Source organism: Flavobacterium sp. RSP49, assembly GCF_003968735.1.
Classification (GTDB): Bacteria; Bacteroidota; Bacteroidia; order Flavobacteriales; family Flavobacteriaceae; genus Flavobacterium.
In genome coordinates this window covers 1-115,343 of sequence record NZ_RYDN01000002.1, presented here as the reverse complement: position 1 = coordinate 115,343, position 115,343 = coordinate 1, and the positions used below count along the sequence as shown (strand labels likewise).

Here is a 115,343-nt window from a genome sequence, read left to right as displayed (position 1 = left end):
AGAACGATTTGAAAAAATAAAGAATGCCAATAATAATTTATATATCGGAGAAAAAAATCATTTTGCACATGAAATAAACACTCCGCTTTCAGGGATTTTAGGTTCCATCGAATTGCTCATGGATGCTAAAGAAGACTATAAAAAAAATGAAATCGCTACATTTTATGATTCAATAAAAGTATCTGGAGAACGATTAAACAGGACAATGCAAAACTTAATACTCTATCAAAATCTTAAAAACAATACGATCGAGTTTGATCACCAGTCAAAAACTGAAATAGCGACGACATTTGTAAATACTACTAGCAAAATTTTTGAGATTTATGATAAAAAAAACAATACAATTAATTTCAAAATAGATGAAGCTACTATAAAAATTAGTCAAAGGTACTTAAATTTCATCCTTTTTGAATTAATTGATAACGCATTGAAATTTTCTAAAAAAAATCCTACTATTATTGTTTCCGGCCAAAAATATAATGAGGAATACTATGAACTGGTTATTAAAGATTATGGCATAGGGTTTAGTCCATCTGAATTAAATAAAATTGGCGCTGCGCAACAATTCAAAAGAGAAGAGAGAGAACAACAAGGATTAGGCATGGGTCTCTTTCTAAGCAAAACAATTATAAAAAAAATAAATGGTGTTTTTAGTATTGTTTCAACAGAGAATGAAGGCACTACCATTAAAATATTCCTTCCATTAGATTCAAACTGCTAATACACATAGCATGCATTTATAGTTTCTTACCTAATAAAAGACCATTAGTATCCGCTAAATCACTTTAAACTACCTTTATCTTTCCCATATTTTTGTTTGATTAAATACTGTACCTTTTAGTACAGAAAACAAAAAAAAAGACATTTGGCACTTAAAATTTTAATATTATTATAAAAAAAGTGCAATACGTATCGTTCTCTGCAATCTCCGAGACAGTATAAAAAATAAAGCCCTAATTTTTAATTCATTAGGGGTCCCATAAAAATTCGGCTTTTATTGGTCGTGATATAACTATACCAAATACAGTTCTTTTTCGAAGCAAAAAAACTAATAATATTTAACTCCTACATCCATTCCCATATATAAAATATACCGATTAAGCATCTGCAAAAAATTATCATAATATTGACATCAAGTTTGAAACGCAGCAAGAGTTCTAAAAAAGAAAAACACAACCAAAATTTTCGACCTGAAAAAATTTAAATCAATAAAATGGATAGTTAACGAGAAAAGATTATTTTAAAAAAAATTATTTTTTTCTTTCAATGACATAATTGACCATCAAAATCAGCGCCTCTTTAAACTCGGAATTGGGATAGTTATCCAAATTCAAAAGGGCTTCTTGCTGAAATTCGACCATTTTTTGTTCCGCATAAAGCAATCCGTTATTATTTTTCACAAAAGCAATCACTTCTTTGACGCGTTTTTTATCTTTATTATGGTTTTTTATGGAGTTGATTAACCACGTTTTTTCTTTTGAAGTACACGTATTCAGAACATGAATAAGTGGCAATGTCATCTTTTGTTCTTTGATGTCAATTCCGGTTGGTTTACCAATGGCTTCCTCCGTATAATCGAATAAATCATCTTTTATTTGAAAAGCCATACCTATGAGTTCTCCAAACTTCCGCATGTTTTCAACCTGGACTTCATCTTCGATAACAGATCTTGCGCCCAGAGCACAACAGGCAGCAATAAGTGTAGCTGTCTTTTTCCGAATGATTTCATAATAGATATCTTGTGTAATGTCAAGTCTTCGGGCTTTTTCAATTTGGAGTAATTCTCCTTCACTCATTTCGCGCACAGCAACAGAAATAATTCGGAGTAAATCGAAATCACCATTGTCTATAGAAAGCAACAATCCCTTGGACAACAAATAATCACCAACAAGTACGGCAATTTTATTTTTCCAAAGCGCATTTAATGAGAAAAAACCTCTTCTGCGGTTGCTGTCATCCACTACATCATCATGAACTAATGTAGCGGTATGTATCAGTTCAATAACGCAAGCACCACGATATGTCCGCTCGTTTACAACTCCTGCCGAAACCATTTTGGCCGTCAAAAAAACAAACATGGGACGCATTTGTTTTCCTTTTCTATTGACAATATAATACGTGATCCTATTTAACAAAGCCACTTGAGACGTCATCGATTCGTAGAACTTTTTTTCAAAAAGTTCCATTTCATCAAAAATGGGCTGTTTAATTTTAGAGGTCACATTCATTAGAATTCAAAGGTACATTATTAACCTGCCATTATTTTGATATTTCCATAAAAACCGAATCCTTTTACGCTTCCTTGTTTGCTAATTGTCCGCAGGCAGCATCTATATCTTTACCGCGACTTCTTCGCACTTTTACAACAATTCCGGCAGTCTCAAGCGCTCTTATGTACGCCTCTATTGATTCATCAGAGGCTTGTTGAAACTCCCCATCATCAATGGGATTATATTCAATAAGATTCACTTTGCAAGGAACATATTTACAAAACTTTACTAAGGCCTCTATCGAAGCTTTATTGTCATTTATATCTTTCCAAACAACATATTCGTAGGAAATTTTGCTTTTTGTTTTTCGGTACCAATACTCTAATGATTCCCGCAACTCTGCCAATGGAAAGTTTGCGCTAAACGGCATGATTCTGGAACGAATTTCATCGATTGCTGAATGTAGCGAAACGGCCAACTTAAACTTTACCTCATCATCCGCTAATTTCTTAATCATTTTAGGCACTCCTGAAGTAGAAACCATAATGCGTTTAGGCGACATTCCTAACCCTTCTGGAGAAACAATCATTTCAATAGCTTTCAAGACATTGTTATAGTTCATAAGTGGCTCTCCCATTCCCATGAAAACGATATTTGATAACGGATGATTGTAATACAAACGGCTTTCTTTATCAATGGCTATTACCTGATCATAAATTTCCGCTGGCTCCAGATTTCGCATTCTTTTTAATCGCGCTGTAGCGCAAAAATTACAATCCAAACTACACCCCACCTGACTGGAAACACAAGCTGTAGTCCTGGTATTAGTAGGAATCAAGACTGATTCCACCACCAACCCATCATGCAAACGTACGGCATTTTTTACCGTTCCGTCTTCACTGCGTTGCATTGTATCTACTTTGATATGGTTGATCACGAAGTGTGTTTCAAGCATAGTACGCGTTTCTTTAGACACATTAGTCATATCCTCAAAACTATGCGCTCCCTTGCTCCACAACCATTCGTAGACCTGATTTCCGCGAAAGGCTTTGTCTCCGTTAGTGATAAAAAATTCGCGTAATTGTTCTTTGGATACTGCTCGTATGTCTTTTTTCTCGATTTGCATGGTGCAAAGTTAATGACAATTTGTTGATTTGTTGATTTGATAATTTGATAACTTTGTCACAAATTGAAAAAACTCAACTAATGCATTTCATTTCCCAAGAATTAGAAGATTATATCGAGCAACATTCCGAAAAAGAGCCTGCTTTATTAGCGGCACTAAATAAAGAAACCTACCAGAAAATTTTATTGCCACGCATGTTAAGTGGTCATTTTCAAGGTCGGGTTTTGAGTATGCTATCAAAATTGATTCGGCCTAAGAACATTCTGGAAATTGGGACTTATACCGGGTATTCCGCTTTATGTTTGTGCGAAGGCATGCGGGAAAATGGTCAATTGCATACGATTGACATCAAAGAAGAATTAGTTGATTTCCAGCGCAAACATTTTGACAAGTCATCTTGGGGAAAGCAAATTGTACAACATTTAGGTGAAGCAACAGCCATAATCCCAACTTTAGAACTGCAATTTGATTTGGTCTTCATCGATGCTGATAAAGAAAATTATCTGAATTATTTTGAAATGATTGTTCCTAAAATGAATAAAGGCGGCGTTATCCTATCCGATAATGTTTTGTGGAGCGGAAAAGTTCTGGAACCCTTACAAACCAATGATGTGAGTACAAAAGTATTACAAGCCTACAATCAATTATTAAAAAATGATCCCCGTATAGAAACTGTTTTATTGCCTATTCGTGATGGATTGACAGTGAGCAGAGTGCTTTAGTTTGATCATTTTTGAAACCAAATGCCTTAGCCCCGGCAGGAACGACATCTCCCGATGTAGAAAAACAAGATCTTTAATCGTAGTTTTATATCTGGAATACAGTCTAGAGCAGGAAACGACTCCTGCTACTTGATAGGATTAACTGGGAAATATTTTTTCTGTGCTATTGTATATCCTTTAAACATAAGTGTTCCAAAAATAACGCCACATAAATAGCCGGATAAAATATCCAATGGATAATGCAATCCTAAATAGATTCTACTGTAGGCAAAAACTAAAGGCCATAAGAACAGAAAGACCATATATTTAGTCGTTTTTTTGAGAACAAAGTATAAAAAAACGCAAACAGCCATTGTGTTTGAGGCATGACCCGAGAAAAAACTAAAGGAATTGCGGACTTGCACAATACGAATAAAGGAATTGATTTCCGGATTATTACAGGGACGCAATCGTTGAAATCCGTTCTTGAATAAGTTCGTTGTCTGATCTGTAATTGTCACTAAAAGAGCTACAAACAACAATAGATATAAGGTTTGCTGTAGGCCTAATTTTTTATAAATGAAATACAACAAAAGCAAAAAAAGCGGAATCCAATTGAATTGACTGGTGATAAACAGCCAAAACCCATCATAAGTAATCGAACCTAAACCATTCAAATAAACAAATAACTGGGTATCAAGGGATACTATTTTTTCTATCATTATACCTGACGTTTTATGGGACCTGCAGCATCTTCAATAATTTCTTTTGTTGTGTTGATCTGCGAAGTTGTTTCTTCCCGTAAACTCTCAGTAGTTTTATTAATTTCGGTCGATACGCCTTCTGTAATGTTTTTAAATTGCGAGGTATCCCCCATCAAATTGTCCTTTGCCTTATTGATTTCAGTCGTAATATTACCTCGAAAATCGCTTAAAGATTTGGTGTCAAACCCATTCGCCTCTGCTCCTTTTTGAATTTCGCTTTTTATATCGTTAGTTGCATTTTTCAATTGCGCCATTGCTTTACCCATCGTACGTGCCATTTCAGGCACTTTATCTGACCCAAAAAGCATGAGCACTATAAACATAATAAATATTAATTCTCCTCCTCCTATGCCAAACATATTTTTTGTTTTAGTTGCTACAAAGATACCTAATTTTGAAACTTTGCGTTTTAATTTTTTCATAAAAAAAGACTCTTTTTAGAGTCTTTTTTTAGCAGTACCGTTTATTTAATCAAATTTAGATTTCACTTCTTCTTTTGGCCACGTGTTATTGGTTACATCAATATCAGCTGTTTCTAATTTTGGATCTATCTGGATTTTTTTGATTGCTTTTTCAGTTGCATACACTTTCTTAGCAGTATCATTGTTTTTTCTCCAGATTTGCGCAGGATATTTGAAGGTTTCTTTTGTATCATCTTCATAGGTTAGCTCAACAATGATTGGCATTAACATACCGCCTGGCTTGTTGAAATCTACTTCATAAAAATACTTTGGCGATTTAAGTTTAGCTTTTTCATCTGCAGTAAAATTTTGATTTACATACTCCGAAAGTAAATTTATATCTGCAATTGCTAATGCTTTTTTATCTTTAGCGGACAATTCTTCACTTGTTTCTGGGACTAAATAAAGGAAGGGTCCTTTTTCTTGTCCAAAACGACCTCTTCGTACTGTGGCGTCTTTTAAATCTTTCGTGGGAGTCAGTGAAACATAATATTGTTTAACTTCCTTGATGCCTATATCTACAAAATCCGTGGAGTAGAACCAACCTCTAAAAAACCAATCTAAATCTACTGCAGAGGCGTCTTCCATAGTTCTAAAAAAATCTTCTGGTGTTGGGTGCTTGAATTTCCATCGGTTTGCATATACTTTAAAAGCATGATCAAACAACTCTCTTCCCATGATAGTTTCTCTAAGGATATTTAAGCCTGTTGCTGGCTTTCCGTAGGCGTTTGCCCCAAATTGAACTATTGTCTCCGAATTAGACATAATAGGCTCCAAGAATTTTTGATCCCCACTCATATAAGGAACGATCTTACTTGCTGGACCACGACTGGAAGGAAAATTAGTTTCCATTTCTTGCTCTGCCATATACTGCATAAAGGTATTCAATCCTTCATCCATCCAAGACCATTGACGTTCATCAGAATTTACAATCATAGGAAAGAAATTGTGTCCTACTTCATGAATTGTTACACCTATCATTCCATTTTTTATGCGATCACTAGTAACACCTTTTTCATCTGGACGCCCGTAATTCCAACAAATCATTGGATACTCCATTCCTTGATCTTCAGCAGATACTGAGACTGCTTTAGGATAAGGATAGTCAAAAGTATGCGCTGAATAACTTTTCAGCGTGTGTGCTACGGTTCTTGTTGCCGTTTCTCCCCAAAGTGGATTGGATTCTTTTGGATAAACTGAAATTGCCATTACCGTTTTATCATTCAATTTAACGGCCATTGCATCGTATATAAACTTTCTAGAAGTAGCAATACCAAAATCCCTCACGTTTTTAGCGCTAAATTTCCATGTTTTTTTCTTATCTGAAAATCCTTTTTCGCTAGCTTCCGCCTCTGCTTGCGTAACAACAACTACAGGTTTGTCGTACGTTTTTTGTGCTAACTCATATCTTTTTAGTTGCGCCGCCGTAAACACTTCACTCCTATTCATAAGATCTCCCGTAGCTTCCATAATGTGATCTGCAGGTACCGTGATGTTCACATCAAAATCACCAAAAGGCAACGTAAACTCTCCCGTTCCCCAAAATTGCATATTCTGCCATCCTTCAACATCATTGTATACTGCCATTCTAGGATAAAACTGCGCAATTACATATAATTTATTCCCTGATTTTTCAAATAATTCATACCCGGATCGGCCGCCTTCAGCTCTGTAATTATTGATATTATACCACCAATTGATTGCAAAAGAGAATTTCTCTCCTGGTTTCATCGGTGTCTCTAAATTAATACGCATCATAGTTTGGTTGATCGTAAAAGATAACGGATTTCCTTTCGCGTCTTTTACAAAGTCAATATTAAAACCACGCTCTAATTCTTGTTTTAAAAACTTATTTGTGAAGTTTCCCGCCGGAAAAACCTGTTCCATTCTTTGGCTTTCTGCTAAAGGGGTTTGCGAATTTTTAGCGGATTGATTTTGGTCTAGTTGTACCCACAAATATTCTAAGGTATCAGGTGAATTATTATAATACGTAATAGTTTCAGAGCCTGTTAGCTTAGAATTTTTGTCGTCTAAATCAATATTGATTTTATAATCAGCTTGTTGCTGGTAATAAGCAGGACCCGGAGCTCCTGAAGCCGTACGAAATAGGTTAGGCGTAGCTAACAAATCATACATTTGACTAAACTTATTGGTATCGTACCTTCCGGTTTGTTTTGGCGTTACCGAAGTCGATTTTTCTTGCGCAACTAACAACGCAGGAAGAAATAAAAATAAAAATATTTTTTTCATAGTAAATTTATGGTTCTTTAATTGTGTGAAATTAGCATTTTAAATAGCCGTTTCAAAATTTATTCATACTTTAAAACTCCAGTTGATACAGAATCTGTAAACAGCATCGTGTTTTTAATCCCAAAAGCCTTAAAATGCATGATGTTTTGCTGCTCGTTATTTCCTTCAATAAGGACTGTATTATACACTTCAATAGTCGTTATTTTTGGAATATCTTTTATACTCAAATAACAAATAAGCACATCGCCTTCCATTTCTTTACTCAAAAGATACATCGTGGTGGGATGTCCATTAATTTTTATGGAAAACTTTTCGGTGAAATACTTTTTCAATAAAACCAAATCCGCAGCGGTTTCTTTCTCAGAACCCAAGTTAATTTTTTTACTGTACTTTTTTCCGATAGCACTATTCAAATCATCTACAAAAATACGCGAGGTGATTTGGAGCATTTTCTTTTCGGGAGCGTAATTCACTTGATACAATGCCACGTAAAACCTGTGCATACTGAACGAAGTTAACGTCAAAAATAGCAGTCCAAAAAAGGAAATTAAAATTATTTTTTTCATTCGAAGATTCTATTTGTTTTTTATCGGAAAATGGTATCGCCATTCTTCAATCTTATTTGTATTCTGGAATCATGGCGATTTCATTTTTCAAAAGTAGTAATTCTTTTAAACTCTTCGTTCTTGGTAATTAAGAAATCAATCAGCAAAAACTCATCTTCTTGTTTCAAAAGGGTTTTTGCTTTTGGATCACCCTCACAGTAATCCAGAAAAAGACCTATCTCATCCTTTTTCAACCTCAATGTATTGGTAAAAAAATAAGCATCCATTCCTTTCGAGACTACATCCGAAAAATCTACATTTGGATTTAAACCTGCTTTATCTTCGGAATCTTTCTTTAATAATTTCGAAACCATTTTGAACACTCTGACAAAATCCATTCCGTTTTCTATAGTCCCGTCTGACGGCATCGTTCTATTAATAGGAGATGATTTTTCGTCATCTACAAATTGCATATCTACAATGCGCTGCGAACCTCCTACTATGGGTTTAATTTCGGCTTTTCGTTTCACAATAACTTCATTGAGCAGCGTAGTTTGCGTCTCTAAATTAATTACAAACAATGATTTTTCAAAATCTTTGTCCACAACAACTATCTTTTTAGACTTGAATAAACTACTTGAAACAAGCAACGTATCTTTCGCTTTCGCCAAAACATCAAAAAATCCCTGATTACTTATAAAAGTTCTGGTTTTTGAATTTAAATTAAAAACATACCCGTGATCCACTAAAGCAGATTCGTTAATAAACTGACCATGTAAAGACTTCCTGCTTTCATTTTGACCAAAAGAAAATTGGCAAAAGAAAATTAAACAAATGATTTTTATTCTTGTTTTCATTGTAATTTTTTTTAGTATTATTTTTTTAAAGACTGTTGTCTATTTTCTTTGGCAAGTATAGCTTTATATTCTTCGGCCAAAGCTACCATAAAAAAAGTAGTCTTTTGTTTATTTTTGGAGGCTAAAACTTCCAAAAAAAATTCATTATCTACTATAAAATATTTAAAATCATTTACGTAATCACTTGCAAGCACCAATTGAACCGTAAAATATTCTGGAATGTACAATTCAGAAATTAATTTGATATCGTTTTCTTTTTTCTCCAGAACAACTAATTTCTTAAGCCGTTTCGTTCTTCCAATAATCTTGTTTAGCAGCTTTTCATGGTGCGTTTGTCCAAAAGAAATTTGGTTTAGCAAAATAACATCCCCGATAAAACACTATTGATTTTCAAGGGCTATTATTTCGTTATAATTTCCAGCAAGGCTTGCAATTAAATACATAACCAATGTTTTATTTTTAGCACGCAAAGCATTTGCAAAAGCTACATTATCTACACAATAATATTGAAATCCTTTGATATAATCCGAGGGTATTTTTAATGTTTGCGTATAGTACTTATCCTCAAAAAGCACCTCAATTCTCGCTAACAACTGTTCTGTCTTCTCAATTATAATTTCTTTTTTCAACATGGCTTTTCGTCCAGAAATAGTATTGAGCAATCCATCAATTCCTCCACCGGAAGTTGCGGTGTATAATTTCCTCTCAGCAGGCGTATATTTCTTTTGACCGTAGGGAATAATCCCTAAACTCTCTGCTGAAATCGAAGATTCACCGACTACAACCTCTTTCAAAACAATGCTTTTTGGGATCATTATCACCGAAAAAACCGTTTCTAATACATCTTGTTTATTAATTTTTCGGCGTAATGTTTCCAGATTAACGGCAGTAAAGACTAAAACGTCGCCTTCTTTTGCAGGTATAACAAAAAAGCCATTACCCTGTGACACTGTTGCTTTTCCTGTTGATATATTTACAATATTAATGCGATCCACAGCAACAGAATCCGAAGTGATTTTTCCTCGAATTTCCTTGACCGTTTCTACCTGTCCAAAAGTGGCTTGAACTACGAGAAAGAATAACAACTGTAAGGTATTTTTAATTTTCACTGGCAATTATTTCTTTATATTTTATAGCTAATTCCCCCATCAAAAAAGTGGTCATCATCACATTTTTAGATTTCAAAACAGCCACAAATCGTTCGTTTTCAAGGCTGTAATGTTTAAATCCTTTGACATACTCAACCGGTATTTTAAACTTACTCACAAAATAATCAACGGCAAACAGGTTCTCTAATTGCCTCAAATAGGATTCTTTCTGCTCCACTTCAAGTTCTTTTTTTAGCATTTTTGTTCTTCCTGAAATCCAGTTCAATAACGGATCTGCTGACACGGACCCTCCCATCATGCTACCCACATTAGCACTGGCATTAAGATTGCTGGCAGTATATAATTTGCGTTCTGCAGGGGTGTAAATTTTTTGCTCTCTAGGAATTATCCCCATTGATACTGCATTGATCCTATTTCGAACAATAACTTCCCGTAATTGATTCGCGATGGGCGTTACTTTTGCAAAAAGAATCCCTTGATCAAAATGGACTTGGGTCAAAAGTATTTTGGTATCTTTGAACTGCACTGCTGAAAACAACAACGTATCACCAACGGCAGCCATAATAGAAAAGTTACCATCCTGACCCGTAATAGAAGTCTTCTCTGTTTTTTTATTTATGACATAAACCCCTTCCGGAACAGAAACATCAGCTGTCACTTTTCCGTTCAGTTGTATTCGGCTTCCTTCTTGTGACATCGCCGCTGTTGTTGCAAAAGCCAAAAACAAATACATAATTCTAATCATCGTTCTTAAAGTCCTTACTGACTTATCGTAAAAGTATCTTAATGCACTCCAAATTAATTACTAATGCCTTGGTAAAAAAATGTTAATTAAAAATTTGAAATAAAAAAGCCTGATTTAATACCTTTAGCGCAAATTATGCATCAAAAAAATGAAAAATATCCTAATTGCAAGCACATCGACTCTTGCTAACGAGAACTATCTGGACTATTTATTACCAGAATTACAAGTGCATTTTCAAAACTGTAATACGATTCTCTTTATTCCTTACGCCAGACCTGGTGGGATCTCTCATAAAGAGTATACTGCAATGGTACGCTTGGCTTTCGCCAAAATAAATAAAGAAATAATTGGAATTCATGAGTTTGAAAACACCACATTAGCTGTTAAAAAAGCAGAAGGAATTTTCACAGGAGGTGGAAATACATTTGTTTTAGTATCACAATTATACAAAAACAACCTTATGAAAACCCTCTCTGATGTGGTAAAAAACGGAACTCCGTATTTAGGAACAAGCGCAGGAAGCAACATTTGCGGATTAACGATGCAAACAACAAATGACATGCCAATAGCTTATCCCCCAAGTTTTCAAACCCTGGGATTGGTTCCTTTCAATTTGAATCCACATTATTTAGATCCGGATACTACTTCAAAACATATGGGCGAAACTCGCGAAACCCGAATTAAAGAATACCATGCATTTAATACTGTTCCGGTTTTAGGATTGAGAGAAGGAAGCTGGCTGGATATAAAAGGAGATTCAATCATTCTGAAAGGCAATCTGACCGCACGATTGTTTCGACAAAATCAAAGTCCTGAAGAACTGGAAAGCGGAACTGATTTGAGTTTTGTAATGTAATCCTAAAATAAATGACATAAAAAAAGCCAAAACAATTATGTTTTGGCTTGAAAGAGCGAAAGACGAGGCTCGAACTCGCGACAACCAGCTTGGAAGGCTGGAGCTCTACCAACTGAGCTACTTTCGCATGATAACAGTAAAATAAAATCTCAAATCAAAATTTGAAATCCAGAGCGAAAGACGAGGCTCGAACTCGCGACAACCAGCTTGGAAGGCTGGAGCTCTACCAACTGAGCTACTTTCGCATTAACAACGGTGCAAATATAATTAATAAGTTTGCTGCAATGCAAGTTTTTTTCTTAAAAAGTCTCAAACTTACTCCGACAGTCTTTTTTTAAAAGAGGATTCAAATCATAACGAATTTAATATGAAAATATTATGTCTTTATACTACTCAAAAAATACTTAAAAAAAATAAAGCAAAACATCAAAAAACGGGCTGTTTAAAGACTTTTTAAGTACAATATCTTGGATTTAGGGAGGCGAACTCGCTAGAAAACGGTCGTTTTGACGGAGATACTTGAGCAACAACTTGCCGTTTTGAATAGTATGTTGCTATAATCTCTTAAAAATAGCCCTCGTATTCAAGGTTAAAAATGATTTATTTACCAATAAAAGCAATTTCAAATATGGGTAATGACCATTCTAAAATAGTATCAAATAACCTGGTTTAGGCAAAAAACGAATTGTTACCGGAGAAAAACAGCGTCTGACATATAAACCAAGTGTAATTTAGTTCAACGCCCCAAAAGAAGCCCTTAGCTTTTACAAAAAAACAGAGTATTTTATAAAGGAGTTAATAGTAACGGAATATTTACTGTACGACAGAGTCAATTGGAATCTGGAATAAATCAAAGAAATGTTACAGAACAAAAGAACAAAATTTGTCGAAATCAAAAAAGAAGTCGCCTTTCATCTCTTATATTGGACTGCTTGGAGCGAGAACAATAAATTGATTTTTAAAGATGATAGCGATACTTTTGATGCTGATTTATACGGCAAATTACAAAGCTGATTTGGATCCAAATTTTGACACTCTTGAAGGATGATAAATAAAGAAACAGGATTTATCTTTGATAACACTGATAATTGCTTTAGACAAGGTTACAGGAACAGCAGGACAGCCCAAACTTCTTCCTAATCTTTGATTGTTTTTTATAAATGAATTAGAAACATACGTTGCTGCATGCATCACCACGCCTCTTGCTCTGGCATTATCATTTACTCCTTTTTCCAGACCATCTAATCGAAGTGACATCCCATGTTTACCAGCGTAATTTTCGCCTGTCGAATAAAAGCCTAAACTACTCTTAAAGGATTCCGCAGTATTTGAAAAATCAGAAGCAAATTCATCGCCAGTATTTCTACCGTGGGCTACCAGAGAATGAAATAAAATTTCCCCAGTACCCAGATTGATAACCCAAAGTCTTTTAATAGTAGAAGACAAACTAAAATCGATTAAGGTCAAAATTTCCTTCTTGACTAATCCTTTTTCTTTTAACAAATAGTATCCTTTTAGCGCTTCGGAGAAACTTTCTAATTTAGGCAGTGCAAATTTATTGGAATGCAAATTATTATATGCCACTGTAATATTATCGTCCAAACTCGGTTTCACAGCTTCAGCGTAAATCACTGGCGTGTGTGTCTTTGGTTCAGGAAAGTTGTTTTTGATTGGCACAAACGAGATTAACTGCAAAAAAATAGTAAGAAATATGTTATAGATCATTGATTGTCTTTAAGTTATGGACTAATTGAGAATTGCAAACGTAGGTTAAAAATCAGGCTAGAAACCACTTTTTAACAAAGTTTTATTTTTAACTTAACGCAAAAAGCGATTTAATAGTGAGTAATAAATTTAAAAAAATCCTATTTATATGTTAATTTCACTATTTTTGATCAATCATCTCGCAGATTTATGTTCAAATTAGTACCTACAGCTTTATTTTATTTTATATTCATTAGTTTGAATGCTCAAAGTCAAAAAAAAACGCTTCAGGCAAAACCCACCACAGAAAACATTGTAATTGACGGAAGATTTAATGAGGAAATATGGAAGTCCGCCGCAGTAGCCTCGGATTTTATCATGTTTGAGCCTGATAATGGTAAACCAATCAGTGTGGATAAAAAAACAGAGGTAAAAATATTATATGACAATAATGCCATTTACATCGCAGCACTGCTGTATGATGACGAACCTGCTAAAATTCAGAAAGAAATTACGAATAGAGATATTTTTGGCGTTTCCGATCATTTTTCCGTTTATATCAATGGATTCAATGATGGCCAGCAAGATTTTCGTTTTTTTGTAAGTGCGGCAGGCGTACAAATGGACTGTATAGCAACGGAAGATTTTGAAGATTTTAGTTGGGATGCAATTTGGGACAGCCAAGTAACACTCACTGAATTTGGCTGGACGGTAGAAATGAAGATTCCCTACGCCGCTTTACGATTTTCCAAAGCGGACAAACAAATCTGGGGGTTAAACTTTATGCGGGAAATCAAGCGTGACGTACAAAAATATACCTGGAATAGGATTGATACTAAAATTGGAGCCGTAATTCCGCAAGCGGGAATCCTGCAGGGAATTGAAAATATAAAGACACCGACACGACTTTTTTTGATTCCGTATTCATCGGCGTATTACCAACAAAGTGCGATAGGCTCCGGTATTACTTTAAAAGCGGGCTTGGATATCAAATACGGCATCAATGATTCCTTTACATTAGATGCTATTTTGGTACCTGACTTTGGTCAGACAAAATTTGATAATGCTATATTATATTTAGAGCCATTTGAGCAACAATTAGAAGAAAACCGGCCTTTTTTCACAGAGGGAACCGATCTTTTTAACAAAGGTGGTTTGTTTTATTCCAGACGAATTGGCGGAGGATCCACTACAGAATTACTCCTTGATAATCAAGAAGAAATAACAAATTATCCCAGCACCGTAAACTTACTGAATGCCGTAAAAATATCCGGCCGAACCGAGAAAGGATTGGGAATTGGATTCCTGAATGCCGTTACGGAAAAGACTAAAGCTACTATTTTAAACAACGACACCGGCCAAATTAGAAAAGAAGTAATTGAACCTTTGACTAATTATAATCTATTTGTAGTGGATCAACGTTTTAACCAAAACTCATCTATTACTTTTATAAATGCAAATACCACCAGAAATGGCGATTTCAGAGATGCAAATACCTCTGCCTTGTTATTTGATTTGAATACAAAAGCCAATACCTATAGTTTGTATGGCGATTTCAAATACAGTTCCATCAAAACGACTGAGGATTACGACGGATTTAAAACAGAGATAGGCTTTGCCAAAACTAGTGGAAAATATCGGTATGGATTTTCTGGAAAATACGTCTCAGAAAACTATGACATCAATGATCTAGGAATCAATTTTTATTCTAATTACCACAATGCCTATGCAAATGGAAGTTACAGAATTGTAAATCCGACAAAATTATTTAATACCTTCAGAATCAATCAATATATAAATTTTGAAATGGACAACACCTCCGGTAAGTTACAGACTGGTGCTTTTGGAACAGAAACTAAGGCCACAACATTAAATAACGACGCTTTAGAATTTGTAGTAGAGTTTTCTCCATTGAAAACCTATGATTTTTATGAACCACGAGAATATGGCAAATATGTATTTCTCCCGGAAAAAGTTTTTGCAGCAGTAAATTTCACATCTAACGACAACAATCCTTTTACATTAGTGCTCCAGCCTTCCTTCACAAAATACAATGAAAAGAATCGAAACGTTTATGGGTTGTATATAAGTCCAAAATACCGATTTAACGACAGGCTTTCCATTACCTACATATTGGATTATTTTAATAAAACCAATGATCGTGGCTGGGTAGACTCAGGACCTACGGAGATAATTTTTGCAGAACGCAGCAGAGAAACTGCCCAAAATGATTTTACCGGAAAATATGCGATCAACAATAGAATGACTGTAAATCTAACCGCACGCTATTATTGGTCTTATTCAAAAAATCATAAATTCCTTATCTTACAAAATTCCGGTTATTTGACTCCAAACAATACCTACGCACAAAATAAAGATAGGAATTTTAATTCTTGGAACTTTGATTTATCCTATTCCTGGTGGTTTGCTCCAGGAAGTGAAATCTCTGTTTTGTACCGAAATTTTGGTTTAGAAAGAACAGATATGGTGGAAAAAGATTTGTCTGCAAATCTTAAAAACATTTTCAACAGTGACCTGACCAATGTGCTTTCTATTAGCATCCGCTATTTTATCGACTACAATGTGATCAAAAATAAATTTTAATTTTTTTGAATCAAACTGTAACATTCCATTGAAAAGAAAGTCTAGTAGAATAAACTATTGTGTGAATTGGTGCATTTTCACTTTGAAACTATTTTAGTTTTTCTAATTTTGTTCCAACCATTGAACTATTTCATGAAGAATTCTTTCTTATTTTGTTTTTTAGCACTCTCTTTTATTGGCTACAGCCAAAAAAAAGTATTACACACTAAATTTATTTCCGATAAAATTACTATCGATGGAAACCTAAATGAAACGAGATGGCAATCCGCAGCAATAGCTACTGATTTTATCATGTTTGAACCTGATAACGGCAAAAAAATTCCTGACAATAAAAGGACAGAGGTTCGCATAGTGTACGATAATGATGCCCTGTATATTGGTGCTACTATGTATGATGAAAATCCTGATAAAATCCTGAGAGAAATTACCCAAAGAGATAATTTTGGCACTGCTGATCTTTTTGGCGTTTTTATAAATGGCTTTAATGATGGGCAACAAGATTTTCAATTTTTTGTCAATGCAGCAGACGGTCAGGCTGATTGCATCATGACAGACACCAATGGCGAAGATTATTCCTGGGATGCCGTATGGAATAGCAAAGCAGTAATTACGAAAAACGGCTGGATTGTAGAAATGCGAATTCCCTATGCAGCCTTGCGTTTTTCGGGAGAAAAGAAACAAACTTGGGGACTTAATTTCTTTAGGGAAATACGACGAGACCGTCATAAATACACTTGGAATTTCATCGATTCTAAATTAGGTACCTTTACCCAGCAAACCGGAATTCTGGAAGGAATTGAAAATATAAAACCACCTACCCGACTCTTTCTTTTACCGTATTCTTCCTTTTATGTAAATGCAAACAGCCAAGAAAAAACTATCGGGACACTCAAAGGCGGATTGGATTTAAAGTACGGAATAAATGATGCTTTTACTCTGGACATGATCCTTGTGCCTGATTTTGGACAAACAAAATTTGACGATCAAATTCTAAATCTCGGTCCTTTTGAACAGCAATTCAACGAAAATAGACCTTTTTTTACAGAGGGAACGGATTTGTTCAGCAAAGGTAATCTCCTCTATTCTAGACGGATTGGAGGAACGCCCTTCTACAAACTAAATGAAAACGAATCGTTTGCGGAAGCTCCAAATGTTAGTCTTATTAATGCCTTTAAAATTTCGGGACGAACTAAAGACGGATTAGGAATAGGAATTTTAAACGCTGTTACTAAAAATACTCCAACGACTATTTTTAACAATGAAACCGGGGCATTAAGAACTGAACTTGAACCTCTGGCTAACTATAGTGTATTGGTTTTAGACCAGCGCTTTCGCAAAAACTCCTCAGTTGCATTTGTAAACACCAATGTAACTCGGAACGGACATTTTCGTGATGGGAATGTTACGGCATTAGTTTGGGATTTGAATACGAAAAAGAACACCTACAACATTTCAGGAGATTTTAAGTACAGTTACATAAATGATACCGAAGAGAAAACAGGGATTAACTCCCAATTGAATTTCTCTGAAACCAGCGGAAAATTTCGTTACGGGCTGGGCACTGATATCACAACTAAAAATTTCGATAACAATGATTTAGGAATCAATTTCGAGACTAATTATTTTAGTATTTATGGCAATTCCAGTTATCGAATTTTGAATCCAACGAAGTATTTCAACACTTTTAATGCTCGAATAAATATGTACTCCCAATTTCAAAAAGAAACTGGCAAAGTGCAGTCCAGCAACATCAGCTTTCAGATTAACTCCAATAACAAAAAAAATCATTATTTTGGAATGGGAATTGACGCCAATCCGTTAGAAACATTTGATTATTATGAACCCAGATCGGCAGATCGATTTGTAATAAAACCAACCAAAATTGGTGGCTTTGTTTATCTTTCTTCAAATTATAATAATCCATTTGCAATTAATTTCAACCCTTCATTTGCAATTTTTGATGAAACCGGAAGAAACTCTTATGGGTTTTCTTTAGGTCCGAGATACCGATTTAGCGATAAAATATCTTTGAATTACAATTTCAATTTTTTGAGACAAAACAATAACAAAGGATATGTAGACAGTGTGAATGACGACATGAATGCAACCACACCAAACACAATTGTTTTTGCTAATAGAAATGTAATTACGTATTCTAATACTCTTTCAGGGAAATATTCATTAAACAGTCAGATGAATTTTAATCTCTCCATACGTCAATACTGGTCGTATGCTGAAAACAAAAACGCATTGTCATTGCAACAAAACGGCAGATTGGCTAATTTTATGGCCTACACTACCAATAAAAATTCCAGTTTTTACTCCTGGAATACGGATTTATCCTATTCCTGGTGGTTTGCCCCCGGTAGCCAAGTGTCCATTCTTTATAGAAATAATGCTGCTGCATTTGAAAGAAATATTAATAAAGAATTTGGTGAGAATGTTACTAATTTATTAAACAACGAAGCACTAAGCCATGTTTTTTCAATAAGCATTCGCTATTTTATCGATTACAATGAAGTTAAGAACAAATTCTAAAATGCGTTTATTTCAAAAAAGTCCCTTTTCTATAGCAAAATAATCATTATTTGCAGGTGATCCCCTTAGAATGAATAATAGTGTTTTTGATTCATTTGAACCTTTTTAGAAATGTTTTATCTTTGTTTAAAATAAATTTCCATGAACAAAAAAGTAATTCTTATGATTCTGGATGGTTGGGGAAAATCTCCTGATCCAAAAGTTTCTGCAATCGACAATGCCAATATCCCTTTTATTAAAGGCCTGTATAAAAAGTACCCCAGTGCTCAACTACGAACTGACGGTTTAAATGTTGGACTTCCTGAAGGTCAAATGGGAAACAGTGAAGTAGGACATATGAATCTTGGCGCAGGTAGAATTGTATATCAGGATTTAGCTAAGATTAACCTCGCTGTTGCAAATGAAACTTTAGCAAAGGAGCCCGTTTTAGTTGATGCTTTTACGTATGCCAGAACACACAATAAAAAAGTACATTTTTTAGGCCTGGTTTCTGATGGTGGTGTACATTCACACACCTCTCATTTGCGCGGTTTGATTGACGCTACACAACAACACGGATTACAAAAAGTTTTCGTTCATGCTTTCACGGACGGTCGCGATGTGGATCCAAAATCCGGTACACATTACATTCAGGATTTACAGGATTATATGGCGAATACTACTGTAAAACTGGCTTCGGTTGTGGGACGCTATTATGCAATGGATCGAGACAAACGCTGGGAAAGAGTAAAACTAGCTTACGATTTATTGGTAAACGGAATTGGAACACCTACCACAAATGCAGTAGCTTCTATCCAAGAAAGCTATGACGTCAATATAACGGATGAATTTATTCACCCTACAATTATGGTGGATCAACGAGGCAAACCTGTCGCAATCATAGAAGATGATGATGTGGTTATTTTCTTTAATTTCAGAACGGATAGAGGAAGAGAACTAACCGAAGTATTGACACAAAAAGATTGTCATGAGCAAAACATGCACAAACTCAATTTGTATTATGTAACGCTAACCAATTATGATGAAACCTACAAAAACATAAAAGTCGTATACAACAAAGATAATATCACGGAAACTCTTGGGGAAATTTTAGAAAAAGCACAAAAAAAGCAAATTCGTATTGCCGAAACGGAAAAATATCCTCACGTGACTTTCTTCTTTTCTGGCGGGAGAGAACAGCCTTTTCTTGGCGAAAGCCGCATCCTGAAAAACTCTCCAAAGGTAGCCACATATGATTTGCAACCGGAAATGAGTGCCTTTGAATTAACAGAATCTTTAGTTTGTGAACTAGAGAAAGAAGAGGTAGATTTTGTTTGCCTAAATTTTGCCAATGGGGATATGGTAGGACACACCGGAATTATGAGTGCTGCCATACAAGCCTGTGAAGCCGTTGATAAATGCGTTGCAAAAGTAATCACAACTGCATTAGCGCATAATTACACTACCATTGTCATAGCAGATCACGGGAACTGTGAAACGATGATCAATCCTGATGGAAGTCCGAACACCGCACATACAACTAATCCCGTTCCCATTATTTTAGTAGACAACGACTTGAAAACCATTCATGATGGAGTTCTTGGCGACATTGCTCCAACAATCTTGGAATTAATGGGTGTGGAGAAACCTGCTGTTATGACCTGCCATTCCTTACTTTAAAGATACTAAGTAAGTCGAAAGTTTAAAAGTCGTAAAGTCAAAAGAATTAACTTTAAGTAAAACAGATTTAAATCAGATTTTTACATAATTTTATCCTGATTTTAAAATACGACATTATAGCATGGTTATTACTTACATACAAATGTCCCAATAAAAAACTACTTGATTCAAGTAGTTTTTTTTTACAAAAAAAAGTTAAATGCTTTTATGTTTGATAGCGTTACTATTATATTTGCAAACAAGAAACAATCACTTACAAGAAAGCATGAATACTGCTGTACTTGTGGTACTTAGTGAATAAAATCGGAATAATAACCCTACTTATCAAACTAAATTCAAACACAATGAAAATATTTTACACAATCACCCTTTTTTTAATTACCCAAATAAGTATTGGGCAAATCGCTGATTCGATTCAAATCAAAAAAGAATTCACCAATATAGAACAGGCTTTAAAGGAGCCCGAAAAAGTGTTCCGCCTAGATTTGAGTAATCAAACCATAAAGTTAGACAGTCTTAACTGGTCAAAATTTATAAATCTTGAGTATTTAAGTTTGAAAAACGATCATTTAACTGTAATTCCAAAAGAAATAACAGTACTAAAAAAACTTAAAGTACTAGAATTAAGCGGAAATGATTTTTCAGTATTACCAGAAGATTTTTGGAAGTTAAAAAGCTTAGAAGAACTTTTTTTAAACGATGAAACAAATTTAAATTTAGAGGCAAATATAGAAATAATGAGCAAAATGAAATCTTTACGAATATTACATTTAGAAAACGACAATTTAAACAATATGCCATCAACCATCAGTAGTTTAAAAAATTTAGAGTTTTTATATTTGAATAACAATCAATTTAAAGAAATTCCAAAAGAAATCAAACAATTAAAACACTTACAATTGCTAGAAATAAAAGATAATAAAATCATGGTCCCAGAGCGGTCAACAGAAAATTTAAATTTTGGTTTTAGAGTAAATCTATAAGACAGGCACAAAAAGATAGAGTAGAAACCATTCACTGACTGGACGTTTTAGCATGGTGGCCGCATTTAATACGAGTAGTTGCTACATTGTTATTTGTTTTAATCAAAAGTAAAAAACTTGGGCGGTACAAACGGCTAGCTCTTTTGCAGCTTATCCACCGTTCGTCTGAATGACACTGCTAATTATTGTGCGCTAAGCATGCGCCTTGACCAAATATAGAATCTGAAATTAAAGAAATTACACCCAGAAATTAGAAGATAAATGTATCTAAATTCAATGCTTACAATTTATTTAGTAAAACACTTTTTTATAGCTGGCAATGCTACTATATTTATATAAAATTTCGATAAAATGAATACGGTTCTCTCCAATTTAAAAATACAAGTCAACGAAAAAATCTATGTAAAGGATCCTGAGACATCCGCTTTAGGAAAAAAAATCATAGAGCAAAGTATCCTTTTAATCCATGAGATTGGATTTGATAATTTTACTTTCAAGAAATTAGGTGAGAAAATCAATTCTAATGAAAGTTCCATCTATCGTTATTTTGAGAACAAACATAAACTATTGGTTTATTTATCGTCCTGGTATTGGAGTTGGATGGAAAACAAGCTAGTTATTGCAACAACAAATGTTTTGGATCCCAAAGAAAAACTCAAAATAGCCATTGCAATTGTTACTGAAAAAATAACCAACGACAATAGTGCCTTACACATTAACGAGGCCGTTCTAAATAAAATCATCATTTCAGAATTCACTAAAACGTTACATACTAAAGAAATCGATCAGGAAAATAAAGAAGGTTTTTTCTTGATTTACAAAAGAGTAATCAATAGAATTGTGGCTATTGTAAAAGAAGTAAATCCCGAATACCCTTTTTCTAAATCCCTAATTTCAACAATTGTTGAAGGAAGTTTGCACCAATATTTTTTAATGAACCATTTAAAAACCATCACAGATTGTACTGATTCTGATAGCACCACTAATTTTTATCAAAATCTTGTAGAAAAAGTTTTAAGTTAAAAAAAAAAAAAACACTCCCATTATGACTCCCTTAAAACGATTTTACAATCTACTTGAATTAGATAAAAAAGACGTCTATCAAATATTTTTTTACGCCATTTTTGCCGGACTGCTCAGTTTGTCCCTTCCACTGGGAATACAGGCGATTACAAATTTTATCCAATCCGGAAGAGTTAGCGCATCTTGGATTGTGCTTATTATTTTAGTAATTTTTGGTGTGGCATTAGTGGGTATTTTATCCATCATGCAATTGCGGATTACAGAAAACTTACAACAAAAAATATTTGTACGTTCCTCTTTTGAGTTTGCTGCACGGCTGCCTAAAATAAAATCAAAAGAATTATACAACAGCTATCCGCCGGAGCTAGCCAATCGTTTCTTTGACACAATGACCATTCAAAAAGGGACTTCAAAGTTACTAACTGATTTCTCTGCAGCCTTGTTACAAATTGTTTTCGGGATAATATTATTGTCCTTATACCATCCTTACTTTATCATATTTGGTGTTTTACTACTTGCTTTGTTGTATTTTATTTTCAAATTTTCTTTTAAATCTGGCCTGGAAACGAGTTTAAAAGAATCTAAATTCAAATACAAAGTAGCGAGCTGGCTGCAAGAAATGGCACGTAATAATTTTAGTTTTAGAAATGAACTCAATTATGATTTTGCTTTAAAAAAAACCAACATGATTGTAACCGATTACCTGGTGTATCGCGATAAACATTTTAATGTGATCAAAAAACAATTTACGCATTTGATTATTTTTAAAGTCATCATTACCGGAAGTTTGCTATCCATCGGTGGGTTCCTAGTTTTATCTCAACAAATGAATATTGGCCAATTTGTAGCTGCTGAAATTATTATTTTATTAGTTATAAATTCCGTTGAAAAAATCATTATCGGATTGGAAACTTTTTATGACGTACTCACATCGATTGAAAAAATCGGGGAAGTAACGGACTTAGAATTAGAAGATTCTTCCATTGTTAACAGTAACATCTGTTACAATAAAATCTCAATAGAAATAGAAAACCTGACATTCAAATTTCCAGATTCAGAAAAAGAAATTTTAAACGCTATTTCATTAAAAATAGAACAAGGAGACCGAATAGTTATAAATGGAGAAAATGGTTCTGGAAAAACAACTTTAATTAGGGTATTATCTGGCTTATTGCAGCCTACCAGCGGTTCCTTTTATGTAAATGATGACACTTTTCGTAAAATAAACATAAAACAATACCGCTCACAAATCGGAAGTGTCATATATGGAGAGAAACCATTTGAGGGAACCTTGCAAGAAAACATTACTTTTAATGATCCTTCCGTTAGTCCCGAGGATATAAAATGGGCAGTAGACGGAGTACAACTGACCTCTTTTATAAAATTATTTCCTAAAGGATTAGACACCCGGATTTACCCTGAAGGGAGACAATTATCCTCTTCTAATGCACAAAAAGTATTGCTGGCAAGAAGCATCATTCACAAACCCAAAATACTTTTTTACGAAGATCCAACTGATACCATGGATGAAAAAGCAGCTAATGAAATTATAGATTTTATTACATCCGATAAAAATAAATGGACGATTATCGTGTCCTCAAAAAACCCGTATTGGGAAACCAAATGCAATCGAAAAATCACGATGAAAAATGGGCATATTCAACTTGATTTAAAAAAATAATAGTCATGCTAAACATTTCAGATAACCAAACAAAACTGCAACAGTTAGACCAATACGAAGCGGTCAAAAATCTAACAAACAGGCCGCATTACAAAATTTTAAATAAAATTATAGCGGCTGTTTCCATACTTGGTATAATTGCACTTTTCTTGCCATGGACTCAAAACATTTCTGGTACTGGAGCAGTTACCACCTTAAAACCAAGTCAAAGACCACAATCTATCCAAAGTATAATCTCCGGTCGAATTGAAAAATGGTACGTTCAGGAAGGTGATTTTGTCAAGAAAGGCGACACTATACTCTTTATCTCAGAGATCAAAGAAGATTACATGGATCCTAATTTAGTGCAAAATACGAAAAGCCAGATCGATGCCAAAAAACAATCTTTACAATCTTATGGGTTTAAGGTAAGCACGGTTTCAGAACAAATCCAGGCCATTGAAAGGGAGAAAGTCTTAAAACTAGAACAAGCACAAAACAAAATCAAACAATCCGTTTTAAAAATAGAAAGTGACAGCATGGATCTTGTTGCTGTAAAAACCCAACTAAAAATTGCAGATACACAATACAATCGGTCCGTACAATTGAATAAAGAAGGCTTGAAACCGCTGACCGATATTGAAGAAAAAAGATTAAAACTGCAAGAAGTTGAAGCTAAAATCATCACTCAAGAAAACAAGTACTTAATCAGTAAAAACGAGTTGATCAATGCCAAAGTAGAAATAAACCGAATAAGTGCGGAGTATACGGAGAAAGTTTCTAAAGCAAATAGTGAAAAATTCACAGCGCTCAGCAGCCAGTTTGAAACAGATGTTCAAGTTTCTAAACTGGAGAATCTATACGCAAACTACAGCATCCGTAATGGAATGTATTACATCAAAGCATCCCAAAACGGCTATATCAACAGGGCCTTGCAATCCGGCCTTGGGGAAACAGTGAAAGAAGGCACGCCAATAGCCACTATCATGCCCTCCGACTATGATATCGCTGTGGAAACATTTGTAAATCCAATCGATTTGCCATTATTAGCCAAAGGTGAAAAAGTACGCGTTTGGTTTGATGGATGGCCTACTATTGTTTTTTCAGGATGGCCTAATATGTCTTACGGAACTTTTGGAGGTGAAATTGTGGCTATTGAAAATTTCATTAGCGTCAATGGAAAATACCGAGTTTTGATTGCTCCAGATAAAAACGAAGATAAATGGCCTATTCAATTAAGTATTGGTGCTGGTGCGCAAACAATCGCTTTATTGGACAATGTTCCTGTATGGTTCGAGCTGTGGAGAACCTTGAACGGATTTCCGCCTAATTATTACAAACCTTCGCCTACAATAACAACAGAAAAAAAATAATGAAACAGATATTTTTAGCATTTTTATTCTTCGGGCTTTCTGCGGGTGCTCAAGAAAAAATATCCAACGAACTGACCTTTACTGAATTTCTGGGATATGTAAAAAAGTACCATCCCTTGGTGAAAAATGCCAATTTAGAGATCAGTAAATCCCAAGCTAATTTGATGATGGCTCGTGGTGGTTTTGACCCAAAAATTGAAGTTGATTTCAGTGAAAAACAATTCAAAGGCAGCGAATATTATTCCATTTTAAACAGCAGTTTCAAAATACCCACGTGGTATGGCATCGAGATTAAAGCGGGCTTCGATAATAGTGAAGGTGTGTATTTGAATCCCCAAAACACGCTTCCCAATCAAGGTTTAACTTCACTCGGAGTGACCATTCCGCTTGGTCAAGGTTTGTTTATAAATCAAAGAATGGCAGATGTACGAAAAGCCAAAATGCAAATGCAACTAAGTCAGGCAGAACGAAAACTGCAGGCTATTATGGTTTTGTATGATGCTTCCCTGGCGTATTTCAATTGGAAGAAAAACTTCAACGAAGTTGCTTTGTACCAGGAATACAACCAGAATGCACAAATTCGTTTCAAAGGAATTCAATCGTTAATCATTCAAGGGGACAAACCCGCCATTGATAGTGTTGAAGCAGGAATTATTGTGAAAAACAGAAAGCTGAGCCTGGAGGATTCGAACCTAAAATTGGCTAAAGCCAAATTAGAACTAGCAACTTTTCTTTGGCTAGAAAACAACATTCCGCTGGAATTATCCGATGCCTTAATTCCTGAAATACAATTAGAATTTACCATTCAGGAAAGTTTAAAAACCAATGACTTATTGAATTCAGATTTCTCCATCACCAATCACCCCAAAATAAATGCATTGCAAAGCAAAATTGATATGCTGAATGTGGAACAAAAACTAAAAGCTAACATGCTTTTGCCTAAAATTGATGTGGGGTACTCTTATATTTCAGAACCTAGTTATATTGACAACTATCAATTTGAGGATTATAAAATTGGATTGGATTTCTATTTTCCTTTATTTCTCAGAAAAGAGCGCGGTAGTTTGAAACTGGCAAAATACAAAGTACAGGAATCTGAATTTGTATTGGATTTGGAAAAAGTGCAATTGACTAATAAAATCAATGCCCAGAAACTAGAAATCAAATCACTCTTAAAACAACAGCAGTTAATCAAAGAATTAGTGCAAGACAATCTCACCATGCTAAATTCAGAAGAACGTTTGTTCTCTTTTGGTGAAAGCTCGTTGTTTTTAATCAATATCCGAGAAAACAATTTAGTAACATCACAACTTTCGAAAATAGCATTAGAAAACCGTTTTTACATTTCTAATTCAGACCTTTTTAAAATCATGGCCAATCCGGATTAAATACTTATAAAATTGTATTTTTGCAACTTGAAAAAATGAAATTATGATTATTATAAAATCCCGTGAGGAAATAGAATTAATGCGCGAAAGTGCGCTGATCGTATCAAAAACATTAGGAATGATTGCTTCTGAAATCAAAGAAGGAGTGACCACATTATACCTGGATAAATTAGCCGAAACCTTCATTCGCGATCATGGTGCTGAACCAAGTTTTCTTGGCTTATATGGTTTTCCAAACTCCCTTTGCATGAGTCCAAACGCACAAGTAGTCCATGGAATTCCAAATAACAAACCATTAGAAAGCGGGGATGTAATCTCGGTAGATTGTGGAGCTTACAAAAATGGATACCATGGCGATCATGCGTACTCTTTTGAAATTGGCGAAGTGGCTCCGGAAACTAAAAAACTATTACAGATAACCAAAGAATCCTTATATATCGGAATCCGAGAATTTAAAATAGGAAACCGTGTGGAAGATGTGGGTAATGCCATTCAAAAATATACCGAATCATATGGATACGGCGTCGTACGGGAATTAGTGGGTCATGGCGTAGGACAAAAAATGCATGAAGATCCTGAGATGCCGAATTATGGCAAAAAAGGAAGAGGCAAACTCTTTGTTGAAGGAATGGTTGTTGCCATTGAGCCGATGATTAACATGGGAACTAGAAACATCAAGCAACACAAAGACGGCTGGACCATCACGACAGCTGACGGAAAACCAAGTGCCCATTTTGAACACGACGTAGCCATTATCGATGGAAAACCAGAAATTTTATCCACGTTTGCGTATGTTTATAAAGCGCTAGGAATTGTAAGTACAGAAGAAGATGAGTTTAGACGAGAGCCTTTAGTATTGTAAAGCATTTCACAAAGATTCACAAAGTAAACTCAAAGACTCACAAAAATTTAAGTCCTAAATTATTTATAAATGACAAACGAAGAATTTATAGAGATCTCTGAAGATTTACAAGCAATTTCATATAAAGTAATTGGCTTAGCTATTGAAGTTCATCGTCAACTTGGCCCGGGACTTTTGGAATCAGCCTATCAAGAATGTCTTTTTTATGAAATTAAAAAAGCAGGTTTGCAAGTAGAAAAGGAAATAACGCTTCCTATAATATACAAGGAAATAAAACTTGATCAAGGATATAGAATTGACCTATTAGTAGAAAATAAGTTAGTTATTGAATTGAAAACAGTCGAAAATTATACTTCCGTACATTTTGCACAAATACTTACCTATTTAAAGCTTGGAAATTATCCTTTGGGATTACTAATAAATTACAACAGTAAAATTTTAAAAAACAATATAAAACGATTTATAAATACAACTTCAGATTCTTAATAAAACTCAGTGAATCTTTGAGTTTACTTTGCGAATCTTTGTGAAACAACAATGAAAAAACTCTTTAAACTTATACTCAATACCATTCCGCGGCCCCTACTTATTCGTTTAAGTTATGTGGCACGCCCAGTTCTTGCACTTGCCTTAAAAGGAACAACATACACTGATCCAATTGACGGAAGAAGCTTTAAAACTTTTTTACCTTACGGTTACGGAACACAAAGAAACAATGTGCTTTCACCAAGTACCCTTTCATTAGAGAGACACCGTTTATTATGGTTGTATCTAAATGACAAAACTGATTTTTTTACGTCTCCAAAAAAAGTACTGCATTTTGCACCGGAACAAGCTTTTTATAAACTGTTTCGAAACCAGAAAAATCTAGATTACACGACAACCGATTTGTTTTCACCGTTAGCGGATGTGAAAGCAGATATTTGTAATTTACCTTTTGAGGACAATCAATACGATGTTATTCTGTGCAATCATGTTTTAGAACACATTCCGGATGATACCAAAGCAATGCAGGAATTGTATCGGGTTTTGAAACCGGGCGGAATGGCAATTTTACAAATTCCACAAGATTTATCCAGAGCCACCACTTTTGCAGATGATTCCATTACCGATCAAAAAGAACGTGCTAAAATATTTGGTCAATACGATCATGTCCGTATTTATGGCCGTGATTATTTTGATAAATTACGAAGTATCGGTTTTAAAGTAATCGAAGAAGAGTATACTGATAAAATTACGCCTGAATTAGTAGAAAAATATTGTTTGGCCAAAGGGGAAATTATCCCGGTTTGTTTCAAATAATTGAAAGTATAAATTTACACCATAAAAAAACCTGCTAAAGTTACTTTTTAGCAGGTTTTTAGTTTAGTAGTGCGTCAGTTGATTTTTCTTATAAGCCGTTTATTTGTAATACAAATAATCAGTTAGTCTTTAAGACTGGAACGAATTAAAACGATTTGACAGCTATTACTTTCGAAATAATTAATGTAAAAACTAGATGAACCAAAGACAAAAGGTAATTGCTATATTTACACAATCTTACGTTTTATAAAATGGAAAACCCTTTGCTCAAAATAGCTGCTTTTATGCTTACTGCATTTTATTCCTGCGTTTCTTTGGCGCAAATAGAAAAAGAAGTTGCTCCGCCATACCACATTAAAACCATTTCATTTGTTCAAAATGACCAAACTATAATTCCAATTTTAAAACTAGGCGAAGGATTTCAATTGCAATTTGATGATCTTTTTGGCAATGAAGCCAATTATTATTATGAAATAATTCATTGCGATTACAACTGGAACCCAACGGCAATACCTAAAAACGAATATTTAGAGGGTTTTGACAACCAGAGAATTCAGGAGTACACCAACTCTTTTAATACTTTACAAATCTATTCGCATTACAAATTAGCCATTCCAAATCAGTTTACGCTTCAATTAAAAATCAGCGGAAATTACATGATAAAGGTTTTGGATGAAAACAGAGAAATCGTGTTTTCGAGAAAATTTATTTTATACGAAGACCTGGTTACGGTTCCCATTCAAGTCAAACGAGCACGAACAATAAACACAATTGAATTGAAACACAATTTAGATTTTGCAATTAAATCTAATTCCATTGTTTTCCAAACTCCGTTGCGGAATGTCAGAGTGCTATTACTTCAAAACGGACAACTAAATAGCGGTATAAAAAATATAATTCCGCAATATACGATAGGAAATGATTTGATCTACAAATATGATACTGAAACGCAGTTTTGGGCGGGAAATGAGTTTTTGTTTTTCGAAAATAAAGACATCAGAGCCGCAAACAACAACATTGGTCGGGTAGACTTTAGCACCCCTATTTATGGTTCTTTTTTATACACTAATGCTGCTAGAGCCAATTTTCCGTATTCCTTTACCCAAGATGTTAATGGAGCTTTTGTAGTCAAGAATATAAGCGCTACTGACAGCGAATTCGAAGCGGATTATGCCTGGGTCTATTTCAGTCTTTCGGCCCCCACTTTCAGAATGAATAAAAATATTTATGTTGCCGGTATGTTCAATAACTACGCATTAATCCCTGAATATAAGATGGACTATAATCCTAAAAAAGGGCTTTATGAAAAGGCTATTTTAATAAAACAAGGGTTCACAAACTTTCAATACCTTGTTGCAGATGACAAAGGAGTTCTTGATCCGGAAAATGCGATAGATGGCAATTTTTATCAAACAGAAAATGAATATACCATAGTAGTCTATTACAGAGAAAACATAGGTCGTTATGACAGGGCTGTGGGCAAAGGAATGGCAAATTCAATAAACACCATCAATTAAAAAAACTTTCATAAAATTCAACAAAACGACACCCTTTTTTTGTAAATTTGTTAGTACTAAACTCCTACACACACATTTAATATGGTTTCTCAAATAACAAGAGGTATAAAAATTTCAGTATTGACTAGTTTTGAAGGTACGTACGTTAAGAACTACAAGCTTCATTTTGCATTTAGTTATGAAATTACTATTGAAAACCACAGTAAAGATTCCGTTCAATTAATCTCGCGTCATTGGGAAATTTATGATTCCTTAAATGATATCGAAATTGTTGATGGCGAAGGGGTAATTGGGAAAAAGCCTGTTTTAAAACCTGGCGAATTTCACACCTATAGTTCCGGTTGTCTATTATCATCCCCTTATGGTGCGATGAAAGGGTATTTTAACATGATTAATTTCACCTCAACAAAAAACTTCAAAGTCATTGTACCTACCTTCCGATTGTGTGCTCCATTTGCTTTGAATTAATTTTTTTACTTAAAATATTCCTTTTTCTTATTCCTGTTTTATCAAATTTTAAAATTATCCTTTGTACTTTTGCATTACAATAATTTTTTGATAAAATAACGAGTAATTTATTTATTAATTTTCTAATCTTAATCTCTTCAAACAGATTATCAAATTACATTATCATGCTAAAAGGATTTTTTCATGCGCCAAAAGCAGTAAACGAACCAGTAAAAGGGTATGCACCAAATTCACCTGAAAAAGCCGCCGTACAAGCCGCTTATACTAGAATGTGGAATTCTAAAATTGACGTACCATTATATATAGGAAGCGAAGAAATTAGAACAGGGAATACCAAAACAATGTCAGCGCCTCATGACCACAAACATAGTGTAGGAACGTATCATCTTGCCGAAAAATCACATATCGAGAAAGCTATTGCAAATGCATTAGAGTCAAGAACAGTTTGGGCTAACATGGCTTGGGAACAGCGCGCAGCCATTTTCCTTAAAGCCGCTGAATTAATTGCTGGCCCTTACAGAGCCAGAATTAATGCCGCAACCATGATTGCTCAGTCTAAAAATGTTCATCAGGCCGAGATTGATGCGTCATGTGAGCTAATTGACTTTTTGCGTTTCAACGTAGAATTCATGACTCAAATATATGGAGACCAGCCGGCATCCACCTCAGATATGTGGAACCGTCTAGAGTACAGACCTCTTGAAGGATTTGTATACGCAATCACACCCTTTAACTTTACTGCAATTGCCGCAAATCTTCCAGCAAGCGCCGCAATGATGGGGAACGTTGTAATCTGGAAACCAAGTGATAGTCAAGTTTTTTCCGCGCAAATTATAATCGAAGTGTTCAAAGAAGCTGGTGTTCCTGATGGAGTTATCAATGTAGTTTTTGGAGACCCTTTAATGATTACCGATACCATTCTGGCAAGTCGGGATTTTGCTGGAATTCACTTTACAGGTTCCACTCACGTATTCAAAGATATCTGGGCAAAAATTGGAACTAACATTCACCATTACAAAACGTACCCAAGAATCGTGGGGGAAACAGGCGGAAAAGATTTCATCATAGCGCATTCAAGCGCAAACCCTAAACAAGTTTCTACGGGAATTGTACGTGGCGCATTTGAATTTCAAGGGCAAAAATGCTCTGCAGCCTCTAGATCTTATGTCCCACAAAGCTTATGGCCCGCTGTAAAAGAGCAAATTATTGCGGATGTAAAATCAATGAAAATGGGATCTCCAGAAGATTTTAGTAATTTTATTACTGCCGTTATTCATGAAGGCTCCTTTGATAAATTGGTCAGTTTTATAGACCAAGCCAAAAAAGATACTGATGCGGAGATTATCGTTGGCGGGAACTATGACAAATCAGTTGGATACTTTATTGAGCCAACGGTAATTGTAACGACTAATCCTCATTATACCACCATGGCAACTGAACTATTTGGTCCAGTTATGACTATTTTTGTATATGAAGATGCAAAATGGGAAGAAACACTAGAATTGGTAGATACAACGTCTGAATACGCATTAACAGGAGCCGTTTTCAGTCAGGACCGTTACGCAATTGAAGTGGCGACAGGGAAATTACAAAATGCTGCCGGTAACTTCTATATTAATGACAAACCAACGGGTGCCGTTGTAGGGCAACAACCTTTTGGCGGAGCAAGAGCTTCAGGAACCAATGACAAAGCAGGTTCTCCATTGAACTTATTGCGCTGGGCTTCTCCAAGAACAATCAAAGAAACTTTCGTTACTCCGGTAGATTACAGATACCCTTTCTTAGGAGAATAGCTAAAATGAGGAATTCACCTCACCAAATAAAGTATTTCTTAAAAAATCCCAAGATTCAAAGCAATTGAATCTTGGGATTTTTTTTAGGTCTAGACGTTAACACCGAAAAAACACTGTTATCCAATAAATACTTTTCCAAACTGATTGCCCGCTTTGAAAACTATTTATAAACCACCCTCATTACATCCTTTGGATTGTTTTTGTTACTTTATTAAAAAAGCGCAATGAACCTTGCGCGATTTTTGTCTTCCCTTTTATTTTTTGGACAAATTGGATTCTATCTTTTCAAGAAAACGGACCGGCCTTTATCGAAAATAATTTCAATTAATTGATTCTTCTTTTGAAAGAAACAAGTAGCCCAATAAATTAAAAAAAATACTGAAATTACAATTAGTTCAATTTTTTGGCTTTAAAAAGAAACAAAAAACATTTTTTAAGGTTAATTACTATTATATAAAATAAAAAATTAGGATAAAATTAGGTTTTTTAACTTAAAATTAAGATTTTTGATGAATCTAACCAAAAATAATAACTATGAAACTAAAGTTTAATGGATTCTTAGTACTACTACTAGTACTTGTGACGCAATTGACCTTTGCGCAAGAACGATCTGTCTCGGGGATTGTTTCTGATAATGCAGGAATGCCTATCACGGGAGTCAGTGTATTAGTAAAAGGGACTAAATCAGGGACGCAAACTGATTTTGACGGAAAATTTTCAATCAAAGCTACATCAAGCCAAATCTTGATTTTTAGCTTTATTGGAATGAAAACTCAGGAAAGAGTAGCAAGTTCCGAAAACTTGAAGGTTACACTTATGGAAGACTCACAAGCTCTAGAAGAAGTCGTAATTACATCTCAAGGTATAAAAAGAGAGAAACAAGCAATTGGTTACGCAGTTAGCCAAGTTAAAGCAAAAGATCTAGAACAAAGGTCAGAAGGTGATATAGCTAGGGTTTTAAGCGGAAAGGCTTCAGGAGTGCAAATCATTAATGGTAGTGGTATTTCTGGTTCCGCAACAAACATCAACATTAGAGGCAACTACTCTGTTAGTGGATCATCTCAACCATTATTCATCGTTGATGGAGTTCCTTTTAGCTCAGACACGAATGCTAATGGTTCATTCATTAATGGTAACTCTGGTTCAAGTAGATTCTTGGATTTAGATCCAAACAACATTGAAAACGTAAGTATCTTAAAAGGATTTGCAGCTGCAACACTTTACGGAACTGAAGGTAGAAATGGTGTAATTTTAATTACTACAAAAAGTGGAAGTTTAAAAAAAGGACCTAAAAAAACAGAGATTTCTGTAAGTCAATCACTTTTTGCTAACGAAATAGCATCTTTACCAGATTACCAAAATAAATTTGGTAATGGATTTGACCAAGCTTTTGGTAACTTCTACAGTAACTGGGGTCCTGGATTTTATCCAAATGGTATTGGTGGTTACGCAAATCCAAATTCTGGAATTGCTGCTGATGGCACAATCAAACACCCATACGACAGAGCAAACTTAAATTCTGCTTTTCCAGAATATATTGGTAAAAGAGTACCTTATTCTGCAAAACCAAACAACGTTAAAGATTTCTTTAGAACAGGAATAGTTGCTAGTACTTCTGTTAATATTGCTGGAGCTTCAGCTGACGGAAAAACTAGTTTCAACTTTAACTTTGGTCATTTAGAAGATGAAGGATTTACACCTGGTAACAAATTAGGTAGAAATTCAATCTCTATTGGTGGTAAGTCTGCTTTAAGTAATAAATTTACAATTAGCGGAACTTTAAACTATTCAAATACTAATTTCAAAAGCCCACCAGTTGCTTTAAGTACAGGTTCAGGAGCTTCAGGAACAGGTTTGTCTGTGTTTTCAGATGTGTTTTACACACCTCGTAACGTAGATTTAATGGGATTACCTTTCCAAGATCCTATTACAGGAGGAAGTGTTTATTATAGAAATGATGGTGGAATTGTAAATCCAAATTGGACAGTAAACAATGCTTTCACATCACAATTAACAAACAGAGTTTTTGGTAATTCAGCTTTGAAATACGACATTAACGACAATTTGAACATAACGTACAGAGTAGGTATTGATAATTATACTGAAAGAAACGTTTCAGGAACTAATAAAGGTTCTGGAGGAGCATCTACCTCTGGACCAGTTTTAGGAGACTATAGAACATTTGATAACCTTAATACAATATGGGATCATAACATATTAGTAACCGGGCAATACTCGCTTACTGATAATTTAGGACTGAATTTCAGTGTAGGGGCAACTTCCAGATCTACTAAATATGACCGTCAGGGAGTTAATAGTGTAGAGCAATTAGGATTTGGAGTATTTAGACACTTCAACTTCAAAACACAAACGCCAATTCAGTACTCAGAAAGCCGAAATATTGCAGGTATCTATGGTCAAGTTGAACTTGATTATAATAAATGGGCTTATTTGACACTTTCTGAAAGAAAGGACTGGGTATCTAATACAAATATTAATACTCTGGATTACCCAAGTGCGAGTTTAGCGCTTATTCCAACAAAAATATTCTCTGAAATAGCATCAGATAAGGGTTTAAATTATTTGAAATTAAGAATGGGTTATGGTACCTCTGCTGGATTTGCAACAGGATATCCAGTTTCAAACAACGTAACATTAGCTCCAAGAGGAAACATAAACGATGCAGGAACTACATTTCCTATTGTATCAGCTTCAAATAACTTAGGAAATCCTAATTTGAGACCCGAATTATTGACTGAAATTGAACTTGGTTTTGATTCCAAATTTCTGAGTAATAGAGTAAGTTTAGATTTTTCTTATTTCAAAAGAAAAACAAAAGATTTAATTACTGATAGACCATTACCTCCAAGTTCTGGATTTGGATCAACAAAAACAAATATCGGTCAAATTGATGGAGAAGGTTTTGAAGTTGATTTAGGTATAAACGTTATAAATCACGCAAACGATGGATTTAACTGGGATGTTAGTGCTAACGTAACTAAATCAAAATCTATCGTTACTTCTTTAGGTCCTGACACAGAACAAATTGTTTACGATGGATATTCTAACTTAGGTAATGCTGCAATTCCTGGACAACAATTTGGTATAATTGTAGGTAGTAGAATTCAAAGAGATGCTAATGGAAATAAAGTTGTAGAAAGTACTGGTTTGTATAAAATCGAACAAGGTATCTTTAACATTGGTAATCCAAACCCTGATTATATATTAAACGTTTCTAATAGTTTTTCATATAAAAACTTTAATTTTGGATTTTTAATTAATTACACCGCAGGTGGAGATATGTTTTCACAAACAATCGCAACTTTGTTAGGTAGAGGTCTTACAACTGATACTGTAGATAGATTAAATACCTATATTCTCCCTGGTGTAAAAGCTGATGGATCTGTAAATGATATTCAAATCAACAATTCAGATAATTATTTCAGTAATATTATAGCTGGTGCTGACGAAATGAAAATTTATGACGCAACTGTAATTAGACTTTCTGAAATATCTTTTGGATACAACATACCACGTAAATTATTAGATAAAAGTCCATTTGGAGCTCTATCTATATCTGTATCAGGTAACAACTTGTATTACAATGCTATAAATACTCCTAAAGGAATCAATTTCGATCCTAACGTAGCTGGTCTTGGAGTAGGTAATGGTAAAGGATTTGACCACTTGAATGGCCCAACGGCTAAAAGATATGGTTTTAGTATTAAAGCAAGTTTCTAAATTTAAAAATAACAATTATGAACAATACGAAAAAAATAGCAAGTGTAATAATTTTGTTCTTAGGGGCATTATTATACTCTTCTTGCGAGACAATAGACATGGATATGAAAGAGGATCCAAATGCATTATCTGTTGACAAAGCAGATGTGGATTTCTATTTAAATGGTGTTCAACGTTCTTTTGCACTTAACATGCAAGCTTATGGTAGAACAAGTATGGAAGTGACAAGGATGACTAATATGTTTGGCAGAAGTTATGAAAATGCTTATAGCCCTGCTACATTAGACTCAAAATGGGCAGTTTCTTATCAAACAGTTTTAAAGAACATCCAATTAATGAATGTTAAAGCTTCAGAAAAAGGATTGAAACGCCATATTGGTATGGGGCAAGTATTAGAAGCATACACTATTGTTAACTTAGTTGACTTTTTTGGTGATGTACCCTATACTGAAGCTTTATTAGGAGCTACTAATCTAAATGCAAAGGCAGATACTGGAGCTTCAATTTACAATGCTGCTTTAGTTTTACTAGATAAAGCAATTGTAAATTTTTCAGAAACTAGTCCAACAACAACTACTTTCAATGATTTTTATTACAATAAAGATTGGACTAAGTGGATTAAGTTAGCTAATTCTATTAAAATGAAAATCTACATTCAAAGAAGATTAGTTGACGCTTCAGCTATCGCTAGTTTTAATACTATTGTAGCAACAGGAAACTTTATGCAAACTGCTTCAGATGATTTCCAATTTGACTGGAATTCAAATGTTAACAACCCTGATGGAAGAAGTCCTTTATACAGAGACAACTATTTAACTACAGGTACTTCTGAATACCAATCAAACTGGTTTATGGATTTAATGCTAACTGACAAGTCTATAGCTGACCCTAGAATGAAATTCTACTTCTACAGACAGTTAAACGGACAATCACCAATTGACCCTACTACATTAAAATGTTCTATTGAACCAGCTCCAGCTCACTACGTAGCCGGAGGTTATACTTACTGTACAGTAGCTAATGGATACTGGGGTAGAGATCATGGAGACAATTTTGGTATTCCACCAGATGCTGACAAGAAAACTGCTTATGGAGTTTATCCTGCAGGAGGTCGTTTTGATGATAATACATTTAAAACTGTAAATAACTTAAGTGGAGCTAAAGGAGATGGTGTTACACCAATATTATTAAGTTCTACTATGGATTTCTACAGAGCTGAAGCTGCGTTATACGGAGGTACTGGAAGTGCTAAAGCATTTATTTTATCTGGAGTTCAAAAATCATTTACTAAAGTGAGAGCTTTTATATCTAGAGATGCTGGTGCTATTGTATCAACTGTACCTGCTACAACAAGAGATGTAACTTATATGAATGAAGTTGGAAACAAATTTGATGCTGCTACTTTAACAGGCCAAAGAGAAATTCTTGCAAAAGAATTGTTTATCTCATTATTTGGTAACGGTACAGATGCGTACAACTTTTACAGAAGAACTGGATTCCCTCAAAGAATTCAACCAAATCTAGAACCGAATCCTGGGCAATTTATAAGATCATTTTTATATCCTGCAAATGAATCTTCTTCTAATTCAAATATGAAGCAAAAAACTAGCGTTTCAGCAAGAGTATTCTGGGATAACAATGCTACAACTGGATTTCCAATTGGTAACTAATAAATATTAAACATGAAAAAATATATAAAAAACGTAACGTATTGCTTACTTGCAATGGGCATGATACTATTACAATCTTGTAGTAGTGAAGAAAGTACTGCAGACAATGTACTTGCCAACACTACAAGAGGTGCAATTTTAAGAACTTTAAAAGTAAACCAATCTACTTTTAATTTCTTTGATACATCTTCTAAATGGTCAGTAAATATTGAAGAACAAGATGGTAAAAATGGAGATCTTCTATCAGAAGTTAGATTGTATGTAAAACACACTAAAAATGGAGTAACAAGTGCAGAAAAATTAGTAAAATCATACTCCGCAACAGCCTTTCCAAAAGGATCTAATAATTTACCTACAGGCGAAGTAAGTGCTACACTTGCTGAGACTCTGGCTAAATTAGGGCTTACAACCGGAGGTTACACTACATCCGATAAATTTACAATGAGATTAGAATTAGTGTTAACGGATGGTAGAACATTTACTAACACTAACTCTTCTAGTACAGTTGTAGGTGGAGTTTACTTCTCATCAGGATTTGTATATTCAGTTCAATTCTTTTGTCCATTAGCTAGTGCAGCTGCTTTCAATGGTAACTACAAAGTAACCGCTGATGCTTGGGCTGACTACGCAGTTGGAGATATAGTGCCTGTTCAATACGTATCCACTGATGGATTGTATACATTTAGAATTAGAAATACAAACAATCCATACTTAAACAATCCTTCGACTTCCTATATGATAGTAACAATCAACCCTTCAAATGCAGTAGCAACTGTTACTGCTAATGAGCAGTTCGACTACACAGGCTGGATGAAGGTAACTGTAACTGGATCAGGATCTGTAGGTTCTTGTACTGGGGACATTAACTTAAGATTAAACTTCAGTGGATCGTCACAAAATCAAACTTTTACCTTAGTTAAAATTTAGATTAAATAAATTTCCATATATCTAAAACCACCATCATTACGATGGTGGTTTTTTTTATATATTTGCAGCATGGAAAAAGAACATCAAATATTTGGGATTAGAGCTATAATCGAAGCCATACAGGCGGGCGCGACCGTAGACAAAGTCTACATTCAGAAGGAAGCAAGCAGCGAACTGATGAAAGACTTAATGAAAGTGATGAAGCGCGGTAATATTAACTTTTCTTATGTTCCGGTTGAAAAATTAAATAGATTAACGCCTAATAACCATCAAGGTGCAGTGGCAACCATATCCCCTATCTCCTTTTTTGATTTAGAAACGTTGATTGAATCTGTAATTGAAAACGGGAAAAAACCATTGTTCTTAATATTAGATCAAATCTCTGATGCTCGTAATTTTGGCGCTATCATCAGAACTGCTGAATGCACCGGCGTAAACGGTATTATTGTTCAAAAAGCAGGCTCAGCTCCTGTGAATGGTGATACGGTAAAAACCTCTGCAGGAGCTGTATTCAATATTCCAATTTGCAAAGTAGAACACATCAAAGATGCTATTTTCTTATTGCAAGCAAGCGGTATCAAAACAGTTGCTGCAACTGAAAAAACAGATCAAAACATCTATGATATCACTTTGAACGAGCCTGTTGCCATAATTATGGGATCTGAGGATCGTGGTGTAAACCCATCTGTATTGAAGATTGTTGACGAAAAAGCTAAACTTCCCATGTTTGGAACTATTGGTTCGTTGAATGTATCCGTAGCTTGTGGAGCTTTTTTATACGAAGCGGTAAGACAGAGAAGTTAATTTCCAAACCCTTCCCAAAGAATAGGGAACCAAAACAAATACACTAAAAATGAATCAAGACTCCCGTTTTGATTCATTTTTTTTGTTTGTAACAATGTGATACCCTACATGGAAATTGGAAGTATAATACGTTGATAATTGCTGTTGTACTTCATTTTCCTCATTTTCTTCATTTTTTGGAAGATTTACAAAATTACCGTTGGCATCAAATCGCTGCATGAATTTATCTGCCACGGGATCATAATCCGGATGTTCCCAATCATACTTATGGACTTTTTTATATTCTGGAGTTTTATATACTAACGTAAGAAGGAATCCGGAGAGCAACCCTGCCAGGTGACCTTCCCAAGAAATAGACTTATTACCTGGAATCTCAGGACTTGGAAAAACATACCAAACTAAACCCCCATAAACAACAATCACGGCAAGAGACAAGGCTATTAATCGATTGTACTTTGTTTGAATTCCCTTAAAAAAAATAAAACTAAACAACACATAAATCAAACTGCTGGCTCCAATATGGTAATTCTCCCGACCAATAATCCACGTAATAAATCCAGACAATAGAATTCCATACCCAACAACCGCCAACGATTGTTTCGCATAGAAAAATTGTAAAGCGACCAATAATACCAATACAGGTATTGAGTTGTTGTACAAATGCTCTATATCACTATGAATAAAAGGACTGAACAAGATTCCTTGCAGACCTGAAAATGTTCGAGGGTAAATACCGTTTTGAACAAAGTCAAAATCAAATCGGATTTCGAGCCAAAAAATAAACCACAGGAATACTACAAAAAAAAGAGGCAGTCCAATAACTAAATTCGTGAATTTAAAATGTTTGTCCATGAATCGTACTTGTTTATACGATCTTCTTAATTCAAAAACTTCTCCAAAAGCAATTTAATGCAATTTTGTCATAGTGTAACCTAATAGTAAAATTAAACACAAGAATTCCTAGCCCAGATGGAAACGGCATCCCACGCTTTTTTGCGTGGATATAGTGTACAGCTGGAAATAGCTCCAAAAAATAAATTTGACAATCATAAATGGGCTTAGATTAAAAAAAATATTAATTTTGCACAATGGAAGCACCACTTGCAGAGCGCATACGACCACAAAAATTAGAAGAGTATATTAGTCAATCCCATTTGGTTGGACCAAATGGTTCCTTGACACAACAAATTACAAAAGGAATTATCCCTTCCTTAATTTTTTGGGGGCCACCGGGCACTGGTAAAACTACTTTAGCACAAATTATTGCACAGGAATCAAAACGACCCTTTTATATTTTGAGTGCCATCAATTCCGGTGTGAAAGACATTCGCGAGGTGATTGAAAAAGCGAAGCAAAGTGGTGGTTTGTTTACGGCTAAAAACCCTATATTATTCATCGATGAGATTCATCGTTTTAGCAAATCCCAACAAGATTCGTTATTGGCTGCGGTAGAAAAAGGGTGGATCACCCTAATTGGTGCCACTACAGAAAACCCTAGTTTTGAAGTTATTCCAGCACTACTGTCCCGATGTCAGGTGTATGTTTTGAACGCTTTTAGCAAAAAAGACTTAGAAACACTTCTGGAACGCGCCATAAAAACAGACGCTTATTTGCAGACCAAAAACATTAAACTAAGAGAAACAGAAGCCTTATTGCGCCTTTCCGGTGGTGATGGACGCAAGCTGTTGAATATTTTTGAACTTGTTGTACATGCATCCGAAGAAGACGATGTTATAATCACAAACGAACGTGTTTTTGCTTTAGTACAACAAAATACCGTTTTGTATGACAAGACCGGCGAGCAACATTATGACATTGTTTCAGCTTTTATAAAATCCATTCGGGGAAGTGATCCAAATGGTGCTGTGTATTGGCTTGCCCGCATGATTGAAGGCGGTGAAGATGTTAAATTTATCGCTCGTCGAATGCTTATCCTGAGTAGTGAAGATATAGGAAATGCCAATCCAACTGCTTTTATTATGGCCAATAATACCTTTCAGGCGGTTGCCACAATTGGATATCCGGAAAGCAGGATTATATTAAGTCAATGTGCCGTTTATTTAGCCACTTCCCCTAAAAGTAACGCTTCGTATCTGGCCATTGGAACTGCGCAACAACTTGTAAAACAAACTGGCGATTTACCGGTACCAATTCACTTGCGCAACGCGCCCACTAAATTAATGAAAGAATTAGGGTATGGCGAAGAATATAAATATGCACACGATTACACAAATAATTTTGCAGAACAAGAATTCCTTCCTAATGAACTGTCCAACAATCCCATCTATATTCCCGGAAATAACTCCCGAGAAAACATCACAAGAGAATTCTTAAAAAACCGCTGGAAAAATAAATATGGCTATTAAAATACAAAAAGGGATACACCGCAGTACATCCCTTTTAGAAAAATAATTAATTTATAATTGCGCTAAAACTTTACTGCTATTTTTTCAGAATATAATTTGTCGTTTTCATAATACTCAAAAAACCATTGGTTGTTCTTAGCAATTAAAACACCTTTAATATCTCCTTTTAAAGCGATAAAAGATTCGGCACTAGAGGTTTTAAAAACTTTCATAACAACTTTTGGAGAACTATCAATCAACTGGAAACCGGTTGCCGTAGGCTGAGCATAAAGCAAATCCATTTCTTTTTCATCAGATACTGAGGCGCTGACTACTTTTTGAGCCAACACCACCGGAGCGGTCAAGGGCTTGGTAACTTCTGGCTCCATAGTTGTTTTTGTAGTACCGTTATATTTATATTGCAACTCATTAACGGATTCAAAAGCGTAGTTAAGCGCTTCGCCATACGCAGTTTCATATTGTTTCTCCTTGCTTTTCCCCACTGCAGATTGGAAAATTATTTTCCCGTAACAATCCTTAAGTGTCACAAATAACTTAGTCATCAAAAAAGCATTTTCTTTAACAACATCCATATACAACAAACTGCAACGGTCATTGTAATCACTTGGAATGGCTTCGTTGCTGTAAAAAGCTTCAAAACCGGCTTTGTTTAGATTAAATTTAGACATTGTTGTCAGTCGATACTGATTCTCTGTTTTGAGGAAATCATACTTAACGGGAATAATCACAGCTTTATAATCGTTTACCGATTGAGAATAGGAATAACTAACAACTAATATCAGCAGGAATACGAATGATTTTTTCATCTTTATAAATATTTTTTAAGTTCTAATAAATGGTTAATTTGTATGATGTGCTGTTCTACCTGAACTTTACTTTCATTAAAGAAAATAGCTTGCAGTCCCGCATCCAGTGCTCCTTGAACATCCGCTTCTAAACTATCACCAATCATGATACTTTTTTCTTTTTTGGCTTTGGCCAAATCTAAAGCGTAATCAAAGATAATAGGATTTGGTTTTTTTACTCCAGCCATTTCTGAATTAGTGATGGTCTGAAAATAGCTTCCAATTTTTGAATTGTTCAATTTTTTAAATTGCACTTCCGCAAAACCATTGGTTATAATATGCAAATTGTATTTAGGTTTTAAATACTCCAAAAGTTCTACTGTCCCATCAAAAAGATGATTGTTGTCCGGCAAAAACCGAATATAATCCTCCGCTATCGTCTCTATTTCTTCATCTGAAATAGTATAACTCAACGCATCAAACGAGTGTTTCAATCGATTGTACCGTAACTCCTGATGGGTAATCTTATCGTATTGATAAAGTGCCCAACACGCTTGGTTAATTGGAACATATTTTTCAATAAATTCCTTGGTTGCTATCGTTGGATGATTTCTATTGAAAATAGTCTCAAAAGTGAGCTCTGAATTTTTATCAAAATCCCAAAGGGTATGATCTAAATCAAAAAAAACGTCCTTTATATGTGTTTGTTTCATTTTGTAATTTTAAAATATCCCTTCATCTGCAAAGCTGAAATAACTGGTTTCAGTTATAATAAGATGATCCAACACTTTTATTTCTAAACTATCACCTGCCAATTTTAATTTTCTTGTAATTTGCTTGTCGGCATCACTAGGAATCAAGGTTCCGGAAGGATGATTGTGACACAAGATCAATGCTGTAGCTCCTATTTCGAGCGCCGTTTTGAAAACGATTCGCACATCGACCAATGTTCCGGTGATTCCGCCTTTACTCAATTGGGATTTCGACAGTACCTTATTGGAGTTATTCATATAAATAATCCAAAATTCTTCGTGTGGTAATTCCCCAATAATAGGCTGCATGATTTCGAAAATGATTTTGCTGGAAGTAATTTTCGTCAATTCCACAACCTCTTCGCCTCTTCTGCGTCTTCCTAATTCTAAAGCAGCAATAATAGAAATGGCCTTTGCCTCTCCTATTCCTTTAAATTGCATGAGCTGAGACAGTGATAATTTTCCTAAGGCATTCAAATTAGTATCTACACTTGCCAAAATCCGTTTACTCAAATCCACCGCTGACTCATTCCTGCTGCCGGAACCTATCAAAATAGCTATCAGTTCCGCATCACTCAAAACACTTTTACCTTTCAGCATTAGTTTTTCACGTGGTTTATCGTCTTCGGACCAATTGGTAATAGGAAAAAAGGAATTTTCAGCCATTCGCTTGTTGTTTAAATTTGTTTGCGCATGCAAATACTATTGTCTAAACCCACATAAGGCTCATAATTATCAACAATTACATATCCTGCTTTTTGATACAAAGCAATGGCTTCCTTTTGCTTGTATAATGTTTCCAAAACAGAAAATGATGATCCAGAATCCTGCGCCCAAAGTTCCAATTCTCGTAAAATAGTTTGAGCCAATCCCATTCCTCGCACCTCAGGAGAAACAAACATACGTTTTATTTCAATTGTATTTTTATCATATTTTTTAAAACAACCGCAAGCAACAGCTTCGTTTTTTAAATATACAACAATAACATTTGGGTTTAATTCCAAAATATTATTACCCCAATAGTCGGTTTTTAATTCGGGATAACGCTCCCATAAACTTTTATCTAAAGCGCTAATAAGAGCCATAAAATCAGGATTTTCGCTTGTAGTCTTAGCAATTCTTATAGAATCTTTCATAGCATTATTTACTTTACCAATTCCTTTACTTCATCAAAATTCAATCCGCCGTAATTACCGGAACTCATCAACAACAAAGCCGAATTTTCAAGGTTTAAATTAAACAAATAATTCGCAAAATCTTTTGGATTGGTATAAATAATTAAATCTTTTCTGTTAAAAGCAGTAGCAATTTGCTCGTGTGTTACTTCCTCCAATTGTTTGATTTTTACGGCATCGGGCGAATAAAAAACTACAGCTGTATCAGCATATTCAAGTGCGCCTTCATATTCTTTCAAGAATTCCGCATTCAAGCTACTATAAGTGTGAAGTTCTAAACAACCCACTAAAGTACGATTTGGATATTGTTCTTTCACCGCCTTAGTCGTTGCTGCCACTTTACTTGGGGAATGTGCAAAATCTTTATAGGCCACTTTTGTTTTACTCTCCGCAATTTTTTCTAATCGCTTTGATGCGCCTTTGAAACTGGCAATCGCTTCATAAAAATCAGCTTCATCAACACCCATATTCTGGCAAATCCATTTGGCACCAGCCAAATTATTTAGATTATGTGCTCCAAAAACTTCAATTGGCATGTCGCCTTCCGGAGTTTCCAGCAGTGTAACACCCTCATTAACAGTATATTTGGGGGTATGATAGGCTAATTTTCGGATTGGATTTGTAGCCGCTTCTGCAACACGTTTTACTTCAGCATCATCTTCATTGTATACTAGAATACCACCATTGGTAATTTTGCCAATAAAAATTCCGAACTGCTCCACGTAATTTTCGTAAGTTGGAAAAACATTAATATGATCCCAAGCAATCCCTGAAATTAGAGCAATATTAGGCTGATACAAATGGAACTTTGGTCTTCTGTCTATCGGCGAGGACAAATATTCATCTCCTTCTAAAACGATAAAGTCATTCTCTTCCGTAAGATGCACCATTGTATCAAATCCTTCCAGTTGAGCGCCAACCATGTAATCTACAGCAATGTCATGGTAGTGCATTACATGTAAAATCATCGAAGTTATAGTTGTTTTTCCATGAGAGCCACCAATAACCACACGTGTTTTATTTTTAGATTGTTCGTACAAAAACTCCGGATACGAATATATTTTGAGTCCTAATTCCTGGGCTTTCAATAATTCAGGATTATCTGCTTTGGCATGCATGCCAAGAATTACAGCTTCAATAGCTGATGTTATTTTTTCAGGAAACCAGCCTAATGCTGGAGGTAAAATGCCTTTTTTGTCTAATCTAGATTTTGACGGTTCAAAAATAGCATCGTCACTTCCTGTAACTTGATATCCTTTATTGTGTAATGCCAGAGCAAGATTGTGCATGGCACTTCCTCCAATAGCTATAAAATGTGTACGCATTTTAATTTATGGTTTTTAAATTCAAGACGAAATAAAAATCAGTCTTGAACTTTATTATTATAGGTTTCTAATATTGATTTTGCTTTTTCAGGCGCGCTCATTTTATTTTTATACAAATCAGCTAATTTTTGATAACTTGTTTTGGAGCCTCCTGCTAGTATTGCTTTTTTATAGTGTAGTTCTGCCACTTTATACCTTTTAAAATATTCCTCAATATGTCCTCTTGACAAATATCCATCAACAGGCGACAACCGTAATAATTCATCGGAATATTTCATAGCCTTAGATTCACTCCCGCCAACAATACCCGGTAACTGAATATATATTTCAATCAAAGCCCAGCGCGCTTGAATGTGTTTGGGATTCAGATTGATGGCTTTTTCGAAGGAGGATTTGACTTCATCAATCATTCCAAGAGCCCTGAATTTATTGGATTCTTTGGCTTTCATTCCTAGAGCTCCTCCGTATTTATAGTGATAATCAGCTTCGGAAGGTTTTAAAATTTTTAGCTTTTTGTAATAAACAATCGCTTTGTCCCAAGATCTATTTTGCCCGGCAATGTCTCCTAAATATTCAATCGTTTTTAAATCCGATGGATTGGACCGCAAAATAGATTCAAAGACCAACTCGGCCTGATCTATTTTATTCGCCTTATATAGTTTTTCTGCTCTTTCAAAATCAGATTGGGACCAAATCATAATAGGGTATAATAAAAAGACTAGTATAAAATGTTTCATTCTTCAAAAATAAGGAAAATTTAAAGTATTAAACAGCTTTTTTAGTCTTAAAAAAAGTTAACAAATCAATATGTAACGTGTAATAATAATACATAAGACACATTACCATAACACAGAGTAATTAATTTCGTCAAAACAAATTATGAAAAGAAAGAAAAAAATTCCTTTAGTCGTATTAAGCGATGTACACTTAGGAACATATGGTTGCCAAGCCAATGAATTACTACAATACTTGAAATCGATTCAGCCAAAAATGCTGGTTTTAAATCGATACATCATTGATATGTGGAGTTTTAGCAAAAGATATTCTCCCGCCTCACACATGAATGTATTGCGACAAATCATAAAAATGTCGAATCAGGGAACTCGAGTTATTTATATTACTGGTAATCATGATGAAGCTTTAAGGAAATATTCCGATTTCATTTTAGGAAATTTTGAATTGGCAGATAAATTAATTCTGGACTTAGACGGAAAAAAACCCTCGATTTTTCACGGGGATGTTTTCGATTCTTCTACGAAAGGCTATGCTAAAATTTTAGCTAAACTTGGCGGAAAAGGCTATGATTTATTGATTTTGATAAATAGTTGTATCAATTGGGTTTTAGTCCTTTTTGGAAAAGAAAAAAGAAGCTATTCTAAAATGATTAAGGAAAGTGTAAAAAAAGCAGTTTCTTTTGTATCAAATTTTGAAACTACGGCCGCAGAAATTGCCATCAAAAAAAAATACATTAATGTAGTTTGCGGACACATTCACAAACCCCAAATGAGGGAAGTCGAAAACGAATTTGGAAAAGTTATGTATTTAAACAGTGGTGACTGGGTAGAAAACCTTATAGCATTAGAATACAAAAAAGAAAAATGGAGCATTTACCAGTATAAAAAAACGGACTATATAGACCATGAGAAAAAAGAAGATGCAATTATAAATGACATTGTAACCAAAATTTTATCTTAATAACTCTGAGGAAAAATCATCTTATCCTAATAAATCCATATTTAAAAGAAATCAGTTATAATCCAATCTAAATAACAAACATGAAAATATTTTATGCAATTCAAGCAACTGGCAACGGTCATATCAGTAGAGCTATGCAACTTTATCCTTATTTACAAAAATTTGGCACTGTAGACTTCTTCATGAGTGGAAATAATGCTAGCCTAAAAATTGATTTACCGGTAAAATACAAAAGCGACGGTTGCAGCTTGCACTACAGTAAATGTGGTGGCTTGAACTACTGGAATATTGCAAAAAACATTAGACCAATACAGATGTTCAAAGACGCAAGCTCGCTGCCTTTAAAAAATTATGATGTTGTAATAAATGATTTTGATTCAATTACTTCTCTTGCTTGTAAATTACAGAAAGTACATTCGGTACAATTTGGACATCAAGCTAGTTTTGCGTCAAAACTAACACCAAGACCAGAAAAAAAAAGCCTTATGGGAGAAATAATTCTAAAACATTATGCCCCTTCTCCACAATATATTGGATTACATTTTGAGAAATACGATTCTTTCATTCTCCCTCCAATTATTAAAGATGAAATCATACAAGCCGAACCAAAAGACTTAAAACACATAACGGTTTATTTACCGTCTTTCCAAAAAGATTGTTTAGAAAAAGCGTTTAATAAACGCTCCGAAATTAATTTTCACTGGTTTTTAAATGATGTAAAACTCAAACATACCATTGGCAACATCACGTATTATCCTGTAAATCAAAAACAGTTCAATCAAAGCTTAATCAACTGTCATGGTGTCATAACCGGTGGTGGATTTGAGACACCCGCAGAAGCATTGTATCTTAGAAAAAAAATACTCACCATTCCTATACGAAATCATTATGAGCAGGAGTGTAATGCTGCAGCACTAAAAAAAATGGGGGTTCCAGTAGTTTATGAAGCAGGTGATAATTTTGATTTAATTATAGAAAACTGGCTTCATAAGGATACTCCTATACCTAATATACTAGCTAATACAGTCCCTGACACATTACAGTTCTTATTTGACACCTACAACAGTAACTAATTCTTAAATTATGACAACAAAAAAGGTGTCTTTTTAGAACACCTTTTTTGTGAAATTTATGAAAATTAGTCGTTCAACATTTTCCACAACTTGTCTTTTAATTCTGTCAAACCTTGTTGAGCCACAGAAGAAATAAACATATAAGGAACATCTTTGAAAGCAACGTCTAACTCTACTTTTAGCTCTGCCTTTAACTCGTCATCAAGCATATCGCATTTAGAAATCACCAGCAAACGCTCTTTGTCAAGCATCTCGGGATTGTATTTTGTCAATTCATTTACCAAAATATCATATTCCGCTTTGATATCCGGAGTATCCACTGGAACTAAGAACAATAAAGTTGAATTCCGTTCAATATGGCGCAAGAAATAATGTCCAAGACCTTTTCCTTCGGCTGCTCCTTCAATAATTCCGGGAATATCTGCAATTACAAAAGATTGAAAATCTCTGTAGGCTACAATTCCAAGATTTGGTTTCAAGGTAGTAAACGGATAATCGGCAATTTTTGGTTTTGCAGAAGTCAACACTGACAATAATGTTGATTTTCCTGCATTAGGAAAACCTACCAAACCTACATCAGCCAGTACTTTTAATTCTAAAATAACATCCATCTCTGCCCCAGGCAGTCCCGGTTGAGAATATCTGGGAGTTTGATTTGTCGAGCTTCTAAAATGCCAGTTACCTAAACCACCTTTCCCACCGCGAGAAAGAATTTGTTTTTCACCCTCATCAGTAATTTCAAATAATATTTCACCCGTTTCTTTATCTTTTACAACAGTACCCAGCGGCACTTCGATGAATTTATCGTCACCATCTGCACCGGTACTCCTGTCGCCACTACCATCTCCACCATTACCGGCTTTAATATGTCGGGCAAACTTTAGGTGAAACAATGTCCAAAGTGCTTTATTCCCTACCAAATATACATGGCCGCCACGACCACCATCACCACCGTCCGGGCCTCCTTTTTCAATAAATTTTTCTCTGTGCAAGTGCGTAGATCCTTTTCCTCCTTTTCCGGATGAAACATATATTTTAACGTAATCTACAAAATTCCCTTCAGTCATTTTTTTTTGTTTAAAAGTTTATCGTTTAAATATTAAAGAGTAGCGGCACACTAACTTTACACATTAAACTTTAAACCAAATTCTAACCCTTTAAGGCTTTCACCATCACTTTATCAATCTTCACGCCATCCATATCGATAACTTCCAACTCAAATTTTTGCCAAATTAATTTCTCTCCTTGTTTGGGTATATGAGATAGTTCTGTCATTATTAATCCGCTTACCGTAGTCACTTCGTAATCATTGATTAACTCATCTAACTCAAAGTACGTCAAAAAATCGTGCAACGAATAATGTCCGTCAACCAGCCATGTTCCATCTTCTCTTTCAATTAACTGAAAATCATCTTTATAAAAATCCGAAGCATCTCCAACCAGCGCTTCCAGAATATCATTCAGTGTAATAACACCCTGAAAAACACCATATTCATCAGATACAAATGCGTAATGTATTCCGGTTTTTTTAAAATTCTCTAACGCTACATACGCCGTGGTTTGCTCCATCAAAAAGGGAGCTTCGGTCATTATATCAGCCAAATTGAAATTTTCGTTCTCAAAATGGGCAAAAATATTTTTTAGGTTAACAACCCCTACAATATCATCATAATTCTCACCGTAAACAGGATAAATAGAATGCAACTCTTTAAGCATAAACTCTCTAACCTGTTCTTTATCCGCATGAAAAGGTAGAAAAACTACTGATTTTCTATGTGTCATCAAAGAATTTATTTTCCGATCACCAATATGAAAAACACGTTCCACAATATCTTGCTCTATTTCCTGAACTTCGCCTCCTTCAGTTCCTTCTTTGATAATCGCTCTAATTTCTTCTTCTGTAACTTTGCCGTCAGCTGTTGGTTTTATTTGTAAAATACTCAACAAAAATTCCGTTGAATGCGTCAACATCCAAATGAATGGAGCCATAATTACCGAAATAATTTTCATGGGTAATGCCACCGTTTTTGCAATGGTTTCCGGATGATTTAAACCAATTCTTTTGGGTAGTAATTCTCCTAAAACCATAGAAAAAAAAGTTAAAACCACTACAACAATCCCAACAGAAACAGAATGGGCATACGGTTTGAGTATCTCAAAATTATTGATGTAAGTTTCGACGTCAAATGTGATTTTATCCCCACTATAAATACCAGTTAGAATCCCTATCAAGGTAATTCCTATTTGTACGGTTGATAAAAATTTGTTTGGAGAATTGGCTAATTCCAATGCAATTTGAGCATTTTTATTCCCTTTTTTTGCAGAAGTTTCTAATCTATTTTTACGTGCCGAAATCAATGCGATTTCTGACATGGAAAAAATTCCATTAAGCAGTATTAGAAAAAATATTATTAGTATTTCCAATTTCTTAGTTGATTCGTTTGTGTATTAAAATGTGATTCCTCCATTTTTTGTTTTGAAATCGGTTGTTTGTAACCTCAATTTTATAGCCCAGATGGCAGTGGAAAGCCCAAAGGTAAAAAAACTATTTTTCTTGAGGACTTGCAAAGTACAGCTGGAACTGCTCCTATAAATGATCAATAACGGTACTTACTCTTTGGGTAATTTCTGCAATGGTACCAATTCCATTTACTGCGTGAAATTTTCCTTGTCCCTGATAATAATCCATTAATGGCGCTGTTTTTTCATTGTATTCCTGGTAGCGATTTCTGATCTTTTCTTCGTCTTGATCGTCAATTCTACCACTTGTTTTTCCTCTTTCTAACAACCGTTGTACCAGGATTTCATCATCGGCTTCGAGTGCAATTGTTGCGGCAACAGTCGAACTAATTGAAACAAGAAAGGCATCTAAATCTTTGGCTTGTGATAGTGTTCTTGGATATCCGTCAAATAAAATTCCGTTTGTGTCTGGATGTTTATTTACCTCATCAATCAACATTTTTGTAGTCAATTCATCCGGTACTAAATCCCCGGCATCCATATAAACTCTTGCTTGTTTGCCTAATTCTGTGTTGTTTTTTAAATTAAAACGAAATACATCTCCCGTGGAAATATGTGTTAATTTGTACTTGTCTTTCAAAAATTCTGCTTGAGTTCCTTTTCCTGCTCCTGGTTTTCCAAATAAAACAATGTTAGTCATAATGTGTTGGTAGTTATTCTTTTAGTTTATATACTTCGGATAAATTTCTTCCTAAACCATCATAATCCAAACCAAAACCTACAATAAATTTATTTGGGATTCGAATCCCAATATAATCTATTTTAATGTCTTTTGTATATGCTTCCGGTTTAAAAAAGAGTGTCGCTATTTTGAAATGTTTTACATTTTGTTTTTTGAATAATTCTTTGAGTTCCACCAAAGTGTTTCCAGTATCAACAATATCCTCAATGATAACAACGCTGCGTCCAGTCAAATCCTGATTTAATCCTATTAATTGTTTTACCTCATTTGTGGTAGAAGTTCCTTCATAAGAAGCCATTTTTATAAAAGAAACTTCACATGGTTTTTTATACTGTTTCATAAAATCAGAAACGACCATAAAAGCACCATTCAATACTCCAACAAATACTGGTATTTCATCTATAAAATCGTCTTCCACTTGTTGCACCATTTTAGTGATGGCAAAATCAATTTCTTTAGCAGAAATAAACGGAACAAATTGTTTGTCGTGAAGTTGTATCATTATTTTCATTTTTAAAATAATGTGCAAAGATACAGAATTCGGATTTGGGAATTGATAAATGGGAATTAATTTGTAATTTTAAGTAAATTACAAATTAAAGGGCTTCAAAATGGATTGAAAGCTATAAAAGCTACAATAAAAATTCCCAAGAAAATAAAATTGTGTTTTCGGATTCCATCATTATAAAGTATCTTTGCTTCAACATACAATTACACCATGAATTATTTTTCTTCTGATTTCAAATTAGGAATTCTCGGTGGCGGACAACTGGGCAAAATGCTATTGTTTGACACTCGAAAGTTCGACATACAAACCTATGTTTTGGATCCAAGTGATGATGCGCCTTGCAAAATAGCTTGTGACCAATTCTTCAAAGGGGATTTAATGGATTTTGAAACCGTGTATAACTTTGGTAAAAAAGTAAGTGTTTTGACTTTCGAAATCGAATTAGTCAATCTGGAAGCTTTGGTAAAACTAGAAGAAGAAGGGTTAAAGGTCTTTCCTTCGCCAAAAACGTTGAAACTCATTCAAAACAAAGGAATTCAGAAAGATTTTTACATTCAACATGCCATCCCAACCGCAAATTACAAACGATTTCACAATTTAAAAAGTCTCGTTGTTGATATTCTGGATTCGAAAACAAAACTGCCGTTTGTATGGAAATGTACGGAATTTGGTTATGATGGAAATGGCGTAAAAGTAATTCGACACATTTCGGATTTGGATAATTTAGCCAATGTAGAATGTATTGCCGAAGAAATGATTCCGTTCAAAAAAGAATTAGCTGTCATCGTTTGTCGCAATCCTTCCGGTGAAATAAAAACGTATCCTGTGGTAGAAATGGAATTTCATCCCCAAGCCAACCAAGTAGAATATGTGATTTGTCCTGCCCGGATTGATGATAGAGTTGCCGAAAAAGCAAGAACCATAGCATTGAATGTTTCTAAAAAATTCAATCATGTAGGACTATTAGCCGTAGAAATGTTTCAAACCGAAGACGATAAAATCCTTGTGAACGAAGTGGCTCCACGCCCGCACAATTCAGGTCATTACTCGATTGAAGCCAGTTATACCTCGCAATTTGAAAATCATTTGCGTGCCATTCTAGATTTGCCTTTAGGGAATACCGACAGTAAAGTAGCCGGAATCATGGTAAATCTAGTGGGCGAAGAAGGTTTTTCAGGAGATGTAGTCTACGAAAACATCGAAAAAATACTGGGTTGGGATGGTGTTACACCACATATTTACGGAAAAAAACAAACGCGTCCTTTTAGAAAAATGGGACACGTAACCATCGTTAATGAAGACATCAACGAAGCCCGAAGAATTGCTGAAGAGGTAAAGAATACGATTAGAGTGATAAGTTAATTAAAAGATTGAAAAAATTAAAGATTGAAAAATTCAAAACATTAATTAAATTGAATTTCTCAAAAATCTTTAAATGCTTAAATCTTTAAATCTTTAAATAAGAAACAATGAAAGTAGCCGTAATAATGGGAAGCATCTCAGATATGCCGATCATGCAAGAAGCCATAGATATCTTAAAAGCATTTGAAATCGAAATTGAAGTCGATATCGTTTCGGCACACCGAACGCCTGAAAAATTATTTGATTTTAGCATGAACGCACACACCCGTGGCATATCAGTTGTTATTGCCGGTGCTGGCGGTGCGGCACATTTACCCGGAATGGTCGCTTCAATGTCGCCACTTCCCGTAATTGGCGTTCCTATAAAATCCAGTAATTCAATCGATGGCTGGGACAGCGTTTTATCCATTCTGCAAATGCCAGGTGGCGTTCCCGTAGCAACCGTAGCCTTAAATGGCGCCAAGAACGCAGGTATTCTTGCCGCCCAAATCATAGGAAGTCACAACGAGGGTGTACTGGAGAAAATAATTAAGTACAAAACCGGATTGAAAGAAGCCGTTAATATCGCTTCCCAAATCCTCCAAAAATAAAAAAAAGCTCCATGACGGAGCTTTTTTTATGAATTCAGATAGTGAAATAATTTATTCTGCATCAACAACAATTTCAAGAATTCCTTCAAATTCTGATGCAATAATATCCTCCCTACTCAACCAGTATTCAGAAGTTGTAATCGTATAATTCAAATTATCTGCGGTCTTAACGTCCCATAAAATATCTTCTGCTTCCTGAAAAGGCGCGTTTTCAGTCATTGGCAAATCGAACAATCTTTTGATCAAATTACTGCCAGACAAACCGTTGTTTAATAGTTTTAGAATATTTTCTTTAGTCAGTACGTTATCATTTTCTCCTTCGGCCGGGACCAAACCGCATTCAACAATTGTCGCTTTTGCATTAGGAAAAGTACCGTTGTAAGCTTTGAAAAGCAATTGATTGATATGAAACAATGTTGAATGCAATCCAATTTCAGGATATTCTTCACATACTTTATCTAAAAGCATATCGTTTGAAATTTGCTGAATTTGACCTTCATTTAAATCTTCTGATAATTTGTATTCCAATAGTATTGCAGCGGCATCTTTTGGTTCGAAATCACTTATCGCCATAAACAATAATTCTCTTAAACTTGCGGCATCCCCATCATCAGCATCCGGATAATCGAATTTTTCTAAGAGTTTAATATAGTCTTTATTTGTCCAATATTCTTCAATTTCATCTACGGTATTGACTCTATTTATTGTAATTTGATAATTCATCTTTTTCTTTTGTTTGTTATATTTCTTTGATTTATTATTCTAAAACCAATCTTATTTTGACAATTTAAGGCTTTATTGTTTCCAAAAGAAATAAATAACATTTAAATAACACTTTTGAATCCGCTATTTTGACCCAAATCAATTCCTTCGATAACCCCATTTTTTTTATTAAATCCGTACCTTTGATTTCTTTAAACATCAAATTATTTTTATTACAAAATACAAATGAGCATCCTAACGCACCCTTTCAATACAAAGTACAATACTGCCCCTTTTTCGAAAATTAAAAACCAAGATTTTCTTCCTGCTTTTCAAAAAGGGATCGAATTGGCTAAAGCCGAAATCGATGCAATTATACAAAATCCGATAAAACCCACTTTCGAAAACACGATTGAAGCATTAGCATTCAGCGGCGACGTTTTGGACCGAATCTCAAGCATCTTTTTCAACTTGAATTCAGCCGAAACCAATGACGAAATTCAAAAAATCGCGCAGGAAGTTTCGCCTCTGCTCTCTGAGTTTGGCAACGATGTGCGTCTTAATCCGGATTTATTCGCACGAGTAAAAACAGTGTATGAGCAACGAGAAAAACTAAATCTCAATCCGGAGCAAACCACGCTTTTAGACAAAAAATACAAAAGCTTTTCCAGAAATGGAGCGAATTTACCGGAAGATAAAAAGAATCAATTGCGAGAAATTGATAAAGAATTATCGAAATTGAGTTTGCAGTTTGGCGAAAATGTTTTGGCCGAAACACAGGCCTATCAACTGCATATTACTAACAAAACAGATTTAGCCGGTTTGCCAGACGGAACTATCGAAGCTGCTCGTTCATTGGCTAAAAGCCAAGAAAAAGAAGGATGGATTTTCACATTGGACTATCCCAGTTATGTTCCGTTTGTAACCTATGCCAACAATCGGGAATTACGCATGGAAATGGCAATCGCTTTCGGTGCCAAAGGTTTTCAAAACAACGAATTTGACAATCAGGAAATTGTACTGAAAATTGCCATATTGCGTTTTGACAGAGCTCAAGTTTTAGGTTATGCTACTCATGCTCATTTTGTATTGGAAGAGCGCATGGCCGAAAGTCCGGAGAAAGTAAAAACCTTCTCGAATGATTTATTAGAAAAAGCCAAACCGGCAGCCTTGAAAGAATTTGCACAATTGACCGCTTTTGCAAAAGAGTTACACGGAATCGAGCAACTTCAAAAATGGGATGGTGCGTATTATTCGGAGAAATTGAAGCAACAATTATTCAATTTGGATGATGAAATTTTAAAACCGTATTTTCAATTAGAAAAAGTTCTAGACGGTGCTTTTGCAGTAGCACAAAAATTATACGGAATTACTTTTGAAGAAGTTTACGAAGTAGATAAATACCATGAAGAAGTAAAAACATACGCAGTAAAAGATGAAAACGGTCAATTAGTTGCGGTGTTTTATGCTGATTTCTTTCCAAGAAAAGGCAAACGAAACGGAGCTTGGATGACTTCTTTTAAATCGCAATATGTTAAAAAAGAAATTAACGAAAGACCGCATATTTCTATTGTTTGTAATTTCACGAAACCTACCGAAACAAAACCATCCTTATTAACTTTTAACGAGGTAACCACCTTATTTCATGAATTTGGTCACGCATTACACGGCATGTTGGCCAACACGACATATCCAAGTTTGTCCGGTACTTCAGTATATTGGGATTTCGTGGAATTACCAAGTCAGATTCTGGAAAACTGGTGTTACGAACCGGAGGCCTTGGCGTTGTTTGCCTATCATTATGAAACCGGCGAAATGATTCCGATGGAATTAGTCCATAAAATTAAGGAAAGTGCCAGTTTCCAGGAAGGAATGGCAACAATGCGTCAATTGAGTTTTGGGTTATTAGATATGGGCTGGCATGCACAAGATTCTTCTAATATTGAGGATATCAAAGCTTTTGAAACCGAGCAATTTGCAGCTACACAATTATATCCTGATACAAAAGAAAACGCGATGAGTACTTCATTCTCTCATATTTTTCAAGGCGGGTATTCCTCGGGTTATTACAGTTATAAATGGGCCGAAGTTTTGGATGCTGATGCTTTTGAATATTTTCAAGAAAAAGGTATTTTCAATAAAGAAGTGGCAACTAAATTCAAGGAAAACGTCCTTTCTAAAGGAGGAACAGAACACCCTATGATTTTATACAAACGCTTTAGAGGACAGGAACCAAAACCGGAAGCTTTGTTACGAAGAGCAGGATTGGTTTAGAAAAAACTTATTGAAAATCTGAAGTAACAGGCTTCGGGTTTTTTAATAGCATTTCACACACCTAAAAAAATTAAAACCAACAAAAAAATGAGTTTCTTAAAAGCCGAGTGGAATAATTTAGCCCTGATTAATTATGTGGTCAATCCGGAAATTCTAGAGAAATATGTCCCAAAAGGAACAGAAATCGATTTATGGAACGGCAAATGTTATGTTAGTTTTATTGGATTCTTGTTTGAAAACGTGCGCGTTTTAGGAATAAAAATCCCATTTCATTCTGATTTTGAAGAGGTCAATCTTCGTTTTTACGTAAAGCGTTTTGAAAATGGTGTATGGAAAAGAGGTGCTGTTTTTATCAGCGAAATTGTCCCTAAACTTGCCATTTCATTTGTCGCTAATACGTTTTACAATGAGCATTACCGCACGTTACCCATGAAACATACCTTGAAAGTAAATGAAAACTCCAGAGAATTTATTTACCAATGGAAAGTAAAAAACAAATGGAATACGATTCAGGTAACAACCCAAAAAAATCCCATTGCAATTGCACCGGATTCCGAAGCTGAGTTTATTACGGAGCATTATTTTGGGTATACCAAAATCAACGAAAATCAAACTTTTGAATACCAAGTCACGCATCCCCGATGGCAACAATTTGAAGTAACGAAAAACGAGTCAGTAATTGATTTTGAAGGTGTTTATGGAAAAGAATTTGCTTTTATCGAGGATTTAAAACCTACATCTGTATTTCTGGCCATTGGCTCAAAAATCACTATTGAAGACAAACGAAAAATACAAATGTAATGACCAAAATAAAAATTAGGACCAAAATAAAATCTACCATACAAACTGTTTTTGACATTTCCAGAGACATCGACTTTCACCAAAAATCTGCCAGTACCACAAATGAAACGGCCATTGACGGAGTAACTTCTGGATTAATAAATTACAACGAAACGGTAACTTGGCGCGGGAAACATTTTGGTTTTTATCTGATGCACAAAAGCCGAATAACAGCAATGAATCAGTATGATTATTTTGTGGATGAAATGGAAGAAGGAAAATTCAAATCATTCCGACATGAACATATTTTTTACGAAAAAAACGGGCTTACGGTAATGAAAGACAAAGTATATTATGAGGTTCCCTATGGTGTTTTTGGAGCGCTATTTGATTTTTTGTTTCTAAAAAATCACATGATTAATTTTATTCTCGAAAGAAACAAAGTATTAAAAGCTTTGTCTGAAAATAAACAGTAAAAACCAACACACTACGTACACAAAGACCAAACTACTTCAAAAATTCTCGAAAATTATCTTTAATCAACACTAGAAAAATATCCTATTCACCAAATTAATACTATTATTAGTGAACGTACTCACCAATTAAGTGCTTTTTAAAATAATAAAAGTAACAACCACCAAACTATCGGAATGCTTTCAACACAAAAAGAAGTATAATATTTTGATCGTTTTTCATTGGCAAAAATCAAAAATAATGAAATCATCAGTACTAAAATGAAGTTTACAATCAATTGATCTTTATCTAAATTACTTTTAAAAAACTCCAATAAATAAAATGGAATCAAAAGTAACAGTCCCAATATTTTGGTATGGTTTGCTCCTATTTGTTGGGGTACGGTTTTAAGATGCGGATCGTCATGTGCCATATCAATGATTTCAAAAACAAGCACCAATACAAAAATCAAGATAAAGCGTTGCATGCATTTTAGATAGAAATCTATGGTTATTGGGATGCCCGCATCTAAAATTGGGAGTCCTAGCGTGACACCCACCCAACACAATGCTACGATATAAATTTTGACACCAGCCCAATTTCTTGCATTTTTTTTATTTGGAAAAAAAGGAAGCGTATACAACAAGGTAATACTCAAAAAAACAATAGCGGTAATTTGCGTCACTCGTTCCAGCATAAAGAAATAATAGCTTACAAATAGAAGGGAGCAAAAACTAAACAAAGCAATCCCTTTTAGTTCCTTGCGCATTTTTATCTTTTTGGATCGAGCCAAAGCATCGTATTTCACAAAATTATACCCCACAATAGTTCCAAAAAAAACAAAATTAGCAACTGGTTCACCTACTGGAATGTGGAACATATAGTGCGTCATTCGCACTAAAGCATAACACGATAAACCCACGTGAATACTACTATTTATATAAAAATCGAATATTTGTTTAAAAAACCTCATTAGACAAAATTAATCAAAGTGTTAATAAGAACGGCTTTTAGTTGAAAAATTCACAGAAAATCCGATTAAAAAAGGCAATTAATAGCATATTAATATTTAATTTTACAGCCTTTTAAAACAAGAAACACACAACCTATTTTATATACAATGAAAACAGACGCTTTTGCATTAAGACACATTGGCCCTAGAGAAAATGATTTAGAACACATGTTAAAGACAATTGGGGCAGCAACGCTGGAACAATTGATTCAGGAAACGATTCCAAGTGACATTCGTTTAAAATCTGATTTAGATTTAGAACCTGCAATGACCGAATATGAGTTTGCAAATCACATCCAGAAACTAGGAAATAAAAATAAAGTTTTTCAATCCTACATTGGTTTAGGATACAATGCCGCAATTATTCCTGCAGTGATACAAAGAAATGTATTTGAAAATCCAGGATGGTATACTGCCTATACGCCGTATCAAGCCGAAATTGCGCAAGGCCGTTTAGAAGCCATTTTGAATTTCCAAACGATGGTTATCGAATTAACCGGAATGGAAATTGCAAATGCCTCTTTATTAGATGAAGGAACTGCAGCCGCAGAAGCAATGGCATTGCTTTTTGACGTTCGCTCCCGGGATCAAAAGAAAAATAACACCAATAAATTCTTCGTTTCTGAAGAAATACTACCCCAAACTTTATCCGTTTTACAAACACGTTCCACGCCAATTGGTGTCGAATTAGTACTAGGAAACCATGAAACATTCGATTTTTCATCGGACTATTTTGGAGCAATCCTTCAATATCCGGGAAAATTTGGGCAAGTACATGATTATACTGCCTTTATCGCTAAAGCAGCTGCAAACGAAATAAAAGTAGCTGTTGCCGCTGATATTTTGAGTTTGGCTAAACTGACACCTCCCGGAGAAATAGGCGCTGCTGTTGTTCTTGGAACAACACAACGTTTTGGAATCCCGCTAGGATACGGTGGTCCGCACGCCGCTTATTTTGCAACAAAAGACGAATATAAAAGAAGTATGCCAGGAAGAATCATCGGCGTGACAGTTGATACGGATGGAAACCGCGCCTTGCGTATGGCGTTGCAAACCCGTGAGCAACACATCAAACGGGATAAAGCGACTTCTAACATTTGTACCGCTCAAGTATTATTATCCGTTATGGCCGGAATGTATACCGTGTATCACGGACCAAAAGGATTGCAATATATTGCAAATAAAGTACATGCTTCAGCAGCGACATTGGCTAATGCATTAGAAAAATCTGGTTTCCAGCAAATGAACACTGCTTTCTTTGACACCATTGTCATCAAGGCTGACGCTAAAAAAGTAAAAACAATTGCAGAAGAAAACGAAATTAATTTCTATTACATTGATGATAATACGATTTCAATTTCCTTAAACGAGACGACAAGCATTGCTGATTTGAATAAAATTATTGCTGTTTTCGCTTCTGCAAATGGGACTCCGCTTACACTAATTGAAACGTTATCAAAAACCAATCATTTTCCTGAAAACGTAAACAGAACATCAACGTTTTTACAACACGATGTTTTCAATAAACATCACTCAGAAACAGCTTTGATGCGTTACATCAAAATGTTAGAACGAAAAGATTTAGCGTTGAATCACTCGATGATTTCATTAGGGTCTTGTACCATGAAACTGAATGCCGCTTCAGAGATGTTGCCTTTAAGCATGCCACAATGGAATAACATTCACCCGTTTGCACCGCTTGATCAAGCGCAAGGATATCAGGAAATGTTGGCTAAATTAGAAAACCAATTAAACGTCATTACTGGTTTTGCAGGAACAACATTACAACCTAATTCAGGTGCTCAAGGCGAATATGCCGGATTAATGGTGATTCGTGCGTACCACCAGTCAAGAGGAGATCACCACAGAAACATTGCTTTAATTCCATCATCCGCGCACGGAACGAATCCTGCATCAGCAGCGATGGCAGGAATGAAAGTAGTGGTAACTAAAACATTGGAAAACGGAAATATTGACGTAGAAGATTTACGCGAAAAAGCAGTTTTACACAAAGACAATCTTGCCTGTTTGATGGTAACCTATCCATCGACTCATGGAGTTTTTGAAAGTGCCATTAGAGAAATCACACAATTGATACACAATAACGGAGGCCAAGTATACATGGATGGTGCGAATATGAATGCGCAAGTTGGATTGACAAATCCTGCAACTATTGGCGCTGATGTATGTCACTTGAACCTACATAAAACATTTGCGATTCCTCACGGCGGCGGCGGACCAGGAGTAGGACCTATATGCGTAGCACCACAATTAGTGCCGTTTTTACCTACTAATCCTGTAATTCCAACTGGTGGAGAAAACGCGATAACAGCAATTTCTGCCGCACCTTGGGGTTCCGCATTAGTGTGCTTGATCTCTTACGGCTATATCTGTATGCTAGGTGCCGAAGGATTGAAACAATCTACTCAATATGCCATTTTAAACGCCAACTATATTAAAGAGAAACTAAACGGTCATTATGATACGTTGTATTCTGGAGAAATGGGTCGTGCCGCACACGAGATGATTTTAGAATGCCGTCCTTTCAAACAAAAAGGAATTGAAGTTACTGATATTGCAAAACGCTTGATGGATTACGGTTTCCATGCACCTACGGTTTCTTTCCCAGTGGCAGGAACATTAATGATTGAACCTACAGAAAGTGAAAACCTAGAAGAGTTAGATCGTTTTTGTGATGCCATGATTGCAATCCGTAAAGAAATTGAAAACGCAACATTAGAAGACAAAAACAATGTTTTGAAAAATTCGCCGCACACATTAGCCATGCTAACTACTGATATCTGGAATTTTCCTTACACTCGGGAACAAGCCGCTTTCCCATTAGATTACATTGCAGAGAATAAATTCTGGCCAACCGTACGAAGAGCAGATGATGCCTATGGAGACCGAAACTTAGTTTGTTCCTGCGCACCAATTGAAGCCTATATGGAAAGTTAAACCACCACAAAATGTCTCGAGAAATCGAGACATTTTTTTTGCGCAATAAAATTACCTGACCAGAGAAGCCCCTTGATCAAAAAAAATGAAAAAGATTTTTTTTTAATTTGAAAGAAGTAAGAAATAAAAATCGCATCAAAACATTCCTTTTACAATAAAAAATTCAATATTTTAGCCAATAAATTATTATTTCACAATTATATGCATGCATAGTAAACATTGTGACTTTACTAATTTTTTAATGATTAATTTAGCATAAATTTTGGAAAATTAACGCAATGAAAATAAAAATAGCTGGAATAGGAAGTTATATTCCTGAGAAAAAAATAAGCAATACAGATTTTGGCGAACATGTTTTTTTAAACGAGGATGGAACTGCTTTTGGTTATCCAAACGAAGTAGTCATTAATAAATTTAAGGGCATTACCGGAATTGAACACCGGCGTTATGCAGAGGATCATTTAAACTCCTCTGATCTCGCTTTTTTTGCTGCTCAAAAAGCAATAAAAAATGCTGGAATTGATCCTGAAACAATAGATTACATCATCTTTGCTCATAACTTTGGGGATGTAAAATACGGCACAAGCCAGTCCGATATGCTTCCAAGTTTAGCCACACGTGTCAAACACAAGCTACAAATAAAAAACCCAAAATGTGTTGCATACGACATCCTTTTTGGCTGTCCCGGATGGATCGAAGGCGTACTTCAAGCCAATGCTTACATCAAATCCGGCATGGCAAAACGCTGCTTGGTTATAGGTTCAGAAACGCTTTCCAGAGTAGTCGATGCGCATGACAGGGATTCCATGATCTACTCAGATGGTGCTGGCGCTTCTATCATTGAAGCTTCAGATGATGACACCGGTTTGTTAGCGTATGAAAGTGCCACCTATGCAAATGACGAAGCCAACTATTTATTCTTTGGAAAATCCTACAATCCTGATTTAGATCCGGACATTCGCTACATAAAAATGTACGGACGTAAAATCTATGAATTTGCATTAAATCATGTCCCTGCAGCCATGAAAAGTTGTTTAGACAAAAGCGGACTAGGTATTGATGATGTCAAAAAAATTCTTATCCATCAGGCTAACGAAAAAATGGACGAAGCAATCATACAGCGTTTTTACAAATTATACGACAGAACAGTTCCTAAAGACATCATGCCCATGAGTATCCATGAACTGGGAAACAGCAGTGTTGCTACCGTTCCAACTCTTTTTGACCTGCTCATCCGAGGCAAAATAGAAAATCAGGAAATACACAAAGGAGATGTTATGATTTTTGCCTCGGTTGGAGCAGGAATGAACATCAACGCCTTTATTTACCGATATTAATTCTTTTTAGGAAATTGTAATCAGGAGCTAATCCGGCTGTCCATTACAATTCCTCACTACAAAACTTGTTTTTCTAAGGTGCAATAAAGCTTCTTTTAGTCGCTTTTTGCACCTTGAAAAACTACATTTTGAAGCTCCGGGATTTTCATTGCCATCCGGGCTAAAAAACAATCTTCAAAAACACATTTATTACTATATTTGTGCCTTCGTTCCCCAGCGGACAAATCAAAAAAACATGTACGAAAAAACGTTTCCCAATAAAAGATTTAAACATACTTTAGAATTTCTAAAAAAACATGTCTCCTCCTCAGAGACCATCTTAGACTTAGGCGTTGAAAACCCTTTCTCTAAAATCATGAAATCCGAAGGATTTACAATTACAAACACAACCGGAGAAGACTTAGACAAGGACCAATCCGTATTTTTAAGAGAACAAAAAGAGGTTGTAACCGCTTTCGAAATCTTTGAACATTTACTAAATCCTTTCACTATTTTAAACGAAATAAAATCGGATAAACTTTTTATTTCTATACCATTGCGACTGTGGTTTTCTCCAGCTTACCGCAGTAAAACAGACCCCTGGGATAGGCATTACCATGAATTTGAAGACTGGCAACTCGATTGGCTATTAGAAAAAACAGGCTGGAAAATAATAGACCGGCAAAAATGGACCAATCCCGTTAAAAAATTTGGAATTCGTCCCTTATTAAGAAAGTTTACCAACCGATATTATATTGTTTACGCTGAAAAAATCAAATAGATTAACGATTTCTGATTTCTGATTTCTGATTAACGACTTGCAACAAATCGTTAATCTGAAATTTAAAATCTAAAATCTAAAAATTTTTAAATGAATTATTACATTGTTATTCCGGCCCATAACGAGGAAGCATTTATTGCTTTAACGCTAAATTCTTTGATTTCGCAAACCATTTTGCCCAAAAAAGTAGTCGTAGTCAATGACAATTCTACTGATAAAACGGCCGAAATAGTTATGGCTTTCGCCAAAGAAAATCCGTTTATCACATTGGTCACAAAAACCTCCCAAGCAATTCATTTGCCGGGAAGTAAAGTTATTCAGGCCTTTCACAAAGGTTATGAAACATTAGATGAAAATTATGACGTAATCGTGAAACTGGATGCCGATTTAATTCTGCCCAACAACTATTTTGAAACTATTTTAAACATTTTCAAAAAAGATACAACAATAGGAATGGCAGGCGGATTTGCTTATATCGAAAAAAATGGCACATGGATTCTGGAAAATCTTACTGACAAAGACCATATTCGTGGCGCATTCAAAGCCTATAGAAAAGCATGCTTCGAGCAAATAGGTAATTTAAAACCGGCAATGGGTTGGGACACCGTAGATGAATTACTATGTAAATTTTACGGATGGAAAGTCATTACGGACACTTCATTACTGGTAAAACACCTAAAACCAACTGGCGCTAATTACAATAAAACTGCACGTTACAAACAAGGCGAAGCATTTTATACTTTAGGCTACGGCTTTTTAATCACTTCCATCGCTTCGGCAAAGCTGGCAATAATGAAGAAAAAACCGCTACTATTTGTAGATTACATCGGCGGTTATTGGAAAGCTAAAGCAGCTAAAACTCCATTATTAGTTACAGAAGAACAAGCAAAATTCATTAGAAAATATCGTTTAAAAAAAATGAAGGAAAAGCTTTTTTAGCTTCCAAAATCAAAAACTGCTAAATTGAAAGATATAACTCCTTACAATTTTTGTAATTTAGCCCATATTCGCAAAACTTATGATGCTTATTCGATATATAACACAGATAGGAAGATACTTCCTAATGCTGAGAGAAATTTTTAATAAACAGACCAAATGGTCTGTGATGAGAAATTTAATTTTCAAGGAAATTGATGACCTAATCATTGACTCTCTTGGTATTGTTGCCTTTATCTCTTTTTTTGTTGGAGGTGTAGTTGCTATACAAACTGCTTTAAATCTAACTAACCCATTAATTCCAAAATATCTTATCGGTTTTGCGACACGACAATCCGTAATATTAGAATTCGCCCCCACTTTTATCTCCGTGATTATGGCCGGAAAAATGGGTTCGTTTATTACCTCCAGTATAGGAACTATGCGGGTTACCGAACAAATTGATGCCTTAGAGGTGATGGGTGTAAACTCCTTAAATTACTTGGTTTTTCCTAAAATAATCGCCTTATTATTATACCCATTCTTAATAGGAATTGCAATGTTTCTGGGAGTTCTGGGAGGCTGGATGGCAGGAGTTTATGGTGGTTTTATCTCTAGTACTGAGTTTATAAATGGCACACAGATGGATTTCATTCCGTACCACATTGTTTATGCATTCATAAAGACACTGATATTTGCCATGTTACTGGCCACAATCCCCTCTTTTCATGGCTATTATATGAAGGGTGGTGCGCTTGAAGTAGGTAAAGCCAGTACCGTTTCTTTTGTTTGGACATCAGTTTCCATAATACTATTCAATTATATACTAACACAGTTGTTACTAGGATCATGATAGAAGTACAAAACATAGAAAAATCATTTGGTGGAAATAAAATTCTTAAAGGTATTTCTACGGTTTTTGAAACCGGAAAAACCAATTTAATTATTGGACAAAGTGGATCCGGAAAAACAGTTTTGCTCAAAAGTCTTTTAGGCATTCATACTCCGGAATCTGGAACAATTTCATTTGATGGCCGAATTTACTCGGAATTAACGTCTGACGAAAAACGAGAACTTCGCACTGAAATTGGAATGGTTTTTCAAGGAAGTGCTTTATTTGATTCCATGACTGTAGCTGAAAATGTTGGCTTCCCATTAAAAATGTTCACTAGAGACAATAAAGCAAAAATTCAGCAGCGCGTAGATTTTGTATTAAAAAGAGTCGATCTTACTGACGCCCATAAAAAACTCCCTTCGCAAATTTCAGGAGGAATGCAAAAACGCGTTGCTATTGCCCGCGCCATTGTAAACAACCCCAAATACCTGTTTTGTGATGAACCAAACTCGGGATTGGATCCAAATACCGCTATATTAATTGATAATCTAATTAAGGAAATTACTGAAGAATATAATATCACAACGGTCATAAATACGCATGATATGAACTCCGTGATGGAAATTGGAGAGAAAATTCTATTCCTAAAAGATGGTTTAAAAGCCTGGGAAGGAAACAAAGAAGAAATTTTCAGAACCGATAATGAGGCAGTTGTTGCCTTTGTTTATTCTTCAAATTTATTCAAAAAAGTACGGGAAGCGTATTTGAAAGAGTAAAAACTAACTGGATTTCAACAATTCCACCTCAGCATTTGGATTGAATAAATACATTTTTCCAGAACTCATTTCTAGGCATTCAAAACGCTTGGTTCTTACGGCTATTTTCTTGAAAATCTTTCCATTTTGGATCCTAAAAACACTACCGTAGGGAATCTCGAACACATAATTTTTGTCATTTTGCTGGTCAAATTGTTTCAAGGCTAATGCCAAAGTAGCATCAGTATCACTACTGGCTGTAGGATTTTTGAAATGTCTAGCCAACAAAGGCAACAATTGATTTGGGAAAATTTCTGGTCGAATATAAGGAATCATCAACCGTTGAAAAGAATATTTCCACTCGTTTCCATGCGGTTTAATATTTCTACCGAATTTTTCAAACGCAACCAAATGCGATATTTCATGAATCAAGGTAATCAAAAACTTGTATTTATTGAGATTTGAATTTACCGTGATTTCATGCTTTCCGTTTAAGCCTTTTCGATAATCACCATGACGTGTCTGACGCTCGTTGACAATCTTAAGATGCACTTGATTAGCAACAATAAGTTCAAAAACGGGTTTTACCGCATGCTCTGGAATAAATCTGGCTAAGGTTTCGCTCAAAATAGACGTGAGTTATAAATTAAGGATTCGTAGAAGAAACTTGCAACACTTTACCATTGAAATATTTATTTCCAGTCAAAGTAAAATCATAAATATAATTCGCCATTTCGCCCGCTGATATTGGCGCTTGATATCCCGGAAAAGCTTCTGCCAACATTTCTGTTTGCACGGAACCCAAAGCCAAAACATTGAAAGAAATCCCGCGTTCTTTATATTCTTCAGCTAATAACTCTGATAACGTAATCACGGCTCCTTTACTTGAACTATACGCTGCTAATCCAGCAAACTTTAAACTTCCCTGAATCCCACCCATAGAACTTATGGTTACTACATGGCTTCCTTTTTGCAGATAAGGCAGGCAAATTCGAGTCAAATTAGCCACTCCAAAAACATTGACCTTATAGATGTTTTCGAAATCTTCCTGAGTCGTTTCTGAGAAAGGTTTCAACAATAAACTTCCGGCGTTATGAATGACTGCATCTATTTGTTTCCAAGACTTAGAAAGGAAATCACTTACTTTCACTAATTCAGATTCATTGGACAAATCAACTGAAAGACAGATAATATTCTCGTTGCCCAATAAAGCTTGAGGAATCTTTCTGGATATGGCTAGTACTTGGTGTCCCGCATTGGCAAATTGCAATGCCAATTCAAATCCTATTCCTCTACTCGTTCCTGTGATGATAATATTTTTCATGTTGCAAAAATAAACAAAAACGACAAAAAAGTAAGGCTTTAGGCAAAGGATTGTTGTTACAATAAAAATTAAAAATTTCAGGAATTTTAATTATTTTTGACAAACCAAATTAACATCAGATTTCAAGAAAAATGACCGAAAGCATACAATTCGAAACTGCAAAAATGAGTGACATTGATGATGTATTGGTATTACAAGAATTGTATCTTGTAGTAAATTTATCCGAAGAAGAAAAAATTTCTGGATTTGTTACTACGCCATTTTCAATACTACAACTAACCGAAGTTATTCAAAAATCAGAATTATTTATTGCCAAGAAAAACAACAAAATCATTGCTTACATTTTTGCAGGAAGTTGGGAGTTTTTCCAACAATGGCCCATTTTTAATTACATGAGCTCCTTGTTTCCTGAATTACACTTTTTAGATTTTAAAATCACCACAACAAATAGTTTTCAATACGGACCCATTTGCATTCACAAGGAATACCGTGGCAGGGGATTGATCAAACCATTGTTTGAATTCATGAGAATACACATGGCACAAAAATATGCGTTGGGTTTGACATTTATCAATAAAATAAATATCCCGTCTATGAAAGCGCATACCAAAAAACTGAAATGGACCATTATTGGGGATTTTCAGTTCAATAATAATGACTATTCTATATTAGCGTATAATATGAATCAGCCGGTTTCTAAAACTATTTAAGCAATACGATTTCTTGTGTTGGCGTATTTGCCATTTGCGTTACAGCGGGTAATAATTCTTGAATAAAAGAAGTCATGTGAGGAATATCCATCGCTTTGAAATCATCCGAAACATGATGATAAAAGTCAAAATTTTCAAAATCGAATGTACTCACTGATTGGCAAGGCACCTTAAAAACATCATAAAAAGAGAAGTTATCGGATCTGTAAAATAATTTATATTCGGCTTCTTTTGGAAGAAAACCTATCGTATTTTTTCCAGTATATTCATTGATTTTTCCTGCCATATTGGATTTATCAAAACCAGTAATATAAGCTAGATACGCTCTTTTCATTGGCACACCAATCATTTCAATATTGAATTGAGCATACAATTTAAAATCTTGCGCTTTCAGTTTTTTGGCTAAATGCTTAGAACCTAATAACCCTTTTTCTTCTCCTGCAAAAAATACAAAAAGAATACTTCGCTTATTGTTTTTGGCTATGCTAAAATATTTTGCCATTTCAGCAACTGCAGTTGTTCCTGAAGCGTCATCATTGGCACCATTGTTTATAAAATCTCCCTTCACTCCTTTTTTATCCAAGCCAATATGATCGTAATGTGCGCTTAGCATTATAAATTCATTTTTAAGAACCGGATCGTTCCCTTCAACAAAACCGACGATATTAAAAGCGGTTCCCTTAAAAGTGGATAATGTATCGCGATACGATTTGAAATAAGGTTTTACATTGTTGTCTTTAAAAAACTGCTCCAAATAATCCGCCGCTTTTACCATTCCTTCTTTTCCGGTTTCCCTTCCTTCCAGTTCGTCTGAAGCTAAATATTTTAATGTTTTAGCAACGTCATTTTCTGATACTTTATAGTCAATATCAACTGGTTTTTTTTGCGTCTTACTAGCTGTTTGGGCGACAATAACTTGAGTTGACAGACAACCTAAGAAAATTAAAAAAAGAGATAGGAATGCTTTTTTCATGATATTGAGATTTCTATTTTATAAAAGGGTTTTATTTCGATAATATTTCTTGTAGACTTTACCCATTTGAACAAGAGCCAAAACCACAAAAAATGACGGAATTACTACTGGCATTACATATTGATAAAAACTGGTTGTGTTTTTAGATAAGGTATTTAATATCAAAACTAAACTTAACATCCCAAAAAATGTGCCTACCAAAGTTCCTGCAATATAATACAGTTTGAGCTTATTTACAATGGAAATATAATCCCCATTTATCAAATAGAGATTCCAGCCGGTCCAAAACGGTACTTGAAGAAAATTGATACAATTCAACAATACACCAATAAGAAAAGGAGAACACATAGCATAACTCTCTAAAATCCCTTGTTCTTCCATTATTTGACTGGAATTAGCATAAAAAGAATACCCTAAAATCAACAGAAAGAGAACGGCACAAAAATCAATAATTTTGATTAATTTTTTATTGTTTACTAATTGCTTTGCGAAAATTAAAGTGAGATAAATCACAACCATCTCTACGAAAATCACTCCTAATAAAAAGAAAAACAAGCTATTCATTCCTAGCTTTGAATAGATTTCGAAACCTACAACATTCAAATAACCCAAGGGTATCGACCCGATAAAACTCACTAAAAAACCAACAAAAATGTTCTTTAATGCCTTCATTATTTTAGAAATTTACAATTTTATAGCTTTGCTTCAGATGCATTCTGTACTCTTTCATCCCCTCTTTATGCCCTAAATATGGAGTACCATTTTTATGGTTTGCCACGCTTATTTCGTACATGTAGGTAATGTGACGCGCAAGTTCTTTCCAAGCAAAAAACAAAGAATGTTTTGGATCATAAATATGGGTGGGTTCACTAGCCGCTCCATTCAGCTCCACAACTGAAAAGTTCAATCCTTGTTCTAGTTCTTCAATGGTATTATACATCACATCCATTCTCCCAAAGTAGAAACCAGGAATTTGCAAACACATTTCGTTAATAGTTTGTGTCAATTTTGGTGTGACCCAATGGCTTCCATCTATGAATTTTGCGCCTCGTGCATGATTACCATACGGCACCAGATTCAATTTTTCTCCTTTTGGAAGAATCTCGAGTAGTTTTTTTCCGTATTCTTTTTTCAAAACCTTTAATTGCAGTTCGTATCGTGGATTTTCTTTGATTAATTCTTCTACGGTGGAGAATCCGTTTCCGGTAATAATCAGAAATTCTTTAGAAACTATTCCGGTAATTCTGCCGGTTTTTTCAAGAGGATGGCGCACATAAAAAATCCCGACTTCATTGTCAAACGGAATTAAATCTTGCACTACATAATCAAAATTTGCTTTTTCAGCATATTCTTTTAAATCTTGAACATTGTTAATTTTTTTGACTCCGGAGCCTCGCAATCCAATATCTGGTTTTGCAATCAAAGGATATTTTATTTTTGCTACTTGAATCGTATTTAAAATTTCTTCAAGAGTAGTTCCTTCTTTTATTAATTCCGTTTTTGGGTAATAGTGTTGTGGAATCAAATTGTAGATTTGTTTTTTGGACTCCATCATAAAGCCGCCATTTTTTATGGTTGGATTAGACGCATTAAAGAAAAAAATAGATTTTGCCTTGATGGAATAATAGGACCAAAGAAAATAAATTGGAATATACACAATCAGGAAAGGCCAGTATTCCCAATGCGTAACTTTATAAAAAAATAGTTTGATTCGCCTGTTCATCATAACTCGGGTCAATGTATACGTATTAAACGGTGATAAATGAGGTCAAAAAATCCTGTTCCGAAATCAAGTCGTAATGCAATATCGCTACTTTATTTTTTTCAATAACTGCTTGTGTAATACTCAACGTTTTCAATTCGTCATTTCTATTGATAACTAAGCCATTTTCATCATTCCCTTCTTGGGCGTAGCGATGAAAATCGTGCATTTTTAATTCGGAAATTTCAGGGTTCTCATTCATAAAAGTTTGAAACCACTGTAAACGCTGTTCACGAATGGCTAATGGATATAACGTAGATGAAGACCAAATATGGTTTTTACGAATGTCTAAAGATATTGTTTCTTTCTTTTTTCCGTTCCAGCGCAATTGAAAAAGAGCGTTGTTTTGAAATAAAACTAATGTAAAAGGTTCTATGTTTTCCAAATCAATTTCGCTCCAGAAATCCTTTGGCGATAAGCTGCTGATCATATCTAAAACAATCAAGCCGCGACTTTTTCGATATGAAAGCTGCACTTCATGCTTTTCTTCGGCACCGTTTAAAAGCACCAAAATTACTCCGTCAGCATTCGCCACAAACCACGTCCCTCCCGCTCTCGGATCTTTAGGAAAAATAAGATTTTTTCCGTTTACGGTATAACTTTTTGGAGGTATTGCAGTGGGTCTTACTGTTTTTTCATCCCGATTGGAGGTAATGATAATTGTATCATTCGTTGCTACAAAACTTACTGTGCACATTGATTTCTATATTCTATGGTAGATCGGGCAACTCCAAAATTAGGGTCAATAGTTACTGTTTCACATTGTAAAATAGCTACTTTTATAAGTGCCTGATGATGAATGCAATGTTCGAGATTATACAGTAATTCTCTAAAATAATTACTCTCAATTCGGATTTCCTCTCCATTAATAACTTGCAACAACTCTATATTTTTATTTTTCTTGTTTAAATTTTGTTGAATCAAGACGATATTTTCAATAGCAAAAGTCGTATCCGTTTGAATACGCGTATTTCGTTCTCTTTTGTCATAATTCACAAAGCCTGAATCATATTGATTTTCTAAGCACTGAAACATTTCAAGAATATGTCTGGTATGCTCCCCAATAGTTGCATTACTTAATTCCGCACAAGAATTTGAATACTCTTTATGTGACAATTGATTCAGCAAATCAATCAGTTCGTTTAAACTATTATTAATAGAAGGTAGTAGCATATTTACGTTTTAATTCAACAAATTCATCACTTTAGTTCTATCCTTACAAACTAAAATAGCGCAACAAAGAAAGGTAATTAGAGCCAAAATAAAAAGTGTCCCACCATCATTTTTCACTTCAATCCTAAGCACAAACAGATGAGTAAAAATCGCACCAACCATAATTCCGCAACCCAATACAGCGCCAAACAAGGAAGTTCTTGGTATTAAGATCAAAATTACCACAATCAACTCGGCAATTCCAATGCCAATTCGTCCAAAAGGTTCTATTCCCAAAGCAGAAAAAACAGAAACCGATTCTTTACTCCCCGTAAATTTGAAGTACAGCGTTTGGAGTAAAATTACTGCTGCTGTAAGTCTCAGTAACCAGAAAAACAGAGATAATTTCATGATTTCCATTTTTTTAATTCACTATTTTATTCCAATTTGCATCGGCCTTTATCATCAATCCAGATTCATTCTTGTTCCAGCTTTTCAATGTATTATTAAAAAAAGCATTGTAAAACAAATACAACTTCCCATTCTTTATTTTGAAAGTCTCGGGATTTATAGACACTTTTTCATTAGATTCTCCCATCGCAAAAGCACACCAACCTCCGTACTGCGGTTCAAATTTTGAAGGATTCTTTAAGAAATAGTCTTTATTTACTGGCATCGAAAAATAATAAACCACGCCTTCATGCAATGCTGTTATTTCTTTTTTGCCTTTCACTGCTTTTCCTTGTTTGAAATAAGCTACAGGATCATATCCTTGAATAATTAGATTTTTTTCAAGATTAAAATTATCCATTCGTTTGCTGTCGTTTTGTGCAAAGCCAGAAAAAGCGAACAAAATGGTTAGCACAAACAGCGGCTTTTTCATGATTATTTACGTAACGATTTTGCAACGGCTATCAACAAATCATTTGAAATTCTGTTTTTGAAATTTGGAGTGATGTACTCAAATTCAATTTCCGCATTTACATTTAAAATAAACACCGCCGGAACAGGTAAAAAAGAACTATTTACCCCTTCAGAACCTTTATTGAGAATGGCTTTATAATTTTCTGGCGCTTGAAAAGCAATCCCCACCGCCTCCGACAATTCACCTGCACTGTCTGACAATAACAAATAATTTAACTTTTCTTTATCATCTGTACCTTTCAAGCTTTTTGGAGCATCGGGACTTATAGCGATAATTTGATATCCCAAATCCAACAATTCTTTTTCAACATCGGCCAAGGCAGCTAAATGAGCATTACAATATGGGCACCAACCACCACGGTAAAAAACTAAAACCGTTCTTTTCTTACTGATTAATTCCGTTACATTAACATCCTTATTTTCTACAGATTTCAAAGTAAAAGTAGGAATTTTTTCTCCAATAAGCAATGGGGCGATTTCTGTGGCTAATTTTGGTAAATTATTTTGACCGTGAGCGGATAATCCAATTGCAAATAAGGCCAGACAAATTATTTTTTTCATAATGTTACATTTTGAAGTTGTAAAACTACAGTACTATTTCGAACTGATTTGTCGGCTATGTTACAGTTTCACGACATTAATCATAATGCACTGATATCCGGTATAATAATTTCTCTCCTGCTGTAAACAATAGTCCCATTCGCTTCCATTTCATTCAGTAATTGTGTAGTTGTTTGCCTCGAAGTGCATATAATTTGAGCAATATCGTTTTGGGTCAGGTAATTTTCAATAACTACTTTATCGCCTATTTTTTTTCCTTCTTTCTCTGCCCAATCTTTCAGGAACTGAAACAATCTGGTTCTGGCGTCTTTAGAAATCAAATTAGAATAACTGTTCTTAATGCGTTTCATCTTTAATCCTACAAACTTGGTGTAAGACAACGCCAGACTTGGATGTTGTAATAATAAATTTTCAAAATCCGACATTAGAAAACTACAAATAGCCACATCATCCGAAAGTACTTTTGCATATTCATTAGACTGACTATCAGCTTCCAAAGCCAGTTCTCCAAATAAATCTCCTTTTTGAATAATATCCTTAATTGTTTCATTGCCGTCTTCATCAACCGCAACAATTTTTATATTTCCTTTTTTTAGTAGAAAAATTCTTGGCAAATCCGAAGAGGAAAAATAAATAATTTCCCCTTTCTGTGCTTTTTTAAAACCAGTAATAATACACAACTGTCTGATTTGTCCAAAACTCAATGTTCGAAACAATTTGTGATCGCGCAAATACCAATATTTTAAATCTTCAGACATAAACGTAAATATTTTAGTAAATGTAGCTTTTTTTTTAAATCAAAAACCATTAAGAAATTAAGATTCATCAAAACAGATACGTCTTAATTCTCTTAATTCATTAATGGCTTGTAAATATATATTTTTACCAGATGGGTCAATTAGGAAACTAATGTTCTTGAAATTACAATTCGTTGTATTTCAGAAGTTCCTTCGTAAATTTGAGTAATTTTAGCATCCCGCATCATTCGCTCCACATGATATTCAGCTACATATCCATTTCCGCCGTGAATTTGAATAGCTTCAATTGTAGTATCCATTGCCGTTTGAGAAGCAAATAACTTAGCCATAGCACCCGATTGCGTAATATCTTTCCCTTCGTCTTTTTCAGAAGCTGCTTTTAGAACTAGCATTTTTGCCGCCATAATTTGAGTAGCCATATCCGCTAATTTGAAAGCGATCGCTTGATGTTTGAAAATTTCCTTTCCAAAAGATTTTCTCACTTGAGAATATTTCAATGCTAATTCGTACGCTCCGGTTGCAATCCCTAATGCTTGGGAAGCAATCCCTATTCGTCCTCCGTTTAAAACTGCCATCGCAAAATTAAACCCAAAACCATCTTCTCCAATTCGGTTTTCTTTCGGAACTTTCACATCAGAGAACATCAAAGAATGCGTATCTGAACCACGAATTCCCATTTTCTTTTCTTTAGGTCCAATATCAAAACCCGCCCAACCTTTCTCTACGATAAAAGCATTGATTCCTTTATGTCCTTTTTCAATATCTGTTTGAGCAATTACAATATAGGTTGACGCTGAAGAACCATTGGTTATCCAGTTTTTAGTCCCATTTAACAAATAATGATCCCCTTTATCTATTGCCGTTGTTTTTTGAGATGTGGCATCTGAACCCGCTTCTGGTTCTGACAAACAAAATGCTCCAATTACTTCCCCTTTTGCAAGCGGAACCAAATATTTCATTTTTTGTTCTTCATTGCAATATTTTTCAAGGCCAGCACAAACTAATGAATTATTCACCGACATAATTACTGCCGCAGAAGCGTCAACTTTTGAAATTTCGGTCATAGCCAAAACATACGAAATACTATCTAAACCGGATCCACCATATTTAGGATCCACCATCATTCCCATGAAACCCAAATCAGCCATCATTTTCACCTGTTCAGTAGGAAACTTTGAATGTTCGTCTCTTTCTATAACTCCGGCTAACAGTTCTGCATTTGCAAAATCGCGCGCCGCTTGCTGAATCATTAAATGCTCTTCGGTTAGATTAAAATCCATATTTTTATTGTAAATTAAATGTTCTTAAATTTGTCGTCAAAAGTAATTATTAAATATTAGATTTCAAACGATTTCGTAAATTTAGCCAATGTTTAAAGAAAAGTATACAATTATAGGAGTCATGTCCGGAACTTCACTGGATGGTGTAGATTTGGCATATATTGTCTTTACTGTCAAAAATAATGAATGGGACTTTCAAATCCTGGAATCCGAGACGGTTCCGTATAGCATTGATTGGTTAAACAAATTGAAAATAGCTGTCGGTTTTTCTGAAACTGCTCTCCAAAAATTAAATCAAGATTACACGCAACTTCTGGCTGCTATCATTTCTGATTTCATCGGAAAATATGAAATAAAAAATCTCGATGCCGTTTGTTCCCACGGCCATACTATTTTGCACCAACCCCAAAACGGATTCACACTTCAAATTGGAAATTTGCCGGGAATTGCCCCTTTAATTAGCCAAACGGTTGTTTGTGATTTCAGAATTCAGGATGTGCAATTGGGAGGTCAAGGTGCCCCTTTGGTTCCTATTGGCGACCGCATTTTATTTTCTGAATACGAGTATTGCATGAATTTAGGCGGTTTTTCGAATGTGTCGTTTGAACAAAACAACAAAAGAATTGCCTTTGATATTTCACCAGTAAACACTGTTTTGAATTTTTATGCCAATCAACTGGGATTAGATTATGATAACAAAGGCCGTATTTCGAAAACAGGAATTTGCAACAAAGATTTAGTACAGGAATTAAATGCGTTGGATTTTTACCAAAAGAAACATCCTAAATCGTTGGGTTTTGAATTTGTGAAAGAAACCGTTTTACCTCTTATAGAAAGCTATTCCATTCCCATTGAAGACAAATTAAACACGTTCACAGAACACGTGGCAGTGCAAATTTCGGTGGCTTTGCCCAATAAGAAAGGAAGCCTTTTCATAACTGGCGGTGGCGCTTACAATGATTTTCTGATGGAGCGCATTCAATGTCATTTACCGGAAATGAAAATTATTATTCCATCAACTAAAATTCTGGAATTTAAAGAAGCGTTGATTTTTGCATTACTGGGTGTTTTAAAATTACGAGGCGAAATAAATGTATTGAGCAGCGTTACAGGTGCAAAATCAGATCACAGTTCGGGAATTATTTATTCTCCAAAATAAAACTAAAAATACAGATTTCACATTATTCTATTTTTTATATTTGCCAAAATTAAATATATCGCAACAAATGAAAGATTTATTAAAGAAATTCGAAAATAAAGAACCTGAAATAGTTTTCCATTGGAAAGATGCTGAAACTGAAGCTGAAGGATGGACAGTCATCAATTCGCTACGTGGTGGCGCTGCCGGTGGCGGTACTCGTATGAGAAAAGGGTTAGATATGAATGAAGTGTTGTCTCTGGCAAAAACCATGGAAGTGAAATTTTCGGTTTCCGGGCCAGCTATTGGCGGCGCTAAATCTGGAATTAATTTTGACCCGAATGATCCAAGAAAAAAAGGCGTTTTACAACGCTGGTATAAAGCCGTTTCTCCATTATTGAAAAGCTATTACGGAACCGGTGGCGATTTGAATGTGGATGAAATTCATGAAGTAATTCCCATGACGGAAGAATGTGGCGTTTGGCATCCTCAAGAAGGCGTTTTCAACGGTCACTTCAAACCGACAGAAGCAGATAAAATCAACAGAATTGGACAATTGCGTCAGGGTGTGGTGAAAGTGATTGAAAATCCAAAATTCTCACCAGATGTTTCCAGAAAATATACTATTGCTGATATGATTACAGGTTATGGCGTTGCCGAAGCCGTTCGTAATTATTACACGATTTATGGTGGCGATGTAAAAGGAAAGAAAGCAATCGTACAAGGTTTTGGAAATGTCGGTTCAGCTGCCGCATTTTACTTAGCCGAAATGGGTGCTAAAGTAATTGGTATTATCGACAGAGATGGTGGATTAATAAAGGAAGAAGGATTCACTTTTGAAGAAATTAGAGCTTTATTTTTGGCCAAAGACGGAAACAAACTGGTGGCCGAAAACATGATTCCTTTTGAAGAAATCAATCAAAAAATATGGACAATCGGTGCTGAAATATTCACTCCATGTGCCGCCTCGCGATTAGTCACTCAATCTCAAATTGACAGCTTAATTGCAAATGGGCTTGAAGTAATTTCATGTGGTGCAAATGTTCCCTTTGCTGACACAGCAATATTTTTCGGTCCAATTATGGAAGATGTAGATCATAAAGTGAGTTTGATTCCTGACTTTATTTCTAATTGCGGTATGGCTCGTGTTTTTGCTTATTTCATGGAAAAGAAAGTACAAATGACGGATGAAGCTATTTTTCAAGACACTTCAGAAATTATTAAAAAAGCGATTGAAAAAGCACATAATTTGAATCCAAGTAGAACAAATATTAGCGCCACTGCTTTTGAAATAGCATTGAAGCAGCTTACTTAAAATACAATCGCATTATTTACTATTTATCAGGACTGGGATTAAGCAGATTATTAAAAAACTGGCTTAATCCCAGTTCTGTTTTTAATTTAAAAAAAGTACTCCTATTATATTATGGCAGTTCCTTTTTACTCTTAACAATTTTTAGTAAATTTCGACGTTTTTAACTGTTCAAACCTATTGACATTTTACTTTATCTTTAATATTAATACTCATATTTAATGATCCCATTTCTTCAAATCGATTCAACAGCTGTTGCGGCGCAAGCTATATCCCAAGTTCCCGTAAAACCCGAAATGTCTGTAATGGATATTGTTTTTAGTGGTGGACTTGCTGGACAAACTATCATGACCGTGATTTTTATTATGCTTTTTTTTGCTATATATCTGTATTTTGAAAGACTTATGGCCATCAATGCGGCTTCAAAAATAGATATTAATTTCATGAATAAAATTAAAAGTAATATCTCTGGTGGCAAAATTGATGCAGCCAAAATCCTTTGTGCTCAAACCAATTCTCCAGTGGCTCGTTTGATTGAAAAAGGGATTTCCAGAATAGGAAAACCATTGGCTGATATTCATACGGCAATCGAAAATGCCGGTAAACTGGAAATTTATAAATTGGAAAAGAACGTAAGTATGTTAGCTACCATTTCGGGAGCTGGCCCAATGACTGGATTTTTAGGAACCGTTGTGGGTATGGTTATTGCCTTTCACAAAATGGCCGAAAGCGGTAGCAATAAAATCGAAATGAGCACTTTATCAGAAGGAATTTACACCGCAATGATGACTACCGTTGTTGGTTTGATTGTAGGAATCATTGCTTATGTAGGGTACAATCATCTCGTAACCAAAACGGATAAGATTGTCAACCAAATGGAAGCCAATGTAGTTGAATTTCTAGATTTATTAAACGAACCAACGTAACCCTATGAACTTAAGAGGAAGAAATAAAGTTTCGGCAGAATTCAATATGTCGTCCATGACCGATATCGTGTTTTTGTTACTCATCTTTTTCATGATAGCATCAACAACCATCGTGTCTAACAATGCGTTAGACTTAGTTTTACCAAAATCATCCGGTAAATCAGAAGAAATAAAAAACGTTTCGGTCAGTGTCAATAACAAATTGGAATATTTCATCGATAAAGATAAATTTGCTGAAAACACATTAGAAGAAAAGCTAAAGACTATGCTGGAAAACCAAACCGACCCTACCATACTTTTGCACGTAGAAGAAGGCGTACCAATAGAAAGAGCCGTAAGTGTAATGGATATTGCCTACCGAAATAAATTTAAAGTTGTCTTAGCGGTAAGCCCAAAATAATTTATTAAAATCTATTCATGCTTTACAGTACAGCTTTTAGTCTTAAAATAAATTTTCAAACCTTTCACGCTGTCACTTCCGTCTGGGCTAAAAAAATAGAATACCGATGAAAATTTTAGAAACCGAACACGAAAAAAAATCATTCACAATAACAAGCGTATTTTTTATACTCTTGTTCCTGTTATTGCTATTTATAAAACTTAGTGTTGACCCAATACCTGCAGAGTCTGAAAGTGGTGGTGGCGGAGAAATTACAATAAATTTTGGCAACAGCGAAGTGGGTTCCGGCAAAAATTATCAGTTTAAAGATTTGGCTACACCAAAATCAAAAACAGTTCCGGTTCAGACCGTTACCCAAGTAGATAAAGTTTTGACTCAGGAAACCACTGAAGCACCAGCGATTTCGCAAACAAAAAATAGTGCAAAAGTAAACACACTAAAGCCAGCACCTCGACCTTCTAAATCAACCTCGGATGCTTTATCCAGTATTCTGAACGGCTCCAACAAATCTGGTGACGGAAACGACAGAACAGCAGGAAACAAAGGAAAGCTAAATGGTGATCCAAATGCAAGAGGCTATAATGGTAGTGGCGGTTCCGGAACGGGATCAGGATCAGGAGTAGGGACAGGAAGTGGTTACGGCAACGGTTCAGGAAACGGCACCGGATATGGAAATTATCAATTAGGCAACAGAAAAGCACTCAATATGCCACAACCCAATTATCTTTGCCAAGAACAAGGAACCGTAGTCGTTCAAATTTCAGTAGACCGAAATGGCAAAGTCATTAGCGCCAATCCAGGCGTAAAAGGCACTACAAATACGGCGAAATGCTTGTTAGATCAGGCTAAAATTGCTGCAATGAATACTAAGTGGCAATCAGACAATGCCGCTCCAGACAAACAAACCGGAAAAATAATATACAACTTCAAATTGACTCAATAATTTATTAAGTCTTTATCCTTTATAAATGAATTATCAGGAAACAACAAACTGGATGTTTAACCAACTTCCGATGTACCAACTTCAGGGTGCTTCAGCCTATAAAAAAGATTTAACCAATGCGCATTTACTCACAGCACATCTTGACAATCCTCAAGAAAAAATAAAATGCATTCATGTTGCGGGAACTAATGGAAAAGGCTCTACTTCGCACATGTTGGCATCCATACTTCAAGAAGCCGGGTATAAAGTTGGCTTGTACACTTCCCCACATTTAAAGGATTTTAGGGAACGTATAAAAATTAGTGGAAAGGATATTTCCGAGGAATTTGTTACTAATTTCATCCATGAACACAAACATTTTTTTGAATCCAATGACATGAGTTTTTTTGAAATGACCGTTGGTTTAGCCTTCGATTATTTTGCCAAAGAAAAAGTAGACATCGCCGTTATAGAAGTGGGAATGGGCGGACGATTAGACGCTACCAATATTATCACTCCATTAGTTTCGGTGATTACCAATATAGGATTGGACCACACGCAATTTTTGGGCAACACACTTGAATCAATCGCTTTTGAAAAAGCGGGAATTATCAAACCCAACCTTCCCGTGATAATAGGAGAATACACTCCTGAAACCCGACCTGTTTTTTTGGCTAAAGCCAAAGAATGCAATTCGGAAATCTATTTTGCTGCTGATTTAATTTCAGAAACCTATCCCTCTGATTTAATTGGCGATTATCAAAGGCACAATAAAAAAACAGTATTAGAAACCATCACCGTTTTAAACAATCAGAACGAATTTAAAATCACTTCTGAAAATGTAAAATCCGGCTTATTGAATGTGGTGAAAAATACCGGACTGCAGGGAAGATGGCAACAATTAAGAGAATTCCCCAAAGTTATTTGCGATACTGCACATAACAAAAATGGACTGAAAATTGTGTTGAATCAAATCCAAAAACAAACTTTTGAAGCATTACATATTGTTTTGGGAGTTGTAAATGACAAAGATTTGAACGAAATCCTGCCTTTATTTCCTAAAAAAGCAATTTATTATTTCTGCAAACCCAATATTCCTCGTGGGCTGGATGTTCTAATTCTAAAACAGAAATCGGCTAGCTTTGACCTAAAAGGGGAAATATACAATTCTGTTTCAGAAGCTTATCATGCCGCACTGAAAAATTCCGGAGCAACTGATTTTATATACATTGGTGGAAGCACCTTTGTAGTAGCAGAAATTTTATAATTTTTTTAGTTTTTACTTGCAAATCTAGAAAAGTGGCGTATATTTGCACACGCAATAACGGAATCGAAAGTAACCAAATTGTTTAGGGCAATTAGCTCAGCTGGTTCAGAGCACCTCGTTTACACCGAGGGGGTCGGGGGTTCGAACCCCTCATTGCCCACAAAACTCCTTAAGAAATTAAGGAGTTTTTTATGTTTAATCCTTAATTGAACACTTCGTTTAGGATCAATATTAAAATTGTTGCCGCAACAGATCACCAACTCTTTAAGTTATATCTAAGCGTCTTTTTTCTTTAGACTCCGTCCTCTGGGCGAATCTCCCTCTTGAAGCACGATATCAGAATGTAAGAACTCTGCAGCTGCAGCTGAATCACGCACTTTGATCCCACTGCGTTCTAACATTTCCGCTTCAAACTTCGTTAACACACTTTCCCTTATTCCAACTTTTCTCCATTGAGATAAAGGACTACATCCCTTTGAGATTTCCCGAGCCAGCGAAAGTGCATCTAGCAAGGCTTGATTTGCCCCTTGTCCTTTGAAGGGGCTCATTGGGTGAGCCGCATCACCAATCAAAGTAACACCTCCCCATTTCTCCATCATTTCTGACTGGAGCAATTCTCGATCATACACAGGATATCCAGAAATCTGTGCCTCTAGGGTCGCCGCTAAAATCTGAGGAATGGGATCGTGCCACTGCGTTCTATGACAAGCTTCTTCCTTGAGTGCTTGACGTCCTTGAGCGCTTAATGTCTTAGCCTCTTGTTCTGGCATTGGAAAACTAAGTTGCCACATCACTGAGTCTGACGTATAAGGCATGATGTAGATCCGCTCATTGCCATTGGCGGTTTGAAATACTGTAGCTGAGTCCAGTAAAGAATTATTAAGACCTTCGAGACGGCTTAAAGGACAAATTCCCAATATCACAATACAACCTAGGTATCGTAATGGAGTAATATCCTCCCCAATCAGTAGCGTCCGTACCGAACTACGAATGCCATCGGCTCCAACCACAAGATCTGCTTTGTAGTTCTTTATTTTCCCGTCTATTTGAAAGCTTAAATCAACACCATCCTTACATGCTACAAACGCTACCAACTGATGCCCCCATTGTACTGCATCCTGTCCGCCGAGTTGCTCTAGTAAGGCTAAACGCATCGATTGTCGTGCAATATGTACATTGGAACGCTTGGGAGATGTTTTCGTATCTGACTGTATCCATTTTCTGACTCCCCATTCCCCAATCACTTTTCCTTCTGCAGTATGAACCAGATGTCTTGTTGAAATCACTCCTTCTTTTAAAGAAAAAATACCTAATCCCTCGATCGCTTTACTCCCTTGTTGCAAAGTAAGTCCGTAGCCCTGAGAGCGAGCATCGAAGTTGCTGTCGCGTTCAAATAGCGTAAAAGGAATCCCGCGGTGCAAACAAGCCACTGCTAGAGCCACTCCTCCTATACCACCACCGATAATAGCAACGTGTGGGAAGTTTTTTTTATCCGCAACCGGGTGACTATCCGAATGAACCAAACCGAATCCGTAACAGTTCAAACAGGAGTATAAGTGACCCTTGGGATACACTGGAGCCGCTCCTTCGCCTTTTGTTTTTTCAAATAGATCAAATGCTAGTTGATAGCGGAGTCGCGCTTTCTTGCTGATCCCACGACTTTTTTTGCCACGTCCCTGACATTCCGGACAAATAGTCCAGCATGCTACTTCACCTTCCTCTTTTTTCACTTCTTTTTTATTTCACTTGATGTTGACTCTTCGCTACACGAACACGAAGCTAATACTATTGTTGCTGGGCTTTTAAATACAGTCCAGATCCTGACTTTCATATAATTTAACATGAGAAATTTATATTTTTAGTTCTTACCGCTTGTGGTAGTTTTGCAACTTTAATACAACAGAATAGCAATACAAAACTACTTTTTCCAAATTGAACCAAAAAGGATTTCTCTGAGTCATTTTATTCAAATCCTAGATGAAATGATTCGCAAACAAATCCGCAGGAACCCCAAAAATCAAAAACCTTCAAGATCAAATGATTTTGAAGGTTTTTGATTTTTGATATGAAGTAGGCGTGATTTTTTCATCTCCTAATCTTCTGTTCCCATTTCCAGGCACTTGCCATAGCTTGCTCCAGCGTGGATTGTGCTTTCCATCCCAAAATAGTATTGGCTTTATCTGTATTGGCGTAAGCTGAGGTAATGTCTCCTTCTCTGCGACCTACAATTTTATAAGGCAATTTTTTACCACTTACTTTTTCAAAAGTATGAATAACCTCTAATACTGAGCTGCCGGTTCCGGTTCCCAGATTAAAGGTTTCTACTTTAGCCGTATTTTTTTTGTTCAATAGCCGTTGTAGAGCGATTACGTGGGCTTTCGCCAAATCAACTACGTGAATGTAATCGCGTACTGCCGTTCCATCTGGAGTAGGGTAATCATCACCATAAACCGAAAGTTCTTTTCGCAATCCAAAACCGGTTTGCGTAATAAACGGCACTAAATTCTGAGGAACTCCAATAGGTAATTCTCCGATTTCAGTAGAAGGATGCGCTCCTATTGGATTAAAATAACGCAATAATATAGCGTTGATATTAGTAACTTTAGCAGTATCAGTAATGATTTCTTCTCCTATTTGTTTCGTGTTCCCATAAGGAGACATGGCGGTTTGAATAGAAGCATTTTCAGTTATTGGCATGGTTTCGGCCTGACCATAGACAGTACATGACGAGCTAAAAATGAAATTCGCTTCCGGTTTTTGCTGTAGTTCCTGCAAAACATAAACCAAGGCATTGATGTTGTTTTCATAGTATAACAACGGATTTTCTACACTTTCGCCCACTGCTTTTGAAGCTGCAAAATGGATAACACCTGAAATATCATGATGTCTTTTGAAAAAATCCTGTACCTTCTCTTTTTCGCGCAAATCTAATTTTTCGAAAGTTGGAACTTTACCCGTAATATTCTGAATTCCGTCCAAAACACTCAAGGAAGTATTTGATAAATTATCGACAACGACAACCTCAAATCCTTCGTTTTGCAATTCTACTACGGTATGTGATCCTATGAAACCCAAACCACCTGTAACTACTATTTTCATAATTTATTTTTTGTACAGACGCGATTTATCGTGTCTAATCGTTTATAAAAAAGACGCGATGAATCGCGTCTCTACAACTATATTATTTTAAATATTGTAAAACCGAATCCGTGATAAATTTAATTTGCTCGTCATCTAATTCGGTATGCATTGGCAACGAAAGCACTTCCCTGACTAGCTGATTGGTTACAGGAAAATCTTCTTCATTGTAACGGGAATCAGCGTAGGCTTTTTGCAAATGCAACGGAATTGGGTAATAAATAGCACAAGGAATTCCTTTTTCCAATAAATGCTGCATCAAGCCATTTCTGTCAGCATCAATTATTCGTAACGTGTACTGATGAAAAACGTGACAGTCACAAATTGAACAAATAGTTGGTGCAACTATATTTTTATGCCCTTCAAAAGCTGCAGAATATTTCCTGGCTGCATCTTGTCTGGCTCTTCCATATTCATCTAATAAAGGTAACTTTGCGTTCAAAACGGCCGCCTGAATACTGTCTAATCGGGAATTTACGCCTACTACATCATGGTGGTATCGCTCATACATTCCGTGATTTACAATTCCGCGAAGTTTGTGCGCCAAAGCATCATCATTGGTAAAAACAGCTCCGCCGTCTCCGTAACACCCAAGATTTTTTGAAGGAAAAAACGAAGTTGCGCCTACATGTCCAATCGTTCCCGCTTTCTTTTTAGTGCCATCCGAAAATTTACAATTGGCACCAATCGCTTGCGCATTATCTTCGATAACGTATAAGTTATATTCTTTTGCAATCGCCATAATCGCTTCCATATTGGCGGCACGACCAAACAAATGTACCGGTACAATCGCTTTTGTTTTTGGCGTAATCGCTTTTTTGATTCCTTCGATAGAAATATTCATATTATATAGATCCACATCGACTAAAACCGGTATCAATTGCAACAAAGCAATTACTTCCACTGTGGCTGCAAAGGTAAAATCGGCAGTGATTACCTCATCGCCTGGTTTTAAATCCAGTCCCATCATGGCAATTTGCAACGCATCAGTTCCATTTGCACACGGAATTACGTGTTTTACATCCAGATATTCTTCTAATGATTTTTGAAATTGATGAACTTGAGGTCCATTAATATAAGTATTAGTATCTAAAACTTCCTGAATAGAAATGTTAACGGTATCTTTTATTTTTTCATATTGACTCTTTAAGTCAACCATTTGGATTTTTTTCATTACAATTTTTGTTTAATGTTCGAAAGAATACCATTTCTTAATACAGTAAATACTTTCTTAAATCGAAGAACAAAAATAGCTATTTATGAGTTGAAACCAATACAACCTACATTAAAAAAAGATATCATTCAAATGAACTAAAAATGACATTCCTAACAACCAAAATTTAAATATTGCTGTGGAAGAAATTAAAATAAAGAAACCGTATTTTAGCCCAAAAATTTTAATCATGCTTTTTCTCTATACTTTAGTGGTTCAATTTGCTGGTTTTTTATTAAAAATCACAGCACTTTTCAGTCCAAAAATGAAACTTTTCATGGATGGCAGGAAAGTAGTTTTCCCTATTTTGGAACAAAAAATAAAACCTACTGACAAAACAATTTGGTTTCATGCCGCTTCTTTGGGTGAATACGAGCAAGGTTTACCCGTGCTCGAAAAGATAAAAAAGCAGTTTCCTTCGCACAAAATCGTACTTACTTTTTTCTCTCCTTCGGGTTATGAAGTCCGTAAAAACAATACAGTTGCTGATGTTACAGTTTATTTGCCTTTGGATACCAAGAAAAATGCACAACAATTTTTGAATCTCGTTCATCCGGTTTTAGTGTTTTTTATCAAATACGAATATTGGCCCAATTATTTATTTGAACTCAAAAAATCAAATACTAAAACCTACCTGATTTCTGGAATTCTTAGAAAAAATCAACTGTTTTTCAAGTGGTACGGAGGCTTTTACAGAGAAGCGCTGGATGCCTTTACCTACTTTTTTGTTCAAAATGAAACTTCCAAAAAATTACTGCAGCAGTTAGGCAAAACAGACGTTGCTGTTTCTGGCGACACCCGATTTGATCGAGTGGCTACAATTTTAGAAAAAGACAATTCGTTGGATTTTATCTCTGATTTTAAAAACAACACACTCACTATTGTCGTGGGAAGTTCGTGGCCAAAAGATGAAGATTTAATAGTGAATTTTATAAATTCGAATACTTTCAATGTCAAATTTATTATTACGCCACATAATATAAAGGAGGAACAAATTCAGAATTTAAAAAACAGCATTGCCAAAAAAACTGTTTTATTCTCTGAAATGGAGACTGTAGGGACAAGTCGCGACTTGTCCCTACAGGATTTCGATGTTTTTATCATTGACACCATTGGTCTTTTGACAAAAATATACAGTTATGCGGATATTGCCTATGTGGGTGGCGGTTTTGGGAATCCCGGCGTTCATAATGTCTTAGAACCGGCAACTTTTGGTGTTCCAATCCTTATTGGCCCCAACTATTCGCATTTTGCAGAAGCAATTGCTTTGGTCAATCTGGAAGCCTGTGTTGCCGTCAACAACCAAAAAGAATTGGACGAAGCCCTTGAAAACCTGATTCACAATGATGACATCCGACAGGAAAAAGGTCATATATCCAGCACTTTTGTACAAATGAATAAAGGCGCCACCACCATTATTTTAAACCATATTTTGAATGATTGAATTTAAACCTCTGGTTGCTACTGATATTGAAACCATTGTCTCGTTGATACAGGAATTTTATGCCATAGATAATTATCCCATTTCTGTTGATGTGTCCAAAACTTTATTTCAAGAATTTATTTCCAATGAAAATTTAGGAAAAGCATGGCTCATTATATCCGTCAACGAAATTGTGGGCTATCTTATTCTAACCTTTGTTTTTAGTTTTGAACACCAAGGAAGAATTGCTTTTTTAGACGAATTGTATGTCACCGAAAAAGCACGTGGAAAAGGGATTGGTAACGAAGCCATTGCATTTATTACAACTGAAAGTCGTAAACTATCGTTAAAGTTGATTTATCTGGAAGTGGAACCGCACAATGAAAAAGCACAAAAATTGTATATCGCCAGCGGTTTTGAATCGCACAACAGACAATTAATGAAGTACAAAATCATATAAAATTACACTCTAAATTTAATACTATGAAATTTTTAAAATTATTCTTAGTCCTATTTGTCATTCAGATGCAAGCCCAGCAAGGCGGCATGTGGATTCCTTCGTTGCTAAAAGGAATGAATGAAACTGAAATGAAAAATCTGGGCATGAAAATGTCCGTCAAAGACATTTATGATGTAAATCAATCCAGCATCAAGGATGCTGTACCTCATTTTAACGGTGGCTGTACCGCTGAAGTTATTTCTCCAAAAGGACTAATCCTGACCAATCATCATTGTGGATTTTCTCAAATTCAATCGCATTCTACGGTTGACCATGATTGTCTGACAGATGGTTTTTGGGCATACAAAATGGAAGATGAATTACCAAATGAAGGTTTGACAGTCACTTTTATGGTAAAAATTGAGGATGTAACCACATCGATTCTGGAAGGTACTGCTTCCCTTAGTAGTGAAGCCGAAAAACAAAAGAAAATTCAAGAGAACATTACGGCATTGTCTAATTTGTTGCCAAAGGAAAATTGGCAGGAAAATAAAATTCGTACGTTTTACGAAGGCAATCAATACATGCTTTTTGTCACAGAAACCTTTACGGATGTGCGCTTGGTTGGCGCTCCACCTACTGCCATCGGAAAATTTGGTTCTGACACTGACAACTGGGTTTGGCCACGTCACACTGGTGATTTTTCTTTGTTTAGAATTTATGCCGATAAAAATAATCGTCCGGCTGCATATTCAAAAGACAACGTGCCTTACACCCCTAAACACTTCTTGCCTATTTCACTGGATGGCGTAGCCGAGGATGATTTTACATTGGTTTTTGGATACCCGGGCAAAACAAACGAATATTTACCCGCTGTTGCAATTGAGCAAATTATAACCGAACTGAATCCTGCAAAAATCGAAGTCAGAGACAAAGCCCTGAAAATAGCTGATAGTTTTATGCGAAAAGACAACGCCATCAAAATTCAGTACGCCTCAAAATATGCAAGTACTGCTAATTATTGGAAAAAATGGATTGGCGAGACCCAAGGATTAAAAAAATCAAATGCAGTTACTGTAAAAAGAGAATCTGAGAAAACGTTTCAACAAAAAATAACAAAAGCAGGCAAAGAAAAAGAATATGGAACAGTATTGGCTGATTTTGACAAAAACTACACAGAAATAGCTCCTTATGCGCTAGCAAGAGACTATTTTACGGAAGTAGTTCTGCGCAATACGGAATTACTCAGTATTGGATACAAGTTATACCAATTAGAACAAGTGTATAAAACCAAAGGAGAACAATCTTTCATAGACCGAAAAAATAATTTAATACCCGGACTGGCTAATTTTTATAAAAACTTCAACTCAACTGTAGATGAAAAAGTTTTTGAGCAATTGATTGACTTGTATGCGACAAAATCTCCAAAACAATTTTTACCGCAAAGTTTGATCAACGTTAATGAAGGAAATTTGGCCTCGGAAATATATACCAAATCCAAACTTCAAAATTATGCCGGCCTAATAGAATTGCTGTCAGGTGACGCCGGAACTGTTTTAACAAATTTAAATAACGACCCAGGATTCCTGTTAGTAAAAGAAATAGCCGATAAATACGCTAAAGAAGTAGCTCCAAAATATGACGAAATCAATGTGAAGATTTCAGCACTGCAACGTACTTACATGAAAGCGCTGTTAGAATTAAACACGGATAGCAGGATTTTTCCGGATGCCAACAGTACTTTGAGAATAACCTATGGAAAAATAAAAGGATATGAGCCTAAAGATGCTACTGTATACACTCCAATAACCTATTTAGAGGGTGTTATGGAAAAATACATCCCGGGAGATTATGAATTTGATGTTCCTGAAAAACTATTGAACCTCTACAACGCAAAAGATTATGGCCCGTACAACGAAAATGGTAAAATGCCAGTTTGCTTTATTGGCACCAATCATACTACCGGAGGCAATTCAGGAAGCCCTGCGATTGATGCTTCCGGAAACTTAGTAGGGCTTAATTTTGACCGGGTCTGGGAAGGAACAATGAGCGACCTCCATTACGACCCAAGTATCTGTAGAAATATCATGGTGGACATCCGCTATGTTTTGTTCATTATCGATAAATACGCAGGTGCAAAAAATTTAATCAGCGAATTAAAATTAGTTCACCCCAAGAAAACCAACTCATTGAAAAAGAAAAACTTAAAGTAAAAATCGCCAGAAAACTGAGGTGTAGCACCGATATTAAACGTTTCTTAAATATTTGCTTTGACTGGCACACTATTTGCTTTTTATTCTGGCGTGGATAAAAAATAATATTTTTTAAAAAAAAAATAAAAAAATATTTTACATATTAAAAAATTTATATCTTTGCCACGAATTAATAATTAACCTTTTATATTAAATTAAGATGAAAAAAGTATTTTTAAGTTTAGCTGCTGTTGCTGTTTTGACTGTTGTATCATGTAAAAAAGCTGACGCTCCTGCTGACGAAGCTGCTGTTGCTGTTGATTCTGCTGCTATGGTAGTTGATTCTGCTGCTATGGTAGTTGATTCTGCTGCTGTTGTTGTTGATTCTGCTGCTGCAACTGCTACTGAAGCTGCTGCTACTGCTACTGAAGCTGCAAAAAAATAATTAGAACTCAAACTCTAAAAATTTTAAAGCCATCCGCTATGCGTGATGGCTTTTTTAATTTGTACCATCTCTCTTTTAAACAAACAGATTTACAAATATAAAAAAGAGGGTCTTGGCTATTAAACCAAGACCCTTTTTTTTGTAGATTCCTTTATTGAGAAATTAGGCTATAAAAATAAAATCATTCCCCGAAAAATCTAGTATTTCCGAAATTGAGCCATACCGAATAATTTCGTCAATCCCTTTTTGCAAACGCAGCGAAGTGGTATATTTTCTGCTCGTGGCAAAATGATTACCACTTACTATCAATTTGAAATAGAACTTCCCACCGGAAGACTTAAACTTTAAAAAGTCGGCGGTTTCAATTGCTGCTTTAAATTTTTCAATATCCTCTTCACACTCAAACTTTAACTGATAACTCAAACTTGTAAAAACTATTTTCCCCTTTCTGGAAGTAAAAACAAATTTATATTCGTCGTTATATCTTTTACTAATTACAAAAGCTCCCATGGTTTATTAAAATAACAAAAATTCAAATTATGAATCACGAAAAAGCAAGGAGTTGATATTAGTCCCAACAGATTTAGTTTTATTAAAAATCATAAAACAAAAAAAAACCGCTTCAGTTGAAGCGGTTTAGTACTCAGAGCGGGACTTGAACCCGCACGAACATTGCTGTTCACTGGATTTTAAGTCCAGCGTGTCTACCAATTTCACCATCCGAGCATTATGTGGTGTCGAGCGAAAAACGGGGCTCGAACCCGCGACCTCGACCTTGGCAAGGTCGCGCTCTACCAACTGAGCTATTTTCGCATTTTCAATTCTTATAAACAACCGCGATACTTGTTCTGTATTGCGGATGCAAATTTAAGACATTTATTGAATTATACAAGCCTTTTTTATAAAAAAATTACAGATTAAAGGTAACGTTCTGATAACCTAAACTTTAAAACAAATAAAATCATTTTCTAGTCAGCATTCTTTTAATTTCATTGAGTTTCATCAGCGCTTCCATAGGTGTAATGGTATTGATATCAAGATTTAGGATCTCTTCTTTGATTTCCTCCAATAAAGGATCATCCAAATTGAAAAAGCTCATTTGCATATCGTCTTGTGCCGCTTTAATTCCGTTCAGTGCATCGCTGGAATGATTCTTTTCTAATTTTTTTAAAAGCTTCTGTGCTTTCAAAATAACGATTTGAGGCATTCCGGCCATTTTTGCCACATGTATTCCAAAACTATGAGCACTTCCTCCTTTTACTAATTTTCGAATAAAAAGCACGGTATCTTTCAATTCTTTGACAGCAACATTATAATTCTGAATTCTTGGCAGTGATTCACTCATTTCATTCAACTCGTGATAATGCGTTGCAAATAATGTTTTAGGCTTTGAAGGATGTTCGTGTAAGAACTCTGCAATTGCCCAAGCGATTGAAATACCGTCATACGTACTCGTTCCTCTACCAATTTCGTCCAACAACACTAAACTCCTATCCGAAATATTATTTAAGATCGAAGCCGTTTCGTTCATTTCGACCATAAAAGTAGATTCTCCCATCGAAATATTATCACTTGCTCCTACTCTAGTGAATATCTTATCGACAATTCCCATTCTCACGCTGTCTGCAGGGACAAAACTCCCCATTTGACACAAGAGTACAATCAAAGCGGTTTGACGTAAAATGGCTGACTTTCCAGACATATTTGGACCCGTAATCATAATCAGTTGCTGCGTTACTCGATCCAAGAAAACATCATTAGCAATATAAGGCATGCCAAGTGGTAATTGTTTTTCGATAACAGGATGCCTTCCGTTTTTGATTTCCAGTTCGAATGTTTCGTCCAGTTCCGGACAAATATATTTATTTTCGATGGCCAATTGGGTAAAAGAACACAAACAATCCAGTTGCGCTACTAAATTAGCATTCATTTGAACGGGTTTTATATACGTGGCAATCCAACTCACCAATTGTTCAAATAACTCTACTTCTATCTTATGAATTTTCTCTTCGGCACCGAGTATTTTAGTTTCGTATTCTTTTAATTCTTCCGTAATATAACGCTCTGCATTAACCAAAGTTTGTTTCCGAATCCACTCCGCAGGAACTTTATCTTTGTGCATGTTCCTGACTTCGATGTAATAACCAAAAACGTTGTTGAAAGATATTTTCAACGAGGAAATTCCTGTCAACTGTGATTCGCGTTTTTCAATTCCGTCCAAAAATTCCTTTCCGGAAGTTGATATTGCCCGCAAATCATCTAACTCTGCATTGACCCCTTTGGCAATCGCATTCCCTTTGGCAATAGCCACAGGAGCATCTTGATTGAGAATCGTTTTTATCTTTTCACGCAACAATTCACAGTTGTGCAAACTATCACCAATTACTTTTACAGCTTCCTGCGGGCTTTCCAGCGCCAAGGTTTTTATTGGAATAATCGCATCTAATGATTCTTTTAGATACACAACCTCGCGAGGCGAGACTTTTCCGGCAGCAATTTTTGAAATCAAACGTTCCAAATCAGAAATTTGCTTGATTTGATTTTGGATGTTTTTCAGGACGCCCTGATTGTCTTTTAGATACGAAACTACTTCATGTCTACTTTTTATTTTAGCACTGTCTTTCAATGGCAATGCCAACCAACGTTTCAGCAAACGACCGCCCATTGGTGAAAGCGTTTTATCAATAACATCGAGAAGCGTCACAGCGTTTGGGTTATAACTATGGTATAATTCCAGATTGCGAATCGTAAAACGATCCATCCAGACATAAGCATCTTCGGCAATGCGTTGAATCGAGGTGATATGCTGCACCCGATTGTGCTGCGTCTCGGATAAATAATATAAAATCGCTCCTGAAGCAATAATTCCTTCTTTCAGGTCTTCGATTCCAAATCCTTTCAAAGACACCGTTTGAAAATGCTTGGTTAAGGTCTCGAATGCATAGTCTTCTTTGTAAATCCAATCCTCCAGATAAAAACTATGATAGTCGTCTCCGAAAATCTCCCGAAAATCATTTTTATTATTTTTTGGAATCAGAACCTCACTGGGATTAAAATTCTGTAAGAGTTTGTCAATATATTCCGCATTGCCTTGTGCCGTCAAAAATTCACCGGTAGACACATCCAGAAATGAAATCCCTATGGATTTATTGGCAAAAAAAACAGCTGCTAAAAAATTATTCGTTTTAGACTGTAAAACCTCATCATTCATGGAAACACCGGGAGTTACAAGTTCAGTCACGCCGCGTTTCACGATGGTTTTAGTCAGTTTTGGATCTTCGAGCTGATCACAAATTGCTACACGAAGTCCTGCTTTTACTAATTTTGGCAAATAGGTATTCAAGGAATGGTGCGGAAAACCGGCAAGAGCCGTCTCGGTTTCAGAGCCCGCTCCACGCTTGGTCAATACAATTCCTAATATTTTAGAGGCACGAACAGCATCCTCCCCAAATGTCTCATAAAAATCCCCAACACGAAACAACAAGCACGCATCCGGATACTTCCTTTTGATCTCGTTGTACTGTTTCATTAACGGAGTTTCTTTAACTTCTTTATCTTTAGATGCCAATTGTATTTGTGTTTAAAAATGAAAAAATATCAGCGAATTTATAGATTTAAAAGCAAATAAATAACCTCCTTAAAAAATTAACCTTTTTTTTAAGAAATATTTAAGGCCTAATTTATTTATTTTTTTTAGATTTGTGACTCTATTAAATTGAAACAAACATGAAAAAAATAATTGCCTTAGCTTTACTAGTGGTTTTAGGAGTAACGACTTCTAATGCACAAGAAACATCAAAAAAGATAAAAGCGACTAGCTCCGCACCTGCCAAAGTAAATGGAGCAGGAATGGTTTTTGTAACTGAAACCATTGATTATGGTACTATAGCACACAACGCTGAGGGCCGTCGTGAATTTGTATTCACTAACAACGGCAACAAACCCTTAATCATTACTAACGCTCAAGGTTCATGTGGTTGCACCGTGCCAACGTATCCAAAAGAGCCAATCGCCCCGGGTGCAAAAGGAGTTATTGGAGTAAAATATGACACTTCAAGAGCAGGTCAGGCATTTACAAAAACCGTTACGTTGACAACAAATGCAACTGTTCCTAATAAAACATTGACTATAAAAGGAAACGTTTTAGCAGCACAACCTGCAAAAAGCTAAAATTTTAACGAATACATTAAAAAGCTTCCATTCATTTCGGAAGCTTTTTTTTTGAATACTTTACACACATGAGAAAACTCGAAAATAGTGAACTGGATCGAAAATCCGTAGAGGGTTTTAAGCAATCTGAAAAAACACCCCTTATTTTGGTATTAGATGACATTCGAAGCCTACATAATATTGGCTCTGTTTTTAGAACTGCCGATGCCTTTTTAGTCGAGAAAATATTTTTATGTGGTATCACCGCCACACCACCACACAAGGAAATCCATAAAACAGCCCTTGGTGCTACTGAAACAGTAACTTGGCAACATCAGGATAATGTTCTTGAAGTTATCGAAAAATTAAAAACAGAAGGCGTTATCACGCTAGCTATAGAACAGGTACAAAGTGCCGTTTTTCTTCAAAATTTTAAAGTTAAAAAAGGAGTGAAATATGCTTTGGTTTTTGGGAACGAAGTCTACGGAGTTTCACAGGAAGCGGTTGCATTATGCGATGGCTCCATCGAAATCCCACAACTAGGCACCAAACATTCTTTGAATATTTCCGTAAGTGCCGGCATTGTGGTTTGGGATTTATTTCAAAAAATGAATTGGCCAAAATAGAAAATTAGTACTTTTATAGAATGAAAATAACTGTTTTTTTTAAAATAATTCTAGCACTTTCACTTTTCATAACAAAGACAGCTTATGCAATTGATCCCCCTGTAATTAAAGCAACAGGAAATCAAATTTATTGTCCAGGGAATCCCTTAAAAATAGTAACTGATGTAACTATAACTGGGTCTGATGCCAGTGATATTGGAACTGAGGCGGTTTATATCCAAATTTCTACGGGATATGTAAATGGACAGGATGTAATCCAATTGTCCAATCCCGCGCTACACCCGAATATCCGCTCAGAGTGGAGTCCTACCGAAGGAAAACTTAAATTATCGAGTCCTATTGCTGAAACAAAAGTACTGTACGCAGACTTTGTAAATGCTATCAAAGATGTAGTTTTTAGCAATTCCTCAACAACTCCATCAGGCAGAAGAGATTTTTCTATTACCCTTGGAGCAGCCAATTATTTACCTAGAAATGGCCATTATTACCAATATTTCCCTAACATAGGTATTAGTTGGACAGCCGCAAAAGCAGCAGCTGAAGCCAGTACCTATTTTGGACTTCAAGGCTATTTAGCGACAATCACCGCAGCTGACGAAGCGCAACTAGCAGGAGAACAAGCTAAAGGAGCAGGATGGATTGGCGGTAGTGACGCCGAAACAGAAGGGGTATGGAAATGGGTTACCGGACCGGCTGTTGACAGAGTAACCTTTTGGAATGGAGGAGTTAATGGTACAAGTCCTAATTTTGCGGCTTGGAATAATAACGAACCAAACAATAGCAACGGCATTGAACACTATGCACATATAACTGCGCCAGGTATTGGAATATCAGGTTCCTGGAATGATTTGCAATTGAATGGTGATGCAAGCGGGGATTACCAACCTAAAGGATATATTGTAGAATACGGCGGAATGCCTGACGACCCAATTCTTCAAATTTCAGCCAGTACCACAATAACCACCTCTCAAATCTCAGGCACCACTCCTGCCTGGAGATGTGGTTCAGGAACCGTTACATTACAAGCAATCGCAACTGCAGGAACCGTTAATTGGTACGATACGGCAAGTAATGGGAACTTATTACACACGGGTAATGCATACACAACTCCTTTTTTAGACACAACAACAACCTATTACGTTGCTGCTGAATGCCCTACAAACAGAACGGCAGTTACTGCTACCATAAACACAATTCCTACTATAACATCGACCAATACCCCCGTGACAAGATGCGGTGCAGGCCCAGCCACATTAAAAGCTACTACAAACACACCCGATAGTACCGTAAATTGGTATTCAGCCCAAACCGGAGGAAGCCTTGTGTCTACCGGAATGCAGTTTACAACTACCGTTTCAGAAAACACAACCTATTACGCAGAAGCCATAAATAACGGATGTTCGAACGGTAGACGGATTGCTGTTGAAATCATGATTTCCGATCCTCCGGTAGTTATGGACGAAGAATTAATACTTTGTGAATCTGGCAGTTTAACCCTTGACGCACAAATTCCTGACCTCAAGTATTTATGGTCAACCGGCGAAACTACGAAGACAATTGTGGTCACTACTCCAGGAGTCTATAGTGTAGACATAACAAATAATGCCAACTGTAGCAGTACCAAAAAAATTACTGTTATAGCGCATGATGCTCCAGACATCGATAGAATTGACGTCAATGAAACCACGGTTGTAATTTATTTGAAAAATCCAAAAAATTATTTTGAATATTCCGTTGATGGAATTTATTATCAAAGTTCAAATGTGTTTTTTAATGTAGCGAGCGGTTTGCAAACTGCTTATGTTAGAGAAGTAAATTCATGCGGAATTGACCGTAAAGCTTTTATAGTATTAATTACTCCAAAATTTTTCACACCAAACAATGATTCCCACAATGATGTATGGGAAATAAAAGGATTGGTCAATTATCCTGAAGCAGAAGTAACCATCTTTGATCGGTATGGAAAGTTAATCACCAAATTAAATTCAACGAAACCCTCTTGGGACGGGACTTTTAATAAAAATCTTTTACCCGCTGACGATTATTGGTATGTATTAAAAATTGACGCAAACAGTCCTGAAAAAAGAGGTCATTTTTCTTTAAAGAGATAATCCGTCTAGTCCTGCTTATTTCGCGAAATAGTGGGCACTACTGCTTGATTTTTTGTTGAATTTGATCTAAAATAAACAAATAATCTGCTTGATTTTTTACGAAATCCCGATCAGAAACATCAATAATCAGCACATTCAAATCGGTTTGGGATTTAATGTAATCCAGATAACCACTGTTGATTTTATCCAAATATTCAGCCGGGATTTTTTGTTCGTAGCTTCTGCCACGTTTCTTAATATTTTGTAACAGCCTTTCGGAATTTTGATACAAATAAATATACAAGTCCGGTTTTGGCATTTCTCTGTAAATGATATCAAAAAGATTGCGATACAGGCGGTATTCGTCCTCGGCCAATGTTATTTTGGCAAAAATCAACGATTTAAAGATATGATAATCGGCAACCAGAAAGTCTTTAAACAAATCAAATTGTGCTAAATCATCTGATAATTGCTGGTATCTATCTGCAAGAAATGACATTTCAAGTGGAAACGCATACCGGTTTTGATCTTTGTAAAATTTAGGTAAGAAAGGATTATCTGCAAAACGTTCCAATACTGTTTTTGCATTAAAATCCTCAGAAATTTTAGTAGCCAAAGTTGTTTTTCCTGCTCCGATATTCCCTTCAAAAGCAACATAATTAAATTGCTCCAACGGAACATTCTGCAAAGGATTCACTAAATTCTGAACGACTGTACAAACACTTTCATCTGGAGACAAAGCCAATAATTCCGAAATATTTTTTTGAAGAATGGGATGCTTCCAATCTAAATTTAAGTCCTGCACGGGTAACAACACAAAATTCCTATTCTGCATTAAGGGATGTGGAATTTGGAGTTTTTCAGTAGTAATAACTTCCGAGTCGAAAGCAATCATATCTACATCAATTGTTCGTGATTGATACCCCTGCGCCTTTGTTCGCAAACGTCCCAATCGTTTTTCCATTTTTAAAATCTGTGTTAGCACTTTATGAGCCGAATTAAAAGTATGCAAAACCAATGCACAATTACAAAAAGCATCACTTTCAAAACCCCAAGCAGGAGTTTCATATAATTTAGAAACTTTGATTACCGTCCCTATTTCCTGATGTATTACTTGTAAACAATGTTCGATATTTTCCAATCGATTCCCTTGATTACTTCCTATCGATAAAATGACCTGATGCTGTGATTTCATAATTAGATGCAAATTAACTAAAGAATTTTAGAATTAGCAATATATTTGTATCCGGTGTTGCTAATCAAACTTGGGATTTTCCCCACGGCTTGTAACATTTCAATGTTTTGTACGACTTATAAAAAAAATATAATTATGAAATTTTTAGGAAATGTATTAGCGACTATTATAGGTATTTTTGTTTTCTTCATGTTATTCTTTTTTGGAATAATCCTTGTTGGAGCCATTTTTGGCGGTGAATCTGAAGGCGTTACGATAAAAGACAATTCTGTTATTGAACTGAATTTAGAAGACATACAGAATGATTATGCCGGGAAATACAAAGATCCCTGGATGACTATTTTTTCAGAAAACAAAAAAGTAGGTTTATCTGATATTATCAATGCCGTTGAAGCGGCTGAAACGGATGATGATATCAAAGGAATTTCTATATTGAACAATGTTTCATCGCTAGGAATGGCTCAGAGTAAAGCCTTGAGAGATGCTTTGGAACACTTTAAAAAATCAGGAAAATTCGTCATGGCTTACGCCAACTCCTATTCGCAAAAAGAATATTACTTAAATTCTGTGGCCAGTCCCATTTATATAAATCCTGTGGGAGATATGGATTTCAAAGGACTTTCTGCTGAACTTATGTTTTTTAAAGACTTTCAGGAAAAATCAGGGCTAAAAATGGAAGTAATCCGCCATGGAAAATACAAAAGTGCTGTGGAGCCGTTTTTAGAAAATAAAATGAGTGATGCCAATAGAGAACAAACGACAGCTTTACTGAATTCTGTTTGGAACTCCATCACCACTGACATTGCTAAAAGCAGAAACATCTCTGTGGCTAAATTAAATGAAATTGCCAACGGACTTCTTGCAAGAACTCCGGAAATGGCAAAAAACCAAAAATTAGTAGATATCATTGCTTATGAAGATGTGTACCATAATGCCATACGAAAAGTGCTTAATGTAACTACAGATAAGGAATACAACAAAGTATCTGTAATTGATTATGCACAGAAAATCGCTACCACTTCCCAAAGTTCTGACAGCACGGATGAAATTGCCATTATTTATGCCCAAGGAGAAATTATGAGTGGCGAAGGAGATGTCAATGTGATTGGTGAAGGTTCAATGCGTCGCTCGTTACAAGAAGCTCGAAAAAACAAAAATGTAAAGGCAATTGTACTTCGCATTGACAGTCCGGGCGGAAGTGCTTTGACCTCAGATTTGATCTGGAGAGAGATTGAACTGACTAAAAAAGTAAAACCCGTAGTCGTTTCTATGGGTAATTATGCGGCTTCTGGCGGGTATTATATTGCGTGTAATGCAAACACTATATTTGCTGAAGCGAACACAATCACTGGTTCCATTGGTGTTTTTGGAATATTGCCAAACTTTACGCCATTAGCCACTAAAATAGGAATATATACGGAACAGGTTAAAACACATGAAAATTCCGCCAATTACAGTCCTTTTGTTCCCATTGATGAAAACTTCAAAGCAGTTACGCTGGAAGGTGTGGAACACATTTACAAAACTTTTGTAACCCATGTGGCTGAAGGACGCAAGATGACATTTGCACAAGTAGATGCTATTGCGCAAGGTAGAGTTTGGACAGGTTCAGAAGCCTTGAAAATTGGACTCGTAGATAAAATTGGAGGATTAGACGATGCTATTGCGAAAGCGGCTTCCTTGGGGAAAACAAAAAATTACAGCACTCAAAATTATCCAGAATACGAGAAAAACTTTGATGATCTTTTAGCAAATCTTCCTTTTGCAAAATCGAAAGCAGATTTTATAAAAGAAGAAATAGGGGAAGAAAATTATCGTATTATGCAAGAAATTAAAAAAATACAAATGCAAAAAGGTGTTCAAGCCTTAATGCCGTTTGAAATTAACATGCATTAAAGAAAAAGATAAAGCTGCTATTAAATCCGTTTTTGCATTTGCTTAAACGGATTTTTTCATACATTATAGTTAAAGTATTGTTTATAAAAACACCATAAAAGTTACACTGTCCTAAAAATACTATTTTTGTAAAAGAATACAAGGCACCATTTTTGCCAAAGATATAAATCTAAAGACATTCAAATCATGCTAAAGAAAGTTTTAAAAATCATCGGAATACTAGTTATCCTGCTCGTCTTGACTTTATTTGCAGCTCCTTTTCTGTTTAAAGACCAAATAAAAGCCAAAATTTCTCAAGTCATCAATGAAAAGGTAGATGCCAAAGTCACTTTTGCAGAAGCGGATTTAAGCTTATTCAAAAATTTTCCTAATGCAAATGTAACACTGGAGAAACTAGTCATCATAAACAAAGCTCCTTTTGAAGGCGACACATTGCTATCACTGGGCGAATTGAATTTAAAAATGTCTATTAAGGAACTTTTTAAAGGCAAAAATGAAGCGATAGTTATTGACGGAATCACTTCGAAAAACGGATTAATCAATATCATTTTCAATAAAGACGGACTAGGGAATTATGACATTGCATTGAAAGAGAAAAAAACGGCAGCCGATGGAACAAGCAGTCCGTTATCCTTAAAAATCCAAGAGTATAAAATCGAAAATTTCAAGTTTCGTTATATTGACGAAAGTTCAAAAATAAAAATGGTTGTCGACAGTTTGAACCACGAAGGAACTGGAGATTTTGCAGCCCAAAAATTAGATTTGGTAACCAAATCTACTGCAAAAATATCGCTGGATATGGAACAAGTCAATTACATGAAAAATGTTGCTTTGACTCTGGACGCCGTTTTGGGAATCGATTTAGAAAAAAGTAAATACACCTTCAAAGAAAATAAAGCGTTAATCAACCAATTGCCGCTGGAATTTGATGGATTTATTCAAATGGTGGAAGCCGGTCAACAGTATGATTTGAAATTTAAAACGCCTACTTCCTCCTTCAAAAATTTCTTGGGAATTATTCCTGCAGCCTATGCCTCACGCTTAGACAACGTAAAAACAACCGGTGATTTTACTGTGGCAGGTTTTGCAAAAGGTTTGTATTCTGACACAACAGTGCCAAAATTTAATATAGAAATCGCTTCCCATAATGCTTCCTTTAAATACCCTGACTTACCAAAAACGGTTCAAAACATCATTATTGACACAAAAATCACCAATGAAACCGGAATTTTAAATGACACGTATGTCAATATTGACCAACTTTCTTTCAAGATAGATCAAGATGTTTTTAATGCCAAAGCCAACATCAAAAACATTACTCAAAACGCACTAGTTGATGCCATGTTAAAAGGAACTATCAATTTGTCCAATCTTTCTAAAGCGTATCCTATAAAACTCGATAAGCCATTATCCGGGATTTTAAAGGCTGATGTTACGACTAAATTTGACATGCAATCGGTAGAGAAAAGTCAGTACGAAAATATCAATAATGCGGGAACCATGAGTTTATCAGGCTTCCAGTATGCCGATGAAAATGGAAAAACAATGAACATTAGTACTGCGATCGTTCAATTCAATCCAAGTCAAGTTAATTTGAAAGAACTGAATGCGACTACCGGAAAAAGCGACATTAGTGTAACAGGGATTTTAGAAAATTTTTATGGATTTATATTTAGAAATCAAGAATTGAAAGGAAACTTTTATATGAATTCTAAACAATTGGCCATTGACGATTTTATGACAACTGGTGAAACGACTAAAACTAAAACTAAAAAGGCAGATGCCATGAAGATTCCTGCTTTCTTAAATTGTACGCTTACCGCAAAAGCGACTACGGTGCTATATGATAATCTGACTCTGAAAGATGTTTCGGGAAAACTGATTGTGAAAGATGAAAAAGTGACTTTAGAAAATGTAAAAACATCTATTTTTGGGGGAACTATTGCGGTGAATGGAGCTGTTTCCACAAAAGGAAAAACACCGGTTTTTAATATGGATTTAAGATTAAATCAAGTTGATATTGCGCAATCCTTCAACCAACTGGATCTGTTGAAAAAAATTGCTCCAATTTCCGGAATCATCAACGGGAAATTAAATTCAAGCATCAAATTGAACGGAAATCTTGATGCAACAGCACTGACTCCTGACTTGAAAACCCTTACTGGAGATTTACTAGGACAACTGCTTTCCACGACTGTAAACTCAACTAATTCGACTTTGCTGACCGCTTTAGGTGCTAACTTGAAATTCATTGACCTCAGTAAAATCAATTTAAATGATTTGAAAGCGGCAGTTACGTTCAAAGATGGAAAAGTAAATGTAAAACCTTTTGATATCAAGTACAAAGACATCAAGGCAACCATTGGAGGAACGCACGGTTTTGACCAAAGCATGAATTATAATTTAAAATTTGATGTTCCCGCTAAATATTTAGGTTCAGAGGCCAATGCTTTAATAGCAAAATTATCTGCTGCAGATGCGGCAAAATTAGAAAGCTTTCCGATAAATGCTGTATTGGTGGGTAATTTTACAAATCCAAAAATCACAACGGACATCAACAGTGCGGTAGCTAAATTGACCACTCAACTCATAAACCAACAAAAAGACAGACTGGTAAAACAAGGAACGTCCGCTTTGACGGATTACATCAATAAAAACAAAAAGCCAGGAGACACGACAAAAACGGCCACTCCTAAAATTCCGGTAACTAAGGAAGAAGTAAAATCTAAGGCCGCAGCATTATTAAACGGATTTTTTAATAAGAAAAGTAAAGCAGCAGATACGACAAAAGTAAACTAAAGTAACTTTACAAAATATAATAAAGAGGATTTTAGGTGATGACATTCCTCTTTTCTTGGCTAGCAATATTGGGTTTGTGATTTGTCTGCATGATGTTTTCGTGGAGCTGTACGTGCGTAAAGGATGGTAGCGGCATCCTTTTATGAAGCGCAGCGGAGTAAAAGATACAGCGGACAGCCTGACCTTTTTTTAAAATTTTTATTTTAAAAAAAGGATACGCCCTAAATTATATTACTTAAACCGCAATTGTAACCATATACCCTTCGGAACCACGGACATTAAAAACGGTTCCGTCTTCAAAAAGTAAATATTGCCCTTTTATTCCGGTAAGCTTCCCCTGAAACTGTGGTGTTTTATCTAAGCTCAAACTGTTTACCTTATTTGGATACTGCAAAACGGGGAAGTGCATCTCATACAAATCGTTTTTTTGCGAATAAAAATATTCCTGAACTTCGGTTGGAATAAGATTCTCAACCTTCAATCGTTCTGCGATTAAGTCAATTTGCTCCACATTGTTAGTCAGCATTTTTCTCCAATTGGTTTTATCGGCATAATAATTTTTCAATGCTACCTCCGTAATTCCTGCTAAGTATCTATTAGGGACTTCTACAATAGAAATGGCTTGGGTTGCGCCCTGATCAATCCATCGGGTTGGCACTTGCGACTTGCGGGTAACACCTACTTTGACTTCGCTGGACAAAGCCAGATACACAATATGCGGTTGCAATTGTACTTTTTCTTCATACGCTAAATCCCGATCCTGAATTCCAAGATGGGCGGTGCTCAACTCCGGTTTCATAATCCAATCCCCGACAGCTGCACTGGAATAGAAACAATCATAACAAAATCCCTGACGGAATATTTTTTTCTTCTTGCCACAATTCAAACATTGATATCCCACAAAATTGATTTCCAGTTCTTTATTCAACAACTGATTCACGTTTAAAAAACTATTCTCAAAAACCAAGTAATATTGAATTGGATTTCCAAATTCAGTTTGCATTTTTGTAAGTACACCTTCGTATGTCATTGTGATTAAAGTTTCCCGTTTAACACATCTAGTTAAACAAATTTTGTTATTTTTGGTAAAGTTATAACTCATAATTCATAATTCATAATTTAAAAATGCCACTAACCATAATCAATTCGTTTGCCTCTTGGGTTCTCAAACAAAGAATCCATCAGATCGAACTTTTCCTGAAATATCCAAACGAGGTTCAGGAAGAATTGCTCATGAATTTAATTCAGTCATCTAAAAATACTGTTTTAGGCAAACAATATGATTATGCTTCGATTCATTCCTATGCCACTTTTGCCGATAGAATTCCGATCTCTACTTACGAAGAATTACAACCATTAATTGAAAGAACCCGTAAATGTGAGCAGAATGTTTTTTGGGAAACACCGATAAAATGGTTTGCCAAATCCAGTGGAACCACAAATGCCAAAAGCAAATTCATACCCGTAAGCAACGAGGCCCTGGAAGGATGTCATTATAAAGGCACTAAGGATTTGTTGTGCTTGTATTTGAATAATAATGAAGATTCAGAACTGTTTCTTGGAAAAAGCCTGCGTCTTGGCGGAAGCTCTCAAATCTATGAAGACAACAATACGTTCTTTGGAGATTTATCCGCCATATTAATCGAAAACATGCCTATTTGGGCTGAATATAGCAGTACCCCGAGCAACAAAATTTCCTTGATGAGCGAATGGGAAACTAAAATTGCTGCTATTATAAACGAAACAAAAAACGAAAATGTAACCAGTTTTGCCGGAGTTCCTTCCTGGATGCTGGTTTTAATGAATAAAATGCTCGAAGAAACCGGAAAAGGAAATCTATTTGAAATTTGGCCAAATTTGGAAGTTTACTTTCACGGCGGCGTAAATTTTGAACCATACCGAGAACAGTACCAAAAAATACTCCCAAAAAAAGAATTTAAATATTACGAAATATACAATGCTTCCGAAGGTTTTTTTGCCATTCAGGATTTAAATAATTCCAGTGATTTATTATTGATGTTGGATTACGGAATTTTCTATGAATTCATCCCAATGGATACTTTTGGGACTCCGGATCAAAAAACGATTCGATTGGCAGATGTGGAATTGTTCAAGAATTATGCTTTGGTCATTACCACCAATTCTGGTTTGTGGCGCTATTTGATTGGTGATACTGTTCGTTTCACCTCATTGAATCCATACCGAATTCGGGTGACGGGAAGAACCAAGCATCACATTAATGTTTTTGGTGAAGAATTGATGGTTGAAAATACAGATCAGGCTATTGCCAAAGCGTGCAAACTAACCCAGACGGAAGTGGTTGATTACACCGTTGCGCCTATATTTATGGAAGGCAAAGAAAAAGGTGCTCACGAATGGATGATTGAATTTAAAAACCCTCCAGCTGATGTATCACAATTCCAGAAAGCATTAGACGAAGCGATACAATCCTTAAACTCCGATTATGAAGCGAAGCGTTACAACAACATGACATTAAATCTGTTAGTAATCAATGTAGCGCGAAAAAATTTGTTTTATGATTGGTTAAAATGCAAGGACAAATTGGGTGGACAACACAAAATTCCGAGACTTTCTAACCAAAGAGATTATTTGGAACAACTGAAAAGCATGCAGTTTCAAAGCGTATAAAAATAATTGAAAAGATGAAAAACACCCTCTACATCTTGATTGTTCTTTATGGATTGAGTTCCTGCGGACCACATAGAATGCGTTGTGGCGCCAGAGGAATTTGTAAATCTTCCGAAAAACAAACACTGGAAAAACCTGAAAAAATATTTAGCATTAAAGTATAAAAAAAGCTATCCAAAAATCACTTTTTGGATAGCCTTTTTTTATAATTACTGCAGTATTTTACTCCTCCATCATATCAATATGCCTGTCATGGTAGCCTAACAGGTACAAAACACCGTCGAGACCCAAGCTGGAAATAGAACTTTCTGCTTTTTCTTTTACCGTTGGTTTGGCATGAAAAGCAATTCCTAAACCTGCCAAATTCAACATCGGCAAATCATTGGCACCATCACCTACCGCAATAGTTTGGTTGATATGAATGCCTTCCTTATCAGCAATTGCCTGAAGGTATTCCGCTTTCTTTTTACCATCCACAATTTCACCTAAATAGTTACCTGTCAATTTTCCGTCTTTAATTTCCAATTCATTCGCATGAACATAATCAATCCCTAATTCTTTTTGTAGGTACTTCCCAAAAAACGTAAAACCTCCGGACAATATAGCGGTTTTATAACCGTAATATTTCAAGGCCTTCATCAATCGATGTGCTCCTTTAGTAATAGGCAGATTTTCAGCAACTGTTTGCAGTACCTCTTCACTCAAGCCTTCAAGCAAGGCCATGCGTTGCTTGAAGCTTTCGCTAAAATCGATTTCACCGTTCATGGCTGCTTCTGTGATTGCTCTAACTTGCTCTCCCACACCCGCTAATTCAGCCAATTCATCAATGACTTCGGTTTGTATTAAGGTCGAATCCATATCAAAACACACCAAACGGCGGTTTCTGCGATACATGTTGTCTTCCTGAAAAGAAATATCTACATCCAATGTTCTGGAAATTTCCATAAAACTGGCTGTCATGAACGTTTTATCTACAATCGTTCCTGTAACTGACAATTGTATGCAAGAACGCGGAAATTCTTCTTTATCAATAATAGAAACCCGTCCAGTTAATCTTTTGATTGCGTCAATATTCAAATTTTGGTTGGACAGTATTTTGGTTACAGCCGCTAATTGAACCGCGGTCAGTGTCTCTCCTAAAACATTGATGCTGTAGCGCTGTTTGCGTTGCGCTTTGACCCATATTTCGTAATCAGGAATAGAAATTGGTATAAACTTCACTTTCACGCCCAATTCGTATGCCTTAAACAATAAATCTTTTAGAACAGGAGCGGAAGAAGAACCCGCTTTTATTTCAAACAAAATACCTAAAGAAAGTGTGTCATGAATATCGGCTTGTCCAATATCTAAAATAATGGCATCGTAAGTCGCCAAAATGGATGTTAAACCAGCAGTAACTCCGGGTTTGTCTTGACCTGAAACTTTTAGTAAAATTACTTCTATTTCGTCTGTATGCATGCTATGTTTATATGATTTAGAATAGACAAAAATCGACAATCTGACGTTGATAAAAAAAAATATCGCTCCTTTTTTCAAACAATAACAAATAGTGTAATTTCCCCATAAAAAAACCTGTTCAAATGAATGAACAGGTTTATATTTTTAAGAAAAATGCATTTTTTACGATGCAATCTCCAAACGCTTCAATAAGTTTTTATTCAAGCTGAGTTTATAATTAAAAATAAGTTTTTACTGCAAATTCAAATTGTTCCATAAAAATTTTCTTGAAAGAACTAATATTGTTTTGCTCATAAAAAACAAGCATTGCCTTTTTATAATCAATAGAATCTACAGTTCTAAAAGATAACGGACAGTATTTGTTATGCATCAAAATAGCATTGCTAATTATTCTTGCTGTACGCTTATTCCCATCCGAAAAAGGCTGAATATAAGACAACAAAACTAAGGCTAATAATGCCTTTTCAAAAATATTATCTTTAATATTGATTAGCTCACACATGTCGCGTAATGCGTCCTTTATTTGAAACTCATTATCTAAAGGCTTGTAATTTGTTCCCGAAATACCCACTCTTCTATTTCTGATATTTCTATCAATACCTAAACCGTCTATAAGCAAACTGTGAATGTCTTCAATTCGTGAAACGGTTAAAGGATTTACATAATCAGAATTATCCAAAATAAAATCTAATGCCGCTTTATGATTCAATAACATAACAGCCTCATCTTTAGTTTTGCCTGCTGCTGTTTCTTTCTCTTTTAATAATCTTTCTGTTTCTAATAATGAATAAGTATTTCCTTCTATTTGGGAAGATTTCCAACTTAAATCAATGGCTAACCTTTCAAATTCTTGATTATATTCAACTGCAGTCAGTTTTGAAATGTTTTCGCTAAAATTATTTTGAAGATGTGATAATTTTATAATTTCATCATTGGTAAATATTGAAACGGTATTCAATGTCTCTTTTATTAAATTAAAATTAAACACCTCTTTTATTTGCCTTTCATCAATTTCTTTTTCAAAATAAGTTTCTAAATCTATTGGAAATAAAACATCCAACCCTTTACTTATACAATATTTGGTCGCTTTACCTCTTCCAGTTGTAACAATAAAATTCTGGCTTAATAGTGCTGTAATCGTTCTTTTAATAGTTGCAAAAGCTACTAAATTACCCAAACCCTCATGAATATCTTTTGATGAGCTATTGGGATATTTGTTAATATAATCTAGAATCTCTTTTTCTAAATCGAATTTATACTTTGCCATAAATCTTACTTTGAGCTCACAAATTTAAAAAATAAAGCTCAAAAACATATGTTTTTGAGCTTTATTTAATTTTTTATTGAGCTTGAAATTATTTACGATGCAATCTCCAAACGTTTCAATAAATTTTTATTCAACGTTTCTTTAGCATAAGCTTCATCAATTTCTAATGTTTTATCATCCGAACTTGGCAGTTCATACATCGCATCGGTTAAGATGGCTTCGCATAAAGAACGCAATCCACGAGCGCCTAATTTATATTCTAATGCTTTATCAACAATAAAATCCAGTGCTTCATTGGTAATCGTGAATTCAACATCATCCATCAAAAACAACTTCTCGTATTGTTTGATTAACGCATTTTTAGGTTGTGTCAAAATTGCACGCAAGGTTTCTCTGTCTAAAGGATCCATGTGTGTCAATACTGGCAAACGACCAATAATCTCCGGAATCAAACCAAAATCTTTGATGTCTTTTGGGATAATGTATTGCAACAAATTGTCTTTGTCAATATTGTCCACATTTTTTGAAGTAGAATAACCCACCGCTTGACGGTTCAATCGTTTCGAAATAATTCTTTCGATTCCATCAAAAGCACCACCGGCAATAAACAAAATATTTTGTGTATTTACCTCAACAAATTTTTGGTCCGGGTGCTTGCGTCCTCCTTTTGGTGGTACATTCACAACCGTTCCTTCCAATAATTTCAATAATGCTTGTTGCACCCCTTCACCGGAAACATCTCGCGTAATAGAAGGATTGTCACTTTTACGTGCAATTTTATCTATTTCGTCAATGAATACAATTCCGCGTTCTGCTTTGGCCACATCATAATCGGCAGCTTGTAACAAACGTGTCAAAATACTTTCGACATCTTCCCCAACATAACCTGCTTCAGTAAGAACTGTCGCATCAACAATCGCTAACGGTACATCTAACATTTTCGCAATGGTTTTAGCCACCAATGTTTTTCCTGTTCCTGTTTGTCCCACCATGATGATATTACTTTTTTCAATCTCAACCTCATCGTCTAGTTGCTGTTGCATCAAACGTTTGTAGTGATTGTAAACCGCAACCGACATTACTTTTTTAGTTTGGTCTTGTCCAATCACATATTGGTCTAAGAACGCTCTGATTTCTTTTGGTTTTTTCAAAATCAAATCTCCAACCAGTTTTGAACTTCCGCTGGATTTTATTTCTTCAAGAACAATTCCGTGGGCTTGCTCGATACATTTATCACAAATGTGTGCATTGATACCAGCAATCAACAATTGGGTTTCTGGTTTTTTTCTTCCACAAAACGAACATTCTAATACTACTTTTGCCATCCTCTATAGTCTAAAGTCATAAAGTCATAAAGTCGAAAGTTCCTAGCAATGCTTTTGACTTTCGACCTTCGACCTTCGACTGTATTTTTATCCTCTTCTTAAAACCTCATCAATCATTCCGTATTCTTTTGCCTCATCTGCTATCATCCAGTAATCACGCTCACTGTCTTTGTGCACTTTGTCAAAAGTTTGTCCAGAATGGTGCGAGATAATATTGTACAACTCGTCTTTCAGTTTCAACATTTCGCGTAAGTTGATTTCCATATCTGTCGCAACTCCCTGCGCTCCGCCCGATGGCTGGTGAATCATTACTCTTGAATGTGGCAAGGCCGAACGTTTTCCTGCTGCTCCTGCACATAACAATACCGCTCCCATAGAAGCCGCCATTCCAGTACAAATTGTTGCAACATCTGGCTTGATGTATTGCATGGTGTCATAAATTCCTAAACCTGCATAAACGCTTCCTCCTGGAGAATTCAAATAAATCTGAATATCCTTAGAAGCATCTGCACTTTCTAGGAACAACAATTGTGCTTGAACGATGTTTGCAATTTGGTCATCGATTCCAGTTCCTAGAAAAATAATTCGATCCATCATTAATCTCGAAAAAACGTCTAATTGCGAAATATTCAACTGGCGTTCTTCAATAATATATGGAGTCATATTGGTTGGGTTCATTGCCGCCACGATTTTGTCGTAGTACATGGCATTTACCCCGTGGTCCTTTGTAGCAAATTTTTTAAATTCTTTACCGTAGTTCATATTTTTTTTGTTCTAAGTTTTACGTTATATCTTCTGATTCCATTTAAAGCAAAGGTCATACCTCTTTATAAATGATGTCAATATGTCTTATTTTTTAGCCCAGATGGGAGTAAAAAGCTTTTTGAATTCCGTTTTTAAGTTTTTTTATTCTTGCAAAGCGACTGAAAGAAGCTCTTGCAGGAATTCAAAAAACTAAAACGGAAGAAAAAACTTGTAACGTACAGCTGGATTGGCTCCTTAAATTAATTGAAACAAAAGAGCGTCAAAAAATATTTTTTCTGACGCTCAAATATACTTATTTTTTATTGTTTTGCATTTGTAATAAAATCTTAAAATTTGAAAAAACTAACGAAATTGTTTTCCATTTTATCAAGTTTTGACTTTATGACATTTGACTATACGACTAGAATTTATTCTCCGTAAGAGGCTGCGATAAATTCATCGTAAGTAACCTCTTTCGTTGTAGGGTTTGCTTTTTCTTTGAACACTTCCAACAATTTCTCTGCAACCACTTGGTCTGAAAGTCTTTTTACTTCGTCTTGGTTAGACAACACACGTGCCACAATTCCTTGAACTTCTTCGTCAGTAGGATTTGTTTGTCCGAATTGTGCCATTTGCTGACGGATATTTTTTGTAGTGAACGTTTTCAAGTCTTCAAAAGTGATTTTGATATCAGATTGAGCCATAGCTCTACCTTCGATCAATTGAAAACGCAATCCTTTCTCAGAACGAGCGTATTCTACCTCCGCTTCCTCAGGAGATAATTTTTTCTCCCCTACCGTTTGCAACCATTTTTTAAGGAATTCAGAAGGTAAATCAAATTTGGTGCTTTCGATTAAAAATTCCGTAACATCACCTAATAATTTCTGATCCGCTTGTTGAGCAAATTGAGTTTCAGCATCTTCTTTAATTTTTGCTTTCAATTCCTCAACTGAAGCAATAGTTCCTGCGCCAAACAATTTATCAAACAATTCTTGATTCAACTCCGCCAATTCAGCCGTATTGATCGCTTCGATGGTGAAGCTCACTTCAACCTCTAAACCGTGAACGTCATCATGACTTACTTTCATCACGTCCATCAATTGGTGGTCGTCTTCAAATAAACCTTTCGTATTTACAGTCACTACATCACCTACTTTTTTACCTAGGAACAAGTCAAAAGTCGCTTTGTCCTTGAAAAGATCAGCAGCAATAGTGGTTGCGTTATTAATTTCTTTTTCTTCATTAGTAAAAGTTCCCGTTACATCAGAATTGGCAGCAACTACTTCTTGAGGAATGGCAGTTCCAAATTGCTTTTGGATTCTTGCTATCTGTCCGTCAATTAATTTAGCATCAGCCGTAACCACATATTTCACGATGTCGTTTTTAGCTTCTAAGTTCAATTCGAAGTTAGGAACCAACCCAATTTCATATTCAAAAACCAATTCTTCAGCACTCCAATCAAAGTTTTCATTCCCTTTAAGCAATGGAGTTCCTAGTAAGTTTAAACGCTCTGATTGCACAAAACGCTCTAATGCCAAGTCTACTACTTTTTGAACTTCTTCTTGTTTGATTGCTTTTCCGTATTGTTTTTCAACAAGATCTTTAGGCACAGCTCCTTTTCTAAATCCTTTAACCGTTGCCAAAGGCATTTTTTCGTTTATTCTTTTTGCAACTTGTCCTTTGTAATCCATGTGAACAACAGTCATTACAATTGTTTCCGTCACAGCGTTTATTGCTACTCTTTTGATATCCATCTTCTTCTTTAATTTACATAATAAAATTGGACTGCAAAATTATAAAATTTTTGCAACCCAAACAAATATTTTACCATTTTGAATTTTAGGCAGTTATTTGACAAAATCACAGGTTGGAAAAGGAAACTAATTTGGGCGTGTCCCTCCAGATTGCTTCGTCGTTCCTCCTCGCAACTTTGGGTCAGGCTGTACGTTCCCGCTTTTTATCGCCTGCCAAAAAAAAGCAGCCCATAAAAGAGCTCCACTGCCATCCTTCACGCGGGTCGTGGTATGCGACATATAAAATTGCTTAGAAATTTTGACGAATTAGTGATAATTATGTTGGAATTTTTTCGTTTTAACAACAAAAATATTGTATATTTACAGTAAATTAGTTGCGCCATGGGGAAAGCCACACGTAAAACAAAGCCTTTCGACACTAAAAGAAGTGTCCTAAAAGCATCTGGTAATGCTGTAAATATTAGAAAATCTTTATTGAGTTTTGATGGCAAGGAATATAAATGGAGCAATAAGCTCGAGCGTGTTAATGTCATCAGAGCTGGCATTCCATATGATTCAATTGAATTAATTAGCAAAAGACTTAATAATCCCATTAAGTCAGTTCTGGCAATAGTTGGGATTCCACAAACTACATATAATAAGAAAAAAAGCGAACATTTACTTTTGGACAGTAGAAATAGTGAATTAGTGATTCTAATTAACGAGTTAATTGACTATGGCTTGGAAGTTTTCAATAACGAGGAAGAAAAATTTCAACGCTGGTTAAAGAAACCTAACTTGTCCATTGGGGGAAGCTCACCCGAAAATATGCTTGACACAATAACAGGGATTAACGAGGTTAAGTTTAGTTTGAATCGCTTAGAATTCGGAAATTTAGCGTAATGATAGTATTTAGAATTGAACGTGAAAAATATTTAAGTACTACGTTAAATGGAATTGGCGCGTCGATTTCTGAAGGTTATCGCTGGAATAGTCTGAATACTAGAATCGTTTATACTGCTGAAACTAGAGCTTTAGCAACATTGGAAGTTTCTGTTCATTTAGATTTAAGCGAGGATTTACCCGATGATCGTTTTTATGTCGAAATTGAAGTACCTGATGGAATTACTATACAGGAAGTAAAGCTGGAAGATTTACCAAATGATTGGAATTCAAAACCACCATCTTTAACAACTCAGACCATCGGGGATGATTTCGTAAATTACAATGAAGCTGCCATTTTAAAAGTCCCTAGTAGTATCGTACCAAAAGAATTTAATTATTTAATAAACCCTGTTCATCCAGATTCATCAAAAATTAAGGTCGTTAGCACTTCAAAAATGATGTTTGATCAGCGATTAAAAAGTGTTAAAGAATAAATTATCGTTAACAGCAGGCAAAGCTCGGCAAAGCATTCATTAAAACAATAAATTTGTCGTACATGCCATAAAATCCTAACAAAACCAGTTGTACAACTTACCAATAATTAAAATTAAATAGATTGACAAAGAATTTAAAATATCTTATTTTCCTTTTTCTGGCTTTTGGTCTGATGGTAAATGATGGTGCTTTAGATTCTCAATCAAATTCAGCAGATTATTATCAATTCTCGAACGTAATTCTAAGACGAGAATTAAACTGTAAGCGTTCAAAATTATACGTGTTCCATCAGATAAAACCAGATGGCTCGGAAATAAACTCAGTTTTCTCCTTAACAGATAGCGCATTCTATGATAAAAAACAAGTGATGTTTTAAAAATTAACAGGCAAATTTATATGTGTTTATGTATGGAGTTTGTCTGTTAATTACAGAGAAAACTCTACCAATAATTTTACATTTTACATTGTTTAAAACTAGCATCGCATTTTTACCTTCTCCTTTTTTTCGTTCATAATACT

General features: G+C 35.4%; 105 protein-coding genes and 5 tRNA genes (1 of these 110 running past the window's edge). 58 read left to right on the top strand and 52 right to left on the bottom strand.

Annotated features, from left to right (window positions below; genetic code table 11):
• A protein-coding gene (locus EKM02_RS02090) for a sensor histidine kinase (protein ID WP_126451828.1) crosses the window boundary here: on the top strand, positions 1-721 show its 3' portion. The gene continues 362 nt to the left of window position 1, outside the view; the window shows 721 of its 1,083 coding nt (coding positions 363-1,083); its start codon lies beyond the left edge, outside the window; its stop codon occupies positions 719-721.
• A gap of 529 nt (positions 722-1,250) precedes the next feature.
• Here EKM02_RS02090 and EKM02_RS02085 read toward each other — a convergent pair.
• Both EKM02_RS02085 and rlmN read right to left on the bottom strand, forming a co-directional pair.
• Entirely contained in the window at positions 1,251-2,228 is a 978-nt protein-coding gene (locus EKM02_RS02085) for a polyprenyl synthetase family protein (protein WP_126451827.1), read from the bottom strand.
• A gap of 64 nt (positions 2,229-2,292) precedes the next feature.
• On the bottom strand, positions 2,293-3,336 hold the full coding sequence (rlmN, locus tag EKM02_RS02080) for a 23S rRNA (adenine(2503)-C(2))-methyltransferase RlmN (RefSeq protein WP_126451826.1): 1,044 nt from the start codon (positions 3,334-3,336) through the stop codon (positions 2,293-2,295).
• 80 nt (positions 3,337-3,416) lie between these two features.
• On the opposite strand from rlmN, the gene EKM02_RS02075 reads away from it, so the two are divergent.
• Entirely contained in the window at positions 3,417-4,058 is a 642-nt protein-coding gene (locus tag EKM02_RS02075) for an O-methyltransferase (RefSeq protein ID WP_126451825.1), read from the top strand.
• A gap of 125 nt (positions 4,059-4,183) precedes the next feature.
• On the opposite strand, the gene EKM02_RS02070 is transcribed toward EKM02_RS02075, so the two are convergent.
• From EKM02_RS02070 to EKM02_RS02035, 8 genes are all read right to left on the bottom strand, one after another.
• Positions 4,184-4,759, bottom strand: coding sequence for a phosphatase PAP2 family protein (locus EKM02_RS02070; protein WP_126451824.1), 576 nt, complete (start codon positions 4,757-4,759; stop codon positions 4,184-4,186).
• A complete protein-coding gene (locus EKM02_RS02065) occupies positions 4,759-5,160 on the bottom strand; it encodes a twin-arginine translocase TatA/TatE family subunit (protein ID WP_126451902.1) in 402 nt (133 codons plus the stop codon). Before EKM02_RS02065 ends, EKM02_RS02070 begins: the two co-directional genes overlap by 1 nt.
• A 108-nt stretch (positions 5,161-5,268) precedes the next feature.
• A complete protein-coding gene (locus tag EKM02_RS02060; RefSeq protein ID WP_126451823.1) occupies positions 5,269-7,512 on the bottom strand; it encodes a M1 family metallopeptidase in 2,244 nt (747 codons plus the stop codon).
• A 59-nt stretch (positions 7,513-7,571) separates the two neighbouring features.
• The gene (locus EKM02_RS02055) at positions 7,572-8,078 is read right to left on the bottom strand and encodes a DUF6702 family protein (protein ID WP_126451822.1); all 507 of its coding nucleotides are present in this window, start codon (positions 8,076-8,078) and stop codon (positions 7,572-7,574) included.
• 80 nt (positions 8,079-8,158) lie between these two features.
• Entirely contained in the window at positions 8,159-8,914 is a 756-nt protein-coding gene (locus EKM02_RS02050; RefSeq protein WP_234423137.1) for a hypothetical protein, read from the bottom strand.
• Between the two features lie 17 nt (positions 8,915-8,931).
• Positions 8,932-9,273: a hypothetical protein gene (locus tag EKM02_RS02045; RefSeq protein WP_126451821.1), complete on the bottom strand. Its 342-nt coding sequence runs from the start codon at positions 9,271-9,273 to the stop codon at positions 8,932-8,934.
• Between the two features lie 21 nt (positions 9,274-9,294).
• The gene (locus EKM02_RS02040; RefSeq protein WP_234423136.1) at positions 9,295-10,023 is read right to left on the bottom strand and encodes a carboxypeptidase-like regulatory domain-containing protein; all 729 of its coding nucleotides are present in this window, start codon (positions 10,021-10,023) and stop codon (positions 9,295-9,297) included.
• Positions 10,013-10,768: a hypothetical protein gene (locus EKM02_RS02035; RefSeq protein WP_126451819.1), complete on the bottom strand. Its 756-nt coding sequence runs from the start codon at positions 10,766-10,768 to the stop codon at positions 10,013-10,015. The genes EKM02_RS02040 and EKM02_RS02035 overlap by 11 nt, the downstream gene beginning before the upstream one ends.
• Before the next feature lie 148 nt (positions 10,769-10,916).
• Here EKM02_RS02035 and pepE point away from each other — a divergent pair, with 148 nt between their 5' ends.
• Entirely contained in the window at positions 10,917-11,624 is a 708-nt protein-coding gene (gene pepE, locus EKM02_RS02030) for a dipeptidase PepE (RefSeq protein WP_126451818.1), read from the top strand.
• Between the two features lie 54 nt (positions 11,625-11,678).
• On the opposite strand, the gene EKM02_RS02025 is transcribed toward pepE, so the two are convergent.
• A tRNA-Gly gene (locus EKM02_RS02025) sits at positions 11,679-11,751 on the bottom strand.
• Between the two features lie 45 nt (positions 11,752-11,796).
• Positions 11,797-11,869: transfer RNA gene (locus EKM02_RS02020), tRNA-Gly, on the bottom strand.
• 613 nt (positions 11,870-12,482) lie between these two features.
• Here EKM02_RS02020 and EKM02_RS14735 point away from each other — a divergent pair.
• Positions 12,483-12,638 carry a hypothetical protein gene (locus EKM02_RS14735; RefSeq protein WP_158614717.1) on the top strand — a complete coding sequence of 52 codons (156 nt, stop codon included), beginning with the start codon at positions 12,483-12,485 and terminating at the stop codon, positions 12,636-12,638.
• Here EKM02_RS14735 and EKM02_RS02015 read toward each other — a convergent pair.
• Positions 12,627-13,349, bottom strand: a complete 723-nt coding sequence (locus EKM02_RS02015) for a murein L,D-transpeptidase catalytic domain family protein (protein WP_126451817.1) — start codon at positions 13,347-13,349, stop codon at positions 12,627-12,629. The two genes, EKM02_RS14735 and EKM02_RS02015, sit on opposite strands and share 12 nt — an antisense overlap.
• Before the next feature lie 189 nt (positions 13,350-13,538).
• On the opposite strand from EKM02_RS02015, the gene EKM02_RS02010 reads away from it, so the two are divergent.
• From EKM02_RS02010 to rlmB, 18 genes are all read left to right on the top strand, one after another.
• The gene (locus EKM02_RS02010; protein WP_126451816.1) at positions 13,539-15,932 is read left to right on the top strand and encodes a DUF5916 domain-containing protein; all 2,394 of its coding nucleotides are present in this window, start codon (positions 13,539-13,541) and stop codon (positions 15,930-15,932) included.
• Positions 15,933-16,064: 132 nt separating this feature from the next.
• A complete protein-coding gene (locus tag EKM02_RS02005; RefSeq protein WP_126451815.1) occupies positions 16,065-18,470 on the top strand; it encodes a DUF5916 domain-containing protein in 2,406 nt (801 codons plus the stop codon).
• A gap of 141 nt (positions 18,471-18,611) precedes the next feature.
• Complete coding sequence (gene gpmI, locus EKM02_RS02000) at positions 18,612-20,129, top strand: 2,3-bisphosphoglycerate-independent phosphoglycerate mutase (protein ID WP_126451814.1); 1,518 nt, start codon at positions 18,612-18,614, stop codon at positions 20,127-20,129.
• Between the two features lie 344 nt (positions 20,130-20,473).
• The gene (locus EKM02_RS01995; RefSeq protein WP_126451813.1) at positions 20,474-21,112 is read left to right on the top strand and encodes a leucine-rich repeat domain-containing protein; all 639 of its coding nucleotides are present in this window, start codon (positions 20,474-20,476) and stop codon (positions 21,110-21,112) included.
• 351 nt (positions 21,113-21,463) lie between these two features.
• Positions 21,464-22,135: a TetR/AcrR family transcriptional regulator gene (locus EKM02_RS01990; protein ID WP_126451812.1), complete on the top strand. Its 672-nt coding sequence runs from the start codon at positions 21,464-21,466 to the stop codon at positions 22,133-22,135.
• Between the two features lie 22 nt (positions 22,136-22,157).
• Positions 22,158-23,816 carry a peptidase domain-containing ABC transporter gene (locus EKM02_RS01985; RefSeq protein ID WP_126451811.1) on the top strand — a complete coding sequence of 553 codons (1,659 nt, stop codon included), beginning with the start codon at positions 22,158-22,160 and terminating at the stop codon, positions 23,814-23,816.
• Between the two features lie 5 nt (positions 23,817-23,821).
• A complete protein-coding gene (locus tag EKM02_RS01980) occupies positions 23,822-25,168 on the top strand; it encodes an HlyD family secretion protein (protein WP_126451810.1) in 1,347 nt (448 codons plus the stop codon).
• Positions 25,168-26,556 (top strand): TolC family protein, encoded by a 1,389-nt coding sequence (locus EKM02_RS01975; protein WP_126451809.1) that lies wholly within the window; start codon positions 25,168-25,170, stop codon positions 26,554-26,556. Before EKM02_RS01980 ends, EKM02_RS01975 begins: the two co-directional genes overlap by 1 nt.
• A 43-nt stretch (positions 26,557-26,599) precedes the next feature.
• A complete protein-coding gene (gene map / locus EKM02_RS01970) occupies positions 26,600-27,418 on the top strand; it encodes a type I methionyl aminopeptidase (RefSeq protein ID WP_126451808.1) in 819 nt (272 codons plus the stop codon).
• Between the two features lie 69 nt (positions 27,419-27,487).
• Positions 27,488-27,904 (top strand): GxxExxY protein, encoded by a 417-nt coding sequence (locus EKM02_RS01965; RefSeq protein WP_126451807.1) that lies wholly within the window; start codon positions 27,488-27,490, stop codon positions 27,902-27,904.
• A 51-nt stretch (positions 27,905-27,955) separates the two neighbouring features.
• Positions 27,956-28,720, top strand: coding sequence for a class I SAM-dependent methyltransferase (locus EKM02_RS01960; RefSeq protein WP_126451806.1), 765 nt, complete (start codon positions 27,956-27,958; stop codon positions 28,718-28,720).
• 251 nt (positions 28,721-28,971) lie between these two features.
• Positions 28,972-30,237, top strand: coding sequence for a DUF5103 domain-containing protein (locus EKM02_RS01955; protein ID WP_410503686.1), 1,266 nt, complete (start codon positions 28,972-28,974; stop codon positions 30,235-30,237).
• Between the two features lie 81 nt (positions 30,238-30,318).
• Entirely contained in the window at positions 30,319-30,705 is a 387-nt protein-coding gene (gene apaG, locus EKM02_RS01950) for a Co2+/Mg2+ efflux protein ApaG (protein WP_126451805.1), read from the top strand.
• A 164-nt stretch (positions 30,706-30,869) separates the two neighbouring features.
• Positions 30,870-32,498 carry an L-glutamate gamma-semialdehyde dehydrogenase gene (pruA, locus tag EKM02_RS01945; RefSeq protein ID WP_126451804.1) on the top strand — a complete coding sequence of 543 codons (1,629 nt, stop codon included), beginning with the start codon at positions 30,870-30,872 and terminating at the stop codon, positions 32,496-32,498.
• A gap of 534 nt (positions 32,499-33,032) precedes the next feature.
• Positions 33,033-36,239, top strand: coding sequence for a SusC/RagA family TonB-linked outer membrane protein (locus EKM02_RS01940; protein WP_126451803.1), 3,207 nt, complete (start codon positions 33,033-33,035; stop codon positions 36,237-36,239).
• Between the two features lie 53 nt (positions 36,240-36,292).
• Positions 36,293-37,909 carry a SusD/RagB family nutrient-binding outer membrane lipoprotein gene (locus EKM02_RS01935; protein ID WP_234423135.1) on the top strand — a complete coding sequence of 539 codons (1,617 nt, stop codon included), beginning with the start codon at positions 36,293-36,295 and terminating at the stop codon, positions 37,907-37,909.
• 54 nt (positions 37,910-37,963) lie between these two features.
• Positions 37,964-38,836 carry a hypothetical protein gene (locus EKM02_RS01930; protein ID WP_126451801.1) on the top strand — a complete coding sequence of 291 codons (873 nt, stop codon included), beginning with the start codon at positions 37,964-37,966 and terminating at the stop codon, positions 38,834-38,836.
• 69 nt (positions 38,837-38,905) lie between these two features.
• Complete coding sequence (rlmB, locus tag EKM02_RS01925; protein ID WP_126451800.1) at positions 38,906-39,640, top strand: 23S rRNA (guanosine(2251)-2'-O)-methyltransferase RlmB; 735 nt, start codon at positions 38,906-38,908, stop codon at positions 39,638-39,640.
• A 54-nt stretch (positions 39,641-39,694) separates the two neighbouring features.
• Here the strand turns inward: rlmB and EKM02_RS01920 are convergent, their stop codons facing one another.
• A complete protein-coding gene (locus tag EKM02_RS01920; RefSeq protein ID WP_126451799.1) occupies positions 39,695-40,492 on the bottom strand; it encodes a rhomboid family intramembrane serine protease in 798 nt (265 codons plus the stop codon).
• Positions 40,493-40,728: 236 nt separating this feature from the next.
• Between EKM02_RS01920 and EKM02_RS01915 the strand changes: the two genes are divergently transcribed.
• Positions 40,729-42,006, top strand: a complete 1,278-nt coding sequence (locus EKM02_RS01915) for a replication-associated recombination protein A (protein WP_126451798.1) — start codon at positions 40,729-40,731, stop codon at positions 42,004-42,006.
• 62 nt (positions 42,007-42,068) lie between these two features.
• Here the strand turns inward: EKM02_RS01915 and EKM02_RS01910 are convergent, their stop codons facing one another.
• The 6 genes from EKM02_RS01910 to EKM02_RS01885 are packed head-to-tail and all read right to left on the bottom strand — an operon-like array spanning position 42,069 to position 46,780.
• On the bottom strand, positions 42,069-42,812 hold the full coding sequence (locus EKM02_RS01910) for a hypothetical protein (RefSeq protein ID WP_126451797.1): 744 nt from the start codon (positions 42,810-42,812) through the stop codon (positions 42,069-42,071).
• Positions 42,813-42,814: 2 nt separating this feature from the next.
• Positions 42,815-43,504 carry a YjjG family noncanonical pyrimidine nucleotidase gene (locus EKM02_RS01905; protein WP_126451796.1) on the bottom strand — a complete coding sequence of 230 codons (690 nt, stop codon included), beginning with the start codon at positions 43,502-43,504 and terminating at the stop codon, positions 42,815-42,817.
• A 9-nt stretch (positions 43,505-43,513) separates the two neighbouring features.
• On the bottom strand, positions 43,514-44,209 hold the full coding sequence (gene radC, locus EKM02_RS01900; protein WP_126451795.1) for a RadC family protein: 696 nt from the start codon (positions 44,207-44,209) through the stop codon (positions 43,514-43,516).
• Positions 44,210-44,220: 11 nt separating this feature from the next.
• Entirely contained in the window at positions 44,221-44,679 is a 459-nt protein-coding gene (locus tag EKM02_RS01895; protein ID WP_126451794.1) for a GNAT family N-acetyltransferase, read from the bottom strand.
• 8 nt (positions 44,680-44,687) lie between these two features.
• Positions 44,688-46,043 (bottom strand): UDP-N-acetylmuramate--L-alanine ligase, encoded by a 1,356-nt coding sequence (locus tag EKM02_RS01890; RefSeq protein ID WP_126451793.1) that lies wholly within the window; start codon positions 46,041-46,043, stop codon positions 44,688-44,690.
• A gap of 38 nt (positions 46,044-46,081) precedes the next feature.
• Positions 46,082-46,780, bottom strand: coding sequence for a tetratricopeptide repeat protein (locus tag EKM02_RS01885; RefSeq protein WP_126451792.1), 699 nt, complete (start codon positions 46,778-46,780; stop codon positions 46,082-46,084).
• A 142-nt stretch (positions 46,781-46,922) separates the two neighbouring features.
• Between EKM02_RS01885 and EKM02_RS01880 the strand changes: the two genes are divergently transcribed.
• A complete protein-coding gene (locus tag EKM02_RS01880; RefSeq protein WP_126451791.1) occupies positions 46,923-47,738 on the top strand; it encodes a UDP-2,3-diacylglucosamine diphosphatase in 816 nt (271 codons plus the stop codon).
• An 80-nt stretch (positions 47,739-47,818) separates the two neighbouring features.
• The gene (locus EKM02_RS01875; RefSeq protein ID WP_126451790.1) at positions 47,819-48,811 is read left to right on the top strand and encodes a glycosyltransferase family protein; all 993 of its coding nucleotides are present in this window, start codon (positions 47,819-47,821) and stop codon (positions 48,809-48,811) included.
• Positions 48,812-48,876: 65 nt separating this feature from the next.
• On the opposite strand, the gene obgE is transcribed toward EKM02_RS01875, so the two are convergent.
• From obgE to hpt, 4 genes are all read right to left on the bottom strand, one after another.
• Entirely contained in the window at positions 48,877-49,878 is a 1,002-nt protein-coding gene (gene obgE / locus EKM02_RS01870) for a GTPase ObgE (RefSeq protein ID WP_126451789.1), read from the bottom strand.
• Between the two features lie 82 nt (positions 49,879-49,960).
• A complete protein-coding gene (locus tag EKM02_RS01865; RefSeq protein ID WP_126451788.1) occupies positions 49,961-51,235 on the bottom strand; it encodes a hemolysin family protein in 1,275 nt (424 codons plus the stop codon).
• A 163-nt stretch (positions 51,236-51,398) separates the two neighbouring features.
• Positions 51,399-51,971 (bottom strand): adenylate kinase, encoded by a 573-nt coding sequence (locus tag EKM02_RS01860; protein ID WP_126451787.1) that lies wholly within the window; start codon positions 51,969-51,971, stop codon positions 51,399-51,401.
• A 13-nt stretch (positions 51,972-51,984) separates the two neighbouring features.
• Entirely contained in the window at positions 51,985-52,515 is a 531-nt protein-coding gene (gene hpt, locus EKM02_RS01855; RefSeq protein ID WP_126451786.1) for a hypoxanthine phosphoribosyltransferase, read from the bottom strand.
• 216 nt (positions 52,516-52,731) lie between these two features.
• Here hpt and EKM02_RS01850 point away from each other — a divergent pair, with 216 nt between their 5' ends.
• Together EKM02_RS01850 and purE are read left to right on the top strand one after the other, a co-directional pair.
• On the top strand, positions 52,732-53,883 hold the full coding sequence (locus EKM02_RS01850; protein ID WP_126451785.1) for a 5-(carboxyamino)imidazole ribonucleotide synthase: 1,152 nt from the start codon (positions 52,732-52,734) through the stop codon (positions 53,881-53,883).
• Positions 53,884-53,990: 107 nt separating this feature from the next.
• Positions 53,991-54,473 carry a 5-(carboxyamino)imidazole ribonucleotide mutase gene (gene purE, locus EKM02_RS01845; protein ID WP_126451784.1) on the top strand — a complete coding sequence of 161 codons (483 nt, stop codon included), beginning with the start codon at positions 53,991-53,993 and terminating at the stop codon, positions 54,471-54,473.
• A gap of 51 nt (positions 54,474-54,524) precedes the next feature.
• On the opposite strand, the gene EKM02_RS01840 is transcribed toward purE, so the two are convergent.
• Positions 54,525-55,196 (bottom strand): hypothetical protein, encoded by a 672-nt coding sequence (locus EKM02_RS01840; RefSeq protein ID WP_126451783.1) that lies wholly within the window; start codon positions 55,194-55,196, stop codon positions 54,525-54,527.
• Between the two features lie 225 nt (positions 55,197-55,421).
• Here EKM02_RS01840 and EKM02_RS01835 point away from each other — a divergent pair, with 225 nt between their 5' ends.
• From EKM02_RS01835 to EKM02_RS01825, 3 genes are all read left to right on the top strand, one after another.
• A complete protein-coding gene (locus EKM02_RS01835; RefSeq protein ID WP_126451782.1) occupies positions 55,422-57,449 on the top strand; it encodes a M3 family metallopeptidase in 2,028 nt (675 codons plus the stop codon).
• Between the two features lie 87 nt (positions 57,450-57,536).
• A complete protein-coding gene (locus tag EKM02_RS01830; protein ID WP_126451781.1) occupies positions 57,537-58,250 on the top strand; it encodes a YqjF family protein in 714 nt (237 codons plus the stop codon).
• Positions 58,250-58,705 carry an SRPBCC family protein gene (locus tag EKM02_RS01825; protein ID WP_126451780.1) on the top strand — a complete coding sequence of 152 codons (456 nt, stop codon included), beginning with the start codon at positions 58,250-58,252 and terminating at the stop codon, positions 58,703-58,705. Before EKM02_RS01830 ends, EKM02_RS01825 begins: the two co-directional genes overlap by 1 nt.
• A 137-nt stretch (positions 58,706-58,842) precedes the next feature.
• Here the strand turns inward: EKM02_RS01825 and EKM02_RS01820 are convergent, their stop codons facing one another.
• Positions 58,843-59,655 (bottom strand): hypothetical protein, encoded by an 813-nt coding sequence (locus EKM02_RS01820; protein WP_126451779.1) that lies wholly within the window; start codon positions 59,653-59,655, stop codon positions 58,843-58,845.
• Between the two features lie 147 nt (positions 59,656-59,802).
• Between EKM02_RS01820 and gcvP the strand changes: the two genes are divergently transcribed.
• The 6 genes from gcvP to EKM02_RS01790 all read left to right on the top strand — a co-directional run bounded on the left by gcvP (position 59,803) and on the right by EKM02_RS01790 (position 67,275).
• A complete protein-coding gene (gene gcvP, locus EKM02_RS01815) occupies positions 59,803-62,652 on the top strand; it encodes an aminomethyl-transferring glycine dehydrogenase (protein ID WP_126451778.1) in 2,850 nt (949 codons plus the stop codon).
• A 278-nt stretch (positions 62,653-62,930) separates the two neighbouring features.
• On the top strand, positions 62,931-63,989 hold the full coding sequence (locus EKM02_RS01810) for a 3-oxoacyl-ACP synthase III family protein (RefSeq protein WP_126451777.1): 1,059 nt from the start codon (positions 62,931-62,933) through the stop codon (positions 63,987-63,989).
• Between the two features lie 235 nt (positions 63,990-64,224).
• Positions 64,225-64,749, top strand: coding sequence for a methyltransferase (locus tag EKM02_RS01805; RefSeq protein ID WP_126451776.1), 525 nt, complete (start codon positions 64,225-64,227; stop codon positions 64,747-64,749).
• Between the two features lie 90 nt (positions 64,750-64,839).
• Entirely contained in the window at positions 64,840-65,688 is an 849-nt protein-coding gene (locus tag EKM02_RS01800) for a glycosyltransferase (protein ID WP_126451775.1), read from the top strand.
• A 79-nt stretch (positions 65,689-65,767) separates the two neighbouring features.
• Positions 65,768-66,517, top strand: a complete 750-nt coding sequence (locus tag EKM02_RS01795; RefSeq protein WP_126451774.1) for an MlaE family ABC transporter permease — start codon at positions 65,768-65,770, stop codon at positions 66,515-66,517.
• Positions 66,514-67,275, top strand: coding sequence for an ABC transporter ATP-binding protein (locus EKM02_RS01790; RefSeq protein ID WP_126451773.1), 762 nt, complete (start codon positions 66,514-66,516; stop codon positions 67,273-67,275). Before EKM02_RS01795 ends, EKM02_RS01790 begins: the two co-directional genes overlap by 4 nt.
• 3 nt (positions 67,276-67,278) lie before the next feature.
• Here the strand turns inward: EKM02_RS01790 and EKM02_RS01785 are convergent, their stop codons facing one another.
• Positions 67,279-67,881 (bottom strand): SprT-like domain-containing protein, encoded by a 603-nt coding sequence (locus tag EKM02_RS01785; protein ID WP_126451772.1) that lies wholly within the window; start codon positions 67,879-67,881, stop codon positions 67,279-67,281.
• A 19-nt stretch (positions 67,882-67,900) separates the two neighbouring features.
• The gene (locus EKM02_RS01780; RefSeq protein ID WP_126451771.1) at positions 67,901-68,578 is read right to left on the bottom strand and encodes an SDR family NAD(P)-dependent oxidoreductase; all 678 of its coding nucleotides are present in this window, start codon (positions 68,576-68,578) and stop codon (positions 67,901-67,903) included.
• A 131-nt stretch (positions 68,579-68,709) separates the two neighbouring features.
• Between EKM02_RS01780 and EKM02_RS01775 the strand changes: the two genes are divergently transcribed.
• Positions 68,710-69,288, top strand: coding sequence for a GNAT family acetyltransferase (locus EKM02_RS01775; protein WP_126451770.1), 579 nt, complete (start codon positions 68,710-68,712; stop codon positions 69,286-69,288).
• Here the strand turns inward: EKM02_RS01775 and EKM02_RS01770 are convergent.
• From EKM02_RS01770 to EKM02_RS01725, 10 genes are all read right to left on the bottom strand, one after another.
• Positions 69,281-70,261, bottom strand: coding sequence for a M28 family peptidase (locus EKM02_RS01770; protein ID WP_126451769.1), 981 nt, complete (start codon positions 70,259-70,261; stop codon positions 69,281-69,283). The two genes, EKM02_RS01775 and EKM02_RS01770, sit on opposite strands and share 8 nt — an antisense overlap.
• Positions 70,262-70,279: 18 nt before the next feature.
• Complete coding sequence (locus EKM02_RS01765; RefSeq protein ID WP_126451768.1) at positions 70,280-70,933, bottom strand: hypothetical protein; 654 nt, start codon at positions 70,931-70,933, stop codon at positions 70,280-70,282.
• A 4-nt stretch (positions 70,934-70,937) separates the two neighbouring features.
• Complete coding sequence (locus tag EKM02_RS01760) at positions 70,938-71,984, bottom strand: ATP-grasp domain-containing protein (protein ID WP_126451899.1); 1,047 nt, start codon at positions 71,982-71,984, stop codon at positions 70,938-70,940.
• 25 nt (positions 71,985-72,009) lie between these two features.
• Complete coding sequence (locus EKM02_RS01755) at positions 72,010-72,720, bottom strand: NRDE family protein (protein ID WP_126451767.1); 711 nt, start codon at positions 72,718-72,720, stop codon at positions 72,010-72,012.
• The gene (locus EKM02_RS01750) at positions 72,708-73,196 is read right to left on the bottom strand and encodes a DinB family protein (RefSeq protein ID WP_126451766.1); all 489 of its coding nucleotides are present in this window, start codon (positions 73,194-73,196) and stop codon (positions 72,708-72,710) included. Before EKM02_RS01750 ends, EKM02_RS01755 begins: the two co-directional genes overlap by 13 nt.
• 9 nt (positions 73,197-73,205) lie before the next feature.
• Positions 73,206-73,586 carry a DoxX family protein gene (locus tag EKM02_RS01745; RefSeq protein ID WP_126451765.1) on the bottom strand — a complete coding sequence of 127 codons (381 nt, stop codon included), beginning with the start codon at positions 73,584-73,586 and terminating at the stop codon, positions 73,206-73,208.
• A 13-nt stretch (positions 73,587-73,599) separates the two neighbouring features.
• Complete coding sequence (locus EKM02_RS01740) at positions 73,600-74,058, bottom strand: YHS domain-containing (seleno)protein (RefSeq protein WP_126451764.1); 459 nt, start codon at positions 74,056-74,058, stop codon at positions 73,600-73,602.
• A 2-nt stretch (positions 74,059-74,060) separates the two neighbouring features.
• Positions 74,061-74,660: a peroxiredoxin-like family protein gene (locus EKM02_RS01735; protein WP_126451763.1), complete on the bottom strand. Its 600-nt coding sequence runs from the start codon at positions 74,658-74,660 to the stop codon at positions 74,061-74,063.
• 80 nt (positions 74,661-74,740) lie between these two features.
• A complete protein-coding gene (locus EKM02_RS01730) occupies positions 74,741-75,418 on the bottom strand; it encodes a Crp/Fnr family transcriptional regulator (RefSeq protein ID WP_126451762.1) in 678 nt (225 codons plus the stop codon).
• A gap of 140 nt (positions 75,419-75,558) precedes the next feature.
• On the bottom strand, positions 75,559-76,698 hold the full coding sequence (locus tag EKM02_RS01725) for an acyl-CoA dehydrogenase family protein (RefSeq protein WP_126451761.1): 1,140 nt from the start codon (positions 76,696-76,698) through the stop codon (positions 75,559-75,561).
• A gap of 88 nt (positions 76,699-76,786) precedes the next feature.
• Between EKM02_RS01725 and EKM02_RS01720 the strand changes: the two genes are divergently transcribed.
• The 7 genes from EKM02_RS01720 to EKM02_RS01690 all read left to right on the top strand — a co-directional run bounded on the left by EKM02_RS01720 (position 76,787) and on the right by EKM02_RS01690 (position 82,823).
• Positions 76,787-77,857: an anhydro-N-acetylmuramic acid kinase gene (locus EKM02_RS01720; protein WP_126451760.1), complete on the top strand. Its 1,071-nt coding sequence runs from the start codon at positions 76,787-76,789 to the stop codon at positions 77,855-77,857.
• A 67-nt stretch (positions 77,858-77,924) separates the two neighbouring features.
• The gene (locus EKM02_RS01715) at positions 77,925-79,151 is read left to right on the top strand and encodes a Glu/Leu/Phe/Val dehydrogenase dimerization domain-containing protein (RefSeq protein ID WP_126451759.1); all 1,227 of its coding nucleotides are present in this window, start codon (positions 77,925-77,927) and stop codon (positions 79,149-79,151) included.
• A gap of 218 nt (positions 79,152-79,369) precedes the next feature.
• Positions 79,370-80,074, top strand: a complete 705-nt coding sequence (locus EKM02_RS01710; RefSeq protein WP_126451758.1) for a MotA/TolQ/ExbB proton channel family protein — start codon at positions 79,370-79,372, stop codon at positions 80,072-80,074.
• Positions 80,075-80,078: 4 nt separating this feature from the next.
• Positions 80,079-80,474, top strand: coding sequence for an ExbD/TolR family protein (locus tag EKM02_RS01705; RefSeq protein WP_126451757.1), 396 nt, complete (start codon positions 80,079-80,081; stop codon positions 80,472-80,474).
• A gap of 106 nt (positions 80,475-80,580) precedes the next feature.
• On the top strand, positions 80,581-81,417 hold the full coding sequence (locus tag EKM02_RS01700; protein ID WP_126451756.1) for an energy transducer TonB: 837 nt from the start codon (positions 80,581-80,583) through the stop codon (positions 81,415-81,417).
• Between the two features lie 25 nt (positions 81,418-81,442).
• Entirely contained in the window at positions 81,443-82,663 is a 1,221-nt protein-coding gene (locus EKM02_RS01695) for a bifunctional folylpolyglutamate synthase/dihydrofolate synthase (RefSeq protein WP_126451755.1), read from the top strand.
• A gap of 85 nt (positions 82,664-82,748) precedes the next feature.
• Positions 82,749-82,823 (top strand) — tRNA-Val (locus EKM02_RS01690).
• 115 nt (positions 82,824-82,938) lie between these two features.
• Here the strand turns inward: EKM02_RS01690 and EKM02_RS01685 are convergent.
• From EKM02_RS01685 to EKM02_RS01675, 3 genes are all read right to left on the bottom strand, one after another.
• On the bottom strand, positions 82,939-84,393 hold the full coding sequence (locus EKM02_RS01685; protein ID WP_126451754.1) for an FAD-dependent oxidoreductase: 1,455 nt from the start codon (positions 84,391-84,393) through the stop codon (positions 82,939-82,941).
• A 355-nt stretch (positions 84,394-84,748) separates the two neighbouring features.
• Positions 84,749-85,762: a UDP-glucose 4-epimerase GalE gene (galE, locus tag EKM02_RS01680; RefSeq protein ID WP_126451753.1), complete on the bottom strand. Its 1,014-nt coding sequence runs from the start codon at positions 85,760-85,762 to the stop codon at positions 84,749-84,751.
• Positions 85,763-85,844: 82 nt separating this feature from the next.
• Positions 85,845-86,975: a DegT/DnrJ/EryC1/StrS family aminotransferase gene (locus EKM02_RS01675; protein ID WP_126451752.1), complete on the bottom strand. Its 1,131-nt coding sequence runs from the start codon at positions 86,973-86,975 to the stop codon at positions 85,845-85,847.
• Positions 86,976-87,204: 229 nt separating this feature from the next.
• Here EKM02_RS01675 and EKM02_RS01670 point away from each other — a divergent pair, with 229 nt between their 5' ends.
• From EKM02_RS01670 to EKM02_RS01655, 4 genes are all read left to right on the top strand, one after another.
• Positions 87,205-88,458: a 3-deoxy-D-manno-octulosonic acid transferase gene (locus EKM02_RS01670; protein ID WP_126451751.1), complete on the top strand. Its 1,254-nt coding sequence runs from the start codon at positions 87,205-87,207 to the stop codon at positions 88,456-88,458.
• Complete coding sequence (locus EKM02_RS01665; protein WP_199878455.1) at positions 88,451-88,897, top strand: GNAT family N-acetyltransferase; 447 nt, start codon at positions 88,451-88,453, stop codon at positions 88,895-88,897. Before EKM02_RS01670 ends, EKM02_RS01665 begins: the two co-directional genes overlap by 8 nt.
• Positions 88,898-88,920: 23 nt before the next feature.
• Positions 88,921-91,089, top strand: a complete 2,169-nt coding sequence (locus EKM02_RS01660; RefSeq protein ID WP_126451750.1) for a S46 family peptidase — start codon at positions 88,921-88,923, stop codon at positions 91,087-91,089.
• Between the two features lie 199 nt (positions 91,090-91,288).
• Positions 91,289-91,513, top strand: a complete 225-nt coding sequence (locus EKM02_RS01655; RefSeq protein WP_126451749.1) for a hypothetical protein — start codon at positions 91,289-91,291, stop codon at positions 91,511-91,513.
• 162 nt (positions 91,514-91,675) lie between these two features.
• Here the strand turns inward: EKM02_RS01655 and EKM02_RS01650 are convergent, their stop codons facing one another.
• From EKM02_RS01650 to mutS, 4 genes are all read right to left on the bottom strand, one after another.
• Positions 91,676-92,023, bottom strand: coding sequence for a DUF1508 domain-containing protein (locus tag EKM02_RS01650; protein WP_126451748.1), 348 nt, complete (start codon positions 92,021-92,023; stop codon positions 91,676-91,678).
• 130 nt (positions 92,024-92,153) lie between these two features.
• A tRNA-Leu gene (locus tag EKM02_RS01645) sits at positions 92,154-92,239 on the bottom strand.
• Positions 92,240-92,253: 14 nt separating this feature from the next.
• Positions 92,254-92,326 (bottom strand) — tRNA-Gly (locus EKM02_RS01640).
• Positions 92,327-92,474: 148 nt separating this feature from the next.
• Positions 92,475-95,081: a DNA mismatch repair protein MutS gene (gene mutS, locus EKM02_RS01635; RefSeq protein ID WP_199878454.1), complete on the bottom strand. Its 2,607-nt coding sequence runs from the start codon at positions 95,079-95,081 to the stop codon at positions 92,475-92,477.
• A 158-nt stretch (positions 95,082-95,239) separates the two neighbouring features.
• Here mutS and EKM02_RS01630 point away from each other — a divergent pair, with 158 nt between their 5' ends.
• The 3 genes from EKM02_RS01630 (at position 95,240) to EKM02_RS01620 (ending at position 98,399) form a co-directional block, all read left to right on the top strand.
• The gene (locus EKM02_RS01630) at positions 95,240-95,683 is read left to right on the top strand and encodes a DUF1573 domain-containing protein (protein WP_126451747.1); all 444 of its coding nucleotides are present in this window, start codon (positions 95,240-95,242) and stop codon (positions 95,681-95,683) included.
• A gap of 68 nt (positions 95,684-95,751) precedes the next feature.
• Entirely contained in the window at positions 95,752-96,288 is a 537-nt protein-coding gene (locus EKM02_RS01625) for an RNA methyltransferase (RefSeq protein WP_126451746.1), read from the top strand.
• Between the two features lie 20 nt (positions 96,289-96,308).
• On the top strand, positions 96,309-98,399 hold the full coding sequence (locus tag EKM02_RS01620; RefSeq protein ID WP_126451745.1) for a T9SS type B sorting domain-containing protein: 2,091 nt from the start codon (positions 96,309-96,311) through the stop codon (positions 98,397-98,399).
• 37 nt (positions 98,400-98,436) lie between these two features.
• Here the strand turns inward: EKM02_RS01620 and folK are convergent, their stop codons facing one another.
• Entirely contained in the window at positions 98,437-99,573 is a 1,137-nt protein-coding gene (folK, locus tag EKM02_RS01615; RefSeq protein ID WP_126451744.1) for a 2-amino-4-hydroxy-6-hydroxymethyldihydropteridine diphosphokinase, read from the bottom strand.
• 135 nt (positions 99,574-99,708) lie between these two features.
• On the opposite strand from folK, the gene sppA reads away from it, so the two are divergent.
• The gene (gene sppA, locus EKM02_RS01610; RefSeq protein ID WP_126451743.1) at positions 99,709-101,469 is read left to right on the top strand and encodes a signal peptide peptidase SppA; all 1,761 of its coding nucleotides are present in this window, start codon (positions 99,709-99,711) and stop codon (positions 101,467-101,469) included.
• A 186-nt stretch (positions 101,470-101,655) separates the two neighbouring features.
• Entirely contained in the window at positions 101,656-104,268 is a 2,613-nt protein-coding gene (locus tag EKM02_RS01605; protein ID WP_126451742.1) for an AsmA-like C-terminal region-containing protein, read from the top strand.
• A 235-nt stretch (positions 104,269-104,503) separates the two neighbouring features.
• Here the strand turns inward: EKM02_RS01605 and EKM02_RS01600 are convergent, their stop codons facing one another.
• Positions 104,504-105,298, bottom strand: a complete 795-nt coding sequence (locus EKM02_RS01600; protein WP_126451741.1) for a DUF2797 domain-containing protein — start codon at positions 105,296-105,298, stop codon at positions 104,504-104,506.
• Between the two features lie 95 nt (positions 105,299-105,393).
• Between EKM02_RS01600 and EKM02_RS01595 the strand changes: the two genes are divergently transcribed.
• Both EKM02_RS01595 and EKM02_RS14730 read left to right on the top strand, forming a co-directional pair.
• Positions 105,394-106,917 carry a GH3 auxin-responsive promoter family protein gene (locus EKM02_RS01595; protein ID WP_126451740.1) on the top strand — a complete coding sequence of 508 codons (1,524 nt, stop codon included), beginning with the start codon at positions 105,394-105,396 and terminating at the stop codon, positions 106,915-106,917.
• A gap of 14 nt (positions 106,918-106,931) precedes the next feature.
• Positions 106,932-107,081, top strand: a complete 150-nt coding sequence (locus EKM02_RS14730; protein ID WP_158614716.1) for a hypothetical protein — start codon at positions 106,932-106,934, stop codon at positions 107,079-107,081.
• A 58-nt stretch (positions 107,082-107,139) separates the two neighbouring features.
• Here EKM02_RS14730 and serB read toward each other — a convergent pair whose 3' ends face one another.
• The 5 genes from serB to EKM02_RS01570 all read right to left on the bottom strand — a co-directional run bounded on the left by serB (position 107,140) and on the right by EKM02_RS01570 (position 113,465).
• Positions 107,140-108,375 (bottom strand): phosphoserine phosphatase SerB, encoded by a 1,236-nt coding sequence (gene serB, locus EKM02_RS01590; protein ID WP_126451739.1) that lies wholly within the window; start codon positions 108,373-108,375, stop codon positions 107,140-107,142.
• Between the two features lie 217 nt (positions 108,376-108,592).
• The gene (locus tag EKM02_RS01585) at positions 108,593-109,642 is read right to left on the bottom strand and encodes a Fic family protein (RefSeq protein ID WP_126451738.1); all 1,050 of its coding nucleotides are present in this window, start codon (positions 109,640-109,642) and stop codon (positions 108,593-108,595) included.
• Between the two features lie 92 nt (positions 109,643-109,734).
• Positions 109,735-110,967 carry an ATP-dependent Clp protease ATP-binding subunit ClpX gene (gene clpX / locus EKM02_RS01580; protein ID WP_126451737.1) on the bottom strand — a complete coding sequence of 411 codons (1,233 nt, stop codon included), beginning with the start codon at positions 110,965-110,967 and terminating at the stop codon, positions 109,735-109,737.
• An 87-nt stretch (positions 110,968-111,054) separates the two neighbouring features.
• Positions 111,055-111,729, bottom strand: a complete 675-nt coding sequence (gene clpP / locus EKM02_RS01575) for an ATP-dependent Clp endopeptidase proteolytic subunit ClpP (protein ID WP_126451736.1) — start codon at positions 111,727-111,729, stop codon at positions 111,055-111,057.
• A gap of 410 nt (positions 111,730-112,139) precedes the next feature.
• Positions 112,140-113,465 (bottom strand): trigger factor, encoded by a 1,326-nt coding sequence (locus tag EKM02_RS01570; RefSeq protein ID WP_126451735.1) that lies wholly within the window; start codon positions 113,463-113,465, stop codon positions 112,140-112,142.
• A gap of 381 nt (positions 113,466-113,846) precedes the next feature.
• Here EKM02_RS01570 and EKM02_RS01565 point away from each other — a divergent pair, with 381 nt between their 5' ends.
• From EKM02_RS01565 to EKM02_RS01555, 3 genes are all read left to right on the top strand, one after another.
• Positions 113,847-114,347 (top strand): antitoxin Xre/MbcA/ParS toxin-binding domain-containing protein, encoded by a 501-nt coding sequence (locus tag EKM02_RS01565; RefSeq protein ID WP_126451734.1) that lies wholly within the window; start codon positions 113,847-113,849, stop codon positions 114,345-114,347.
• Positions 114,347-114,823, top strand: a complete 477-nt coding sequence (locus EKM02_RS01560; protein ID WP_126451733.1) for an RES family NAD+ phosphorylase — start codon at positions 114,347-114,349, stop codon at positions 114,821-114,823. Before EKM02_RS01565 ends, EKM02_RS01560 begins: the two co-directional genes overlap by 1 nt.
• 122 nt (positions 114,824-114,945) lie before the next feature.
• On the top strand, positions 114,946-115,200 hold the full coding sequence (locus EKM02_RS01555; protein ID WP_126451732.1) for a hypothetical protein: 255 nt from the start codon (positions 114,946-114,948) through the stop codon (positions 115,198-115,200).
• Positions 115,201-115,343: the final 143 nt, after the last annotated feature.

Bases quoted from the DNA above. Each gene is read 5' to 3' on its own strand.
- EKM02_RS02085 (WP_126451827.1), bottom strand. From the start codon at position 2,228: ATGAATGTGACCTCTAAAATTAAACAGCCCATTTTTGATGAAATGGAA.
- rlmN (WP_126451826.1), bottom strand. From the start codon at position 3,336: ATGCAAATCGAGAAAAAAGACATACGAGCAGTATCCAAAGAACAATTA.
- EKM02_RS02075 (WP_126451825.1), top strand. From the start codon at position 3,417: ATGCATTTCATTTCCCAAGAATTAGAAGATTATATCGAGCAACATTCC.
- EKM02_RS02070 (WP_126451824.1), bottom strand. From the start codon at position 4,759: ATGATAGAAAAAATAGTATCCCTTGATACCCAGTTATTTGTTTATTTG.
- EKM02_RS02065 (WP_126451902.1), bottom strand. From the start codon at position 5,160: ATGTTTGGCATAGGAGGAGGAGAATTAATATTTATTATGTTTATAGTG.
- EKM02_RS02060 (WP_126451823.1), bottom strand. From the start codon at position 7,512: ATGAAAAAAATATTTTTATTTTTATTTCTTCCTGCGTTGTTAGTTGCG.
- EKM02_RS02055 (WP_126451822.1), bottom strand. From the start codon at position 8,078: ATGAAAAAAATAATTTTAATTTCCTTTTTTGGACTGCTATTTTTGACG.
- EKM02_RS02050 (WP_234423137.1), bottom strand. From the start codon at position 8,914: ATGAAAACAAGAATAAAAATCATTTGTTTAATTTTCTTTTGCCAATTT.
- EKM02_RS02035 (WP_126451819.1), bottom strand. From the start codon at position 10,768: ATGATTAGAATTATGTATTTGTTTTTGGCTTTTGCAACAACAGCGGCG.
- pepE (WP_126451818.1), top strand. From the start codon at position 10,917: ATGAAAAATATCCTAATTGCAAGCACATCGACTCTTGCTAACGAGAAC.
- EKM02_RS14735 (WP_158614717.1), top strand. From the start codon at position 12,483: ATGTTACAGAACAAAAGAACAAAATTTGTCGAAATCAAAAAAGAAGTC.
- EKM02_RS02015 (WP_126451817.1), bottom strand. From the start codon at position 13,349: ATGATCTATAACATATTTCTTACTATTTTTTTGCAGTTAATCTCGTTT.
- EKM02_RS02010 (WP_126451816.1), top strand. From the start codon at position 13,539: ATGTTCAAATTAGTACCTACAGCTTTATTTTATTTTATATTCATTAGT.
- EKM02_RS02005 (WP_126451815.1), top strand. From the start codon at position 16,065: ATGAAGAATTCTTTCTTATTTTGTTTTTTAGCACTCTCTTTTATTGGC.
- gpmI (WP_126451814.1), top strand. From the start codon at position 18,612: ATGAACAAAAAAGTAATTCTTATGATTCTGGATGGTTGGGGAAAATCT.
- EKM02_RS01995 (WP_126451813.1), top strand. From the start codon at position 20,474: ATGAAAATATTTTACACAATCACCCTTTTTTTAATTACCCAAATAAGT.
- EKM02_RS01990 (WP_126451812.1), top strand. From the start codon at position 21,464: ATGAATACGGTTCTCTCCAATTTAAAAATACAAGTCAACGAAAAAATC.
- EKM02_RS01985 (WP_126451811.1), top strand. From the start codon at position 22,158: ATGACTCCCTTAAAACGATTTTACAATCTACTTGAATTAGATAAAAAA.
- EKM02_RS01980 (WP_126451810.1), top strand. From the start codon at position 23,822: ATGCTAAACATTTCAGATAACCAAACAAAACTGCAACAGTTAGACCAA.
- EKM02_RS01975 (WP_126451809.1), top strand. From the start codon at position 25,168: ATGAAACAGATATTTTTAGCATTTTTATTCTTCGGGCTTTCTGCGGGT.
- map (WP_126451808.1), top strand. From the start codon at position 26,600: ATGATTATTATAAAATCCCGTGAGGAAATAGAATTAATGCGCGAAAGT.
- EKM02_RS01965 (WP_126451807.1), top strand. From the start codon at position 27,488: ATGACAAACGAAGAATTTATAGAGATCTCTGAAGATTTACAAGCAATT.
- EKM02_RS01960 (WP_126451806.1), top strand. From the start codon at position 27,956: ATGAAAAAACTCTTTAAACTTATACTCAATACCATTCCGCGGCCCCTA.
- EKM02_RS01955 (WP_410503686.1), top strand. From the start codon at position 28,972: ATGGAAAACCCTTTGCTCAAAATAGCTGCTTTTATGCTTACTGCATTT.
- apaG (WP_126451805.1), top strand. From the start codon at position 30,319: ATGGTTTCTCAAATAACAAGAGGTATAAAAATTTCAGTATTGACTAGT.
- pruA (WP_126451804.1), top strand. From the start codon at position 30,870: ATGCTAAAAGGATTTTTTCATGCGCCAAAAGCAGTAAACGAACCAGTA.
- EKM02_RS01940 (WP_126451803.1), top strand. From the start codon at position 33,033: ATGAAACTAAAGTTTAATGGATTCTTAGTACTACTACTAGTACTTGTG.
- EKM02_RS01930 (WP_126451801.1), top strand. From the start codon at position 37,964: ATGGGCATGATACTATTACAATCTTGTAGTAGTGAAGAAAGTACTGCA.
- rlmB (WP_126451800.1), top strand. From the start codon at position 38,906: ATGGAAAAAGAACATCAAATATTTGGGATTAGAGCTATAATCGAAGCC.
- EKM02_RS01920 (WP_126451799.1), bottom strand. From the start codon at position 40,492: ATGGACAAACATTTTAAATTCACGAATTTAGTTATTGGACTGCCTCTT.
- EKM02_RS01915 (WP_126451798.1), top strand. From the start codon at position 40,729: ATGGAAGCACCACTTGCAGAGCGCATACGACCACAAAAATTAGAAGAG.
- EKM02_RS01910 (WP_126451797.1), bottom strand. From the start codon at position 42,812: ATGAAAAAATCATTCGTATTCCTGCTGATATTAGTTGTTAGTTATTCC.
- EKM02_RS01905 (WP_126451796.1), bottom strand. From the start codon at position 43,504: ATGAAACAAACACATATAAAGGACGTTTTTTTTGATTTAGATCATACC.
- radC (WP_126451795.1), bottom strand. From the start codon at position 44,209: ATGGCTGAAAATTCCTTTTTTCCTATTACCAATTGGTCCGAAGACGAT.
- EKM02_RS01895 (WP_126451794.1), bottom strand. From the start codon at position 44,679: ATGAAAGATTCTATAAGAATTGCTAAGACTACAAGCGAAAATCCTGAT.
- EKM02_RS01890 (WP_126451793.1), bottom strand. From the start codon at position 46,043: ATGCGTACACATTTTATAGCTATTGGAGGAAGTGCCATGCACAATCTT.
- EKM02_RS01885 (WP_126451792.1), bottom strand. From the start codon at position 46,780: ATGAAACATTTTATACTAGTCTTTTTATTATACCCTATTATGATTTGG.
- EKM02_RS01880 (WP_126451791.1), top strand. From the start codon at position 46,923: ATGAAAAGAAAGAAAAAAATTCCTTTAGTCGTATTAAGCGATGTACAC.
- EKM02_RS01875 (WP_126451790.1), top strand. From the start codon at position 47,819: ATGAAAATATTTTATGCAATTCAAGCAACTGGCAACGGTCATATCAGT.
- obgE (WP_126451789.1), bottom strand. From the start codon at position 49,878: ATGACTGAAGGGAATTTTGTAGATTACGTTAAAATATATGTTTCATCC.
- EKM02_RS01860 (WP_126451787.1), bottom strand. From the start codon at position 51,971: ATGACTAACATTGTTTTATTTGGAAAACCAGGAGCAGGAAAAGGAACT.
- hpt (WP_126451786.1), bottom strand. From the start codon at position 52,515: ATGATACAACTTCACGACAAACAATTTGTTCCGTTTATTTCTGCTAAA.
- EKM02_RS01850 (WP_126451785.1), top strand. From the start codon at position 52,732: ATGAATTATTTTTCTTCTGATTTCAAATTAGGAATTCTCGGTGGCGGA.
- purE (WP_126451784.1), top strand. From the start codon at position 53,991: ATGAAAGTAGCCGTAATAATGGGAAGCATCTCAGATATGCCGATCATG.
- EKM02_RS01840 (WP_126451783.1), bottom strand. From the start codon at position 55,196: ATGAATTATCAAATTACAATAAATAGAGTCAATACCGTAGATGAAATT.
- EKM02_RS01835 (WP_126451782.1), top strand. From the start codon at position 55,422: ATGAGCATCCTAACGCACCCTTTCAATACAAAGTACAATACTGCCCCT.
- EKM02_RS01830 (WP_126451781.1), top strand. From the start codon at position 57,537: ATGAGTTTCTTAAAAGCCGAGTGGAATAATTTAGCCCTGATTAATTAT.
- EKM02_RS01825 (WP_126451780.1), top strand. From the start codon at position 58,250: ATGACCAAAATAAAAATTAGGACCAAAATAAAATCTACCATACAAACT.
- EKM02_RS01820 (WP_126451779.1), bottom strand. From the start codon at position 59,655: ATGAGGTTTTTTAAACAAATATTCGATTTTTATATAAATAGTAGTATT.
- gcvP (WP_126451778.1), top strand. From the start codon at position 59,803: ATGAAAACAGACGCTTTTGCATTAAGACACATTGGCCCTAGAGAAAAT.
- EKM02_RS01810 (WP_126451777.1), top strand. From the start codon at position 62,931: ATGAAAATAAAAATAGCTGGAATAGGAAGTTATATTCCTGAGAAAAAA.
- EKM02_RS01805 (WP_126451776.1), top strand. From the start codon at position 64,225: ATGTACGAAAAAACGTTTCCCAATAAAAGATTTAAACATACTTTAGAA.
- EKM02_RS01800 (WP_126451775.1), top strand. From the start codon at position 64,840: ATGAATTATTACATTGTTATTCCGGCCCATAACGAGGAAGCATTTATT.
- EKM02_RS01795 (WP_126451774.1), top strand. From the start codon at position 65,768: ATGATGCTTATTCGATATATAACACAGATAGGAAGATACTTCCTAATG.
- EKM02_RS01790 (WP_126451773.1), top strand. From the start codon at position 66,514: ATGATAGAAGTACAAAACATAGAAAAATCATTTGGTGGAAATAAAATT.
- EKM02_RS01780 (WP_126451771.1), bottom strand. From the start codon at position 68,578: ATGAAAAATATTATCATCACAGGAACGAGTAGAGGAATAGGATTTGAA.
- EKM02_RS01775 (WP_126451770.1), top strand. From the start codon at position 68,710: ATGACCGAAAGCATACAATTCGAAACTGCAAAAATGAGTGACATTGAT.
- EKM02_RS01770 (WP_126451769.1), bottom strand. From the start codon at position 70,261: ATGAAAAAAGCATTCCTATCTCTTTTTTTAATTTTCTTAGGTTGTCTG.
- EKM02_RS01765 (WP_126451768.1), bottom strand. From the start codon at position 70,933: ATGAAGGCATTAAAGAACATTTTTGTTGGTTTTTTAGTGAGTTTTATC.
- EKM02_RS01760 (WP_126451899.1), bottom strand. From the start codon at position 71,984: ATGAACAGGCGAATCAAACTATTTTTTTATAAAGTTACGCATTGGGAA.
- EKM02_RS01755 (WP_126451767.1), bottom strand. From the start codon at position 72,720: ATGTGCACAGTAAGTTTTGTAGCAACGAATGATACAATTATCATTACC.
- EKM02_RS01750 (WP_126451766.1), bottom strand. From the start codon at position 73,196: ATGCTACTACCTTCTATTAATAATAGTTTAAACGAACTGATTGATTTG.
- EKM02_RS01745 (WP_126451765.1), bottom strand. From the start codon at position 73,586: ATGAAATTATCTCTGTTTTTCTGGTTACTGAGACTTACAGCAGCAGTA.
- EKM02_RS01740 (WP_126451764.1), bottom strand. From the start codon at position 74,058: ATGAAAAAGCCGCTGTTTGTGCTAACCATTTTGTTCGCTTTTTCTGGC.
- EKM02_RS01735 (WP_126451763.1), bottom strand. From the start codon at position 74,660: ATGAAAAAAATAATTTGTCTGGCCTTATTTGCAATTGGATTATCCGCT.
- EKM02_RS01730 (WP_126451762.1), bottom strand. From the start codon at position 75,418: ATGTCTGAAGATTTAAAATATTGGTATTTGCGCGATCACAAATTGTTT.
- EKM02_RS01725 (WP_126451761.1), bottom strand. From the start codon at position 76,698: ATGGATTTTAATCTAACCGAAGAGCATTTAATGATTCAGCAAGCGGCG.
- EKM02_RS01720 (WP_126451760.1), top strand. From the start codon at position 76,787: ATGTTTAAAGAAAAGTATACAATTATAGGAGTCATGTCCGGAACTTCA.
- EKM02_RS01715 (WP_126451759.1), top strand. From the start codon at position 77,925: ATGAAAGATTTATTAAAGAAATTCGAAAATAAAGAACCTGAAATAGTT.
- EKM02_RS01710 (WP_126451758.1), top strand. From the start codon at position 79,370: ATGATCCCATTTCTTCAAATCGATTCAACAGCTGTTGCGGCGCAAGCT.
- EKM02_RS01705 (WP_126451757.1), top strand. From the start codon at position 80,079: ATGAACTTAAGAGGAAGAAATAAAGTTTCGGCAGAATTCAATATGTCG.
- EKM02_RS01700 (WP_126451756.1), top strand. From the start codon at position 80,581: ATGAAAATTTTAGAAACCGAACACGAAAAAAAATCATTCACAATAACA.
- EKM02_RS01695 (WP_126451755.1), top strand. From the start codon at position 81,443: ATGAATTATCAGGAAACAACAAACTGGATGTTTAACCAACTTCCGATG.
- galE (WP_126451753.1), bottom strand. From the start codon at position 85,762: ATGAAAATAGTAGTTACAGGTGGTTTGGGTTTCATAGGATCACATACC.
- EKM02_RS01675 (WP_126451752.1), bottom strand. From the start codon at position 86,975: ATGAAAAAAATCCAAATGGTTGACTTAAAGAGTCAATATGAAAAAATA.
- EKM02_RS01670 (WP_126451751.1), top strand. From the start codon at position 87,205: ATGCTTTTTCTCTATACTTTAGTGGTTCAATTTGCTGGTTTTTTATTA.
- EKM02_RS01665 (WP_199878455.1), top strand. From the start codon at position 88,451: ATGATTGAATTTAAACCTCTGGTTGCTACTGATATTGAAACCATTGTC.
- EKM02_RS01660 (WP_126451750.1), top strand. From the start codon at position 88,921: ATGAAATTTTTAAAATTATTCTTAGTCCTATTTGTCATTCAGATGCAA.
- EKM02_RS01655 (WP_126451749.1), top strand. From the start codon at position 91,289: ATGAAAAAAGTATTTTTAAGTTTAGCTGCTGTTGCTGTTTTGACTGTT.
- EKM02_RS01650 (WP_126451748.1), bottom strand. From the start codon at position 92,023: ATGGGAGCTTTTGTAATTAGTAAAAGATATAACGACGAATATAAATTT.
- EKM02_RS01630 (WP_126451747.1), top strand. From the start codon at position 95,240: ATGAAAAAAATAATTGCCTTAGCTTTACTAGTGGTTTTAGGAGTAACG.
- EKM02_RS01625 (WP_126451746.1), top strand. From the start codon at position 95,752: ATGAGAAAACTCGAAAATAGTGAACTGGATCGAAAATCCGTAGAGGGT.
- EKM02_RS01620 (WP_126451745.1), top strand. From the start codon at position 96,309: ATGAAAATAACTGTTTTTTTTAAAATAATTCTAGCACTTTCACTTTTC.
- folK (WP_126451744.1), bottom strand. From the start codon at position 99,573: ATGAAATCACAGCATCAGGTCATTTTATCGATAGGAAGTAATCAAGGG.
- sppA (WP_126451743.1), top strand. From the start codon at position 99,709: ATGAAATTTTTAGGAAATGTATTAGCGACTATTATAGGTATTTTTGTT.
- EKM02_RS01605 (WP_126451742.1), top strand. From the start codon at position 101,656: ATGCTAAAGAAAGTTTTAAAAATCATCGGAATACTAGTTATCCTGCTC.
- EKM02_RS01600 (WP_126451741.1), bottom strand. From the start codon at position 105,298: ATGACATACGAAGGTGTACTTACAAAAATGCAAACTGAATTTGGAAAT.
- EKM02_RS01595 (WP_126451740.1), top strand. From the start codon at position 105,394: ATGCCACTAACCATAATCAATTCGTTTGCCTCTTGGGTTCTCAAACAA.
- EKM02_RS14730 (WP_158614716.1), top strand. From the start codon at position 106,932: ATGAAAAACACCCTCTACATCTTGATTGTTCTTTATGGATTGAGTTCC.
- serB (WP_126451739.1), bottom strand. From the start codon at position 108,375: ATGCATACAGACGAAATAGAAGTAATTTTACTAAAAGTTTCAGGTCAA.
- EKM02_RS01585 (WP_126451738.1), bottom strand. From the start codon at position 109,642: ATGGCAAAGTATAAATTCGATTTAGAAAAAGAGATTCTAGATTATATT.
- clpX (WP_126451737.1), bottom strand. From the start codon at position 110,967: ATGGCAAAAGTAGTATTAGAATGTTCGTTTTGTGGAAGAAAAAAACCA.
- clpP (WP_126451736.1), bottom strand. From the start codon at position 111,729: ATGAACTACGGTAAAGAATTTAAAAAATTTGCTACAAAGGACCACGGG.
- EKM02_RS01570 (WP_126451735.1), bottom strand. From the start codon at position 113,465: ATGGATATCAAAAGAGTAGCAATAAACGCTGTGACGGAAACAATTGTA.
- EKM02_RS01565 (WP_126451734.1), top strand. From the start codon at position 113,847: ATGGGGAAAGCCACACGTAAAACAAAGCCTTTCGACACTAAAAGAAGT.
- EKM02_RS01560 (WP_126451733.1), top strand. From the start codon at position 114,347: ATGATAGTATTTAGAATTGAACGTGAAAAATATTTAAGTACTACGTTA.